At 53.5% G+C, this 115343-nt stretch carries 101 protein-coding genes and 4 tRNA genes (2 of these 105 running past the window's edge); 48 read left to right on the top strand and 57 right to left on the bottom strand.

Annotated elements, in window-relative coordinates; genetic code table 11:
- On the top strand, positions 1-1659 hold the 3' portion of the coding sequence (gene leuS / locus MTHE_RS04160) for a leucine--tRNA ligase (RefSeq protein WP_011695987.1). It extends 1194 nt beyond the left edge of the window; the window shows 1659 of its 2853 coding nt (coding positions 1195-2853); its start codon lies off the left edge, out of view; the stop codon is at positions 1657-1659.
- Positions 1660-1797: 138 nt separating this feature from the next.
- Here the strand turns inward: leuS and MTHE_RS04165 are convergent, their stop codons facing one another.
- Positions 1798-2346 (bottom strand): DJ-1 family glyoxalase III, encoded by a 549-nt coding sequence (locus MTHE_RS04165; protein WP_011695988.1) that lies wholly within the window; start codon positions 2344-2346, stop codon positions 1798-1800.
- Positions 2347-2799: 453 nt separating this feature from the next.
- Complete coding sequence (locus MTHE_RS04170; RefSeq protein WP_175265783.1) at positions 2800-3123, bottom strand: winged helix-turn-helix domain-containing protein; 324 nt, start codon at positions 3121-3123, stop codon at positions 2800-2802.
- 334 nt (positions 3124-3457) lie between these two features.
- Between MTHE_RS04170 and hsp20 the strand changes: the two genes are divergently transcribed.
- Positions 3458-4045, top strand: a complete 588-nt coding sequence (gene hsp20 / locus MTHE_RS04175; RefSeq protein WP_011695990.1) for an archaeal heat shock protein Hsp20 — start codon at positions 3458-3460, stop codon at positions 4043-4045.
- Between the two features lie 253 nt (positions 4046-4298).
- On the opposite strand, the gene MTHE_RS04180 is transcribed toward hsp20, so the two are convergent.
- Complete coding sequence (locus tag MTHE_RS04180; RefSeq protein WP_011695991.1) at positions 4299-4787, bottom strand: DUF367 family protein; 489 nt, start codon at positions 4785-4787, stop codon at positions 4299-4301.
- A gap of 84 nt (positions 4788-4871) precedes the next feature.
- Between MTHE_RS04180 and MTHE_RS04185 the strand changes: the two genes are divergently transcribed.
- The 3 genes from MTHE_RS04185 (at position 4872) to MTHE_RS04195 (ending at position 9021) form a co-directional block, all read left to right on the top strand.
- Entirely contained in the window at positions 4872-7445 is a 2574-nt protein-coding gene (locus MTHE_RS04185) for a valine--tRNA ligase (protein WP_175266027.1), read from the top strand.
- Positions 7442-8023 (top strand): class IV adenylate cyclase, encoded by a 582-nt coding sequence (gene cyaB / locus MTHE_RS04190; protein WP_011695993.1) that lies wholly within the window; start codon positions 7442-7444, stop codon positions 8021-8023. The genes MTHE_RS04185 and cyaB overlap by 4 nt, the downstream gene beginning before the upstream one ends.
- A gap of 170 nt (positions 8024-8193) precedes the next feature.
- Positions 8194-9021 (top strand): F420-dependent methylenetetrahydromethanopterin dehydrogenase, encoded by an 828-nt coding sequence (locus tag MTHE_RS04195; protein ID WP_011695994.1) that lies wholly within the window; start codon positions 8194-8196, stop codon positions 9019-9021.
- Positions 9022-9194: 173 nt separating this feature from the next.
- Here MTHE_RS04195 and MTHE_RS04200 read toward each other — a convergent pair whose 3' ends face one another.
- The gene (locus tag MTHE_RS04200) at positions 9195-9653 is read right to left on the bottom strand and encodes a lamin tail domain-containing protein (RefSeq protein ID WP_175265784.1); all 459 of its coding nucleotides are present in this window, start codon (positions 9651-9653) and stop codon (positions 9195-9197) included.
- 329 nt (positions 9654-9982) lie between these two features.
- On the opposite strand from MTHE_RS04200, the gene MTHE_RS04205 reads away from it, so the two are divergent.
- The gene (locus MTHE_RS04205) at positions 9983-10561 is read left to right on the top strand and encodes a HEAT repeat domain-containing protein (protein WP_011695996.1); all 579 of its coding nucleotides are present in this window, start codon (positions 9983-9985) and stop codon (positions 10559-10561) included.
- A gap of 60 nt (positions 10562-10621) precedes the next feature.
- On the opposite strand, the gene MTHE_RS04210 is transcribed toward MTHE_RS04205, so the two are convergent.
- Positions 10622-11281: a histidinol phosphate phosphatase domain-containing protein gene (locus tag MTHE_RS04210; protein WP_011695997.1), complete on the bottom strand. Its 660-nt coding sequence runs from the start codon at positions 11279-11281 to the stop codon at positions 10622-10624.
- A 281-nt stretch (positions 11282-11562) separates the two neighbouring features.
- On the opposite strand from MTHE_RS04210, the gene MTHE_RS04215 reads away from it, so the two are divergent.
- Positions 11563-12843 (top strand): MgtC/SapB family protein, encoded by a 1281-nt coding sequence (locus tag MTHE_RS04215; protein WP_011695998.1) that lies wholly within the window; start codon positions 11563-11565, stop codon positions 12841-12843.
- 118 nt (positions 12844-12961) lie between these two features.
- Here the strand turns inward: MTHE_RS04215 and MTHE_RS04220 are convergent, their stop codons facing one another.
- A complete protein-coding gene (locus MTHE_RS04220; protein WP_175265785.1) occupies positions 12962-13834 on the bottom strand; it encodes a hypothetical protein in 873 nt (290 codons plus the stop codon).
- A 406-nt stretch (positions 13835-14240) separates the two neighbouring features.
- On the opposite strand from MTHE_RS04220, the gene MTHE_RS04225 reads away from it, so the two are divergent.
- The 4 genes from MTHE_RS04225 to MTHE_RS04240 all read left to right on the top strand — a co-directional run bounded on the left by MTHE_RS04225 (position 14241) and on the right by MTHE_RS04240 (position 20595).
- Positions 14241-17651 carry a DUF1616 domain-containing protein gene (locus MTHE_RS04225; protein WP_268741205.1) on the top strand — a complete coding sequence of 1137 codons (3411 nt, stop codon included), beginning with the start codon at positions 14241-14243 and terminating at the stop codon, positions 17649-17651.
- 8 nt (positions 17652-17659) lie between these two features.
- Positions 17660-18574, top strand: coding sequence for a hypothetical protein (locus MTHE_RS04230; protein WP_011696001.1), 915 nt, complete (start codon positions 17660-17662; stop codon positions 18572-18574).
- A gap of 419 nt (positions 18575-18993) precedes the next feature.
- Positions 18994-19068 (top strand) — tRNA-Met (locus MTHE_RS04235).
- Positions 19069-19380: 312 nt separating this feature from the next.
- A complete protein-coding gene (locus tag MTHE_RS04240; RefSeq protein ID WP_011696002.1) occupies positions 19381-20595 on the top strand; it encodes a phosphoglycerate kinase in 1215 nt (404 codons plus the stop codon).
- A 124-nt stretch (positions 20596-20719) separates the two neighbouring features.
- Here the strand turns inward: MTHE_RS04240 and MTHE_RS04245 are convergent, their stop codons facing one another.
- The gene (locus MTHE_RS04245) at positions 20720-21667 is read right to left on the bottom strand and encodes a DHH family phosphoesterase (RefSeq protein WP_011696003.1); all 948 of its coding nucleotides are present in this window, start codon (positions 21665-21667) and stop codon (positions 20720-20722) included.
- A gap of 112 nt (positions 21668-21779) precedes the next feature.
- On the opposite strand from MTHE_RS04245, the gene trkA reads away from it, so the two are divergent.
- From trkA to engB, 6 genes are all read left to right on the top strand, one after another.
- Positions 21780-23093 carry a Trk system potassium transporter TrkA gene (trkA, locus tag MTHE_RS04250; RefSeq protein WP_011696004.1) on the top strand — a complete coding sequence of 438 codons (1314 nt, stop codon included), beginning with the start codon at positions 21780-21782 and terminating at the stop codon, positions 23091-23093.
- 248 nt (positions 23094-23341) lie between these two features.
- Positions 23342-25534: an elongation factor EF-2 gene (locus MTHE_RS04255; protein ID WP_011696005.1), complete on the top strand. Its 2193-nt coding sequence runs from the start codon at positions 23342-23344 to the stop codon at positions 25532-25534.
- A gap of 67 nt (positions 25535-25601) precedes the next feature.
- Complete coding sequence (gene tuf / locus MTHE_RS04260; RefSeq protein ID WP_011696006.1) at positions 25602-26876, top strand: translation elongation factor EF-1 subunit alpha; 1275 nt, start codon at positions 25602-25604, stop codon at positions 26874-26876.
- A 15-nt stretch (positions 26877-26891) separates the two neighbouring features.
- Positions 26892-27200: a 30S ribosomal protein S10 gene (gene rpsJ, locus MTHE_RS04265; protein WP_011696007.1), complete on the top strand. Its 309-nt coding sequence runs from the start codon at positions 26892-26894 to the stop codon at positions 27198-27200.
- A 2-nt stretch (positions 27201-27202) separates the two neighbouring features.
- Positions 27203-27290: transfer RNA gene (locus MTHE_RS04270), tRNA-Arg, on the top strand.
- A 36-nt stretch (positions 27291-27326) separates the two neighbouring features.
- Positions 27327-27899 (top strand): GTP-binding protein EngB, encoded by a 573-nt coding sequence (engB, locus tag MTHE_RS04275; protein WP_011696008.1) that lies wholly within the window; start codon positions 27327-27329, stop codon positions 27897-27899.
- 268 nt (positions 27900-28167) lie between these two features.
- Here the strand turns inward: engB and MTHE_RS04280 are convergent, their stop codons facing one another.
- The 10 genes from MTHE_RS04280 to eno all read right to left on the bottom strand — a co-directional run bounded on the left by MTHE_RS04280 (position 28168) and on the right by eno (position 35679).
- The gene (locus tag MTHE_RS04280) at positions 28168-28614 is read right to left on the bottom strand and encodes a hypothetical protein (protein ID WP_011696009.1); all 447 of its coding nucleotides are present in this window, start codon (positions 28612-28614) and stop codon (positions 28168-28170) included.
- The gene (dapB, locus tag MTHE_RS04285; RefSeq protein WP_011696010.1) at positions 28611-29384 is read right to left on the bottom strand and encodes a 4-hydroxy-tetrahydrodipicolinate reductase; all 774 of its coding nucleotides are present in this window, start codon (positions 29382-29384) and stop codon (positions 28611-28613) included. Before dapB ends, MTHE_RS04280 begins: the two co-directional genes overlap by 4 nt.
- A complete protein-coding gene (gene dapA, locus MTHE_RS04290; RefSeq protein WP_011696011.1) occupies positions 29381-30268 on the bottom strand; it encodes a 4-hydroxy-tetrahydrodipicolinate synthase in 888 nt (295 codons plus the stop codon). The genes dapB and dapA overlap by 4 nt, the downstream gene beginning before the upstream one ends.
- Positions 30261-30479, bottom strand: a complete 219-nt coding sequence (locus tag MTHE_RS04295) for a 30S ribosomal protein S17e (RefSeq protein WP_175265786.1) — start codon at positions 30477-30479, stop codon at positions 30261-30263. The genes dapA and MTHE_RS04295 overlap by 8 nt, the downstream gene beginning before the upstream one ends.
- Positions 30480-30604: 125 nt before the next feature.
- Positions 30605-31963: a bifunctional hydroxymethylpyrimidine kinase/phosphomethylpyrimidine kinase gene (thiD, locus tag MTHE_RS04300; protein ID WP_011696013.1), complete on the bottom strand. Its 1359-nt coding sequence runs from the start codon at positions 31961-31963 to the stop codon at positions 30605-30607.
- 9 nt (positions 31964-31972) lie between these two features.
- A complete protein-coding gene (locus MTHE_RS04305; protein ID WP_011696014.1) occupies positions 31973-32518 on the bottom strand; it encodes a hypothetical protein in 546 nt (181 codons plus the stop codon).
- 59 nt (positions 32519-32577) lie between these two features.
- On the bottom strand, positions 32578-33012 hold the full coding sequence (locus MTHE_RS04310; protein ID WP_011696015.1) for a DUF61 family protein: 435 nt from the start codon (positions 33010-33012) through the stop codon (positions 32578-32580).
- A gap of 31 nt (positions 33013-33043) precedes the next feature.
- Positions 33044-33880: an NOP5/NOP56 family protein gene (locus MTHE_RS04315; RefSeq protein ID WP_175265787.1), complete on the bottom strand. Its 837-nt coding sequence runs from the start codon at positions 33878-33880 to the stop codon at positions 33044-33046.
- Positions 33881-33919: 39 nt separating this feature from the next.
- Positions 33920-34345 (bottom strand): HIT family protein, encoded by a 426-nt coding sequence (locus tag MTHE_RS04320; protein WP_011696017.1) that lies wholly within the window; start codon positions 34343-34345, stop codon positions 33920-33922.
- Positions 34346-34416: 71 nt separating this feature from the next.
- Positions 34417-35679 carry a phosphopyruvate hydratase gene (gene eno / locus MTHE_RS04325; RefSeq protein WP_011696018.1) on the bottom strand — a complete coding sequence of 421 codons (1263 nt, stop codon included), beginning with the start codon at positions 35677-35679 and terminating at the stop codon, positions 34417-34419.
- 148 nt (positions 35680-35827) lie between these two features.
- Here eno and MTHE_RS04330 point away from each other — a divergent pair, with 148 nt between their 5' ends.
- Complete coding sequence (locus MTHE_RS04330; protein ID WP_011696019.1) at positions 35828-39436, top strand: PQQ-binding-like beta-propeller repeat protein; 3609 nt, start codon at positions 35828-35830, stop codon at positions 39434-39436.
- A 79-nt stretch (positions 39437-39515) separates the two neighbouring features.
- On the opposite strand, the gene bchH is transcribed toward MTHE_RS04330, so the two are convergent.
- The 8 genes from bchH to MTHE_RS04370 all read right to left on the bottom strand — a co-directional run bounded on the left by bchH (position 39516) and on the right by MTHE_RS04370 (position 47712).
- Positions 39516-43244, bottom strand: coding sequence for a magnesium chelatase subunit H (bchH, locus tag MTHE_RS04335; protein WP_011696020.1), 3729 nt, complete (start codon positions 43242-43244; stop codon positions 39516-39518).
- A gap of 17 nt (positions 43245-43261) precedes the next feature.
- Entirely contained in the window at positions 43262-44371 is a 1110-nt protein-coding gene (locus MTHE_RS04340) for an ABC transporter substrate-binding protein (RefSeq protein ID WP_175265788.1), read from the bottom strand.
- Positions 44372-44607: 236 nt separating this feature from the next.
- A tRNA-Ala gene (locus MTHE_RS04345) sits at positions 44608-44680 on the bottom strand.
- Between the two features lie 13 nt (positions 44681-44693).
- Positions 44694-44963: an elongation factor 1-beta gene (locus tag MTHE_RS04350; protein ID WP_011696022.1), complete on the bottom strand. Its 270-nt coding sequence runs from the start codon at positions 44961-44963 to the stop codon at positions 44694-44696.
- A 10-nt stretch (positions 44964-44973) separates the two neighbouring features.
- The gene (locus MTHE_RS04355; protein ID WP_327036614.1) at positions 44974-45201 is read right to left on the bottom strand and encodes an HVO_2753 family zinc finger protein; all 228 of its coding nucleotides are present in this window, start codon (positions 45199-45201) and stop codon (positions 44974-44976) included.
- Positions 45202-45396: 195 nt separating this feature from the next.
- The gene (locus MTHE_RS04360; protein ID WP_175265790.1) at positions 45397-46023 is read right to left on the bottom strand and encodes an amino acid kinase family protein; all 627 of its coding nucleotides are present in this window, start codon (positions 46021-46023) and stop codon (positions 45397-45399) included.
- Positions 46024-46091: 68 nt separating this feature from the next.
- On the bottom strand, positions 46092-46907 hold the full coding sequence (locus MTHE_RS04365) for an NAD(+)/NADH kinase (RefSeq protein ID WP_011696025.1): 816 nt from the start codon (positions 46905-46907) through the stop codon (positions 46092-46094).
- Positions 46894-47712 carry a bifunctional fructose-bisphosphatase/inositol-phosphate phosphatase gene (locus MTHE_RS04370; protein ID WP_011696026.1) on the bottom strand — a complete coding sequence of 273 codons (819 nt, stop codon included), beginning with the start codon at positions 47710-47712 and terminating at the stop codon, positions 46894-46896. Before MTHE_RS04370 ends, MTHE_RS04365 begins: the two co-directional genes overlap by 14 nt.
- Positions 47713-48004: 292 nt before the next feature.
- Between MTHE_RS04370 and ribC the strand changes: the two genes are divergently transcribed.
- Positions 48005-48484: a riboflavin synthase gene (gene ribC / locus MTHE_RS04375; protein WP_011696027.1), complete on the top strand. Its 480-nt coding sequence runs from the start codon at positions 48005-48007 to the stop codon at positions 48482-48484.
- Positions 48485-48568: 84 nt separating this feature from the next.
- On the opposite strand, the gene hisD is transcribed toward ribC, so the two are convergent.
- From hisD to MTHE_RS04395, 4 genes are read right to left on the bottom strand one after another with little or no spacing between them, the layout of a single operon-like run.
- Entirely contained in the window at positions 48569-49849 is a 1281-nt protein-coding gene (gene hisD / locus MTHE_RS04380) for a histidinol dehydrogenase (RefSeq protein ID WP_011696028.1), read from the bottom strand.
- Between the two features lie 12 nt (positions 49850-49861).
- Complete coding sequence (locus MTHE_RS04385) at positions 49862-51520, bottom strand: ATP-dependent DNA ligase (RefSeq protein ID WP_011696029.1); 1659 nt, start codon at positions 51518-51520, stop codon at positions 49862-49864.
- Entirely contained in the window at positions 51520-52527 is a 1008-nt protein-coding gene (locus tag MTHE_RS04390) for a homoserine dehydrogenase (RefSeq protein ID WP_011696030.1), read from the bottom strand. Before MTHE_RS04390 ends, MTHE_RS04385 begins: the two co-directional genes overlap by 1 nt.
- Positions 52524-53027, bottom strand: a complete 504-nt coding sequence (locus tag MTHE_RS04395; protein ID WP_011696031.1) for an amino acid-binding protein — start codon at positions 53025-53027, stop codon at positions 52524-52526. Before MTHE_RS04395 ends, MTHE_RS04390 begins: the two co-directional genes overlap by 4 nt.
- A 102-nt stretch (positions 53028-53129) precedes the next feature.
- Between MTHE_RS04395 and MTHE_RS04400 the strand changes: the two genes are divergently transcribed.
- Both MTHE_RS04400 and MTHE_RS04405 read left to right on the top strand, forming a co-directional pair.
- On the top strand, positions 53130-53624 hold the full coding sequence (locus MTHE_RS04400; protein ID WP_175265791.1) for a right-handed parallel beta-helix repeat-containing protein: 495 nt from the start codon (positions 53130-53132) through the stop codon (positions 53622-53624).
- A 338-nt stretch (positions 53625-53962) separates the two neighbouring features.
- Positions 53963-54418, top strand: coding sequence for a DUF2124 domain-containing protein (locus MTHE_RS04405; protein ID WP_011696033.1), 456 nt, complete (start codon positions 53963-53965; stop codon positions 54416-54418).
- A gap of 7 nt (positions 54419-54425) precedes the next feature.
- On the opposite strand, the gene MTHE_RS04410 is transcribed toward MTHE_RS04405, so the two are convergent.
- Positions 54426-54499, bottom strand: a tRNA-Ile gene (locus tag MTHE_RS04410).
- A gap of 104 nt (positions 54500-54603) precedes the next feature.
- On the opposite strand from MTHE_RS04410, the gene MTHE_RS04415 reads away from it, so the two are divergent.
- The gene (locus MTHE_RS04415; RefSeq protein WP_011696034.1) at positions 54604-55296 is read left to right on the top strand and encodes a PspA/IM30 family protein; all 693 of its coding nucleotides are present in this window, start codon (positions 54604-54606) and stop codon (positions 55294-55296) included.
- Positions 55293-55571, top strand: coding sequence for a PspA-associated protein PspAA (pspAA, locus tag MTHE_RS04420; RefSeq protein ID WP_011696035.1), 279 nt, complete (start codon positions 55293-55295; stop codon positions 55569-55571). Before MTHE_RS04415 ends, pspAA begins: the two co-directional genes overlap by 4 nt.
- Here pspAA and pspAB read toward each other — a convergent pair.
- Positions 55568-56140, bottom strand: coding sequence for a PspA-associated protein PspAB (gene pspAB / locus MTHE_RS04425; protein WP_011696036.1), 573 nt, complete (start codon positions 56138-56140; stop codon positions 55568-55570). The two genes, pspAA and pspAB, sit on opposite strands and share 4 nt — an antisense overlap.
- Positions 56140-57003, bottom strand: a complete 864-nt coding sequence (gene htpX / locus MTHE_RS04430; protein ID WP_011696037.1) for a zinc metalloprotease HtpX — start codon at positions 57001-57003, stop codon at positions 56140-56142. The genes pspAB and htpX overlap by 1 nt, the downstream gene beginning before the upstream one ends.
- Before the next feature lie 1868 nt (positions 57004-58871).
- Between htpX and MTHE_RS04435 the strand changes: the two genes are divergently transcribed.
- From MTHE_RS04435 to MTHE_RS04450, 4 genes are all read left to right on the top strand, one after another.
- A complete protein-coding gene (locus MTHE_RS04435) occupies positions 58872-59357 on the top strand; it encodes a 3-isopropylmalate dehydratase small subunit (RefSeq protein ID WP_011696038.1) in 486 nt (161 codons plus the stop codon).
- Positions 59354-60184: a DUF7714 family protein gene (locus tag MTHE_RS04440; protein WP_011696039.1), complete on the top strand. Its 831-nt coding sequence runs from the start codon at positions 59354-59356 to the stop codon at positions 60182-60184. Before MTHE_RS04435 ends, MTHE_RS04440 begins: the two co-directional genes overlap by 4 nt.
- Complete coding sequence (locus MTHE_RS04445; protein ID WP_011696040.1) at positions 60181-61152, top strand: isocitrate/isopropylmalate dehydrogenase family protein; 972 nt, start codon at positions 60181-60183, stop codon at positions 61150-61152. Before MTHE_RS04440 ends, MTHE_RS04445 begins: the two co-directional genes overlap by 4 nt.
- Positions 61153-61619: 467 nt before the next feature.
- Positions 61620-64568: a S8 family serine peptidase gene (locus MTHE_RS04450; protein WP_175265792.1), complete on the top strand. Its 2949-nt coding sequence runs from the start codon at positions 61620-61622 to the stop codon at positions 64566-64568.
- A 67-nt stretch (positions 64569-64635) separates the two neighbouring features.
- On the opposite strand, the gene MTHE_RS04455 is transcribed toward MTHE_RS04450, so the two are convergent.
- The 4 genes from MTHE_RS04455 to MTHE_RS04470 all read right to left on the bottom strand — a co-directional run bounded on the left by MTHE_RS04455 (position 64636) and on the right by MTHE_RS04470 (position 69609).
- On the bottom strand, positions 64636-66312 hold the full coding sequence (locus MTHE_RS04455; RefSeq protein ID WP_011696041.1) for an ABC transporter ATP-binding protein: 1677 nt from the start codon (positions 66310-66312) through the stop codon (positions 64636-64638).
- Positions 66312-67145 (bottom strand): ABC transporter permease, encoded by an 834-nt coding sequence (locus MTHE_RS04460; RefSeq protein ID WP_011696042.1) that lies wholly within the window; start codon positions 67143-67145, stop codon positions 66312-66314. Before MTHE_RS04460 ends, MTHE_RS04455 begins: the two co-directional genes overlap by 1 nt.
- A complete protein-coding gene (locus tag MTHE_RS04465; protein WP_175265793.1) occupies positions 67135-68103 on the bottom strand; it encodes an ABC transporter permease in 969 nt (322 codons plus the stop codon). The genes MTHE_RS04460 and MTHE_RS04465 overlap by 11 nt, the downstream gene beginning before the upstream one ends.
- 636 nt (positions 68104-68739) lie before the next feature.
- Positions 68740-69609 (bottom strand): IS5-like element ISMth3 family transposase, encoded by an 870-nt coding sequence (locus tag MTHE_RS04470; protein WP_011695394.1) that lies wholly within the window; start codon positions 69607-69609, stop codon positions 68740-68742.
- A gap of 83 nt (positions 69610-69692) precedes the next feature.
- Here MTHE_RS04470 and MTHE_RS04475 point away from each other — a divergent pair, with 83 nt between their 5' ends.
- Entirely contained in the window at positions 69693-70388 is a 696-nt protein-coding gene (locus MTHE_RS04475) for an ion transporter (protein ID WP_011696044.1), read from the top strand.
- A 6-nt stretch (positions 70389-70394) separates the two neighbouring features.
- Here the strand turns inward: MTHE_RS04475 and pyrG are convergent, their stop codons facing one another.
- The 6 genes from pyrG to MTHE_RS04505 form a co-directional block, all read right to left on the bottom strand.
- Positions 70395-72035 (bottom strand): glutamine hydrolyzing CTP synthase, encoded by a 1641-nt coding sequence (gene pyrG, locus MTHE_RS04480; RefSeq protein WP_011696045.1) that lies wholly within the window; start codon positions 72033-72035, stop codon positions 70395-70397.
- Positions 72036-72056: 21 nt separating this feature from the next.
- Complete coding sequence (locus MTHE_RS04485; protein WP_175265795.1) at positions 72057-72824, bottom strand: hypothetical protein; 768 nt, start codon at positions 72822-72824, stop codon at positions 72057-72059.
- A gap of 46 nt (positions 72825-72870) precedes the next feature.
- The gene (locus tag MTHE_RS04490) at positions 72871-73059 is read right to left on the bottom strand and encodes a methytransferase partner Trm112 (RefSeq protein WP_011696047.1); all 189 of its coding nucleotides are present in this window, start codon (positions 73057-73059) and stop codon (positions 72871-72873) included.
- A gap of 199 nt (positions 73060-73258) precedes the next feature.
- Positions 73259-73603, bottom strand: coding sequence for a peptidyl-tRNA hydrolase Pth2 (pth2, locus tag MTHE_RS04495; protein WP_011696048.1), 345 nt, complete (start codon positions 73601-73603; stop codon positions 73259-73261).
- Positions 73604-73611: 8 nt separating this feature from the next.
- Positions 73612-74646: a COG1361 S-layer family protein gene (locus MTHE_RS04500; protein ID WP_011696049.1), complete on the bottom strand. Its 1035-nt coding sequence runs from the start codon at positions 74644-74646 to the stop codon at positions 73612-73614.
- Entirely contained in the window at positions 74646-76982 is a 2337-nt protein-coding gene (locus MTHE_RS04505) for an efflux RND transporter permease subunit (RefSeq protein WP_011696050.1), read from the bottom strand. The genes MTHE_RS04500 and MTHE_RS04505 overlap by 1 nt, the downstream gene beginning before the upstream one ends.
- A gap of 84 nt (positions 76983-77066) precedes the next feature.
- Here MTHE_RS04505 and MTHE_RS04510 point away from each other — a divergent pair, with 84 nt between their 5' ends.
- Complete coding sequence (locus tag MTHE_RS04510) at positions 77067-77576, top strand: GbsR/MarR family transcriptional regulator (RefSeq protein WP_175265796.1); 510 nt, start codon at positions 77067-77069, stop codon at positions 77574-77576.
- Between the two features lie 81 nt (positions 77577-77657).
- On the opposite strand, the gene MTHE_RS04515 is transcribed toward MTHE_RS04510, so the two are convergent.
- Together MTHE_RS04515 and MTHE_RS04520 are read right to left on the bottom strand one after the other, a co-directional pair.
- The gene (locus MTHE_RS04515; RefSeq protein WP_175265797.1) at positions 77658-77831 is read right to left on the bottom strand and encodes a hypothetical protein; all 174 of its coding nucleotides are present in this window, start codon (positions 77829-77831) and stop codon (positions 77658-77660) included.
- 467 nt (positions 77832-78298) lie between these two features.
- Positions 78299-78982, bottom strand: a complete 684-nt coding sequence (locus tag MTHE_RS04520; protein WP_175265798.1) for a hypothetical protein — start codon at positions 78980-78982, stop codon at positions 78299-78301.
- A 137-nt stretch (positions 78983-79119) separates the two neighbouring features.
- Here MTHE_RS04520 and MTHE_RS04525 point away from each other — a divergent pair, with 137 nt between their 5' ends.
- Positions 79120-79482 (top strand): hypothetical protein, encoded by a 363-nt coding sequence (locus tag MTHE_RS04525; protein ID WP_175265683.1) that lies wholly within the window; start codon positions 79120-79122, stop codon positions 79480-79482.
- A 41-nt stretch (positions 79483-79523) separates the two neighbouring features.
- Positions 79524-79877, top strand: a complete 354-nt coding sequence (locus tag MTHE_RS04530; protein WP_175265684.1) for a transposase — start codon at positions 79524-79526, stop codon at positions 79875-79877.
- 368 nt (positions 79878-80245) lie between these two features.
- On the opposite strand, the gene MTHE_RS04535 is transcribed toward MTHE_RS04530, so the two are convergent.
- A complete protein-coding gene (locus MTHE_RS04535; RefSeq protein WP_011696054.1) occupies positions 80246-80638 on the bottom strand; it encodes a hypothetical protein in 393 nt (130 codons plus the stop codon).
- A gap of 135 nt (positions 80639-80773) precedes the next feature.
- On the opposite strand from MTHE_RS04535, the gene nifS reads away from it, so the two are divergent.
- From nifS to MTHE_RS04550, 3 genes are all read left to right on the top strand, one after another.
- A complete protein-coding gene (nifS, locus tag MTHE_RS04540) occupies positions 80774-81922 on the top strand; it encodes a cysteine desulfurase NifS (protein ID WP_011696055.1) in 1149 nt (382 codons plus the stop codon).
- Between the two features lie 72 nt (positions 81923-81994).
- Positions 81995-82969 (top strand): hypothetical protein, encoded by a 975-nt coding sequence (locus MTHE_RS04545; RefSeq protein WP_011696056.1) that lies wholly within the window; start codon positions 81995-81997, stop codon positions 82967-82969.
- A complete protein-coding gene (locus tag MTHE_RS04550; protein ID WP_011696057.1) occupies positions 82966-84138 on the top strand; it encodes a hypothetical protein in 1173 nt (390 codons plus the stop codon). Before MTHE_RS04545 ends, MTHE_RS04550 begins: the two co-directional genes overlap by 4 nt.
- 501 nt (positions 84139-84639) lie before the next feature.
- On the opposite strand, the gene MTHE_RS04555 is transcribed toward MTHE_RS04550, so the two are convergent.
- Both MTHE_RS04555 and MTHE_RS04560 read right to left on the bottom strand, forming a co-directional pair.
- On the bottom strand, positions 84640-85326 hold the full coding sequence (locus MTHE_RS04555; protein WP_175265799.1) for a tRNA(His) guanylyltransferase Thg1 family protein: 687 nt from the start codon (positions 85324-85326) through the stop codon (positions 84640-84642).
- Between the two features lies 1 nt (position 85327).
- On the bottom strand, positions 85328-85594 hold the full coding sequence (locus MTHE_RS04560) for a PRC-barrel domain-containing protein (protein ID WP_011696059.1): 267 nt from the start codon (positions 85592-85594) through the stop codon (positions 85328-85330).
- 573 nt (positions 85595-86167) lie between these two features.
- Between MTHE_RS04560 and MTHE_RS04565 the strand changes: the two genes are divergently transcribed.
- The 7 genes from MTHE_RS04565 (at position 86168) to MTHE_RS04595 (ending at position 97861) form a co-directional block, all read left to right on the top strand.
- Positions 86168-88564, top strand: coding sequence for an outer membrane protein assembly factor BamB family protein (locus MTHE_RS04565; protein WP_175265800.1), 2397 nt, complete (start codon positions 86168-86170; stop codon positions 88562-88564).
- Between the two features lie 13 nt (positions 88565-88577).
- Positions 88578-94016 (top strand): cobaltochelatase subunit CobN, encoded by a 5439-nt coding sequence (locus tag MTHE_RS04570; protein ID WP_011696061.1) that lies wholly within the window; start codon positions 88578-88580, stop codon positions 94014-94016.
- A 424-nt stretch (positions 94017-94440) separates the two neighbouring features.
- Positions 94441-94920, top strand: a complete 480-nt coding sequence (locus MTHE_RS04575) for an Lrp/AsnC family transcriptional regulator (protein ID WP_011696062.1) — start codon at positions 94441-94443, stop codon at positions 94918-94920.
- The gene (locus MTHE_RS04580) at positions 94917-96107 is read left to right on the top strand and encodes an aminotransferase class I/II-fold pyridoxal phosphate-dependent enzyme (RefSeq protein ID WP_011696063.1); all 1191 of its coding nucleotides are present in this window, start codon (positions 94917-94919) and stop codon (positions 96105-96107) included. Before MTHE_RS04575 ends, MTHE_RS04580 begins: the two co-directional genes overlap by 4 nt.
- A gap of 11 nt (positions 96108-96118) precedes the next feature.
- Positions 96119-96739 (top strand): CDP-alcohol phosphatidyltransferase family protein, encoded by a 621-nt coding sequence (locus tag MTHE_RS04585; RefSeq protein WP_011696064.1) that lies wholly within the window; start codon positions 96119-96121, stop codon positions 96737-96739.
- Positions 96740-96843: 104 nt separating this feature from the next.
- Entirely contained in the window at positions 96844-97257 is a 414-nt protein-coding gene (locus MTHE_RS04590) for an LIM domain-containing protein (protein WP_011696065.1), read from the top strand.
- On the top strand, positions 97220-97861 hold the full coding sequence (locus MTHE_RS04595; RefSeq protein WP_175265801.1) for a YkgJ family cysteine cluster protein: 642 nt from the start codon (positions 97220-97222) through the stop codon (positions 97859-97861). The genes MTHE_RS04590 and MTHE_RS04595 overlap by 38 nt, the downstream gene beginning before the upstream one ends.
- A gap of 135 nt (positions 97862-97996) precedes the next feature.
- On the opposite strand, the gene MTHE_RS04600 is transcribed toward MTHE_RS04595, so the two are convergent.
- Genes MTHE_RS04600 through metG form a run of 5 tightly spaced genes read right to left on the bottom strand, consistent with a single transcriptional unit; the run spans position 97997 to position 104542 of the window.
- Positions 97997-98665 (bottom strand): phosphoglycolate phosphatase, encoded by a 669-nt coding sequence (locus MTHE_RS04600; protein WP_011696067.1) that lies wholly within the window; start codon positions 98663-98665, stop codon positions 97997-97999.
- Positions 98662-99630: a DNA repair and recombination protein RadA gene (gene radA / locus MTHE_RS04605; RefSeq protein WP_011696068.1), complete on the bottom strand. Its 969-nt coding sequence runs from the start codon at positions 99628-99630 to the stop codon at positions 98662-98664. The genes MTHE_RS04600 and radA overlap by 4 nt, the downstream gene beginning before the upstream one ends.
- A 33-nt stretch (positions 99631-99663) precedes the next feature.
- Positions 99664-100779 (bottom strand): OB-fold nucleic acid binding domain-containing protein, encoded by a 1116-nt coding sequence (locus MTHE_RS04610; RefSeq protein WP_011696069.1) that lies wholly within the window; start codon positions 100777-100779, stop codon positions 99664-99666.
- A 30-nt stretch (positions 100780-100809) separates the two neighbouring features.
- The gene (locus MTHE_RS04615) at positions 100810-102513 is read right to left on the bottom strand and encodes an ATP-binding cassette domain-containing protein (protein WP_011696070.1); all 1704 of its coding nucleotides are present in this window, start codon (positions 102511-102513) and stop codon (positions 100810-100812) included.
- Between the two features lie 19 nt (positions 102514-102532).
- Positions 102533-104542, bottom strand: coding sequence for a methionine--tRNA ligase (gene metG / locus MTHE_RS04620; protein ID WP_011696071.1), 2010 nt, complete (start codon positions 104540-104542; stop codon positions 102533-102535).
- Between the two features lie 162 nt (positions 104543-104704).
- Between metG and MTHE_RS04625 the strand changes: the two genes are divergently transcribed.
- The 3 genes from MTHE_RS04625 (at position 104705) to MTHE_RS04635 (ending at position 106805) form a co-directional block, all read left to right on the top strand.
- Positions 104705-105097 (top strand): TrmB family transcriptional regulator, encoded by a 393-nt coding sequence (locus MTHE_RS04625; RefSeq protein ID WP_011696072.1) that lies wholly within the window; start codon positions 104705-104707, stop codon positions 105095-105097.
- Positions 105098-105363: 266 nt separating this feature from the next.
- A complete protein-coding gene (gene ftsZ, locus MTHE_RS04630; RefSeq protein ID WP_011696073.1) occupies positions 105364-106470 on the top strand; it encodes a cell division protein FtsZ in 1107 nt (368 codons plus the stop codon).
- Positions 106471-106493: 23 nt separating this feature from the next.
- Complete coding sequence (locus MTHE_RS04635) at positions 106494-106805, top strand: winged helix-turn-helix transcriptional regulator (RefSeq protein ID WP_175266031.1); 312 nt, start codon at positions 106494-106496, stop codon at positions 106803-106805.
- A 251-nt stretch (positions 106806-107056) separates the two neighbouring features.
- Here MTHE_RS04635 and thiI read toward each other — a convergent pair whose 3' ends face one another.
- Both thiI and MTHE_RS04645 read right to left on the bottom strand, forming a co-directional pair.
- Positions 107057-108217: a tRNA uracil 4-sulfurtransferase ThiI gene (gene thiI / locus MTHE_RS04640; RefSeq protein WP_327036618.1), complete on the bottom strand. Its 1161-nt coding sequence runs from the start codon at positions 108215-108217 to the stop codon at positions 107057-107059.
- Positions 108192-108368: a DUF5350 domain-containing protein gene (locus tag MTHE_RS04645; RefSeq protein WP_175265802.1), complete on the bottom strand. Its 177-nt coding sequence runs from the start codon at positions 108366-108368 to the stop codon at positions 108192-108194. Before MTHE_RS04645 ends, thiI begins: the two co-directional genes overlap by 26 nt.
- A 246-nt stretch (positions 108369-108614) precedes the next feature.
- Between MTHE_RS04645 and MTHE_RS04650 the strand changes: the two genes are divergently transcribed.
- Complete coding sequence (locus MTHE_RS04650) at positions 108615-109040, top strand: YkvA family protein (protein ID WP_011696076.1); 426 nt, start codon at positions 108615-108617, stop codon at positions 109038-109040.
- On the opposite strand, the gene MTHE_RS04655 is transcribed toward MTHE_RS04650, so the two are convergent.
- The 3 genes from MTHE_RS04655 to MTHE_RS04665 form a co-directional block, all read right to left on the bottom strand.
- Positions 109041-110003 carry a radical SAM protein gene (locus MTHE_RS04655; protein WP_011696077.1) on the bottom strand — a complete coding sequence of 321 codons (963 nt, stop codon included), beginning with the start codon at positions 110001-110003 and terminating at the stop codon, positions 109041-109043.
- 160 nt (positions 110004-110163) lie between these two features.
- Positions 110164-111840, bottom strand: coding sequence for a preprotein translocase subunit SecD (locus tag MTHE_RS04660; RefSeq protein WP_011696078.1), 1677 nt, complete (start codon positions 111838-111840; stop codon positions 110164-110166).
- Positions 111837-112727 (bottom strand): protein translocase subunit SecF, encoded by an 891-nt coding sequence (locus MTHE_RS04665; RefSeq protein WP_011696079.1) that lies wholly within the window; start codon positions 112725-112727, stop codon positions 111837-111839. Before MTHE_RS04665 ends, MTHE_RS04660 begins: the two co-directional genes overlap by 4 nt.
- Positions 112728-113019: 292 nt before the next feature.
- Between MTHE_RS04665 and MTHE_RS04670 the strand changes: the two genes are divergently transcribed.
- From MTHE_RS04670 to MTHE_RS04680, 3 genes are all read left to right on the top strand, one after another.
- Positions 113020-113529 (top strand): nitroreductase family protein, encoded by a 510-nt coding sequence (locus MTHE_RS04670; RefSeq protein WP_175265803.1) that lies wholly within the window; start codon positions 113020-113022, stop codon positions 113527-113529.
- Between the two features lie 9 nt (positions 113530-113538).
- The gene (locus tag MTHE_RS04675; RefSeq protein ID WP_011696081.1) at positions 113539-115077 is read left to right on the top strand and encodes a tRNA uridine(34) 5-carboxymethylaminomethyl modification radical SAM/GNAT enzyme Elp3; all 1539 of its coding nucleotides are present in this window, start codon (positions 113539-113541) and stop codon (positions 115075-115077) included.
- Between the two features lie 219 nt (positions 115078-115296).
- Positions 115297-115343 carry the 5' portion of a 4Fe-4S dicluster domain-containing protein gene (locus MTHE_RS04680; protein ID WP_011696082.1) on the top strand. Its footprint extends 412 nt past the window's final position, so the window shows 47 of its 459 coding nt (coding positions 1-47); the start codon lies at positions 115297-115299; the stop codon falls past the right edge of the window.

The following is a 115343-nucleotide window of genomic DNA, read 5'->3' on the forward strand; positions in this document are numbered from 1 at the left end:
ACCGGAAGATACGCCGGAACTCCGGTGCACAGGATAAAGGACATCCTGCTCCAGGACCTCATAAATCAGGGTGTTGCTGAGATCTTCTACGAGTTCAGCGAGACACCGGTGATCTGCAGATGCGGGGCGAGGTGTGTCGTCAAGATGGTCCGGGATCAGTGGTTCCTGGAGTACTCTGATCCGGTCTGGAAGTCCAGGGTTTTGGAGTGTCTCGCTGGCATGCAGATCATCCCCGAGGAGATGCGCGCTGAGTTCATCAACAAGATCGACTGGCTCAAGGACAAAGCGTGCGCAAGAAGAAAGGGCCTGGGGACCAGGCTTCCCTGGGACAGGGAATGGCTGATCGAGTCGCTTGCGGACAGCACGATCTACATGGCCTTCTACATCCTGGCTAAGTACGTCAACGCTGGCATGAAGATAGACCGGCTGGTACCACAGTTCTTCGACTACATATTCCTCGGAAAGGGCACGCCTGAGGAGGTCTCATCCCTCACAGGGGTGGATGTGGATACTGTAAGGCGGATACGCGAGGACTTCGAGTACTGGTACCCCGTGGATCTCAGGACCTCAGGAAAGGATCTGGTGGCAAACCACCTGCTATTCTTCCTATATCACCACGTGGCGATATTCCCTGAGAGCCTCTGGCCAAGGGCGATAGCAGTGAACGGGTTCGTCTCCCTTGAGGGCCAGAAGATGTCGAAGTCCAGAGGGCCGATACTCACGCTCAAGCAAGCGGTAGCGGAGAACGGCGCTGATGTGACCAGGCTGTACATACTTGCGAATGCAGAGTACACTCAAGATGCGGACTGGAGAAACGACGGGGCGCAGGCGACGCGCGGGCAGGTCGAGAGGTTCTACACGCTAGCCAGGGAGATCATCGAGAGGAACGACATAGATGAGAGCGCGGAACTGACGCTGATCGACAGGTGGATGTTATCAAGACTGCAGCGGAGGATCATCGAGACGACAGATGCACTGAACAACATACAGACGAGAAGGGCGCTTCAGAGCGCGTTCTACCACATGCTCAACGATCTGAGATGGTATGAGAGGAGGGGCGGAAGGAACCAGCTCCGCAGGATACTGAACGTGTGGGTCAGGCTTATGGCACCGTTCACCCCGCACATCTGCGAGGAGATCTGGCAGAACATAGGCGAGGGGTACGTCTCAAGGGCGCCCTGGCCTGTTCCGGATGCATCGCTCATAGATGAGCAGGCAGAGCGTGCTGAGGCCTACCTGGAGCAGACGCAGAAAGACATCGAGGAGATCATAAGGGTGACGAAGACGAAGCCAAGAAGGATCGTACTGTACACAACTCCTGTATGGAAGAGAGAGATGCTCCGGCTGGCTCTTGAGGTATCAAAGGGCGGAAGGCTCGACATGGGCGCTCTGATGAAATCAGCCATGGGCCATCCTGAGATCCAGAGCCACAAGAAGGACGCTCCGAAGTACGGTGGCAAGCTCGCGAAGTCTGTGCACGCTCTGAGCGGGGATGTGCTTGCACTCGATGAATTAGGAATACTCTCCAGGGAGAGAGAGTATCTCTCACAGGCGTTCGGCTGCCCGGTTGAGGTCTACTCCGCTGATAATCCCCCATACGACCCGAAGGGCAGGGCTCAGAACGCAGAGCCTGGAAGGCCTGCGATATACATAGAGTGACCGGCCGGCAGAGGCCGGTGCACATTTCTCACATTCAGGGGATGGGCGAGCTTCCCCCCTTCTGAGAGAATCTGCTACTCTCCACCGCATGCATTTGGCCCTTGAAGACCATGGCCGGCTTGGATGATGGCAGACCGGCTACTTCAGGACCAGCGTCTCCCTCCCGACATTCAGCATGGCCTCCTTTCCTGCGAGAAGCTCGACGAGCTTCAGGGCGAAGTCCATGGCTGTGCCCGGCCCCTGGCTCGTGACCATCTTACCATCAACAACAACGCGCTCGTCCATGTAGCGCGCGCATGCTGCCACCTCCTCTTTTCCTGCTGGATGGACTGTGGCCATCCGGCCGCTCAGCACTCCCGCCTTCACAAGGACAGACGGAGCGCCGCATATCGCGGCCACGTACTTGCCGGCGGCGGACATTTTCCGGACAGCATCGAGAACACGTTCATCCTTGCCGAGATTGATGAATCCAGGATTGCCTCCCGGGAGCACTATCGCATCCGCGCTGTTGAGATCCACTTTGTCGAAGGTGGTGTCCGGAATCACCCTCACGCCATGCGATCCCTGGACCGGACCATCCCTCAGGCCGGCGATCTCGACATCGATTCCAGCACGCCTGAGGATATCAACCACTGTCACGAACTCTATCTCCTCAAAGCCCTCAGCAAGCGGCACCACAACCTTCATGACAGAACCTCCAATCTGAATATGATGGCAGAGCACATATATTTGATTGCGCTCTTATATTTCTAGCAACTTGGAATGCATGCAAGCGGCTTGCTGAAGCACATATTCATTCGCCAGAAGCGCATCGCCAGGCCAATGCATTTGTAGGAAAATTATCATATGGATAAGAGCGTTTGATTGCTCATACCCGCAAGATTCACGCAGCTGTTGTTCGTATCACCGATATCTGCAGCATGCCACCTCCTGGAATTCACGCGAGGATTCCTAAAAACCCGCCCTTTTGATATAAAATATTAATAATACAAATATGCTGCAACCTCTACAGATCTTAAGAAAGGGGTTAACAGGAATCCTCACGCAGTATTTTACCAGAACGTCGATTCGTGGCAGGCTATTCGGTGGTCTGAGCCCACAACTGTCGCTCTGCAGAACCATCTGAAACATCTGCGGGATTTAAAGGATTCGAGCGTCCACCTTTTCCAGATAGAGCCTGCCGGTGATCGTGGGCCTGTAGCTCTCGCCCACCTTCTCAACAACCAGCCCCTTTTCGAGCATCGCGAGATGGTATCTGGCCTGCTCCTCGCTCAATCCAAACTCCCTCTCGATCTCGTCCCTGCTCCTGGCCTTCAGACCTATGAACCTCAGCATCTTCCGCCGCAGCGGTAGCTGCAAAACCTCCAGGGCAAATTTGTGATCCTCAGCGGACTCCCACCACCTGGCTTCAGAGGATGAGACATCGGGATGATCTGGCCTGGAGCTCCAGCTGTCCTCCTTCATAAGATGTGTTGTTTCTCGCGCCCGGTATATAGCCATGTACCCGCGCCGTTGGGATCTGCGATGCGAACCTCAAATCGAGGTAGCTCAAAACTGCCTTAACCAATGACACATGGGGCACTTTCATCCTTTGGCACGCCTCTGCTGTTGCATGCGGGGTTTCGTCTGAAGTTTCTTTGGTCCATGCTCCAGCGTGCTCTTCGCGAATTTTCCTCTGTGTACATGCATTCTGCCCGGCTGGAACAAAGCAAAATTATTTTTCATGAACCAGCGTATGCCTGTTTAAGAGAAAAGTATTTATAGTACTTCAAAACTAGTATATACCGAGGTGAAAAGAATGTGGAGGAGAAGGTATCCATCGATCTTTGATATCTTCGAGAGCTTCATGAGAGGATTCCCGTTCGAGCGGAAGGAGCGCTTTGAGGAGGACTGGTTCCTGTCCCCCTTTGAGGAGATGATAAAGAGGTTCGAGAGCGAGATGCCGAAGGAGTTCAGGGAGCTTGTAAGAGAGGAGGAGACTCCTGAGGGCAAGGTCAGAAGGTACGGGCCGTTTGTCTACGGCTTCAGCTACGTGGTCGAGCCAGGGAAGGAGCCGATCTTCAGGGAGTTCGGCAACATCAGGCCGTCCTATCGCGGCATCGAGGCCAGCATAGGTCGCGAGCCTCTCGTCGATATAATGGAGGAGAAGGACAGCTACAAGATCTTCGTGGAGCTGCCTGGTGTGGACAAGTCCAACATCAAGCTTGATGTCGCCGAGGACAGCGTCGAGATAAGGACAGATGACGAGAAGAAGTTCTACAAGATGATCCAGCTGGAGCGCCCGGTCGATCCGGACAGCGCAAAGGCCATCTACAACAACGGCGTGCTCACCCTGACGCTCGAGAAGAAGGAGAAGCGGAAGGGCAAGGAGGTCAAGATAGAGTAAACAGCAAAGTTTACAATTTTTTATTTAATTGTGCTGTTTTCTGCTTGAGTACGTATCTCTTTACCATGAAAATCGTCTACAGAATACTGTTTTCATGCTTTCAGCGTGATCATTGTCCGGAAGATCAACTTTCTACGCTCTTATGTGTTCAGCAACTTTAATGCAAGCCGGTTGCTGGATGTGCTCCATTCACTTGGCTTGGCAGCATACCGGAACCAATACCGCAAGTTATCAGATGGATAAGAGCGAGTTTCTATATGTACTCGCTCTGTATCCTCACGACCTCAGCGCTGTCCTTTGCAGCTGCGTACTCCTCGAGGGGCTCTCTGTTGAGCTCGAAGAATGTATGCCCCCAGGAGAACTTCGAGAGAACAAGGGATGCCTGCTCCCGCTCGCCTAAAATGAAAAGCGCAGCTGCAAGCGCTTCCGCAGTTGATAACCTGAAGGGCCTGCCGAAGTTCACAGGGTTTGCAGCCAGGAGAAATGGCAGGGCTCTTGTGTTTGCATGAATCCTCTCGAAGACCCTCTCAGCCTCAGCCCAGCTGCAGTCGAGGGCCGCGAGCCCTCTACATGAGTATCTATCTGCTGGAGAGAGCGCCCTCTCAGAAAACGGGCTTAGAATCAGATAACCTCTGAGATCGGAGATCCTGTGAGTCAATCTTGCGATTCCAAAGCGCGCCAGCTTTCTTCCCGTGCACTTCTTCGGATCGCACTGGTTTGCGTGATATATCAGGAGATCCATCTCATGTGAGTATAACCGATAATCCTATTAACGTTGTGTTCAACCCTCCGTACATCCCCGCAAGGGGATGAAGTATCAGGAGCTATCCCGATGAGCGAGATCTCCAAGGAGTACAACTTCAAAGAGGTAGAGGAGAAGTGGATTGAGAGGTGGGATCCATCCGTCTATTACTTCGACTGGGGATCGGAGAAGCCGCAGTACATAATCGATACGCCCCCACCCTATCCCACCGGGAACTTCCATATTGGGAACGCCCTCAACTGGTGCTACATCGACTTCGTGGCCAGGTACAAGCGCATGCGTGGCTACAACGTGATGTTTCCTCAGGGATGGGACTGTCATGGCCTTCCGACAGAGGTCAAGGTCGAGGAGACGTATCACATAACAAAGAACCAGGTACCGAGAGAGGAGTTCCGCAGGCTCTGCGAGGAGATGACCGCTCAGGCGATAGAGAGGATGAGGCGCACGATAACACGCCTCGGGATTTCAACAGACTGGTCGAACGAGTACATCACGATGAAGCCTGAGTACTACGTGAAGACGCAGCGATCCTTCGTGCAGATGTACGAGAAGGGTATGATATACAGAGAGGATCACCCCGTCAACTGGTGCCCGAGATGCGCCACAGCCATAGCATTTGCAGAGGTCGAGTATGACACCAGAACGACAACACTGAACTACATGCGCTTCGAATCTGATCATGGCTGCCTGGAGATCGCCACAACGAGACCTGAGCTCCTGCCCGCGTGTGTCGCTGTTGCTGTCAACCCGAACGACGAGCGGCATATCGGATTCGTCGGGAAGAGTGTGAAGGTCCCTCTATTCGATTACGAGGTCCCTGTCCTCTCAGATCCTGCCGTCGATCCATCATTCGGCACGGGCGTGGTCATGATCTGCACGTTCGGCGACAAGCAGGACGTCCGCTGGTGGGTCGAGCACAAACTCCCTCTAAGGCAGGCGATAGATCGGGAGGGGAGGCTGACCGAGATCGCCGGGAAGTTCGGTGGCATGAGCATCACAGAGGCGAAGAAGGCGATAGTGGATGAGATGCTCTCAAGGGGCATAATCTACAGGCAGGAGCCTCTGGAGCAGAACGTCGGCCTCTGCTGGAGGTGCAAGACCCCGATAGAGATCCTCTCCGAAAGACAGTGGTTCGTGCGCATATATCCGGATGTGATAATCAAAACCGCAGACGAGATCGAGTGGGTGCCGGAGCACATGAAGCTCAGGCTGAAGAACTGGACTGGAACCATGGAGTGGGACTGGTGCATCTCAAGGCAGAGGGTCTTCGCAACGCCGATACCCGCCTGGTACTGCAAGAGGTGCGGGGAGGTCATGGTCGCCAAGGAGGAGTGGCTTCCGCTTGATCCCACGAAGACGCAGCCTCCGGTGAGCTGCAGCTGCGGATCGAACGAGTTCGAGCCCGAGGAGGACGTTCTCGACACCTGGATGGACAGCTCGATCTCAGCGCTCCATGTCACAGGCTGGCTGAGCCGAGAGGATCCAAGGTATCCGGCGCAGCTCCGGCCGCAGGGTCATGATATTATCAGGACGTGGGCATTCTACACAATCCTCCGCTCGATGGCGCTCGTCGGTGTAAAGCCCTGGGAGACGATACTGATCAACGGCATGGTCCTCGGCGAGGATGGCAGGAAGATGTCAAAGTCGCTGAACAACTTCGTCATCCCTGAGGAGGTCTTCGAGAAGAACGGAGCTGATGCTCTGAGGCAGTGGGCAGCCCTCGGAGGCTCACCTGGCTCAGACGTGATGTTCCAGTGGAAGGAGATCGTTGCCGCGAGCAGGTTCCAGCAGAAGCTCTGGTCGATCTACAGGTTTGCAGCCCCGTTCGCTTCTGATACAGATGCACCTTTCACGCAGATCGATCGCTGGCTTCTCGGCGAGCTGGGCATGCTTGTCTCAAAGGTGACAGATGCGATGGAGGCCTTCCAGTTCGACGAGGCGTTCAGGGCGATACGCGCCTTCACCTGGGAGGTGCTGGCCGACGATTACATAGAGATCGTGAAGTCCAGGCTGTACGGTCCGGACTCTGATGAGAGGAGGGCTGCACAGGCGACGCTCTACAGGGTGCTGGATGTCCTCTGCAGGCTCATGGCGCCGTTCATACCCTTCATCACGGAGGAGATATACACCTCGCTCACAGGAAAAAGCGTCCACACCCAGAGCTGGCCCTCCCTGGAGACGTACACATCCCCTGAGGGGGCTCTGATAAGAGAGATAGCAGCAGCCATAAGGCGATACAAGTCGGAGAGGGGCATGGCGCTGAATGCGCCGCTGTCGGGCATAGAGATATACACAGAGTTGGAGCTGGAGACGTTCGATCTGAGAGGGGTGGCGAACGCTCCGATACAACTCAGAAAGGGCCAGCCTGAGATCGAGAGCAGGGCGGTCGCTGTGAAGCCTGTTATGCGCTTCATAGGCCCGAGGTACAAGGATCAAGCTGGGAAGATCATAAAGAAGCTCACATCCATGGATCCGGCTGATGTGGAGAGGATGCTGGCATCAGGGCGTGTTGAAATCGAAGGAGCGGAGATCACACCTGAGATGGTGGAGATCGTCAGGGAGACGCTCTCAATGGGAGAGGCTGTCGATGTTCTAAGGCTCGATAGAGCGACGCTGCTGATAAGGAGGAGCTCTTGATAGAGGTTGAGGCCAAGGCCAGGGCTCTGGAGGATGCGGAGGAACGGATCCTGCGGATGGGGGGCGTGCTGGAGGGAGTGGAGAGCCACACGGACATCTACTTCCGCTCCCCGGTTCGCGATTTTGCCTCGACTGATGAGGCTCTGCGAATAAGGATCAAGGATGATGGCGTCCACCTTACCTACAAAGGTCCGAAGCTGGATTCGGAGACAAAGACCAGGCTCGAGCTGAGCATCAGGGTGGACGATGCAGCCGCCGCTGAGAAACTGCTCGAGTCTCTTGGGTTCTCGAGATTCGCTGTCGTCAGAAAGAGGAGAGCAAAGTACAGGCTTGGCGATGCTATCGTAGCGCTGGACGATGTCGATGGACTTGGGAGATTTGTTGAAGTGGAAATATCAGCGGATCACGTCAACCCCAGAGACAGGGCGCGTGTGCTCGAGATGATCTCCAGTGTTGGCATGGGCAAGCCGATCAGACTGTCGTACCTGGAGCTTCTTGAGATCGCGCGGTCGAGCACCCCCATCACCGCATCTGGCAGCGCTGATGAAAAGAGCACTCCTGCGAGGTCGGAGCCCTGACTCAGTGATGTGTATTCGGCTTGTGTGATTGCATCAGTGATTTCAGAGCATGAGATTTTGCGGATGGCATTATGATCGCATGATGGTTCCCGGCAGTCCATCCATTGATATCGCGATCTTTTCCTGAGCGATCGCAAATTTAATACTCCACCTCTCCCCTTCAGACCACCATGTTCAAGATCGGTTTTATCAAGCTCGGAAATATCGCGTCCTCGCTTGTTGTTGATCTCGCGCTGGATGAGATTGCAGAGAGGACCGAGATAGAGTCAAAGGTTGTATCTCACGGCCCGAAGATGTCCAGGGGCGAGGGTGAGCGGCTGGCCGAGGAGATGCGCGCCTGGGGTCCGCAGATGGTTGTTGTTGTGAGCCCGAACGCTGCCACTCCAGGGCCGACAGCTGCAAGAAGCATGCTGAAGGGGATCCCGCTTATCGTCATATCCGACGGGCCCACGAAGAAGGAGGCAAGGGATGCGATGGAGACAGAGGGCTTCGGTTACATCATCCTGCCGATGGACCCGCTCATAGGGGCGAAGCGCGAGTTCCTGGATCCGGCTGAGATGGCGATATTCAATGCAGACGCGCTCAAAGTGCTGAGCATATGCGGCGCTGTCAGGCTCGTGCAGGAGGAGATCGACAGGGCGATCGCATCTGTGGCCGCTGGATCCCCGCAGCTTCCGCACATACTCGCCACGCCTGAGCTATGCGCAGAGCGCATGGATTTCGCGAATCCATATGCGAGAGCGAAGGCGATCGCCGCGCTCTACATGGCCCAGACTGCCGCATCCATCGACGCGCAGGCATGCTTCAGGCTCAAGGAGCTCGAGGCGATCGCCCTCGCGGCAGCCGCAGGGCATGAGGTCATTCGAGCAGCTGCCAGGCTCGCAGACGAGGCGAGGGAGCTGGAGAAGTCTGGGGACACTGTATCGAGAAAGCCGCATGCGCGGTCGGGCGATCTGCTAGTGAAGAGAAAGCTCCTGGAGAAGCCGGCGAGGATCTGAAGGTCCTCCTCAGGCTTTCGCAGTCTTTTTTCCAAAAGCAGCAACATAAAGGCGACAGCACCTATGCCTAACTGCGAAGGCACCGTCGCCCAGCCAGATCGGTTGACAGTTCAGTTGATATTCAACCCTGCTTAATGCATACTGGCGAGGGCATTTTCTTCCCAGCGAATCGGCTATGCTCTGCCTGATACCGTGTTCGGCGCGCCCATCGTGCCCATCATGTATCCCCAGTCGCCTGCTGTGTCTCTGTCGCGCCCATCTGGGTACCTCCCCCATGTCATATCGTTCGCGAGCGTGTCTGTTCTGAGAGGAGATTCATCCACGATATTCCCGGCACCATCGATGAGCTGGACCACGCCGCTGTTGTTGTGCATCCACTCCTTGCTGCCCATGGCGACGTAGAAGCCATGCGGCTCGATCAGAACGCCATCTGGTATGTGGATCTCTCCAATCCAGCTCTCATCTATGATCCTTACGCACCATCCCCCGATCATAACGCTCTCATTCCCGGAGTTGTAGAGCTCAACCCAATCGCTCGACCCCTCCGGCGGGCCTAACTCCACCTCGTTCAGAACCACATCTGCTGCGCTGCAGCATGACAGAATCAATACCAAGAGGATGACAGCTCTCATGAGCGCATCTGCTCGGCCATGCTTATTATAGGTACTCCTGGAGATGCAGCAGAATCGCAGGTTCATGCGATGGGCATGGCCATCAGCTCCAGCGACCAGGTGATGTGCTGAACTTTTCTGATAACAGCATGTCCGTGTTGAAGACTGGTATTTGCTTTTGTCCTTGGATCCCATCCCAAGCTTGGACCTGTCCGAATAAGGATAGAGTGCTTATGACAAACAAGAACGATATGGCTCATATTGGCTCCAACCTCTTATTCGGACAACGTCCCCAAGCTTTCAGAGTTTCTCTTAAATACCTCAAATAGAAACGATTTTGTGGTGTCGTCATGCCGCTGAGAGCTGATCCAGAGAAAGTCGAGATGTATATAAAAAACCTCAAGGACGATAGCTCCAACGTCCGGGCGCAGGCAGCAGAGGCGCTTGGCAAGATAGGCGATCCGAAAGCGGTGGGGCCACTGATCGATGCGCTTCTCGATGTGGATGCGAGCGTGAGATCAGAGGCCGCGGAGGCGCTGGGGAAGATCAAAGACGCCAGGGCTGTGGAGCCGCTGAGCAGGGCCCTGAACGATGCGAACGCTATTGTGAGGTGGAACGCGGCTTGGGCTCTTGGGAGCATAGGAGATCCGAGGGCGGTGGAGGCTCTCATCGGGGTGCTCAACGACATGAGCCAGGATGTGAGGCTCAACGCAGCATGCGCTCTCGGCAGCATCGGCGATCCGAGGGCTGTCGATCCTTTGCTCCCCATGCTGAAAGATACGAGCTGGAAGGTGCGATATCATGTTACAAGAGCTCTTGGGCTGATAGGCGACCCAAGGATTATCGACCATCTGGAAAGCATCAGCGACGAGAGCCCGATAGTACAGAAAGCGGTAAAAGAGACTGTAGAGCGGCTGAGGCAGCGCTGACAAAAATGCTGGGAACAGCGTGACCTCCCGAAGATTGGAGTTTGCGCCCTGCTACCCCTATCAGATGCCAGAGCGCTCAAGTCCCAGCTGTGAGGCCAGTGGATGAGCCCTCACCATCTCCACTGCCTCCTCGCGTGTCAACCCGGCGCCAATCGCTATCTCCACCGCTCTCTTTGAGGTGATCAGATCTTCAGGAGCATGTGTATCTGTATTCACAGCCATCTTTGCGCCAGCTTTCTTTGCAACGCGCACAACATGCCCATTTGTGATGTTGTGCCCCAGCCGCGATGTTATCTCCAGCACAACATCGTTCTCCCGGGCCAGCTCTGCCTCCTCCAGAGCAATGAAACCCGGATGCGCGAGGATATCGACACCTGCCTCTATCGCGGCTCTGTTGGTCCCTGGCGCGACCGGCTCTACTGGAGTCTCCCCATGGACTACCACGATCTCCGCGCCCAGAGCTCTTGAGAGAAGCACGAGCCGCTCGATCTTCTCTGGCGGCACGTGGGTTATCTCGACGCCGATAATCACCTTGAGAGAATAGGCATCCTCCATCTCCTTCACTTTTAGCATGCTTCCGACGACATGCTCCACATTCGTGAAGTCGACGTGATCCGTTATCGCAATGGCCGTGTATCCGCTCGCCTCAGCACGTCTGAGAAGCTCGGCCGGAATGAGCTCACCATCGCTGAAGACCGTGTGCGTATGGAGGTCTATCATGCTGGATGCTTTCGCGCATGGGGTAATAATGGTTGCGAGAGGCTCGCTGGAATCGATACTCGACCAGCAGCGCAAAGATACACGGTGATGTACTTCCCCGCATATTATCAAATGGAAGATTCACGGTCTGAGGTTTGCCTACCAACCTGTCTGAACAAAGATCAGGTATTTCCGTCATCCAAAAGCAGCAAGCCACAGGTTTTTGAATTCAGCTCTTATTAAGACAGATCCGCCTATTCGACCGGAAATTGTATAACATCCGGAGCCATGATCGGGAATTAATGGAGTTTGTGGACCTCTACCCTTTTGTAATGTCTATGATCATCGGAGCGCTGATAGGAATCGAGCGCCAGCGGAGAATCGTCGAGAACAAAACCAGAGGCGTGGCCGGCCTCCGCACATTTGTACTCATAGCGCTCCTGGGTGCGCTCGCGGCCAGCCTATCAGAGATCTTCGGCCATCTTTTCATTGTAATTGCATATGCCGGCTTTCTCATACTTGTGGGAATAGGGTATGCCACCGCCTCCAGAATTACGGGGTGGCTCGATTTCACATCCGCTGTCGCTGCAGCGATCACCTTTCTTCTTGGAGCGCTCTGCTACTTCGAGGACAGCATGCTTCTAGCGGTTGCCCTCTCGATTCTCGTCACCTGGACGCTCGCCACCAGGAAGATAACCCACAGATACGTCGAGGCGATCAGCGATACCGAGCTGCTCGACACGCTCAAGATGGCGCTTGTGGCGCTTGTGATACTCCCGCTTCTGCCTGACAGGGCGCTGGATCCCCTAGAGGTTCTCAATCCCAGAAGGATATGGATGATGGTCGTTCTCGTGAGCCTGATAAGCTATGTGGGCTACATACTGATAAGAGTCCTCGGAGACGATCGGGGGCTGACGCTCACAGGAATTCTGGGCGGTATAATCTCCAGCACCGCTGTCACGATGAGCATGGCATCTGAGGTGAGGGAGAGGAGGCAGTCACTTGCGTCTGCGGTCTTCGCCACAACCCTGGCAAGCTGCACGATGTTCCCCAGAATACTTCTGATAGTGATGGTCGTCAACATGGAGCTGGTTCTTCCTCTATCAGTACAGCTCGCAGCAATGGCAGGAGTCGGTGTGGCTCTTGCGTACATCCACAGGAATAATCTCGCCCCGATCAAGGGCAGTGTGGAGCACAAGGATCCATTCAGATTGATTCCCGCGCTGAAGTTCGGCGCGCTCTTCGCCTTCATACTGTTTGTCACAAAGCTCGCGTCCGTTTCACTGGGAGACGCGGGAAGCTATGCTGCAGGCGTGATCTCCGGGCTGGCAGATGTCGATGCTGTTGTACTGACAATGGCTACACTTGCAGCAGGGACCATCACCGGCGAGACTGCAGTTATCGCCATAACGCTCGCAGCGATAACGAACACAGGCCTCAAGCTAGTGATCGCATTCCTCATGGGCAGCAGGGAGTTCGGAATGGAGATGGCAAAGGTCTTCATACCAATGATGGCAGCAGGGATCATGATGCTTTTCTGGTATACCAATGCTCTCCATCATCTCAGCCAGCTGCTCTCATGAGATGCAACATGGCTCACATCCCCGAATTATCTGAGATCCTCGTCTGGAAAATGATCTTTGGACGCTTTTCCATCACATTGCTGCCCCTCCCGATCCACCCGGGTCTGCCCGGACTTCATCAGCATATGAAGTATATGCCCAGCGCCACCATGGAGACTGCAGAGAGCTTCCTCATCACAGCCCCTCTGCATGTATCCTCCTCGATTAATCCCGCATACGCGGACCTGATGACCAGTATGGATATGAATGTCATCATCGGCTGGAGCGCGCCAACGCCATTCACAAGTGCAAGCGGACCGCTGGCATATGCAAATATGAATAGAATCATTCCCAGAAACTGAAACGCCTCCTCCACGAGGATGGAGCAAATGGTATGCGCGCTCGATGCCATCATGCACAGACCCGATATTCCCCCGGATCTCAGAAACGGCACTACAGCTATGAGATTTCCGAATGAGGACCATATGTACATATCCCATTCTCCCATTGAGCAGAGGAGATACTTCATTGCGATATAATAGATCGCGTTCATCACCCAATACGGAAGGAGATGCCTCAAAGCTGGGGTGGTGAGCGAATCCGGACGGTATGCGACGATGATCGAGCTCAGAAGTATGAGCGCTGCTCCAGCATAGTTCCTCGCCGGCAGGCTTTCATCAAGTAGCGACGCCGAGAGAAATAAGACGAGCACGATATAGAAGTACTCAAGCGACGTCACCCTCGAGAGCTCATCCTCCTTGATTGCTCTGAGAAAATATACCGTCGGGAGAACCTGGATGCTTCCAATACCCATGGCGAGGAGCGCATCCGGGAATACAAACTCTGGTCTTATAAACGCGAATGCAGTCAGTGAGAAGACCTGCTGGGCCAGCACCTGGCACAGAAGGTAAACCTTGGGCTCCTGCAGGTACCGGTCCAGGATCAGCTTGTCCAGCAGACCGGCAAGCGTGAACGATACCGTGCCGAACAGGGCGAGAAGGAGCCAGCTCACATTTGAAAACATCTCTTTCTGTGCTTAAGTATGTTACTGATGACTCGTAAGTACCACTGATCTGGTTTGCTTTGATAGTTTTGCTTTGATAGTGAGTGGCTGTGTATCGGTTGTGTGCTGGTATCATTGAGATCGACAGCGTACGCCATGCTAGGATCTGTGATCTGCTATGCCACTGAATGCCGACCCGCGGAATTCTCAGTAATCCGAGCCGGCAACCCGAAAAGCATGCTCTGTGGAGATCAGGGACCGTTTCGAGTGCTGCTTATGCGCAGCCTCTCATATGTGGTCGTCTCTCAGAGAAAGCTTTAACACATAAAATGGGAAGACAAAGATCCAATCGGCTTACAGGGTGGCGAGTGAAATCCAGCTGAGAAGAGAGGCACTGCCTTTGGATCTCGTTTTGGTGGCAGCTCTGGCTCTGATCACGGGAGCTATTGCCATGAACGTTCAGGCAGGCCAAGGCGTGGTTGTGTTTGCGCTTCAGGCGCTTCTGCTCTATGCACTCATATCAGCGGTATTCCCTGAGAAAGAGCCTCTTGGGTCTATTTTTCATAGGATCATTCTCAGCATCGGCGTGACGCTGGTGGTGTCTCTGGCGGAGGTCGCACTGGGTATGGGGGAATTTCCCGCGCTGATTGTCGCCATCCTGGTTTTGATTCTCGTGGTCCTTGCGCACATCCGTAGGGGTGCGGTCCCGAGGAGGAGAAGGTTCTCGGTACACACCTACAGATACGCTCTCAGGAGCAATCGAAGAAGCCTTCCGCAGAAGATTGTGCCCGCGATCATCGTTCTTCTGATTGTTGCTGCAATCTCTTTCGGCTACGTGACGGTGAAAAGCGATAGGCAGGAGGGTTTCACAGAGTTCTACGTGACTGGTTTGAGCATAAATAGTAATGGAAACGCGACAGCGACTGTTGGCGTCATAAACCACGAGGGAGTTGAGGCGAACTACACGATCGATGTTGAGATGAATGGAGTGAGGGCAGCACAGAGGTATGCACATCTGGCCGATGGAGGAGCATATGAGGAGACGCTGGAGTGGGGCATACCCATGCACACGGGCGAGCTTTGCACGCTCAGAATTCTTCTTTACAGAAATGGCGAGATGCTGAAGGATTACCAGAAAACCCTGAGGATCAGCGATTACATCACAGAGGCTCCTGTGGCGAATATGTCAGAAAGCGGGGATGCGCAGCAAGTGAACACAACGTCGAATGTCACGGCAGTCGCGAAGAACATATCACAGGACACATCTCTGCGCAGCACACCGGTGGCTTCTGCCACGAGAAGGGTCTCATCAGGGTCTGGAGGTTCCGGATCATCCAGCAGCTCCGGCTCATCATCCTCATCAGGAATATCAAATGATGTGAGCGCTGCTTCGAAGATGCCAGGGAACGAGAGCGCGTTAGAGGGCAGCACGACTGATATGAATCAATCAGCTGCTGCAGCAATGCCTGACGAAAACGCAACTGCAGTCGCGAACGCCACGCCGGCCAGTGTCTCTCTCATGGCCGCTTTAACAAGCGTTTCCGCCATCATAAATCAGACGGGGGAGGGCGCTGATTTAAGTGATGCATCGGTGAATGCATCCACAGCCCCAGCAGATCTTGAGAATAGGAGCACAGCTCCTTTGCCTGCGGTGTCGCTGAACAGAAGCCCGAGCAGGAGCACAAGCGCCGTGGAGAACAGATCTCAGGAGATTGTGCATCTGAAGGCGCGCCCTGAGATCGAGCGGCTCGAGCCGGATAAGGAGAGCCCTCAGAAGGTCGGAACCACGGTTGTCTGGAGTGTCAGAGCCTCAACGCATGCGGATGGTCTGAGCTACAGGTTCTTTTTGAATGGCAGGCCGATCACCAGCTGGAGCAGCAGCCCGAGCTGGACCTGGTACACATCGGGAATTCCAGCTGGAGAATACAACGTGAGTGCGTGTGTGAGGGGTTCGAATAGCACAGACTGCGAGGATACGGCATGGTCGCTGTACACACTGCTGCCGATGAACCTGCCGCCGGATCTGACTGCCGTGATATCAGATCCTGAGGGTCCGCAGCCACAGGGCACACAGATAAGATGGTCCGCAGCCGCATCTGACGAGGAGAACGATACGCTGCTGTACAGGTTCTCCGTTGATGGTCTCACCGTTAGAGATTGGTCGAGATCCGGCATCTTCGAGATGAACACATCCGCTCTCGCTCCGGGAAATCATACGGTCCGCGTTGATGTGAGGGATGGACTCCACTCAGCCGAATATGATGATGCCATTGAGCAGGTCGTGGAGATCGTGGCGGCAAACGCCCCTCCTAAAATCAAGGGACTTGTGCCTAACAGGGAGAGCCCGCAGCCTGTTGGATCTGTGATTACATGGACTGCATCTGCGGATGATCCCGACAACGACACGCTGCTGTACAGATTCTTTGTTGATGATGTGGCTGTGAGCGGATGGTCGACGAATCCGCAGTTTGTATGGAACACGAGCGGCTACAGCGATGGCGAACACAGGGTGAGCGTTCTGGTTAAAGATAAACATCATGAGGATCACGACAGGAGGGATGTGAGCTTCTCTCTCGAAAAGAAGAACTCTCCACCAAGGGCGCTGAGCCTCCTGCCTGACAGGGGGAGCCCGCAGCCTGTGGGCTCGAGGATCACCTGGAGCGCACTTGCAGAGGATCCCGATAACGATCCAATCCAGTACAGGTTCTTTGTTGATGGTGTGGCTGTTAGCGACTGGTCGTCATCCGCGGTATTCGAGCTCGATACATCCGGGCTCTCGCCGGGCAACCACACGCTCAGCGTTCATGTGAGAGATGGCATGCACGCGGATCACGATGACGAGAAGGAGAAGTTCTTCGAGCTCAGCGTTCCCAACAGGCCGCCAGCGGGGCTGAAGCTCATGCCATCTTTAGAAAGCCCGCAGCCTGTGGGATCGGTGATAACATGGACAGCCTCTGCAGATGATCCCGACAACGACACGCTGCTGTACAGATTCTCGCTGAACGGGAGGGCGGTGACCGACTGGTCGCCGTCAGGCAGCTGGTCTTGGAACACATCCGGCCTCTCCGCCGGAGAGCACACGGTGGGAGTCTGGGTCAGGGATGGCCGTCATGCAGGTGCGGTAGGCTTTGATTCTGCTCAGACATCGAAGTTCATACTGACACCGGAGAACCGCCCACCGGAGATGATATCGCTCAGACCAGACAGGGCCGGACCCTACGAGCCCGGGGCCGAGGTGACGTGGATCGCGGAGGCGAGGGATCCCGAGGGCGATGCGCTCCTGTACAGGTTCTTTGTTGATGGTGCTGCTGTGAGCGACTGGTCCGGCACAGAGCGCTGGACTTTGAGCACTTCAGAGGAGGGCAGGCACAGCATCACAGCAGCTGTGAGAGACACGTCTCATGAGACCGTCCAGAGCATCACATCTGAGTTCGCGGTGGAATCAAAGATGACTGTGAACCAGCCACCTGTGATGGAGGATCTCGTGCCCGATCTGAGCAGCCCGCAGCATGCCGGCATATCTGTAATATGGACTGCGAGGGCACATGACCCTGAGAACGATCCTCTCATGTACAGATTCCTGGTCGACGGCTCTCCGGCCACGGACTGGTCGTCGTCCAGCAAGTTCACCTGGAACACTGTGGGCGTGGCAGCGGGCGATCACAACATCACCGCGCAGGTCATGGATGGAAGCAGCATCATCAGCATGTCACGCAACTATACCATAAGATCCATAGTGGATGAGGCCCTCAGCGGCATCGAATCTTCGAGTAGCAGCGCTGCTCTCGGGAGCAAGAACATAACATCCGTCAGGGTTGGAAGATAGGTGATTTTATGAACGCGATCAGATCGATCTGGCCATTGGTCCTCATCATGGGATTGATCGCAGCATCTCATGCGTATCCTATTCAGGGGAGCAATGGCGCTGTCACATGCGTGGTCTTTGATGGGTACAAGAGTCGTTACGACATGAACACAAGCGCTCTGTTTCTCGACGTCGGGATGACAAGAGGGATCAATGTCACGTTCGAGGTTGTGGATCAGAACAACAACACATATCCTGTGGACATAAACCACTCGAGGGCCCTGCAGCCGGGAAGGTTCTCCCTTGTCTTCATGCTTCCCATGAGCTCGGATGCAGCGTATCTGACCGTTATCCCTGAGGGAAGCAATCCCTTCTCCATCGCATGGGACAAGCCTCTCAAATACACCAATGGCATTGCAAACCTCAGGTATTACGGCATAACGGACTGGCTCCTCTCCAACACAAGCCAGACGATATCAGTGGATATAAGCCTCTCAAACAATGCAACCGAGGGCGAGATTGTAATGAGCCCTGAGAACTTCACTCTGGTGGATCAGTGGGGCTGGAGGTACTTTGCCGATGCCACTTTCTCTCCGGTGATCATACCTCCGAAGAGTATTCTGAGAAAAGAGATAACATTTGCAAGCATATCCCCCAGAAGCAGGCCTGCGCTTCTCGAGTACGACTTCGCCACGGATCATCCTATACAGATACCCCTCGATACGAGCCTGATAGAGATACAGATGAGCATGCCATCTGAGTCTCCGGCTGAGACACATACTGAGGCCGCGGCTCCCACAGCTCGGGTGAATGAGACCACAAACGTAACCCAGACCCTGCCACAGCCTCCCCAGCTGGAGCAGAAGCCCATGACAACTCAGGAGAAGGTGTTGGCAGCCCGCGAGAGGCTGGCAAGTGTGCAGGAGATGATGCGCAAGAAGTGATAGTGCAGTGCGCAAACTTCAATTTTTGGAGTAAGCCCGTGCGAGAGCTTTAAATGCGAATCTGAAAACAAAATTGCAGAAGCTGAAAAGAGCCCATACACAAAAACAACTTTCATCCTAGGACGGGGGGAGCCCGTGAAAAAGCAGCTACTGAATGTAGCCGCTGCTTCTACGGTATACCGGGTGAGCCGGATCGCAGAAGCCTTCGACTAGCTTCAGCTGCTCTCGACTCCATCGAGAGGCGTCGACTATGTCGAAGCGCAGGAAGCCCCGCTCTTCAGGGCGGGGAGAAGGTCACAGATTGAGTGGTGGGACCCGCTGGGATCGGGCGATCGTCCCTATCAAGCACGATCCGTCGCGCGGGTCCTGCAAAAAGGTTTTATACCTGATCTACATTCCCTAGCATTGTATCCCACAGAAGCGGGGTGGGGTAGCCAGGAAATCCCGACGGGCTCATAACCCGTAGATCAGTAGTTCAAATCTACTCCCCGCTATTACTCATTGTGCTTCTTCTCACACAGCCCTTTTATGGCGCCATCATGGATTCCAGCGCGTTATATGCTGTTTATAGAGCGCAGCAGGGGCGCAAACTCTCGCCTTCAAGGCAGAAGGAAATCGCGGGTGCATACCATTTTTCAGGGCCAATGCTGCAATCCAGAACTGCTGGTTATTTTCGGTACTGTATGCATTAAAAGCGAATGTTTGGGCAGCATGTATCCACTCCGACCCATTTGATGAGCACGATCCTGCAGGCAAAGTTATAATATCTGATTTATCAACCAGTCTCTACCACCTGGAGGGATTGTGTGAAGGATTACCTCACCATGGATGATCTCATACTTGAGGACAAACGGGTGCTGGTGAGAGTTGACATCAACTCCCCGATGGACCCCACGGGAAGGATTCTGGACGATAAGAGGTTCAGGAGCCATCTGGAGACGTTGAAGGCTCTGGATAACTCAAAGGTCGTTTTGATGGCCCATCAGTCCAGGCCTGGCAAGAAGGACTTTTCCACCATGGAGCCGCATGCGAGGCAGCTGTCTAGGCTCCTGAGAAAGGATGTGACATACGTCGATGATATCTTCGGCAGCACTGCCAGGAACGCGATACGCTCCCTCGAGTCGGGAGAGATGCTGCTGCTGGAGAACACAAGATTCTATGCCGAGGAGAGCCTCTCGAGGAGCCCTGCGGATCATGCTAAGAGCCACATGGTGCAGAAGCTCGCCCCGCTATTCGATGCATTCATAAATGATGCTTTTGCTGTATCACACAGATCTCATCTCTCTGTTGTTGGCTTCACAGAGGTCCTGCCGAGCGCAGCCGGCATACTCATGGATAAAGAGATCCAAGCCCTCGATAAGGGTTTAAAGGCCAGTGAGCATCCGTGTGTCTTCGCACTTGGCGGCGCGAAGGTCGACGACTCCATAAAAGTCGCGCAGAATGTGCTCAGGCGTGGTGCGGATTCTGTTCTCGCCCTGGGTCTAGTCTCGGTTGTGTTCCTGATGGCGGCTGGGGTGAATGTGGGGGAGACCAACCGGAGGTTTGTGGAGAGCCAGGGGTACATGGATCAGGTCGAGATCGCTCAGAAGATCCTGAATGAGCATCCGGGAAAGGTCATTCTCCCCAGAGACATCGCAGTCGATAAGGATGGCGAGAGGCTCGAGGTGAGCGTGGACAGCATACCTGATTACCCCATCTCTGATATCGGGCTTGAGACGATAGTTGAGTTCTCGAAGATCCTGAGATCCGCGAGGGTTGCTGTGCTCAACGGGCCAGCGGGCATCACCGAGAAGGAGAGGTTCATTCTCGGAACAGCCGAGATCCTGAAGGCTGCAACCGATGCAGGCTATTCAATAGCCGGAGGCGGTCATACGGTTGCAGCAATCGAAAAGCTCGGCCTGGAGTCTAGGTTCTCGCATGTGAGTATGGGCGGCGGCGCGAGCATAACATACCTCTCCGGAGAGCCGATGCCCGGAATCGAGGCGCTGAAGAGCGCTGCCGCGAGGTACAGGAAGCTGTGATTGCCCAATTCGCTGGAAGTTGCAGGAAGTGCATGCTCAGATGCGAATGAAGAGCAAATCTGTGCGCATTACATCGTTCACATTCATCAGCAGAAGACCAATGGCCCTGCACAGGTTGAGCAGATCATGCTTTCAGCCTCTCAAACGCCGCCTCAGTCAGCTCTGCCAGCAGCCTCCCTGCGGGATGGCAGGCCTCCATTGCGGCAGCCCCACGGTGGCCACCACCGCTTCCGCCATGCGATCTTGCGATACTCTTCATCAGATCCGCGAGGTCGATGCCCGCCTGAATGGCTCTGAAGCTGGCTCTACCGCTCACCCTGAAAACCCCGCCATGGCTGCTGGCGGCAAACGCGATGTCTGCGCCGAGATCGATAAGTGCCATCGCGGACGAACCCTCGAAGGCGCTCACCTCTGTGCACGCGATTATCCACTCGCCCTTCCAGGAGATCCTTGCTCTGGTTGCGGCCTTGAGCACCGCCACACGCTGCGAGAGGTCCATGGGGGCTCTGGAGAGGATCTCCATGACCTCGCCGTAATCCACATCACCTGCCTCCAGGATCTCATGCACGCATCTGAATGCCTCCGATGAGGCGTGCCTGAACCTTCCTGTGTCTGAGACTATGCCTGCAAGGAGGGCAAGCGCGACCTCTCTGGGAACCCTGTCAGCCATGCCAGAGCTCTTTATGATATCCCACACGATCTGAGCGGTCGAATCCACCTCGCGCTGAATGTAGAACTCCGCATCCTCCAGGAGATCTGTATCGAGATGGTGGTCTATGACGCCGTACCTCCGGAGCATCGCGCCTCCTATCTGTGAGCTCACTGAGGTATCAATAAGAACGACCAGATCGTAGGATTGGAGATCTGGATCTATTATGGGCTTTATCCCTATCGAATCTGCAAGCTGGCTGGCAGCTTTGCTCAGATCTCCAACTGCCCCGATATCACCGCCGAAGAGCCAGCTGAGAGCAAACGCGCTCCCTATCGCATCGGGATCTGCATTCTTGTGGCACAGGTATATCTTCCTGCGGTCGCAGAGGTGCTTTATGGCATCGGATTCGAGAATGCGCATGATTATGCAGATCTCCTTCCATTCATTTTCGAAGTAGCAGCGGAAGAGGAAACAGTGGTACGGTGTGCGCCTTATAGAAATCTTTTTCCCAGAGCATCTCCGATGGGGGTTCATGCGTGTACTCATAACCGGCGCCGGTGAGGTCGGCCACCGGCTGGCAGAGGCGATGGTGGCAGACCATGATGTGACTGTTATTGACAAGGACATCGCCGCACTGAGCCGCTTCGAGGGTATGGACCTGAAGCCCCGCGTGGGGAATGCGGCAAATGCGAGGCTGCTCGAAGAGATTGGCGTCGAGGATATGGATCTGGTTCTTGCGGTCACTGGCAGCGATGAGATAAACATAATCACATGCATAATAGCAAGCCGGATGGGGGTGAACCATACAATAGCCAGGGTCAGGAACCCTGAGTATATCGATCGGCCGGTGAAGCCTCTGAGGGAGCTGGGAATAGAGTACATGATCTGCCCGGAGCTTGTAATGGTCGAGGATCTCGCCAGCACGATCTCGTTTCCAGCTGCTTTGATGAACAGAAAGCTTGCCGGTGGGATGCTCGGGCTGATCGAGCTCAAGGTGAGAGAGGGCATGCCCCTCGTCGGCCAGGTGCGGGACCTGAGAATACCAAGGGGCTCGAAGATCGTGGCAGTCAAGAGCAATGGCAAGGTCCGGCTTGGCGATCCGAATATCACAATAAAACCAAATGATCATGTGACCATGCTGATAGATCCGAAGGCCATCACGGATCTGAGACAGAGCCTTCATGAGGAGACCAGGGATGAAAATGCGGTCATAGTCGGCGGTGGTCTTGTTGGCTTCTATCTGGCCCAACGGCTGGAGAATATGGGCATTGATCTCAAGCTCATCGAGATCGACAATCAGAGATGCAGGGAGATCTCAATGTATCTGTCGGACACCATGATCCTGAATGGGGATGGTACGGATATTTCCCTCTTGACCGAGGAGGGCGTGGGGGATGCTGATGTTGTATTTGCAGTTACGGGAATCGACGAGAAGAACCTTCTGAGCTCTCTCCTCTCCAGGCAGCTCGGCGCGAAGAAGATAATCTCGAGGGTGAACAGGAGCTACTATGTAAAACTCTTCGAGCGTGTTGGTATAGACAGAGCTGTAAGCCCCGGTCAGGTCACCGCAGATGCTGTTCTCTGGCTTGCCATGGGAAGCGAGGAGATGGTGACGCTGAGCGATGAGGGCATGACCCTGATGGATTTCGTGGTCAAGGCCAACTCCAGGCTCGCAGGCAGACACATCATGAAGGAGCTGCCAGCTGGCGCAATTGCCGGAATGATCCTCAGAAATGGTCATCCTCTTGTTCCAGATGAGCACACGATCCTGGAGGTCGGAGACAGGGTCTTCGTGGTTGCATATCAGTCGTCGATCTCAAGGATCAAGAGGATCTTCGCATCGTGAGAAGCTGTACCTGATGACCGGTGCCGCCTATGGCCATCCTGCAAAAATGGTGTGTTTCGCTATGGTTGCGCCTTACAACATCCAACCAAGTCAGGCTTCATCGGGAGGGCACACTCCCATACCGGCATGACGGTACCTTTCCAGCATCCCCCGGCACGGCCGATCCTGACTAAGGCTTATATAGGTGGAGTCAGAAGTTTTTGGGTCCGAGTTAAGTTAATGCTTACACAAGTTCAGTGGTGCGTGTTATGGGCAAGAGAAAGAAGATCGCAGAGCGTGTGGTAGCTCTGATGGACAAGCCCGAGAGGATACGAAACATCGGGATAGTCGCGCATATAGATCATGGCAAGACGACGCTATCAGACAACCTTCTGGCAGGCGCAGGCATGATCTCCATGGAGCTCGCTGGAAAACAGCTCTTCATGGACTTCGATCCACTTGAGCAGGCCAGGGGCATAACGATAGATGCCGCAAACGTCTCCATGGTCCATGAGTATGAGGGGAAGGAGTATCTGATCAACATGATCGATACTCCAGGGCACGTGGATTTCGGCGGCGACGTCACACGAGCGATGCGCGCGGTTGATGGCGCAGTCGTTGTTGTTGATGCAGTGGAGGGCGCAATGCCGCAGACCGAGACCGTTCTGAGGCAGGCGCTTCGCGAGGGCGTTCGCCCAGTTCTGTTCGTGAACAAGGTTGACAGGATGATCAATGAGCTCAAGGTTGAGAAGAAGGAGATGGCAATTCGTCTTGGAAGGGTCATCGACAACATCAACAAGCTCATCAGAAGCATGGACGAGGAGCACTACAAGGCCGGATGGAGGCTGGACGCCGCAAACGGCAGCGTGGCATTTGGCTCGGCCCTCTACAACTGGGCGATAAGCGTTCCGCAAATGAAGAGGACAGGCATAGGCTTCGATCAGGTCTACGATTACTGCCGCTCGGATCGTATGAAGGAGCTGTCGCAGAAGTGTCCTCTCTATGTTGCGGTCAACGATATGATAATCCGCTTCCTGCCGAGCCCGCTCGAGGCACAGAAGAACAGAATCAGGGTCATATGGAAGGGCGACTGGAACAGTCCTGTGGGGAAGGCTATGACTGCATGCGATCCGAACGGGCCTGTAGCCTTCATGGTCACGAAGATCAAGGTGGATCCGCATGCTGGTGAGGTTGCAACCGGACGACTCTTCTCAGGTACGCTTGTTCGCGGCATGGAGCTCCACATCTCAGGGGTTCCTCATACGAACAGGATCCAGCAGACTGGCATCATGATGGGTGCTGAGAGGATAGAGGTGGAGAGGATTCCTGCAGGGAACATCGCAGCTGTTACCGGTCTGAGAGACGCGATCGTTGGCTCGACAGTCTCGAGCGATCCGAACATGACACCGTTTGAGATTATAAAGCATGTCTCAGAGCCTGTCATGACGGTTGCGGTCGAGGCGAAGAACATGCGCGATCTCCCCAAGCTCATAGAGGTCCTCCGCCAGACAGCAAAAGAGGATCCGACACTCCAGATAACGATCAATGAGGAGACAGGCGAGCATCTCATGGCCGGGATGGGTGAACTCCATCTCGAGATAGTGGCCACCAGGATCCAGAGGGACAAGGGCGTTGAGATAAAGACATCTCCTCCCATCGTGGTCTACAGGGAATCCGTAACTGGCAAGTCCGGGCCAGTAGAGGGCAAGTCTCCGAACCACCACAACAGGTTCTACATAGAGATAGAGCCTCTGGAGCCCGGTGTGATCGAGGTCCTGAAAGATGGGAAGATCGACATGAAGATGGAGGAGGTCGAGCGCAGGAAGATCCTGATCGAGGCAGGCATGGACAAGGAAGAGGCCAGGAACATGGTCAACTTCGTCGGAACCAATATGTTCTTGAACATGACAAAGGGCATCCAGTACCTCAGGGAGACCATGGAGCTCATACTCGAGGGCTTTGAGGAGGCGATAACTGCAGGGCCAATCTGCAGGGAGCCGGTGCAGGGGATAAAGGCGAAGCTTGTGGACGTCAAGCTCCATGAGGATGCTGTCCACAGAGGACCCGCACAGGTGATACCTGCGGTCAGGCAGGCGGTCCAGGCCGGAATACTCATGGCCAACCCAACGCTGCTGGAGCCGATGCAGTACGTCTTTATACAGGTACCCCAGGACCAGATGGGCGGTGCAATGTCAGAGATCCAGGGTCGCCGTGGTGTTATCCTGAGCATGGAGACAGAAGGGGATATGATCACGATCAAGGCCAAGATGCCTGTCGCAGAGATGTTTGGCTTCGCAGGCGCGATCCGATCTGCAACAGAGGGCAGGGCGCTCTGGTCCACCGAGTTCGCAGGATTCGAGCCGATCCCGGCAAACATGATGCTGGATACGGTTCGGCAGATCAGGACCAGGAAGGGATTGAAGCCTGAGATGCCAACACCGAGCGACTATCTCAAGGCGTGAACCGCTGGAAAAGATTTAAAGGCAGAAAGAAAATACGCATGGAACCACTAGAAAGGAGATGAATAAAATGGCAGATACAAAGCCTCACCTTAATCTGGCATTCATCGGACACGTTGACCATGGCAAGTCAACGCTTGTCGGAAGGATGATGTATGAGATGGGGGCAATCGATGAGCACATCATCGAGCAGTACAGGAAGGAAGCTGCTGCGAAGGGCAAGGCGACATTCGAGTTCGCCTGGGTCATGGACAGCCTGAAGGAGGAGCGCGAGAGGGGTGTGACGATCGATATCGCTCACCAGCGCTTCGATACCGACAAGTACTACTTCACAGTGGTCGACTGCCCCGGGCACAGGGATTTCGTTAAGAACATGATCACAGGCGCCAGCCAGGCTGATGCGGCCGTGCTCGTTGTTGCTGCACCCGATGGCGTGATGGCCCAGACGAAGGAGCATGTCTTCCTCGCAAGGACGTTGGGTGTGAACCAGCTGATCGTGGCCATAAACAAGATGGACGCGACAGAGCCGCCATACGACGAGAAGAGATACAACGAGGTAAAGGAGGAGGTCGGCAAGCTGCTGAGGATGGTCGGCTACAAGATCGATGAGGTCCCGTTCATACCCGTCTCCGCTTACAACGGTGATAATGTCGTAAAGCACAGCGATCGGACCAAGTGGTACACAGGACCGACCGTACTGGATGCGCTGAATGCGCTGAAGGAGCCTCAGAAGCCGGTGAACCTCCCGCTCCGCATACCTGTGCAGGATGTGTACTCGATCTCAGGCGTCGGCACAGTCCCTGTCGGACGTGTTGAGACCGGTGTGCTGAAGAAGGGTGATAAGGTCATATTCGAGCCTGCCCACGTCTCAGGCGAGGTCAAGTCCATAGAGATACACCACCAGGAGATCCCGGAGGCGTACCCCGGAGATAACATCGGATGGAACGTCAGGGGCATCGGCAAGAACGACATCAGGAGAGGAGATGTCTGCGGCCACGTAGACAATCCGCCGACAGTGGCGAAGGAGTTCACAGCCCAGATCGTTGTGCTGCAGCACCCGAGTGCTATCTCCGCTGGCTACACGCCTGTCTTCCACTGCCACACCGCGCAGGTGGCGTGCACGATAACAGAGATCAAGGCCAAGCTCGACCCCAGGACAGGCTCTGTCAAGGAGCAGAATCCGGCATTCATCAAGACTGGTGATGCTGCTATCATCTCTGTCAGGCCGACGAAGCCGATGGTAATCGAGAAGGTTAAGGAGATTCCACAGCTCGGCAGGTTCGCGATCAGGGATATGGGCATGACGATCGCCGCGGGGATGTGCCAGAACGTTACTCCAAGATAAGACCGGTGTCTTAGCATGCAAAAGGCGAGGATACGGCTATCTGGGACGAACCCCGCGACGCTTGATGAAATATGCAATCAGGTGCGCGGGATCGCCCAGAGGACTGGAGTACACATGGCGGGCCCGATTCCGCTGCCGACCAAGAGGCTGGTGGTTCCGTGCCGCAAGAGCCCTGATGGAGAGGGCTCTGCGACCTGGGATCACTGGGAGATGAGGGTTCACAAGCGCCTGATAGATCTGGACGCGGATGAGCGGGCCCTCAGGCAGCTCATGCGGATCCAGGTTCCCAAGAACGTGAACATCGAGATAGTGCTCGAAAGTTAGCTGGACTCGTAGTATAGTCTGGATAGAACAGAGGCCTCCGGAGGTCTCCGGGGATAGCCTCAAACCCGGGTTCGAATCCCGGCGGGTCCGCTGCTTTAATTTTATTTTTGGTTATTTTTGGTTTGCATGTGCGAGATAGTTCTTGTTGGCAGATCGAATGTGGGGAAGTCCACGCTCTTCAGAGCCCTGACCGGTGAGAGGGTTCCCATTGGAAGAAGACCGGGGGTGACATTTCGCCCATATTCTGTCAGAATCGGCAACCTGACGTATGTAGACATGCCAGGCTACGGGTTCATGAAATACCGAAGCTGGAGGGATCAGGAGCGCGTCAAGGATCTCATAGTGAGGTACCTCGAGGATCATGCTGACAGGATAATAACAGCAGTCCAGGTGACAGATGCTGCGTCGTTCCTGGAGATCGCGGAGAGGTGGGAGAGCAGGGGCGAGGTGCCTGTGGAGATCGAGATGTGGGAGTTTCTATGCGATTTGAAGCTCAATCCGATACTCGCGGCGAACAAGATCGATCGGATAGCGAACAGAGAGCAGGTGCTGGACTGGATCGCGGAGCGTCTCGGCATGGAGCCGCCCTGGAGGCGATGGGAGGATCGCATAGCCCCGATATCTGCGAAGCGAGGCGAGATCGAACCGCTCAGAAATCTGATCAAATCACGGATAGAGATGGCTTCATCCTCGCCCTGAAGGGCGGGGCTTCCTGCGCTTCAACTACTCGTCAAAGGTTTTTGCGATCTAGTTTATCCAGTATGCTTCTACTGACGCAAATTATCAGATGCATAAGAGCGAATAACATCATTCTGAGTACTGAGAACTCTTGGGCATTACTGATCAACATAACCGAGCTCTGGGCCAGATTTTCGATGCAGTTTTGAAACAACCTCGTCGAAACCCTGCATGCTACTGAAGGAATGCTGCTTTTCTCTCCGGCGGTATGATAACATCCCATGGGGCACTACAGATCTATCCTGACCCCAAAGAGGCGTTCGAACCTGTCGAGCTTGGCCCTGGCTCTGTAGAGGTTCTGGCGGACGTATGGCCTTCCCTCCTGAAATGCGATCATATCTCTTATCTCAGCGGGTGTAAAGACCACCTCCAGGCGCTCCCGCGGCACCTCTGAAACCCTGAGAGAGGCTTTTGCAGGTGCATGCCCCTCAGCTTCGTCCACAACAAGCGGCTGGTCCTCTATCCATGACCAGTCCTCGCCGTAAACCATGAGCAATGCCCTGGAGCATCCAAGGCATCTGGCTGCGACCATCCATCTACCCGCGTGCTTGTAGTATCCGAGGCTCAGGAGATCTCCATCGCAGGCTGTGCAGATGCCCACGCGGTTCTGCTCTCTTGATACCGGAGATACTTTCGTGTCATCCAGCACGAGATCCGGGTCTCTGAAGAGAATCAACTCGAAGCCAACACCTCTTCCATGCTGTGGATCCCCGGAGGGGCCTTGACAACCCACCTTGCAGCTCTCAGAGCGCCTCTGGCGAAGGCGGACCTGCTATGCGCCTGGTGCTTGATCTCTATCCTCTCCCCAGGACCGGCAAAGAGCACGGTGTGATCCCCAACTATATCGCCAGCTCTGACCGCATGCACCCCTATCTCTCTTCCTCTTTCACACATTCCCTCTCTGCCGTGGCGGACATCCTCTATCCCGAGAGAGCGGCTGAGTATCTCAACAGTTCTCATCGCGGTCCCGCTGGGGGCGTCCTTCTTTTTGCGGTGGTGTGCCTCTATGACCTCAACATCATAATCGCTAAGAGATCTGGCAGCCATCTCCACGAGCTTCCAGAAGACGTTGACTCCAAGGCTGAAGTTGGGTGAGATCACAGCAGCGATGCCCGCGCTTTTTATCATCTCCTCTATAATCGAGAGCTGTTCCTCAGAGAACCCAGTCGTGCCGACAACAAGAGCCACTCCTGTATCAGCAGCTGCATGGATGTTTTCCAGTGCTGCAGATGGCACTGTGAAGTCGATCAGCACATCAGGGCGCGATTCTCTGAGAACCCTCTGCACATCCCTCGCATCTGATACGCATACATCTCCAAGAACCCGGTCACCTATACCGATGATGTCGATCGCAGCCACAAGCTTCAGATCAGGGGAACTCCTGATCTCATCGATTATCAGAGACCCCATCCTGCCCTTTGCCCCAGTCAAGGCAACATCTGTCATCTCATATCGCCCGTCAGATCTGACATCTTTGTAAGCACATCCCTGAGCTTCGCCTCGTTCTCATCAGACATCGGAGCCAGCGGGAGTCTGAGCGGACCGGCTGCCATCCCAAGCATGCGGTATGCGGTCTTTACAGGTATCGGGTTCGTCTCAAGGAACATCGCGCGTACGAGTGGAGCAAGCCTGTAGTGAAGTTCCTGCGCCCTTGTGATGTTCCCATCCAGAAACGCGTTGACCATCTCCACCGTAGCACGCGGGGCTACATTGGCAACAACAGAGACGACACCGGTTGCGCCAAGGGCCAGCATTGGCAGCGTGAGGTCATCGTCTCCGGAGAGCACTGCGAAGTTCTTATCTGCTGTGAGCTCTATTATCCTTGAAACCTGTGTCAGGCTTCCGCTGGCCTCCTTTATTGCAACGATATTGCTTATCTCGGATAGCCTGGCCACCACATCGGGACGGAGCTCAACGCCGGTCCTCTTCGGAACGTTGTAAAGAACTATGGGGATATCAGAGGATTCTGCAACCTTCCTGAAATGCTCAAACAGACCCCTCTCATTCGGACGGTTGTAATATGGTGTTATAAGAAGAGCTGCATCTGCCCCGGCATCGGCGGCATGCCTTGTCAGCTCTATCGCCTCTGATGTGTTGTTGGAGCCTGTCCCTGCCACAACCGGCACATCTGAGCAGTCGACCACTATCTCGACGACCTTCTTGTGCTCCTCGTGGCTCAGCGTCGCGGACTCGCCGGTGGTGCCGCAGGGTACCACGCCTGAGATGCCGGTCTTTGAGAGAACCTCTACGTTTCTTCGCAGTCCGTCCTCGTCCAGAGATCCATCGTCCTTAAAGGGGGTTATAATAGCGGGAAATACCCCTCTAAACATTGGACTCAACCCCTGCCCCCAGGGTCGCCCTCTGCTCCAGTATCCTCGTGATGTATCCAGCTATTCTGTTCCTTATCGCTTTGTTCCGCACATTTGTATAGGCTGAGACCTTCTCCTTGTTCATCTCAAAGTCAGTTGTGAATTCGCCCTCGTATGTGCTCAAGAGTTTTTTCGCGAAGTTCTTGATATAGCTCGGCTTTACACATCCCATCCAACTCACTCCAGACAGCGGTCTTTCCCTAGTATGAGGCATTGATTTATATCTTCCTATCGTTTCCAGACTGCTCTCGAGAGCCTAATCGCTACTGATGCTCGTGAGCGTACGTGATTCCGGCCCTAACGGCATCGTTTCCAGACTGCTCTCGAGAGCATGATCGCTACAGTGGCCACGGAAACGGCATCTCTGCCCAGAATGCGTATCATCGGCTCCTTTCCCATTCCTCCTCCGTCCCAGATGATATCAGGCACAGCGCCCAGCCGCTCTATCGCTCTTGCAGTCCCCCAACTCATGGTGCTCTCGCCTGGTGGCTCCTCCTCTCTGTCAAAGCTCGAGATCCTGAGACCCATGCGCGATGCCTCTGAAAGGAGGTTCTCATCCAGCCTGATGTTCATGGCAGCTCTGATCCCCATATCGAAACGCATCGCTGCGAGTATGATCCGCGCGATGTGCCTGCTTGCGCCGAACCTGATGCACCCGGAGACGTGAGATCTCCTGCCAGCTCTCACGATCCTGCCCTCAACAGCGGCAACATCTGCTCTTGACCGGGCACCGGGTATCGCCATTCCGATGTTCGATCCGACCTCGGGTATGAGCTCGGCGAACGTCTCCTCGTCTCTGAGCATGGAGACCGCATGGTCCAGAGAGGATATGACGCGAAACCTCTCCGCATCCTCTCTCAAACTTGCGGTTTGATCCACAGGCGCTGCTCCGTGGCCGACGGGCCTGCTTCCCTCTATCGAGCGTGCTGCGAAGTTGTGCGCCTGCCTCACAGCATCATCCAGAGACATGCCCATTGATAGGAGTGCTGTCAGCGCAGCTGAATAAGTGCAGCCGACACCATGGTTGCCGCCCTCCCTCCTCTTGCCAGATACACATGCAACTGCATCTTTTGTGACGAGAAGATCCACGCACTCATCAGCCGGCATTCCAGCAGCCCTGCAGTCCAGATGCCCTCCGGTTATCACGACAGCTCTTGCGCCCATGTCCAGTATTCTCATGGCAGCCTCTCTGGCGCTTTCCAGATCGACGACCTTCACGCCTGTGATCGCCTCCGCCTCGAAGATGTTCGGCGTGATCACAGATGCCACCGGTATCAGCTCATCTCTGAGCGTGAGAATAGCACCCTCTGCGATAAGCGATCCGCCGGCTTCCGCTGCGATTACAGGATCCACAACCACAGAACACCGCAGCTCTCTCAACCTCTCCGCGACCAGGGAAATCGCGTCGGGGGAGAAGAGCATTCCCGTCTTCGCCCAGGATATGTCGAAGTCCTCGACAAGTGCGTCCAGCTGGGATGCGATCATTTCTGCTGGTATGGGAAACACCTCGCGAACGCCCAGAGTGTTCTGGGCGGTCACGGCGGTTATAACACTCAAACCATGGACCCCTAACGCTGCAAAGGTCTTCAGATCGGCCTGGATCCCGGCTCCACCTCCAGAGTCTGAGCCGCCTACTGTGAGAACAGATCTCTCCATTGGTCGGGGCTAACGTCTCTTCTCCACCGCGCGAATCACATCTTCAGGCAGGCCGTACTTCCTTGCGAGCTTTATCGCCTTGGAGTACATCCCCGAGCTCACGTACATATCGAAAGCTGCCTGCGCTGCCTCCATCCTGAGCGTTATCGGAAGATCGAACTCCTCCGCGATCTTGGCGGCATTCTTTAACAGTCCGAAGTCCATGCTCTTCCTGAACGCCTTGGTTGCCGCATCCTGTACCATGTTCTTCGGCAGATCGAACTCCTTGGCGCATTTCGCAGCAGCCTTGTACTGCTCGCTGTCCATCTTTCTCTGGAAGGATCTCGCTGCAGCCTCTTTGACGATCGTTGGGTCGAGACCGTATGTCTTGCCGAGCTCAGCAGCAACCGAATACTCGCCGATCTCAATGTTCTTCCTGAAGGCCGCCTCGACAGCATCCTGGAGCAAATCGTTCGGCAGAGAGTACTGCTCCTTGATCCTGGCAGCCTCCTTATAGCCACCACGAGCCATGCTCTCCTTGAAGAGCCTAATGGCCTCCTCGAAAGACTCAGCCATATGTCACCTCTCTTAGGATATTCGCGTAATGAGTATAAAAAACATGTTGAATCTCTGGCTCAGAGCGAATCATCTCTCAGAGATGTCACGAACGCATACTGTGTTGTCGTCGGCAGCTTGCGCCTGAGCTCCCTCACGTCCGGGAGGTATATGACCATGCTCCTCCTGCCGATATCCCCTCGCTTGAGGTTGAGTATCTTCGATACCGCCTCTATCTCAGCCTCGCCCTGTATCCTCGCAGATCCGCTTCCCAGCTCCGGGGACATCTCTATGAGAATTGGAAGCCGGATTCGCGACCACATGAATCTGGGGATCGATTTGGAGATGAGCTCGAGCTCGGGCTTGTCCATCACATAAAATGTGTTGTCCTTGCCCTTTATCCCTGGTCTCTCCTCCTCGAGCAGCTCGGCCAGCGTCTTCCTCTTCGGAGGAAGATGCTGGTTCATCGTCTGGATCGTCTTTATCAGTATCTTCCTGTCTGCCTGTGTGTACATTTCCCTCGTGTTTTTCTCATGATGCCTTATATTACTTGTCCTCTCTCCTGCTCTGCGTGGCCCTGTTTCTTATCTGGCTCACCCGCTCGTTCAGCGCCTGTGCAATCCCCGGATCAAGGGTGCCTGAGTATAGGTCAATTCTCGCTGCAATGGCAAGCTTCGCTGCAAGCGCCCTCGCGATCCTGCCACGCAGTCTTTTAGGGGATGACTGGATCAGGGGGTGTCTGAATATGATCCCGTGCTTTGGCGATGGCGCTTTTCCTCTGAGGTGCCGGAAGAGAGACCTCTCAGCGCCGATGACCTGTATCGTGGATGCTGGAAGCATCGCGAGCTTCTCAAGGCCACCAGCCCTCGAGATCAGCCTGGCAGCCAGCACCGGCCCCAGGATCGCGGAGAGGTTCGGCGCGAGTTCCCTCGCTCTTGTCTCAAGAAGCTCTTCAAGATCTTCTCTGGCCCTGGTCAGCTCCAGGAGTGATCTCGCCACGAGGCCGATCCCCTCCCTTCCAGAGAGAGCCCTCGCCAGCTCCTCACCCCTGCACCTCATGCCGTAAAAGAGGGACCACTCGTAAAGCCGCTCCTCGATAAGGTTTATCGCCACGTTCAGATCGTCCAGAGACTCTACCATCTGAAGGAGATCCGACTGAGGTGTGCACATGCGCTCGAGCTGCCGCTTGACGAGAGAGATCGCGACATCCCTGAGACGCCGGTTGTAATCAACATCGTCAGCAGCGAAGCCCAGCTCAATCGCAGCGGCTCGTATATCGATCTGCGGCTCTGGGGATGCCTTCTCTGGGGATAGAAGACGCTCCAGGCTCTCTTCTTTGCTGTAAGCCCTCCTCTCAGATATGCTTCCGCACCAGATCTCCATGATGACCTTCCTGCCCACCATGAAGGGCGGGCTTCCCGATCACACGTTTCTCAGGATCTCTGCAGTCTCCTTCAGATCATTCCGGAGCGACGCCAGGATGACTGATGACTCCTGGAATCCCTCGAGGGCGTTGAAGAACCTGTCAACAGGATCGCCCTTGTATGTTGGGACAAGAAATATGTGCGTGTGCGGTATCCTCCTGCCCCTCGCATACATGGCCACGAAGTCCGGCTCGAATGCTCTTTTGATCCTCCCAGATACCGACCACGCTAGCCTGAAGAGGCTTGAGACCTCCCGCTCATTGAGATCATGCCACCACGGGACATGACGCTTAGGTATAACAAGACAGTGCCCTCTGGCGAGCGGGTTGATGTCCAGTATCGCCATGGAGAGCTCGTCCTCATCTATGATGTGGGCCGGCTCATCTCCACGGACGATTCTGCAAAAGACACAGCTCTCTGTCATTATTTCACGTTGGCATTTTAAGAAAAAGAGGTATAAAAATCTTCTAAGCAGGCGCTATCACAATCGCAATCTCAGCTCCATCTCCTCCTGCCGGCGTAGCTGGCAGAGCTGCCGAGCGCCTCCTGGATTCTCAGGAGCTGGTTGTACTTCGCATTCCGCTCGCTCCTCGCCGGAGCCCCTGTCTTTATGAGCTCAGCGCCTATCGCCACAGATACATCCGCGAGGGCGCTGTCCTCTGTCTCAGCAGATCTGTGGCTTACCATCACCTTGAAGCTGTTCCTGTAGGCGAGCGTTGCTGCATCAAACGCCTCAGAGACCGTGCCGATCTGGTTCAGCTTGAGCAGGAGCGCGTTCGTGGACCTCATCCTTATACCCTTCTCGATCCTAGCCATATTCGTCACATAGAGGTCGTCACCCACTATTATCGTGTCTGGAAGCTTTTTTGTCAGCTCTGCGAACTCCTCGAAGGCGTTCTCCTCGAAAGGATCCTCTATGAGCACAATCGGATACGTCTTCACCAGCTCCACATAGAAGTCGATCAGCTCCCCTGGCGAGAGCCTGTTATCATCCACGGAATAACCGCCGTCCAGGTAAAAGCTGGAGGCTGCAGAATCCAGCCCGAGCTTGATCTCCTCCGTGTATCCTGTGACATCAAGCGCGGCCATTATCGCATCGAGCGCATCTCTGGTCTTTGATATGGGAGGCGCGTAGCCGCCCTCGAATCCCACATTGGTCGCGACATTGCCGTATTTCCCCCTGAGTATCCTCCCCAGGGCGTGGTACGTCTCGGCCGCCATTCTGAGCGCCTCGCTGAAGCTATCCGCGCCCCATGGCTCTATCATGAACTCCTGTATGGATAGATCATTTCCTGCGTGCTTTCCTCCATTGAGCACGTTCAAGGACGGCACCGGCAGCCTGGTGGCTGAGACGCCGCCCAGGTACCTGTACAGCGGCATGCCGAGAGAGCTTGCAGCAGCCTTGGCCACAGCCAGAGAGACCCCCAGTATCGCATTAGCGCCCAGATTCGACTTGTTCGGCGTCCCATCCATCTCTATCATGATCTGATCAACGCCCCTCTGATCTATCACATCCATCCCGATGAGCTTGGGGCCGATGACCTCATTGACGTTCCTGACAGCCTTCAGCACGCCCTTTCCATCGTACCTGTCGCCACCATCCCTCAGCTCCAGCGCCTCGTATGTGCCTGTGGATGCTCCTGATGGCACTGCTGCTCTCCCGAATCCGCAGCAGGTCCAGACATCGACCTCTACAGTGGGATTGCCGCGAGAGTCGAGTATCTCTCTCGCATGTATCTTCTCGATCTCCAGTGACATGAATTACCACGGCCAGGAGTCTGTGCGGGACTTATTTAAGTCTGATGAGAGTGTAGATACTTGGATGAGCGATTAACGACAGATGTCGAGATAGGTTCATGTAGGTGTACTGAAAATTACAGATCGCCTGTGGAATGAGGAATGCAAGATGATCGGCAGAACAATAGCTCTCATCATTTTCATCACCGTGTTCACGGCATCCGGCGCAGATCTCGGAAAGGATCGCCCGATCGCTGTTTATACGGGATCCGAGCAGGAGCAACCTGATATCGACGGACACATAGTGGTATGGGCAGATGGCAGAAGCGGGAACTTCGATATCTTCATGTACGACCTGGAGATCGGTGCAGAGCGATGGGTCTGCATCGATCCATTCATTCAGATCAACCCAGCAGTATCCGGTTACAGAATAGTATGGCAGGACATGCGCAGCGGTAACGCCGACATATACCTTTACGACGTGAAGAATCGGGTCGAGCAGATCGTCTGCGGTGATAATGGAAATCAGACAGATCCAGATATTGATGGCGATGTGGTGGTATGGAGCGACGACAGGGACGGCGACTGGAACATATATCTAAAGGACATCTCGACGAACCAGCAGAAGCGTGTGACATCAGCTCAGAATGACCAGATCACCCCGAAGGTGAGCGAGGGTCGTGTGGTCTGGGCAGATGACAGGAGCGGGAACTTCGACATCTACATGTACGACCTCAAAGGTGGGTCTGAGAAGGCGATATGCACAGCATCCGGCGACCAGACGCTTCCGGCGATCGATGGAGAGATCATCGCGTGGGCTGACAACAGATCCGGCGAGATGGATGTCGCTTTCTATGATCTCTCCTCAGGTAAAGAGACAGTCCTGGCGAGGCCTGGCATCCAGACAGCACCCTCTGTTTGGAGAAGAAACATCACATGGCAGAACAACGGGACCGAGATAGTTCTCTACAACGTAGACACAGGCGAGGAGAGAACGCTCATCCGCGGTCCGATAGTGATGGAGCCAGCGATCGGCGAGAGGGGTGTGGTTTGGACTGACTACAGGCAGGGTTTGCAGGACCCGGATATCTACATGTGGGACAGGATGATACTGCCTGATCTCCCTGTGACCCAGGGTATATTCAACCACACGAATCCATCGATCTTTAATGACAGAGTTGTTTGGACGGACGATAGGACCGGGCACTACCAGGTTTATATGATGAATCTCACGACCGGAGAGGAGATCAGGATCACAAACGATGATATCGACCACAGCAGCCCTGACATCTCAGGGGATTACGTGATATACACAGACATGAGAAATGGCAACCTGGATGTATTTCTGTACGATCTCAGGGCGGGGAATGAGCGGCAGCTCTCGAAGGACCCATTCGATCAGAGATATCCGATGATCGACGGCAGGTATGTGGTATGGATGGACAACAGGACCGGCAGTGATCAGATCTACGTCTACGATGTACTCCAGGGATCTGAGAGGCAGATAACCACACAGCAGCAGGCGCAGCTTCTCTCTCCAGTGATATCGGGGGACAGGATCGTATGGGCTGATAGAAGATCGGGGAAATGGGACATCTACATGTACAACCTGACGACCGGAAAGGAGACTCCGATATGCACAAATCCCGCGAACCAGGTGCAGCCATGGATTCACGGGAATACGATAGTATGGGCTGATGGCAGGAACGCTCTGAATGCGAGCATCCGGAACTGGGACATTTACTCATACAACCTGACGACCGGAAAGGAGACTCCGATATGCACGAACGGCTACAACCAGGGGGCGCCCTGTGTCTACGGCAGTTACGTCGCATGGCTTGACGAGAGGGGAGGTGCAGCAGACATTTACCTCTACGACCTTGAGAAGGGCATAGAGGTGCCGGTCTCGACGCTTCCGATGTACCAGACGCCGAGCGACGGAAAAGGAGATCCATATAGAGTGAAGCCCATAGCCTCCAGCAGGATACTGAGCGACAAATACATCGTTTGGATGGACGACAGCTCTGGAAGGCCGCAGATAAGGGCGAGATCACCGCTCTGGGAGCCGCTGCTCTGGCTGAGCACAGACTTCCCCTCAACAAACGGCAGCCTGATGGTCTGGTCGGATAACAGGCGCGGCGACTGGGACATATACGGCTTCGATTTCTTCACGAGATCTGAGATTCCGATAGTCAGAGCTGAAGGGGATCAGCTGTACCCGAGGGCCTCTGGCCAGAACGTGGTCTGGTCAGACTATCGCTCAGGCAGCTCTGATGTGTACATGATCAATCTGACAACAGGGGAGGTCACAGATGTCGCGACAGGCCCCGGCGATCAGGTGTGGGCTGATATATCAGAGGACAGGATCGTCTGGATGGACAACTCATCAGGGAACTGGGATGTAGTGCTCTACAACATCTCCGATGGCAGTACAGAATCGTTGCGCAAGCAGGGCAACCAGATGTACCCGAAGATCTCAGGGAGCCTGATCGCGTGGCAGGATGACAGGAGCGGGAACTGGGACATATATGTATACGATCTGAAGACCGGCAACGAGACAAAGCTCACAGGCGATGGGGATCAGGTCTTCCCAGATGTATCGGGAAACACAATCGTCTGGGAGGATCGGGCCACCGGCGACATCGCCTACTACATCTACGATAAAAAGTGGAGCAAGAGGTATCCAAGGCCTGGAATGCAGACATCTCCAGCGGTTTCAGGAAAGTACATAGCATACGTCGATGATGACGGATCCCTGCGCAGGCTTGACATAACAACATGGAAGGATGATCTGATTGCAGCAGGGCCGGGCCAGATGAAGCCGGACATGGATCAGAAGCTCGTGTGGCTGGATTCGCCGAGGGGCAAGCCGAGATACGAGAGTCTTGTGGGGGAGATAAGCGTCGTGTGCAGGGCTCCGGGTGAGCAGAGCAGGCCAGCGGTTAGCGGAAACTTCGTCGTCTGGATGGACAACCGCACTGGCAATCCAGACATCTACGTCTACGATCTCTTCAGAAACGTTGAGATTCCTCTGGCCGGAGGCCCGCTCTACGATATGTACCCTGATATAAGAGGCACTGTGATAGCATGGGTCGGCCAGAACCCGCAGCATGACAACTGGGCTGTCAGAACATTCGATGTTATAACAGCGAACAGATCGCAGCTCACGGGCGCTGAGTTCTTCACCCCATCCCCGATATCGATCGGTGACAAGTATCTAGTCTGGCAGGACCTCTCTTTCGCTGGATGGCGGCTCTACAAGAAGCTAGTCTACGGAGGGACAGAGCCTGTGGAGGCGATACCTCCGAGCGGAACGAATCCTAGAACAGCAGGAGATATCGCTGTCTATCAGGACAACAAGGACGGGAACTGGAACGTCTACATCTGGAAAGGACAGCAGAAGAATCCAGTAACATTGGATCCGGCGGATCAGATCAACCCTGCGACGGATGGATACATCGTGGTCTACCAGGATAACAGAAATGGCAACTGGGACATCTATGCCTTCGATACAAACAACAGCAAGGAGATACGGATAACGTCTGATACAACCGACCAGACGAATCCAGATATCGAGAGCGGTGTTATCGTCTGGCAGGACAGGAGGAACGGCGACTGGGACATCTATGCCTTCGATCTCTCTACAGGTAAGGAGATCCCGATATGCATAGCCCCGGGAGATCAGACAGAGCCGCGCATAGGGAGCAGGAAGATAGTGTGGACGGACAACCGCAGCGGAGACAAAGACATCTACATATACGACAGCTATTCGCCATGAGCGCATGGTGAGTGCACTACCCGGTCGATGTATCCGCTCACAGAACCCTCTGATGGGCACAGTCCGCAAGGATGGAAGCTCAGGATTTAGAGCCTCCATCCTCTATTTCCCCCTCCATCTCTAGGCAGCTTCTTCTCAGCCTCTCTATCTCATCGTCTTCCGCTTTCCAGTAGCCTCTCCGGTGGGCTTCCATCAGCCACTCACCAATCTTCACAGCAGCATAATGGTTGTTCTCGAGCAGTTTCTGCCTTGTGGTCTCATCGAACATGTATCGCTCTGCTATTGATGACCATACCCAGCTCTCGACGGAGTGCGTAGTGGCAGCAAGGCCAAGCATGTTCTCTATGCGATCCGCGATCTGTTGGGCCCCGTGGAACCTGTGGGCGAGCATGCCATCGATCCATCTGGGATTGAGAAGCCTGGTGCGCACCCCTATCTCCACAGCGGACCGGATATCCTCGGTTCGTATGACCTCTCCGGTGGTGTCTGAAACGAGCATCACTGGATCACTCCCTCTTGCAGACCTTACAGCGCTCGAGAGACCGCCAAAGAACTCGAAGTAATGGTCGAGATCGATGAACTCCCAGTCGTGGGAGTCCCTGATTTGAGATACCAGATCCACCCTGGAGATGTTGCTCCTGTATAGGTCGAGCTGCTGCGCAGCATGTATCCCTTCTGTGTATATGTGGCCCATCGAGCTCGCATAAACCTCGGCAAGCTCATCCTCTGTGCGCCAGACCGAGTCCTCGACAAGTGGAAGCATCCGCGTCCCGTACTCACCTGCCCTGGGGCCGAAAATCCTACCCTTTGCAAGGACGCCAGCCTGCTTCTCCTCCATCCCGTTCTGGAGCAGGCTTTTCATGTTATCAAGCGTGTGCTTTCTCACATAATTCATATCCAGCGGCTCTTCGAGGGAACTCACGAGAGCAAACGCCCTGTCGAGAAGCTGCACCACATTTGGGAACATATCCCTGAAGAACCCGCAGATGTTGACCAGGCAGTCCACTCTCGGCCTACCGAGCTCCTCCAGAGTCAATGGTATTATCCTGACAGCCAGAGATCCCGGATCGCGCTCCAGGCGCACACCGAGGTAGCGCAGGATCTGTCCGATGGTCTCCCCTCCGGTCTTCGTGGTCTCGAATCCCCACAGGACGACCCCGACCATGGATGGATAGCTGCCTGTTCTTTCTATGTATGCCCGGATGGTATTCTCTGCTATCTCCTCTCCTCTCTTAATTGCATCTGATGTTGGTATTCGGGTTGGATCGAACTGGACGAGGTTTTTTCCCGTTGGGAGCGCATGAGGAGATCTGATTATATCTCCGCCAACCGATGGCTCTATAAATCTACCATCAAGCCCTCTGATAAAGTTCTTTATCTCAATGCTGTTGTCAGAGTATCTTCTGACCGCCTCCAAACCGTAGCTGAGCGTCTTCTTCAGCTCATCGCTCAGATATCCCTTGATCTCCAGAGGATAGCTTCTATCAGATCCATCAACTGCGATGCCTGTGATCTCTGAGCAGATCTTGTCGACCTCATCGAGCTTTCGAGATCGGTTTTTCAGAAGCTCTCTGTAATCGAGCCCCATTGCTTCTGCGACGATGCTGTTCAGGGATCTCACCCCATCTCTGTCATATCTCAGAAGCATCCGCATAAAGCTCTCCAGATCTTCCTTGCGGTAGCTCTCCCCGAGAACATGAAGGCCTTTAGGTATAATTCTCCTCTTCATCTCGTAGAGCATATCCTGTATCTCATCGATGCTCTTCGCTGTGATGTTTAGCTCTCCTGCTCTCTTGAAGATACGTTCTCTGAGCCGATCCGCTCTGCTATGATCGTATGTCACAGCCTGGCTGTGCTCATCTATCAGTTCCTCAAGCTCCATGTATCCCTCGTAGAGGTCGGCATTTGTGTACGGAGGAGAGTTGTAGCTGATGGTCATGGCGTACAGCCTTCTTTTGGCTATGATGACCTCTGAGGTGTTGACGACATGGTAGAAATAGAGGTTTGGCATATCCCCTATGAGAAAATCTGGATAGCATCTTGAGCTCAGAGCCAGCTCCTTCCCCTTCATGAACTCTGCAAGACCGTGAGTGCCGATGTGAACGACCGCATCAGCACGCCATACCCTCTGGAGCCAGTGGTAGAATGCGATGTACTGGTGATGAGGGGGTTTTGTTTTATCATGCGAGATCTCATTTAAATCAATGCCCTCAAGAGGCGGACGTGCTGGCTGCACACCGATGAAGACGTTTCCGAGATCCAGGCCAGGTATGAGAATCCCACCACCGGATACCATCACCTCACCTGGTGGCTCTCCCCAGAAATCCAAGATCTCATTCTGCAGCTCCTCTGGAAGAGATTTGAATGCCTGCATGTATTCTTCGCGGCTCATGGATGGGCATTCTCTCAGGGTGATATCTGTCTGGAGCCATTTTCCTGTGTTCACGGCTGCCATCTTGTAAAAAAGATGATCGAGCTCCATATCCGGTATACTCAGGCTGTATCCGGCATCTTTCATTGTGTAGAGCAACCGCTTCAGGCTGGCGAAGACATCTAGGTATGATGCCCTTCCGAGGTTCTCCTCTCCTGGAGGGTAGTTGTATATTATCAGCGCGATTCTCTTTCTCGCATTCTCTTCTCTCCTGAGATGCACCCAGCTGCGTATCCGTGAGGCTATCCTGGAGATGCGATCATCGATGGCAGCCACCTCACGCACTTCCATATCATCGATCTTGAAGGAGCGCACACCGCAGCATGGTATAGGCTCTGCGCACCCATCCAGCTCTGGCCATATAACAGCCATTATCGACTCTGTCGGGGACAGACCTGCATCAGATCTCTCCCAATCATCAATGGAGCTCTGGTACATTGATACAGGCGCGAACACCGGGACATCGAGATCATTCAGAAGATTTTTTGTGAGATCAGGATCACCTCCCAGAGGTCCTCCATTTATGCGGAACCATGTGAGGTTTATCATCGCATCTATCACAGGCTTATCTTTCAGGAAGAAGCTCCTGATCGCTCTCAGGTTGTGAATGCCATCTGAGAATACAGGTATGACGTTCATATCCCCAAGTCTGTCATCAAGAGCCTTGAGCACAGGAAGGCACTGATCGAAGTGCATGTTTCCGTAGAACAGGACTCCTATGGTGGCTCTCTCCGCATCCAGATGAGGCAGAAGCGCATCCAGAGAATCGAGGAATCCTCCTCTGTGATATATTCCATACTCTGGAAACGGCAGTGGATCTGGAGGCCGCGGAAGATCGCATCCAAGATATTCCCTGAGAAGCAGGGTGAGAAGGTTTTGGAGGTTCTCTGTGCCACCGTACCTCCAGTACCTCACAATCTTTATGTAGTTGCCTGCATCCCTCACGGGAGCCAGCGGAACAACTTTGCCCGCGGTCTCAACTATGCCCTGGATAGTCTTGATCTTCTCCCATAGATCCTCTGGGTCCCTAACCTCGCCTGCCTTCAGTCTCCTGGCCACCGATGATCCTCGAAAAGATCCGAGCCTGGTTATGGACATCATTCTTCCGATGGGGCTGACAAGGTTGACGACAATGTTATCTCCATCTTTCAGCGTTTCGTAAGCGATCTCCTCTGCTCTGCAGCTGCCTCTTATGTCGACCAGCACAGCATCAGAGGACCTGAGCTCCTCAGAGAATCCCTCAGGATCAACACAGAGGTCAAGCTGCTCAGGGTAATATACCCTCAGCTCAAACGGAAGTGCATGGTTCTTCTTAATGTTGCGGGCTGCAGACACCAGAGCAGAGCTGTGAACGGTTGATATGCAAGTGATCTTCATCGCAGCCCTCCGCCGTCTCAGGGCTCTGGGTAGATCAGTGCGCCACGTTTATTCAGATCATAGTCGAGATGCTGAAACTCTGTAAGGTATCTCTGGTGCACTGCTCTGGGATCCATATCTGCGAATGTATCTGGGTGAAGTATCTTTGCGAGATATGCCAGGCCTATGAAATGCCTGCATCCGCTGTAGGGCAGATACGTCCAGAAAGGAGATGCCATAACAAAGACCCTGCCGTTCCTGACTGCGGTGACATTCTGCAGCTCTGGTCTTTCCAGGATCTCGTCCCTCGCGAACTTCAGCTTTGAAATATCTTTTGCGTCTTTGGCGTCGTAATCCTCATCATAGACAAGTCTTATGATGACATCCGGGTCCTCCACGATCACCGTCTCAGGAGAGACCTCTCCTCCTGTCCTGCCAGTGATTATGCTCCTTCCACCGGCCATCTCGACTGGCATGGCATCGAGAATGGGGTTGTTCGACACCCTGTATGGTCCATATTCAACATACACCTTTGGCCTCTCCTCATCGGGTATTCCCTCTGTCCTGCCGATAACCGATCCGAGGACACCCTCGTAGAAGGCACGGAAACTGGCGGACTCGTTCCCCCTCTCCAGGATCCTGCCGAGCTTCTCGATCTCCTCTGAATATGAATCAGGCCGGCTGCATGCAAGGCAGAAGACCGTTATACCTGTGCCGTTGAGCCTGTCCAGCACCGTTTGGAGGTAGTTCTGACCGGTGGGGCCTGGCCCTGGATGCACGAGAAGAAGATCTGGGTGTATCCTAATTATCTGCTCAAGATCAGGCTCATAGAAGTGGCCTATTTGAGGAAGATCATGGTACTCCTGGAAAATGGAGTATTTCTCTATATCTGAAGGTACTGCAACCACCATCGCTCGCGGAATGCCGATGGATCTCAGTGTCTCTAACTGATGAGATACTGTGCAGGCAATGGACCTTATGGGTCTGTAGAATGTAACATTTCTGCCAGCAGAATCTACAATGCTCAGAGGATATCTGTCATGAATATGCCTTATCTCTGCCAGTGCATCTGATGAGATCTCACCTTTTGTAAACGACTCCTCTGCAATCCTCAGCTCATCCGCTGAGACCTGCATATCTCCATCCAAATCTCCAGGTATGGGGTCGAAAGCAAGTCCCGGAAAGCAGGTCAAGATAGCTAAAAGTATCACCAAGGCAATTGATCTGTACATTGCACCACCATTGCATCATTTAGTAGCATTTAATCAGATAAACAACTTGTTTTTTAATATTTAAGATTAACTTAAAACAATTATCGTATGCTTATAATTGGGTTTTTAAATATTTAACAATGACCGGCTGCAGGCTCCTTAAAACCGTCGAATGGACACGGCGGGATTCGGACCCGCGGCCTCTACCTTGCGAAGGTAGCGATCTTCCAGCTGATCTACGTGCCCACAAATTTGGAAGTCAGATGAGGCCTACCTCTTCGACCTCTACAGACTCCACGCCCTTCACCTTCGAGAAAGCCTCTTCAACCTCCTCAGTCCCACCACCAGCCTTGTCGTCAAGGAGGACAACAGCTATCAGCGCCTTGAGGCCGAAGGCGATCGGTCGCACATCCATCGCGTGGAGCTTTGCAGATGCTGGAACAGCTGACTTGATGGATTCCTTCAGCGATTCCATGTCTATGTCAGTGCTCTCAGGCATGACTCTGATCTTTGCGGCTACAGTTCCCATCTATAACACCTCACGGACCGGTGAACCCACAGCTTTTGCATGTGTAGATATTGCTCTGCTTCTTGCACCTGTTGCATCTGGCGATGACCTCACCACAGCTCGGACATGGAAATCTGACGCCTCCGATACCAAGCAGGGTAACACCGCACGATATACACTTCTCTGGTACGTCTTTCATGCTTCTCCGCTCACTCCTTCTTGACGTCCTGCTATAAACTTTGCGATCTGGATAGCACATGCCAAAAGCCACGATAAATGCATTTGCCGCATGTTAACTGAGGCCGAACATTCGCGCTGTACACGCTGGATTTCGATGTTTCATGCCAACTGATGCCAGTTATGTCATGCCATTCACCGATTCGATTCAGTGTGATTCGATCTTATTTCCAGAATACAGAGGCAGATTCATGCAAACGCATTCAGGGAGGGCGGATTACCATATCACAGTACCGTGGCATCTTTCAGGCAGCTCCTCCATCATCGCGATGAGCCTCTCCGGGATGGAGCCGTTGAGGACGAAGCATCTCGATCCGCAGGAGCCGATTATCCTCAGTGAGCCCTGATCGATGCAGCTCCGAAGCCCCATGAGCTCTGACGCACGTATCTCGGACACAAGCCTTCCCGAGATCATGACTCCATCGACATCAGTCACCTTTATCATATCCGAACCGAGCCTGCATGCCACAAGCGCCGCGATGGCATCTGATGTGTAATCCCAGCTGTGCTCCAGACCACTGTCGTTTTTCAGGAGATACCTGTATGGCCTCAGGATACGAATGTCCTGCGAGGGGCATGGATCATCCACAAGCTCCGCCCCGGTCCCGTCCGCCAGGAGATACGCATACTCCTCCATCGCGAGAACAGCCATCCAGTGCGCGGCCTCATCGCTTACCAATCCACTCTTATAAAGAGATCTCACAAGATCAGCCATCGGGCCACCGCCTGGAACAAGCAGAAAGCCATACCCGTTCTCAGAGAGAAGGAAGAGCCTGCGGACGATATCCTTCGCGCATCCGATCAGGCTTCCGCCGATCTTTACAACATAAAAGCGCATGGGCATCCCGTATCAAAGACGCAATTTATTTTTCATCTTCGCATGCGCGCACCGGGCACGCCCTGATTCGGTCTTCAAACGAGCTTGGCCTTGACCTTCTCGTAGAACCCATCCCTGCTAGCCTTCACGAAACGCGCCGGCCTCTCAGCCTTCCGCATGATGATCTCATCACCATGCGTGACCGTGGCCATCGTCTGGCCGTCGACGACCACCAGCGCCTCCTTTCCCGGGAGCTTCAGGTCGACCTCGATCATACTGTCTCCTCGAATCACCCACGGTCGCGCGGATAGCTTGAATGGAGCCACGGGCACCAGGACTATCGCATCCAGGTGCGGATCCACTATGGGCCCGCCTGCAGACATAGCATAGGCTGTGGATCCGGTGGATGTCGCGAATATCATGCCGTCTGCGCGAAGCCTCTCCAGCGGAGATCCGTTGACCTTTATCTCGAAATCGAGCATCTTCGCGGGACTGGAGGTTATGAGCGCGACCTCGTTCGTCGCTGGTGGTAGCCTCTCCCCCCTCAGCAGGGTCTCTATCCTGGTCCTCTCATCCACCTCGAATCCGAGAAGCAGATGCTCTATGGTTCTGACCGCATCCTTTGGCTCCACATCAACAAGAAACCCCACTGTGCCCATGTTTATGCCGAGAATCGGCCTGGGATCCTCCATCTTGTGTATCGTCCTGAGAATGGTACCGTCACCGCCTATGGAAACTATGAAATCGACATCCATCTCCTCGACCGGTGTCCCCTTCCACCCCAGATGCTCCGCGAGCTCCGGCTCGACAAAAATCTCAGCCCTGCTCCTGAAATGGTCTATGAGAGATCCTGCAAGTTGTATCGATTCTTCATCGTTTCGGGAGACAAAGCCTATTCTAATTGGTACCACCCTCTATCAGCTCCAGTATCTCTCTGTGCAGGAGACCATTTGAAGCTATCAGGTCCGTCCTCTCCCACATATTCCTTCTGAGATGCAGCTTCTCTCCAAGAGCGTCTGTGGCCACGCCCCCTGCCTCCTCCACCATGAGAATTCCGGCGATCACATCAACGACCCTGAGCGAGCCGCGTAGGTCGATGAAGGCATCCAGTCTACCATCCGCAACATAGCAGAGCTCGAGCGACGCTGCCCCTAGGTTTCTCATCCTCCTCACAACATCTCCAACGCCCACAATCCTCGACGTCCTCGGACGCATTGTATACGCGGAGATGCTGAAGTCCATGAGATTGGAGGTTCCTGATACATTTATCCGATCCACGGATGAATCTTCACGGTATGCTCCGTACCCAGGCTCCGCGTAATACTTCGTTCCCCTCACAAGGTCGCGGACGTATGCCAGATGCGTGCTGCCATCGCTTATGAAGATCGATATTGCGTAAAATGGTATCCCGTGTATCGCGTTGAATGTGCCGTCAAGCGGATCCAGATGGATGAAGTACACTGGATCCTCTCCGATCACGCTCTCCCCCATCTCCTCGCTCAGTACCCTGAATCCAGAGCCGTAATTCCTGAGAGGAGCAAGCGCCGCCTCCTCTGCGATCTGATCTATCGCCTTTGTGGGTGTTCCATCAGCTCCGATCTTTATGTGTGATCCGGCGCTAGCTGTCCCGGCGATGCCTCTCACAGCTGATGCGACGTTATCAGACATCAAGTCGCAGAGCGATTTCAGTTCATCTGCAACATCCGATAGACTCATGACGATGCGTCTCCAGTATGCAGTTTGTGCCGACCCTATTTATGCCGTCCCGCGAAGGTATGAAGGTGTCCGAATAAGGATTGAGTGTCTCAGACATCCAATAGCAGTAAAGCCCAAATCTCTGGCCTTAGCTTTTATCCGGACAGGTCCAAAGGTATCATGTATGCCTATAAATACAGTATCATTATTACTTCCCATGCTATCACAAGAGCATCTGCTGGCGGTACCCCATGCCCGGGTATTGTGCTAGCAATGCAGAGTGCCTGCTGCACACTTTATGGGAGCTCGCACCATGAAACGCATAGGTATAGCGGATACCACATTCGCCAGGTATGACATGGCGAGGGCCGCGATTCGTGAGATAAAGAAGCACGCGTCCGTGGAGATAGTCAGGTACACTGTTCCGGGCGTGAAGGATCTCCCGGTGGCTGCGAAGCGGCTCATCGAGGAACACAAGTGTGATATCGTAATCGCCCTGGGGATGCCCGGCGCCGCGCCCATAGACAAGGTCTGTGCCCATGAGGCATCGACAGGTTTGATAATGGCCCAGCTCATGACAAACAGGCACATCATAGAGGTGTTTGTCCATGAGGATGAGGCAGGGGACGAGCGCACTCTGGCCAGGCTCGCAGAGAAAAGGGCGGCAGAGCACGCCCTGAACGCTGTCAGGCTCCTCTTCAGACCGGAGGAGCTGACCAGGATGGCGGGCACCGGCCAGAGGCAGGGGTTCGAGGATGCAGGCCCACTGGAGGGGGGCGGAGGAACGCACTGACGCGCGACTCCTCATGCAACGCGAGTCGATAGAGGATTTGTCGGTAAATGTGCGATCCTGAAGTACAATCTTCCCGGATGCTGCTCATCTCCTCATCCGGATCCGCACGGATTCAGCGTGTGCCCTGAGCCCCTCAGACTCGGCCATCTTTATTATAGCATCCGCGAGCGACTCAAGCCCATCTGCGGTCATGCTCTGTATGGATATCTTCTTGGTGAACGCATCTATGTTCAAACCAGAGAAGATCCTCGCGTAACCAGCTGTGGGAAGCACATGGTTCGTTCCTGTTGCGTAATCGCCAGCAGCTACGGGTGTATAGTGCCCGAGAAACACAGATCCAGCGCTTCTCACAAGGTTCAGGGCATCCATCGGATCCCTGACCATCAGCTCCAGGTGCTCAGGCGCGAATGCGTTCGAAAATGCCAAAGCGTCATCCAGACTCTCGGCCAACAGGATGGCACATCGCTCAAGGCTCGCCTGGACTATATCCCTCCGCTCCGCTTTCTCAATCTGAGATGGTATCTCCGTCTCGATGGCCTTAGCCAGCGGTTCGCTGGTCGTGACAACTACCGCTATCGATGATGGATCGTGCTCGGCCTGGGCGATCATATCCGCTGCTACGAACTCGGGATCCGCAGATGAATCCGCTATGATTAAAACCTCTGAGGGTCCCGCTGGAAAATCTATCTCGACGCTGCCTCTCACGAGCATTTTCGCTGCAGTGACGTATATATTCCCGGGTCCGACTATCTTCTCGACACGCTCAATGCTCTCGGTTCCGAGGGCCATGGCAGCTATCGCCTGAGCTCCCCCAAGCTTGTAGATCTCATCCGCACCGGCAATATCCGCGGCGGCTAACGTTAGAGGCGAGATCCTGCCAGATCTGTCCGGCGGCGTGCACACGACCATTCTCTCAACGCCCGCGACCTTCGCGGGAATAACACACATCAGCGCAGAGCTCGGATACGCGGCTCTTCCGCCGGGAACATAAGCACCGACGCTCTCCAGCGGCACGACCTTCTGCCCTGCGACTACCCCAGGCGCGACCTGGTACAACCAGAGATCCTTCGTGCGCTCCTCATCATGGAATGCGTAGATGTTCTGAGCCGCAAGCTCCAGAGATCTGAGAAGACTCTCATCCACAGCATCGTACGCCTCCTCGATCTCATCATCTGATACCCTGAAGCTCTCAAGGCGCACGCCATCGAACTGCTCCGTGTATCTCCTCAGAGCTTCATCGCCGTTCTCTGCGACATCCATCACAATGTCGTTGACCCTCTGCAGGACGTCCTGTATTCCGATCTCTCTAGACAGAAGAACCTTCAGGTCCTCTGAACTCAGCTCATTCAGCTTCTTCACGATCATTTTTAAAGCTCCTCATTTTTTGGATCTGCCCCTCTGAAGCCGATATATCTCGCCAATCCTCTCAAGCGTATCAGCTTCAGATGGTGATTTATCATCCCTGACGGCGATCAGCCTTGGAAAACGCAGGGCGTAGCCGGATGAGTAATTGGGGCTCCTCTGGATCTCCTCATAGCCCACCTCGAAGACGATCTCCGGATGAACCTCCACCTCCATCCCGTTCTCCTTGACTATCAGCTCCCGGAAGAGCTCGGTGAGCTCCGCGAGCATCTCATCCGTGATCCCTGTTGCGACCCAGCCGACATCCTTCAGCTCCCCGGTATCGGTGTCGATGCAGGCGAGCCTGTAAGAGCCGAGAAGGTTCGCTCTCTTCCCTTCCCCCCACCGTGCGCCGATCACAACGAGATCCAGGGATTCGAGGAGCGGTTTGATCTTGAGCCAGTTCTTGCCCCTCTTGCCCGGAGTGTACGTCGATGAGGGATTCTTGAGCATCACGCCCTCGTGCCCGGCTGCAAGCGCCTCTCTGTAGATCTCCTCCACCCTGTGGACATCGCTCGTCACTACCTGCTCAGCTATGATCTCAGGATCCGCCACGCTGACGAGGACCCTCCGCCTCTCCTCCAGAGGTTCATCAAGAAGGCTCGCCCCGTCCATGTATATTATGTCGAAGAGGTGCAGTTTCAGGGGTATCGTCTTCGCAGTCCTCGCGACTCCGTACTTCCTGCGGAACCTCCTTAGTATCTCCTGGAACGGGAGCGGCCGCCCGTCCTCGCCTGTTGCCACAGCCTCCCCATCGAGGATTGCTGTCCTCGCCCTGACATGCCCCCTCACGATCTCCCTTATCTCGGGCAGGGACGATGTGACATCCTCAAGTCTGCGGGAGAATATTCTCACATTTCCCTTATCCTTATGGATCTGGACCCTGGCGCCATCGAACTTCCATTCCACTGCTGTCGCGCCCTCTGCGAGAGAGGCCTCGATGCTCTCACCGATCTGAGCCAGCATCATCTTGATCGGACGGTTTATGCTTATCCCCAGCTCGTTCAGCCTTCCGAGCTTCGCGTACTCTGCGACCAGCCCCAGATCATTCGTCAGGTTGTACGCCCTCTCCACATCCTCTTTAGACACACCAAATGCCTTTGCAATCGCATCCCTTACGAGCCCCTCGCCGACGCCTATCCTCATGTCCTCCATCGCGAGCCTGGCGATGTACTTTGCCTCCAGCGGCGAGGCCTCACTGAACATGTACTGAAGATTCTTCACCCTGATCTCCTGACTGCCCCTGCCGGAGGCCTTTGCTATCGAGAGAAACCTCTGATAGACATCCTGTACCTCGAGCCCCTCGCTTCCGGAGAATGCCGCAAGCGTGAGCGGTTTTCTCCTCTCGACCGCTCTGTACGCGACAAGCCCGGGATCTCCGGTGGCACGCAGGAGCTCATTTACTGCATCGCTGCTCAGGCCTGTTGCCCTGGATATGGACTCGTAGAGAAGGCTTGGGCCGACACCGAGCTCTGTTCCCGGTATGACGACACCCATGACGAAGCCTGCAACGATTCTAAGATCATCTGATTCCAGATCTGATAGGAAGGATGCCAGTATGTCTGTCTTCTCAAGAGAGCCTGATGTTTGTGATATCCGCTCGCAGAGCTCTGCGAATCTCGCGAAGCCTGTCATCAGAATATCGCATCCACGCGCTTCGTCCTGTATATGCTCACAATATCGCTCAGTATCGCGGCTGCGGTCTCCAAGCCCCCCGCCCCGAGACCGGTGACCGTTATCGTACCTGAAAGATCTGTGTATATCGCAGCTGCGTTAAGTGTGGATCCGACTGCAAGTGGGCTCCTGATCGGCACGAGCATCGGCCTGACGGTCAGCGCCGGCACCTCGCCGATCAGCTTTATAACATACCCGTGCTTCTTCGCAAGCGCCAGGGACTCGGGTGTGATCTCTGTTATGCCCCTCACCTGGACATCATTGTACTTCACGTTCATGTTGAATATCGCATTCGCCAGTATGACGATCTTCGCAGCTGTATCCACGCCCTCTATATCGTATGTCGGGTCAGCCTCGGCATACCCCAGCTCCTGCGCCTCAGCCAGGGCCCTGCTGAATGGATACTGCTCCTCGGCCATCCTCGTGAGGATGTAGTTGCATGTGCCGTTGAATATGCCGCGTATACCCAGAATGGTGTTCCCGACGAGCGTTCTCTCTATCAGATTTATCAGGGGCATCGTGCCGCCGACTGTCGCCTCGAACTTCAGCATTACGCCGTTATCATCAGCCAGTCGCTTCAGTTTATCGTACGCAACAACAAGAGGCCCTTTGTTTGAGGTGACCACGTGCTTTCCATTGGAGAGAGCTTCCTCCATGTGGCCCAGGCCAGGCTGTCCGTGGACTATGTTCGTCGGCGTGACCTCCACGACCAGCTCCGAGTTCACAGATCTTATGGTCTCCTTGGCGCTCATCTCAGAGTTTGCAACCTCATGGAGGGTCTTGTGACTGAGAACACTCTCCCCTGATATACCATCCTCATTAACCAGTGTGCCTGTGTGGTCTGTAATGCTGACAATCTTGAGATCAAGCCCCAGCCCCCTGAGCATCTTGCGCTTCCTGCTGATGACATCGACTACTCCGTGGCCGACGACACCGTAGCCGATCAGCGAGATCCTGACCTCCCTCATAGATCATCCTCCACCGGTTCTATCACGAGTAGCTTCTTCTGAGCACCCACCTCACGCAGAATCTCCAGTGCTCTCTGCATCTCTTTCTTTCCTGTGGCCCTGATCTTCATGTACGCCGATGATGGCTCATCGACACCCGGCATGGAGAGGGAGAGATCCATGACCTCAGCATACCCCGTAGAGTCGATCCTGCTCACTGTATCTCCCAGATCGCTGTCTAGAACATGGCCAACAAGTATCACTGACACCTCCTCTATGAAGCGCTCCTCTCCGGCACGCACAACGACGATCCCACTCCTCTCAAGCTCTTTCTTCACACCCTCAAGCTTTGACCTGTCCATCTCAACGATGAGCCTCACAGGCACCGTGCCCCTGGGTGTCTTCCTGTCCCTGTGGTGTACAACACTGATTATGTTCCCTCTGGCATTCTTTATGGGTTGCAGTGCTAGGAGCAGTTGCCCCGGCACGTCCTGCAGCTCCAACTCCATCGAAAGTCGCATACAATTCCCCTAAGTCGCTCTCTTCTCCAAATGCTTTTAAGAAATAAAGCTTGTTGTGCATGTTGTGGAGGCGGTGGGATGCGGTGGTATTCATGTATCACGATGGCGTGTGTCATAATCATAGCTTCGCTCCCTGCCAGGGCGGTGACCGTCTGCGGAGAAGGATGCGATTTCTCGAGCGTGCAGGAGGCGATAAATGCTGCCAGCGCTGGAGACACAATCGAGGTTCACAGCGGGATATACTTCGAGCACGTGTACGTCTCGAAGAGCCTGACGCTTGTCGGCGTGGACACCGGTGGAGGAATGCCTGTGATAGACGCAGAAGGGATTGGCAGCGCCATAACGATAAGCGCAGACAATGTGACCCTGAGGGGGTTCAGGGTCACGAACTCCGGTAGTTGCGGATGTGGCAATGCAGGAATAAAAGTTCTGTCCGACAACAACACAATCGCAGACAACGTCGCGCAGGGCAACAAGTACGGGATCCATTGCACTGGAAGCAGGAACTCCTTCATGAGGAATGACATTCACGACAACGACATCAGCATGTACGATGAGGGCAAGGACAACGTATGGGATGTGAGAGAGGATGACTGATCCCTACCACTGGTCTGTTTTTTATGACCTGAAATGAAGAGACCCGGGTCATGTTTATTTTTAAGCTCATATCCATAAAGATCATAGATCCTGATCGAGACTGACATTTCATGGATTTGCATTTTCATGGTTGCATCTGGTGTATCCGAATGAGAGTTTGAAACCAGAAATAAACGAGCCATCAGCTCTTGTTGTAAACTCTTTCCCGTTATTCGGACCCCTGCATCCCGCTGAACCAGCCGGGCGAGCCAATAATGATAGGCTGTGCTGCGTCTTGCTGGCTGAGAGGAGACATATAATACTAATATTAGATGACATATTAACATGGGGTATCGAATATGGAGAAGATACAGGACGTCAAAGGGCTTGGAGGAATGCTGAATGGCTTCAGGGACATGGTTAAGGATTTCGAGAGCATCACGTTCATAGGATCTCCCGGATTCTGCACGCCATTCGCGCTCTTCCTGGGATATCCTGTGAGGGAGAAGAGGCTGGCATTCGTGCCTGGAGTGAGCCCGGAGAAGACACGCAGGGTCATCGCCACCGAATACGGCATGGAGCTGGGAGAGATGTGCTCCCCGGACGCGGATGTTCTCGTGGTGCTTGGGGGAATGGCCATGCCCAAGATCGGCGTCAGCATTGAAGATATGAGGCAACTTCTCGGAAAAATCCCCCACAAAAGTGTTATGGGAGTTTGCTTCATGGGGATATTCGAGAAGGCCGGATGGTGCGACAGCATAGAATTCGATTATGTGATGAACACCATCATAGAGGGAGATATATCAAAAAGATAAAAAAATATGGGCCCGACGCGATTCGAACGCGTGACCTCACGGTTATCAGCCGTGCGCTCCGCCAGGCTAAGCTACGAGCCCGCGAACGTGGTGTTTGATAGAGCGTCCAGCTTATAACGTTTTCCCTTAGAGATGCACTCGGGCCTTGAGGTATGATTGCTGAATGCTCTGATAGGAGGTTTGAGATGGGCCTTTTAGATCGCATGGGAACGATAGTCAGATCGAAGATGAGCAGGATAATGGACAAGATGGAGGATCCGAGAGAAGTGCTGGATTACTCCTATGAAAAGCAGCTCGAGCTGCTCCAGAATGTCAAGAGGGGCATTGCAGAGGTCGCCACCTCTAAGAAACGCCTGGAGCTCCAGCGCGCCAGGCTTGCACAGAACGCGGAGCAGCTCGAAGGGAAGGCGCGCGAAGCCCTGAACTCCGGAAGGGAGGATCTCGCAAGGCAGGCGCTCGAGAGAAAGGTATCCCTGCAGAACCAGATCGAGACCCTGGATGCGCAGATCGCCGAGCTCGATCGCGAGGAGCAGAAGCTCATCGCTGTGGAGACACGCCTCTCAACGAAGATAGAGACGCTTCGCGCCAGGAAGGAGGCGATAAAGGCGCAGTATTCAGCGGCTGAGGCGCAGGTCAAGGTGAGCGAATCTGTGACAGGCATAAGCGAGGAACTCGCGGACGTCGGTCTTGCGATACAGCGCGCCGAGGAGAAGACTGAAGGGATGAAGGCCCGCGCTGCAGCTCTCGATGATCTCCTCGAAAAGGGGGTTCTCGAGGACTACACCGGAGGAGATGCTCTGGATAGAGAACTCTCGAAGGCGAAAACATCAAGCGCCGTAGATGCGGAGCTGGCCAGGCTCAGGGGTGAGACGAAATGATCATCAGGATAATGGGCGAGGGCCAGTACAGGGCACCTGATGCCATCATCGAGGATCTCAACGCCATTGACAACCGCATCGTGGAGCTTGTGGAGAAGGGGGATCGTGAGGGGTTCAGGAACGAGCTGCTCAGGATGGTCTCGCTTGTCAGGGAGCGGTGTGAGCCGCTGGAGGCGAGCGAGATCGTAAAATCTGATCTGATTCTTCCGCCTTCGGATCTGACTTTCGAGGAGGCGAGGGGCATATTCAGGGGACAGGGTCTGATCGAGGATTAGAGCGGCATCTCCCATATGGGATACCACCGCTCCACGTTCTTTTCTATGGGGAGCTCCTCGGACATCACAGACCTCAGCCTGAGCTCCAGCGCGCTGTCCCGCTCCCTGCCGGGTTTTTCGCTGGCTGGGACAAAGGGGTAGTACGCGCCCAGCTTGAAGCTGAATATCCAGTAAACCTTGGAGTTGTTGGAAAACGGAAACACAGCGCATAGAAGCTGCTGGCCAAGCCCGCTGTCTGTGAGACTCCTGGAGACCATGTGAATTCCAGAGACGAGATCCTCGAAATCCTGGTCTGTGAGAACCACCCACAGATAGCCGTAACTGTCGCTCTCGAGGCGGTATGCAGTGCCAGTCTCTCTCGAACCAAGCTTCAGCAGGTCCTCCACCTCGGCACGCGTGCGCTCGTACGTCGATGACTCCAGAGGCTTTATGCAGATCGCTGCGTTTCCTGCTGGCTTAAGCCCGAGCTTCGCCTCGAGCGTGATTCTCGCTGTGGCTATGGCGAAGAGCCTCTCAGACTTCGGCTGTGGCAGCTTTGTGGTACCAAGAATAAAGTCGAGAAAGCCCATCAGAGAATCTCCCTCTCAAGACGCTCGAGCGCCGCAATTCTCGCCTCGATGGGGGGATGTGTTGAGAGGAGGTTCGCTATGGCGCCCGTGGGAATTATGAAGAATGCGTTCATCCCCTCCACCTTCCTGAGATCCTCCCTCGGGATCCTGGCCATGGTACCGCTGATCTTCATGAGTGCAGATACGAGAGCCGAGGGCCTTCCTGTTATGATGGCCGATCCCCTGTCCGCCGAGAACTCCCTGTACCTTGAGAGAGTCCTTATGAGTATGAAGCTCACGATCCACACAATCAGGGAGACGAGCCAAACAGCGAAGAGGTTGCCTGACTCCCGGTCGCGCCTGTCGCCCAGGAAGAATATGTTCTGGACTATCACAGATGCCACTGTCGAGAGGAAGCTCGCGATCGTCATCACCGCCACATCTCTGTTTTTGATGTGTGACAGCTCGTGGGCGAGAACCGCCTCCAGCTCGCTTTTATCAAGTCTTCTGAGAAGACCTGTGGTGACTGCGACCACGGAGCTTGACTGGCTCCGGCCGGTGGCAAATGCATTGGGTATGTCTGTGCGAACGATCGCTATCCTGGGCTTTGGAAGACCTGCTATTGCGCAGAGCCTCCCCACGAGCTCGTGCAGCTCAGGAGCCTCGCTCTCAGAGACGATCCGCGCGCCGACACTTGCGAGGGCGATCTTGTCCGAGTAGAAGTACTGTATGAAGAGAAACAAGCCCATGATCAGGACAACTCCCTGTATGCCCACCCCCATTGCCATTATGACGTTTATGAATATCAGGTATACAGCTGCAAGCAAGAACATCGTCAGAAGCATTCTCGCCTGCAGGCCCCGATCTGCGCTCCATCGTACCATGACTCTCACCTCAATGCAGGATATGGTTCATGAGATATAAAGCGATTTGTTGCTAGATGCCATATCCGGGACGAAATCGATAAGATCGCTCGGATAAGCTGAAAATTTAGCATGAATTTATAAAAATGAAATATATCATAAAGATGTCTCACTTTTTGAGCCGCGGTTCTAATTTAAAGATTTTTAATCATATAATAATATTAATAAATTTTTAAGATATTATGTAATTACTTAAAATAAATATTATATATAGCTTTATCTTTTATATGTTAAATTTTAAATTTTTGCATTTTTTTGTATAACTCATTAATTATATCTAGTTAAAAAGCTACTATTTTAAATATATCAAAAATTAATATTTAATTTTATTGATTATATAAAAACGTGTGACCGCCGATTTAAGCAAAATTAGATGTTTTAGTTCAAATTATGTTTATAATTAAACCAATACTATAATTAGTTTTATCACCGATGAGATGAATGCATGGATGGTATGATTTATTTTTATAGTTCATGTATTAAATTAATTTTGGTGGCGCTTTATTCCTATATGTTATGGGTTTCAGGTTATGCAATTTTATGAAATCCTCTTCAGAGCAGTTTTTTATGTAATGAATGAGGGGTATGCGCGCAAAAGGAGGCAAATTCACATAACATTTGGAATAAATGAGCTGACAGAATATATGATTTTCAAAGCACATCTGGATCTCAATACCATATGATATGCGAATAAAATCCGGCATAGCGGTGGCATCGATACAAAACCTTAAATGACGATCATGCGTGAAGTTGCAAGAGATAAAAATCGATCGCTCTTATCCCCCGCTGGCTATGTGAAAATGTCGGCGCTCTTATACATTTGATGACCTGCCCGAAGAGCAGTGGTCATGCTATGTCTTCCTGGCGAATGAATGAGTGCTATCACCAACCACATCGCATGCTCACAAGTTGCCATGCGCATGAGGAGAAACCGATATCTGCAGATGGATGCACATGGATCACATCACAGCTCCGATAGACTCCATCGAATTGCTCACTACATTCGTCCGCAGTGAGGAACAGATAGACGTTTGATTTGCATCCATCAAGACCACGTGACTTGCCAGACAAAGATAACACAAGCGAATGTATATAAAAATTATACAAAATTAGTACAGTAGATAAATTGCTTTTAAAAAATAAACTTTTTTTCGTGTCAATAAATTTATTTTAGTGATTTGTAAATAAATAATATATTTTTATGTATTTAAATTTGTATAAAACCAAGTGAGATATAAAATATCTTCATATAGAAAACCTATTAGGCTGGATGTTCTGGTGTTGGAATTAAGATAAGCTCACGTCGCTCAAAAAGTGAGACTTCTTGCGGGTTGCGGTATCCCGCTATATATTTGGATCTGCCACCCTGCAACACCTGTGTCTGCGATCTCAGAGATCCGAATTGTATCAAGCTTTTCGAGATCGCTGCAGTCTTCACTCAGAAGTCGTCTTAAAGTATCTGATGCTATCGGTACACCACCTTCCGTAATGACAACTCCTGGGCATTCCAGATCTGCACAATCGAGCCTCTGGGCCAGATTTCGAAGCGAGGCTCATGTGGTTGAACTGTCCGAGAGGCGAGTTCTGACAGCCTCAACCAGTTGCATTCGGCTTTGCCCCTTTCTACAATGTTAACGGCGCCGAATCACAGGAGGAGCCTTGAGGCGATTTTGAGACGACCGCTCATATATTGCAAGCTGTGCTGGAAAAGGCATTATTTGCCAGGGGCAACATCGCAGAACCAGTGGTTTTACATGGCTAGAGACGAACCAAAAAGATCATCCCATTTGGGAGAAAGGAATATTAAAGATGCGTCCTCACTCCGCATCATGATCAGGGGCAGGGCATGGGTCTTTGGGGATGATGTTGATACAGATGTAATAATTCCAGGGAAATACCTCAGGACAAAGGATCTGCGCGAGCTGGCGGAGCACGTCATGGAGGGTCTGGATCCGTCGTTCTCATCAAAGGTCCAGCCAGGGGATGTTATAGTAGCAGGCAAGAACTTCGGGTGCGGCTCTTCCAGGGAGCAGGCCCCGCTTGCCCTGAAGCTCGCAGGAATATCATGCATCGTCGCCCGATCCTTCGCCAGGATATTTTACAGGAACGCCATAAACATCGGTCTCCCTCTCATTGAGGCAGATGTCATGTGCGAGCCGGGGGAGGTCGTGGAGGTAGATCTCTCCCGGGGGAGGGTCATCGCAGGCGGAAGGGAATATACCGGCAGAAAACTTCCGGACTTCCTGATGGAGATCCTGAACGATGGAGGGCTCGTGGCCCACAGAAGAAAGCAAAGGGAGCGCGGTCTGATTTGATATTCCCAGAGGACTACAAGCAGATAGGCGTATCAAGAGAGCCCAGGCATGGCGATCCTGTGTACTTTGCAACCAAGTACCTGATATCGTATGACGGGAACGAGATCAGCATTTACAGGATTGAGAGCGAGGGAGAGGGGTTCATGAGAAGGGCGAAGCATGTTGAACTCCTCTCCAGCGGCGAAGAGATAGCTGAGTATCCGGAGATTGTGAACACGAGGAACAGGGCGCATCTCATAAGACTGGCGATGGACATCTGCAGGGGAGATGTCAATACTGTCATCTTCAGGGGTCCGGATGAGCATGTTACCTTCGTCCACGACCCTGATCCAGGAGCGATAACAGAGATTGAGATCCTGGATGTCCAGCCTCCCGAGCCGCCGTGGCTTGTGTATGTCATAGAACGGCTTGAGGAATGCGGTATCATAGGAGATCTGACAATGAGCTTCAAGCCCAGAGTTCTCGACCTCAGGAGTTTCAAGGGGGATGATGTCTACTTTCCGTGCAGGGCATCCGGCCTTGGAAGATCGCTCGATGCTGACAGGGTCATGGCCGCCATGCCAAAGATCGTGGGATGCGAGATATCCAGGGAGATCTTCAGAGCTGTCTATGGTGGGAGAGCGCACAGGTTCACCAACATATGCCCTGTGAGCGGAGATCTTTTGATTCCAGAAGGCCCGTTTATCACCAGATGCTGCAGGTCGGAGCGGAGGGGTTTGATCAGGTTGCACGGTCATACTGGTGTCGTGGTCCACTGGGGTGACGGGCCGCATCAGATAGAGCAGGCGCTGAGAATGCTGGCCGAATCGATAAGGGGGAGTAAATGAAGAAAATCGCTCTTGTGCCGGGCGATGGCATCGGGCCTGAGGTCATATCGAGCGCTCTTCGTGTCTTGAATGCAGCAGGATTCGATGGGGAGCTCGTAGAGTTCGATATAGGCTATGGCAGATGGAGGCGTGATGGAAAGGCCATAACAGATGATGATATAGAAAGGATGAAGGATTGCGACTGCATACTCTTCGGGGCGATCACGACTCCTCCTGATCCTGGTTATAGGAGTGTCCTGATAAGGATAAGAAAGGAGCTGGACCTGTATGCGAACATACGCCCCCTGCGCTCGAGCAGGATCGATGTGATCATTGTGAGGGAGAACACCGAGGGGCTGTATTCAGGTCTGGAGATGCTCGGCGATGAAGAGGCCAGGACCGTGCGTGTCATAACGAGAAAGGGGAGCCAGAGGATAGCCGAGGTGGCGTGCAGGATCGCATCGGAACGCAAACATCTCACAATAATACACAAGGCGAACGTCCTGAAGAGCGACGTGCTGTTTTTAAAAACATGCAGGGAGGTCGCTGAAAGGTATGGAATCAGGTATGATGATATGCTGGTTGATGCCGCGGCATACAACATGGTGATAAGGCCGGAGATGTTTGATGTGATGGTGACGACAAATCTCTTCGGGGACATTCTCAGCGATGAGGGCGCCGGCATTGTCGGCAGCCTGGGGCTCTGCGCCAGCGCGAATCTGGGCGATCGCTGGGCGCTCTTCGAGCCGATACACGGCAGCGCGCCCGACATTGCAGGCAATGGCATAGCAAACCCGGTGGGAGCCATACGGAGCGCTGCGATGATGCTCGAGTGGTTCGGTGAGATGGAGAGGGCGCAGTCGATCCATCAGGCGGTGGACCGCACGCTCTCGAAAGGGGTGAAAACGCCGGATCTGGGCGGCTTGTGCACGACATCTGAGTTCACAGATGCGGTCATCGATGAGATGAGGCGCGCCGGAGCATGTTGAGGAGCAGATTGATCTTCTACAACATTTATCTGTCATGTTCACTATCATGACCCAGACTGTGCAATCTTTTCAAGATCGAGACGCTCCTTTTTCTACATGGACTCATCGGTCGAGTCGCAGGAGCGGCAATTTCTGACGTGCCCAACCAGCAGCAACCGACTTCTTCTCTTTCCGCCAGGTTACTGATCTGTCAAATCACAGAGACGAACCATGTAAAAATTCACACAAATTGAATTAATTTTTCGCTTTTATCCATTTGATGACTTGCCCGAAGGAGCAGTGGTCATGTTATGCGTTTGTGTCGAATGAACGAGTGCTATCACCAACCACATCGCATGCCCTACAACCTACAAGTTGCCACACACATATGTGCGTTAATTTTTACCCTTATCGGAAATACTTATATCTAATAAGTATCTTAAATACTTATCTAGAGTACGTATCAAAGGTACTGGTGGGTGGTGTGGATGGGGCCCATAAAATATGCTTGTCTCCTTGCTGTTATCCTCGCAATTCCCACAGCATGTGCGATATCGGTGAGCTACGGTTCCAGCGGTTATGGCGGAGCTGTGACAGTCTCTGAAAGCTACGAGTTGGATACCTCCACGGAGCTTTCAGAGTCGACGAACCTCGGACAGGGCTCGGTGGAACAGACGAAGAGCGCCTCCGGAACGGGAACCAACCGCATCTCCACATCCATATCATCAAATGGGTACAGTGCTGGCAGCAGCATCGAGAGCACATCATACCTCTCGCTTTCGAGCGCCGTTGCCGGGGATGGCAGTGGAGCGGGCATCTCGCAGGCACTATCTGCCTCGGGCTCTGTATCATCCTCACTGAATGGCGTCACCGGTGATATCGAGGCAGTGCACAGCGCAGGTGTAGAATCCGGCATGCTCTCATCCGCGCAGAGCCTGAGCGTGGGTGCAGATGTATCCGCACTGGATAACACCCGAATCGCCGGCATGAACGGATATGTCTCTGCTGGCTTCTCGAACAAGGAAGGAAGCGGGGAGGTGGCATCCACATTTTCAGAAGGGGCGCTGTATGGCAGTCTCGGCTCTGAGAATGCTGCAGTCTACGGTGATGTAGCAATGACCGGCCCCGGAAGCCTGACAGCATCCGCGTCTGATTCGGAGAGCAGCAGCAAGCACGAGATCATCATAGAGGATGAGGGGGCGGATGCGGAGGAGAGCGCCTCGGCGATGCTCCTGGCGGCCACCGGAGGATACGCCCTGTCAGGCACATCAGTGGTTGCGACCGGAGATCAGCTGAGTCTGAGCTCTGTCATATCCAATCCGAAGGGGAGTTCGATCACAAAAGAAGCGCAGAGCAGGGTCTCGAAGCCTATGAGCTCCCAGTCGATTGGCATCGCCTCAGGAAACAGCGTGACCACAACCTGGAGCAGATCCGGAAGGGGCAAGATGTCTCCGATCTCATCCACATACAGAAGTACAGATGGGACAAAATCCGTGTCGAACAGCGTGAGCGGCAAAGGTTATCCATACAGCATAGCGGGCTCTGCCACATACAGCGATAGCAGTGCTGCGATGTACCAGACTGTGAGCAGCACGAAAGGAGTGCTCAAAACATCACAGAGCGCATGGTCGAGGAGCAATGGCGAGGAACTCAGTGCAGCCAGCTCTCTCTCGTCATCAGGCACGATCTCGGGAACCCAGATCGCGATCTCAGATCCGATCAAGGTAATAAGCTCGCAGTCACTTACGGTGACAGGCACGGCAACAGTGTCATCATCATCCAGAGCGAGCTCGAATGGCGACCGCTCATCTGCATCATCGATCGTAAACGGCGCGAGCAAGATGTCGCTAACAACGCTCGCCGATGCGTCGAATACAAGGTACAACAATGTGCTCTACCACAGGACCGGTGCGCTTGTTGACACCTCAGGATATGCAAAATCGCTAAAAGCTGACTCATCTGCATCGTATCTCAGTAACTTCGCGAGATCCCACGGCGAGTGGACGAAGGCCGGATCAGGGGAACTCACGGTGAGCGCCGAGACCGTGAAGAGTGCGGTATCAGATGTGGAGATCAAGACAGGAAGCGATAAGGCTCTTTCGTACACTCAGTCTGGGACAGGATCGACTGTTAAGAGCGGGCTGTACACATATGCAGCCAAGAGATCCGGCGGTGATGTGTACCTCTACCAGAGCCATCTATACTCGCATGCTTATCCGAAGAACGACCACCACAGCATTGACGAATACGTATCCACAGCCTCCTCTGCAATATCAGCGAAGAAGTCAGACATGAAGATATGGCAGTGGGAGAACGGAAGATGGGTGGCGGCAAAGAACTACTACAGCTCGGGAAGCTACACAGCCGCGACTAGAGCGAACGATATAGTGACATCATCATACAAATGGGACAAGCTCTGGGAGGTTCGGCCCAGGAGCAAGACTCCATATGACAGGGTGCCGTGGGGAGTGGAGTACATGTACAGTAGCTCATCTCTCTCCAAGACCTACGGAGGAGAGGGGATCGATGTCGCGATAATAGATACTGGCGCCGACACACTCCACCCGGATCTGCTCATGGGGATCGAGGACTTCGCAGATCCATACGGCCCGGGAGAGTACTCCCAGTCCGATAGCCACGGCCACGGAACGCATGTGGCGGGCACGATAGTTGCCGATGGCGGATTCGATGGAAGGGGCATATACGGGATGGCGCCTGAGGCTGACCTCAGGGTATACAGCACCAACTTCTACTACAGCGATGTCGCCAGCGGAATCTACAGGGCCACCGATCTCGGAGCTGAGATAATATCGATGTCACTCGGCGGCTCTGTGGAGTCCAGCACGCTCAACAGGGCTCTCGATTACGCAATGGCGAATGGTGTGCTGGTTGTAGCTGCGGCTGGCAACGGCGTCCCGGACAATCCAACAATGGCAACGCCAGCCCGCTACCCCGGCGTCGTCGGCGTCGGCGCCATAGACAGATCAGGAAATGCGATATGGTGGTCCTCACCCGGCTCGAACGACGGCGATTATGTGCCTGAGGGCAACGAGGTCACATTCGGAGCGCCAGGAGTGAGCGTTTACTCGACGTACCCGACATACTGGGGATACTACACAACGATGAGCGGCACGAGCATGGCCACACCACACATCGCAGGGACTGCTGCAAGCCTGTGGTCGAGGTATCTGATCTACGGAGATGGAGCGAACGATATCAAGAATATGATGATGAACTATGCGAAGCAGAACGACGTCACCACCGTGAAGGTCACTCCTGAGTCGGTGTTGTACAGAAGCTATGCAGAGCAGTACTTGAACTCAGGATACTACAGCAGTATATACCCGTATATGGACGGCTCGAAGACATATTATCTGAATATACTCCAGGGCGATGATGTTCTCACAGGTGTGGGGGTTCCAAGAATAAAGCTGTAGGGGAGTGGCAGAGAAGGGCAGGGTGCTCATGCATCCTGCCCCGCAGATTTTACAGCCGATCTGAGAGCTACTGTTCCACAGCACGTTCTTCCATCACAGAGCTCATGGCTGCGCATCTTACTAGCGATGCGGTGTACCGATGCGCAGGCTCTCTGATAACCTCGCCCGACGGCCCCTCCTCAACGATGCTCCCTCTGAGCATGACCGCGATCCTGTCACTCACCTTTCTCGCAAGGGCGATGTCGTGCGTGATGAACAGTATCGACAGCCCCATCCGCTCCTGCAGGTCCATGAGCAGCCTCAGGATCTTCGCCTGGACGCTCGGATCTAGCGCTGAAGTGGGCTCATCGGCGATGAGCAGCTTTGGATGCATTACCAGAGCTCTGGCTATTGCAACGCGCTGTGCCTCGCCACCGCTGAGCTGATGCGGATATCTTCTTAAAAACTCAGGATCTGTAGAGAGCTCGGCGTTCTCCAGGGCCTTCATCGCGCTCGCAATCCTCTCCTCCTCGCTCCCGATCCTCTGCACATCCAGAGGCTCCCTGACAGCCTGAAGCACGTTCAGCCTGTGGCTTATCGACTCCTTCGGGTTCTGGAATATCATCTGCACTCGTCTGTAAAATCCGGCGTCCCATCTCGCACGCTCCCTCTCAAGAAGAATCTCCCCTGAGTCAGGCTCAATTATCCCCATGATGATCTTTGCAAGAGTCGTCTTTCCCGATCCGCTCTCGCCCACAAGCGCAAGCGTCTCGCCCTCGTAAAGCGTGAGGCTGACATGCGATACCGCGGAAAATCCATTGAACTTCTTGCACACATCCCTGATCTCCAGCAGCGGGACTATCCCGCCCCTGTGACAAGCGATCATCCTGCCGTTCAATTCTGCGAGTCTTGGAACCAAATTCCTGCAGACCTCTATCTTTTGAGTGCACCGCGGGTGGAAGGGACAGCCGCTGATGCCGGGTATGGTCCTCCCCGGAATTCCCTGGAGGTCCTTTGTTGTGTTCATGCTCGGGAAAGATCTCAGCAGCCCTCTTGTGTACGGATGTCTCGGGTTTCTGATCAGATCAGCAGTCCTGCCTACCTCCAGGATCATCCCTGAGTAGAGCACCGCAATTTTTTTGCTTAGAGCGGATGCGAGCGATATGTCGTGCGTGATTATCAAAGAGATGCGATCTGATGTTGCAGATCTGAGGAGCTCCACGATGTCAGCTTTTGTGAGCGCGTCCAGCGAAGCGGTCGGCTCGTCCAGGATGAGAAGCTCCGGGTCGTTGGCGAGCGCCATGGCGATGAGAACCCTCTGCCTCTCCCCACCACTCAGCTGGTGCGGATAAAGCCTGTACCGCGTCCCATCGAGCCCCACTGCAGTGAGCAGTGCGCGGGCTCTCTCCCTTATGCGCGATTTGTTCCATCTGTTGTGAGCCGCTATCGCCTCGCAGACCTGCTCCTCTGCAGTGTAAACAGGATCGAGCGCATCCTCGACGTTCTGGAAGACCATTGCCATCCTGTCGCCGCGCAGCCTCCTCATCTCATCCTCTGAGAGCTCCAGAAGATTCGTTCCATCGAAGACTATCTCGCCCTCGAGCTTGGCGGCAGCGAGCCGCATTATCGACAGGCCCAGCGTTGTCTTGCCCGCGCCTGACTCTCCGACGACCGCCAGAGAATCTCCCCTTTCAAGCCTGAGATCTATGCCTTTCAGAACCTCATTCTCTCCGTATCGAGCTCTGAGCCCAATTACCTCAAGCATCAGACATCCTCCCGCAGCCGCGGATCCATCGCTCTCTCAAGAGAAGCGGCGATCAAGCTCAACCCGACAAGTGTCAACGAAAGCAGAACTCCGGTGGGAATTAGCCACCACTTCCATACATCTAGATACGTGAACGACATCGCCTGCTTCATCATCCTGCCCCAGCTCACAATCATCGGGTCTGAGACACCCAGAAATGCCAGGCCTGCCTCCATGAGAACAGCACGCCTGGCATCCTGTATCATTATGGCCACAAGAATCGGGCTCAGATCCGGGACGATATGCCTGAAAAGAAGATACCTCCGGGATGCGCCGAAGGTGCGGGCCGCCAGGACATGGAGCCTCTCCCTGAGCGAGAGCGTCTGCGATCTCACAATCCTCGCGCCGCCCGGCCAGCTGAAAAGGGAGATCAGGATTATCAGGAGTCCAAGATTCGGGCGGAGATAAGATGCCACAAGTATCATAACAATCATTGATGGCAACGCGATCACCGCATCCACAGCCCGCATGCAAATCCTGTCATATGTGCCACCAAGAATCGCAGCGCTTCCCCCGATGACCACACTTATAAGCGCTGAGAGAATAGCCACACCTATTGCGATCATCAGCGATGTCCTCGCGCCATGTACAAGCTTGCCCGCGATATCCTGACCGAGGTCGTCTGTGCCGAGTATGTGCTCTCCCGATGGCGGACTGAAGACCGGCCCGATCTCCCTGTACGATGGGGCTATGAGAGGGGCGGATGCAGCAAGAATCAGTATCACCGCCATTATCAACATCCCGAAAGTCCCTGCCAGGCTGGATCTCATCTCCTTCCAAATATCAACGTGCATACCTCACCCTCGGATCAAGTCGGATGTAGGTCATATCCACCAGAAAGTTTGTTATCAGGACTGTTACTGTGACGATGAGCAGCACACCTTGTATGAGCGGGTAGTCCCGCGCGCTGAGCGCAGTGTTGAGCAGCGTCCCCACACCGGGGTACGAGAAGACTATCTCGAGGAAGAGTGCTCCTGTTATCATGTGTGGCACGCGCATTCCCATTGCAGTCACAACAGGCAGGAGAGAGTTCCTGCCAGCATGCCTGTATCTTATCGCCCCCTCTTTCAACCCGGTGGCCTTCGCTGTCATTATGAATCTGGCCCTGAGCGTGGTTAGCATGGCATTTCTTGTGAGCAGGTATGTGGGAGCGAGCTGGACGAGCACCAGGGATATCAGCGGGAGAATCAGATGGTGCACGATATCCAGCAACAGATCGATACCGGTATGTCCGGCGTACGGGCTCATCGCCCCTCCGAGGGGCGCCCATCCCAGAGCCACACCAAATAGGAGCAGGAGGACGATCCCAATGAAGAAGTCAGGCATGCCTCCCAGAAACATCATGCTTGAAAGCATGCAGCCATCCAGCTTCGAGCCCCTCCTGTAACCGGACTCTATGCCCAGGATAAATCCTATGCACGAGGAGATGACGAAAGCAAGACCTGTGAGGAGTAGCGTCCAGGGGAGAAAGCTCAGTACCACATCTGAGACACCGGTTCTGTAGTAGTAAGAGTATCCTAGATCACCGGTGATCAATGCTGTTATGTATGTGATCAGCTGCGTGTGCCATGGCTGGTCAAGGGCGAATCTTTTTATTATCTCTGCTTCCATCTCAGGGGTCATTGCTATCAGAGCCTCCTCTCCATATATGGCATGAAGCGGATCGCCCGGCACCATTCTGGGAAGCACGAAGTTGAGTATGAGGATGATGAGAAAGGAGATGATGTAATTTGATAACCATGAGATATTCATTTTGGTTATGGCATCACACTTTTTGAATGAAATGGGCAAATAAATATTCAAATTACAATCACCTGATATAACTTAATTTGATGATTTTTCTTCTTTTTGAACTTATTATTATCATAATGAATATAGTATTTGTTTGATATCACATATACAAATTGAGTTACATGATTTATTAATTTTTTGGAGAAAAAGCTGTATTGGATGAGTCCACCAAAACCGTACGTATAGGTCTCATCTGATCGAGAACGTGAATTAGCAAAAGAATCAATATCTAGAGATCAATTTTTGGGGAATTATTCAACACAGCACACGCGAGCAATGCTGTGTTGAATAATGTTTGAGAATTCGATAGCATAGACTGAATTCATATAAATACCAATCCTGGCAAAAATCGATAGCAATCGACTCCAGAGCTATTAGTTAATCAAAACAGCACACACGAGCAAAATCTTTTATCCGGATAGATCCTCAGCACCCGTGAATGAGCTCGGAAATCAGGCATCGTGTCTACAGGCTACTTGAGCCCGGCGACGATGCGGGAAGATATATCGATCTCTTCATAATTTGCCTGCTGTGTTGGATAAGTAGCTTTATATTCATATATTCTCTCTTATTCTTTCAAGAATCTTCGTCATAATGTTATACGCTTAAAATTATAGTATAAAATGTGAACATCCTGCGTACTTCGCGAATCATGCCTTCCTTCGAAGTGGCCCTCACAGTCTCGCCAAATATCCTCTTAATTGCTGAGAATACACTTTCAGCCGCCCACCTTCTTCCATATCCATGCACAATTTTCCAACTGTGGTATCCATACTTCATAAACTCAAGAACTGGTTCGGCTCTGGACGAGCCTGCTTTGACGATAGCATTCTTCCTGATCTTGATTCCAGGCATATCTACGCCCTTCTCTTTCATGAAATCGAATACCCCCTCCTTATCATAAGCTCCATCCATCAGTGAATCTTCAAGCTTAACATCTTCCAGCAGCGGTTTTACCATCTCATGATCAGTGACGGTCTCATCGGTTATCTCGAAGGTTACGGGCTTCCTTGTTTCAACATCTACGGCGATATGCACTTTTATCCAGCCTCTGCGTTCAACACCATGACTTTCTCTCATCCAGTCGCCTCTATTCGTAACCTTCATTCCTGTTGAGTCAACTGCGACCACTAAATCGTTATCAGGTATTGGAATATTCAACTCCAAATTCGTAATCCTCTGCCATAATGTCGAATAATCGGCAGCCAACAGCCCAGGAACAAATCCGCTTAGCGCCTGAATAAATCCTTCGAGCTGCCTGTATGGTAAATGAAGAAAGGCGTATGCTAAACCACAAAATTGAATAAATGTCTCAGGATAGCGATAGGGTCTGCCATTCTTGTTCTTATTCATCTTCAGTAGCTCTTCATCCCAATTATTCACAAAGTCAGTGCTAAGGTAAAACCATCCTCGCCTAACCAATTTCTCATTGTATTCGCGCCAATTGCGGTTATCCTCATAGGCCATGAAATATATTATATATTTTCCTAGTTTAAATAGTTATCCAACACAGCATAATTTGCCTCATAGTTCTCAACGTCATAGCGGTGATGCTCGAAACCGTCTTGTGGATCAGCGCGCACTATGCCTCTCTCTTCAGGGCCTTCGAAATCTTTTCCGTCGCAGTGTTCACCATCGAGTATATTCTCAGGGTATGGTCGTGCACAGTCGATCCCCGCTTCAGAGAGCCCATCCGTGGAAGATTGAGATTCATGGTAACACCGCTTGCAGTTATTGATCTGCTTGCATTCCTGCCGTTTTACCTGCCCTTTGTGCTGCCAGATACAAGAGTTCTCAGAGTGGTCCGCCTCTTCCGGCTGTTCAGAGTCATGAAGCTCGCAAGGTACTCGGAGTCGGTCGATCTCTTCATCGACGTCCTCAAGCTGAAGAAGGACGAACTTCTTCTGGTCTTTGTATCCATAATGATACTTCTCCTGGTCTCATCCACACTGATGTACGAGGTGGAGCACGACGCACAGCCTGATAAATTCTCATCGATACCCGCAGCCATGTGGTGGGGCCTGGTGACGCTGGCAACCGTCGGCTACGGAGATATGTTTCCCATAACACCAGCTGGCAAGCTCATAGGCTCTATGGTTGTGATGCTGGGAATAGGTCTATTCGCGCTGCCTGCGGGCATAATCGCATCCGGCTTCAGCGAGGTTCTTCAGAGGAGAAGGGAGTGCCGTGAGATCATATGCCCTCACTGTGGAAGACCGATAAAAGAGGAGATGATATACAGATAACGCTTATCAGGCGGTCAGTTCGAGGGTGTATGTGGAACCTGTTCTCCTGAGCCGCTGTGCTTTCATCGCCTCGACGAATGCCAAAAATGGAGGCGATGGCCTGCCCGGCCTCGACCTCATCTCGGGATGAAACTGACACGCGAAGAAGAAGGGATGTCCCGGGATCTCCATGATCTCCATCAGATCCCCGTTCCTTCCTGAGAAGAGTAGCCCGTTCTTCTCGAGTACCTCGATGTATGCCGGGTTCACCTCATATCTGTGCCTGTGCCGCTCAACGATCTCCGTGGTGCCGTAGATCCTGTGGGCGAGAGTGCCCTCGATGAGATGTGCGGGATAGTTGCCCAGCCGCATCGTCGCCCCCATCTGCCTGACCTTCTCCTGCTCCGGTAGCAGCGCGATGACAGGATGCGGCGTCTCGCCGAACTCTGTGCTCGACGCACCCTCAAGACCACAGACGTTCCGGGCGAACTCTATGACTGCGAGCTGCATTCCGAAACATATCCCAAGGTACGGTATCCCTTTCTCCCTCGCGTACCTTATGGCGTTCATCTTGCCCTCGGTGCCCCGCGCCCCAAAACCTCCCGGCACAAGTATGCCATCGAAATCCCTCAGCACTTTCTCGGGTTGGATCCTCTCAAGATCCTCTGCATCTATCCAGGAGATCTCGGGCATCACCCCAGCCTCGATGCCTGCATGCTTCAAAGCCTCGCGTATCGAGAGGTAGGCATCCTTCATCGGATCCGTGCACTGTGATCCGGATGTGTACTTTCCAACAAGAGCCATGCTGACCTTCTCTCTGATCGAATCCATCCTCTGGACGAGATCGTACCAGTCCCTCCGTTCCTCCAGCGGGAACAGCCGCATGGCCTTCATGATATATTTAGTTAGACCCTCTGCCTCGAGCTGGAGCGGAACCCTGTAGATGTCATCCGAATCGTGCCCGCTGATCACAGCCTCTATTGGGACATCGCAGAAGTGCGCGATCTTCGCCTTCGTCTCTGGGAGCAGCGGCTTCTTGCACCTCACCACTATCATGTCTGGCTGAAGCCCCAGCTCGCGCATCTCCTTTACGCTGTGCTGCGTCGGCTTCGTCTTCTGCTCGCCGTCAGAGGTCATCGGCGCAAGCGTTACATGGACAAAGAATATGTTGCCCGATTCCTCATACTTCAGCTGCCTCATCGCCTCAAGGAACGGCATCGACTCTATGTCGCCAACAGTTCCACCAACCTCGATGAGACAGATCTCGCTTCCTCCGGTTCTCGATACCTGGCGTATGCGTCTTTTTATCTCGTCTGTTATGTGTGGTATTATCTGAACGGTCTTTCCCAGGTACTCGCCGCGCCGTTCCTTCTCGATGACAGTGCTGTATACCTTTCCGGTCGTGATGTTGTGATCTCTTGTGAGCTCTATGTCGAGAAAGCGCTCGTAGTTGCCGAGGTCGAGATCAACCTCGCCGCCGTCCTTGAGCACATATACCTCGCCATGCTGGAACGGGCTCATGAGCCCCGCGTCTATGTTGATATAGGGATCTATCTTTATGGCCGTGACCCTGTACCCCTTGTTCATGAGCAGCCTGCCTATCGAGGCTGCAGTTATGCCCTTGCCAAGCCCGCTCATCACCCCGCCAGTGACCACAATGTACCTCAAACAGATCACTCTCATCTGGAGCTAAGATCTCAACAGGGTAGCTGTACCATAGATGATAAGGCTGACGATCATCATGGATGTGGCCAATGCTCCGGGGAAGAGCGGCAGGGTTCTGGTGTGGAACGTCAGCACCATGAGTATGATGGTAGCTGCCAGGATCATAGCGCCCGGGATCAGATCGATGCAGTAGATGCCGCATCCGGGGACCGGCTCATATCGCTCAATGCTCTCACTCTCGCGCGGACCGATCCATGAGTCATGACGGTAGTACCGATCGCTTTTGTAGTAACCCGCATCGCTTCGATCATCATCAACTTCAGCATCGTATTCATCACTGTAACCATCGCGTGGATCTTCTGATGATGAACAAAAGATCGGTTGACCTGCCTCAGCATTGTACCTCTCACCATAACCATCATGACTACTATACTCCATCAAATCCTCCTCTTTGCTGTCATCTCTGGGAATGCCATCAGCCTCCAGTGTCACCGGGATTTTTTTGGTAGTGGTGTCTGTGACGAGCAGAAGCTCACCGCTCACAATCTCACCAGTCTCCGGCATCCTCACCGAGATCGGGATCGATTCCTCGAGCACTATGTAATGATTCGTTTTCTCAGGTTTCAGATAGCGATTGATGCTATGATTCGTTTTAACAATCAGATTGGTTGGCTCGCCCAGATTGACAACCCGAAGGCGTATCTCATCACTACCACCAGGCGGTAACCTCAGAGATACCGGTTCCGGCTCGCTTTCACCTGCGCTGTCGTTTATCCTGATCACGTACTCCATCCAGGATAAAGATGTGATCATATTTTATAAATATTTCTCTAGTGTATTAACGCCTCTCGCGAAGCTCCGGCGGCAGCATGTTGGGTATTCCCTCCTCTATCGGATACACCTCGCCACAGGATCTGCACGTGAGCCTTCCAGTGAGTATCTCCCTCTCGTTCTCCTCGAAGACCTCGAGTTCGAGATCTCCCCTGCAAACAGGGCATACAAGTATCTCCATCAGATCACGTCTCATGATCCCTCATGAGATGCCCATGGAGATCAAACTTCCTGCTAGTGGAGGTGCTTGGATAGCGTCTGGATCGGTTGCCCGCATCGGGAGGTTAATCCTGGAAAATCACAGCTCAGGTGGGGGTAAGCTGGAAGCCCCCTCCAGAGCGCAGAAGCGGCCCCCCAGCCCCTCGGCCCGACGTTCTCGTTAATGTGTCACGGGATCAGAGCAGGCTGAGCCTTCCTGTCACCCTGTCCATGATATCATCCGGCGCCGGTCCCAATCCCAGGGCTGTCACGGTTCCAGGAGGTATCTCGGTGAGTCCAGCATCCCTGACGATGGCAGCCGGTATCCCCAGGGATTCTGCCTCAGATCTGAGCTGGAAGAGGTGCTCCTCATCTCTCCCTCTGAGGACGATCTTCCTCATGCCCTCCTGCATCCACTCCTCAACGATCTCCTTTCTGGCGAGCTCCATTGCCATTATCGAAGCATGCGCCACCTGGACCGCGAGCTTTCCTGTTGACAGCCTCAGATCCTCCCTGACAACTATGCATTGCTTGAGCACCATGCCGAACCTCAGGTTTTGCCTGATCTTCTCCTGTAGATGTAAGCCCCTGCGCCGCCCAGCACCACAAGCACCGCAATCGCCGGGAGCATCATCGATCCGGATGCTGGCTCCACGCTCACTGGGATCTTCATGCTCTCAGATATCACAGTATCCCCCCTCACATCGGTGTACTTGATCTCGCTGTTGATGCCATACTCCTTTGGAGTCGCATCAGAGTCCACATCGAGGCGGAAGACCACGGTCGCCTCCTCACCAGGCCCGAGATCGCCTATGTATGCCTGATCGTCTGTCGAAGAGAACGGCTTGAATATGCTCAGCCTGGCGATGGCGTCGCTCACGCCCTCCTCTCCGATGTTTTTGTAAGTAACCTGCAGCTCATCCTTCTTGGCTCCGGCATGGAGGACACCCTTGACACCGGTGATCATGAAGTCCGCCTTCTTTTTCACGACGATCGGCACGATAACCGTCTGGTTTGCCTTCTGGTACCAGTAGGCGGCCCTGAACCCTACGAGGTTGTTTGTAGCTGGATCAAACTTGTTCGCATCGACCTGGACGTTGTACTGGTAGTCATACTCCAGATTGAGTTTGAGGGGATACACGCCTGCTGGTGCATGCTTCGCTATCTTCACTGTGAACTTGAGTGGATTTCTTGTTTTGTCACCGGATTTGAGGGACTCCACAACCTGATCTCCGGACTTGACCTCGATCTGCTCGCTCTCTGAGACCAGAGTTGCAACTATTCCTATGGCAGTGGTCTTGGCCTGCTCCAGCTCCTGCTCTTTGGCAGCGAGCGCCATCTCCATTGGAGTGTATGCGGTTTTGTCCTTCTCGAAGCTCAAGAACCTGCCATAGTTTATGAGGTCGATGTATAGCGTGACCGTATCCCCCTTGTCGAACTCGTTCGTGCCGCTTATCGCAGCAGTCAGGTTCGGGGAACCATACATGTTCCAGTAGTTCTCACCCTCTATCACAGGAGGGATGTAGTTGCTCTGGCCCATCGCTGGGACAATAAGGATCAACAGCATTATCAATCCGTATCTCATCAAGCAGCACCTGCGCATCTTTTAATCACATCGATCAGCATCACATTCAGCCTCTGAATTCTCTCCCGCTCTCTTTCAAGCTGAATTAGAAGCACGGGAAATACTGTGAATGTTGTGATAAGAGCGAATATCACAGCCAGCACAGTTACTGTGCCAAAGTTGTTTGTTATTACAAATGGAGATGTTATGAGGGCACCGAAGCCGAAGACTGTGGTCAGGCCTGATGCAACCAGCGCAGAGCCTATGCTCGACGACGCCTTTGATATGGCCTGATCGATGTCGTTACATCTCTTGAGCTCCTCATAAAACCTCTCCATCATCAGTATCGAGTACTCAGAACCCACGCCAAGGATCAGGGCACCGAGCGTGGCTGTAAGTGGTGTGTACTTCATGCCTGTGATGTACATCACCCCGCCCATCCATCCGATGACCACCAGCATTGGCAAGACCGGCATTGTCGCTTTTATCAGATCTCTGTATATCAGAAGCAGGATGAAGAATATCACAACTAGCCCGAATAAAGTCATCTCTGTCCTTCCAGTCGTGAGCGCCTCGATCACAGTCGTCATCACAACGAGGTTGCCCGTTATCACAACGCTGGTTCCAGGAGGTACGCCAAACCACTCGACGTCCTTGTACATCTCTTTTATGAGGCGGTCGACCCCTTCTTCCCCAAGGTCCCGCAGCGCGTTGCCTATGTTGATGTCCATCACAGCTGTATCATGCCCATCGATGTACCTGTCTCTCATCGAAGAAGGCATGATTCCAAGCAGATACCTTGTGGCGGTCTTATCCTCAGGTATGGAACCGTTGTTCAGCATTCTCATATAACTGGCAACGCTGTTGACAAAGTACACCTGCTGTCTTGATTCTATGATGTACTCGCCGAACTCATTCATCCACTCCAGCATCTTCGGATCTGTTATGTCATCTCCCTGGACTATTATGTTCAGCTCATCGCTCCCTCCGAATATATCGACCAGGTGCCTGAACTGGACCAGTGGAGGAAGATCCTGCGGCATGTAGTTCTTGAAATCCGTATCCACAGGAACCAAGGTGTCGGAGTAAACCCCTGCAAGCGACAGAAGGAGGGCTAGCAGGAGTATCATAGGGCCGCGCCTCAGCGAAAATCTGACTACGGATCTCACAGCTCTGCCAGTGGCTGTCTCAGCAACTGTTGTCTCAGATGCATCTCCGTCCCTTCCGCGGGACCTGTTCTTTCTGTTGTTTCCACTCGTTTCCGCGGCATAGAGCACGGTTATCCCAACAAAGAGGGCTGAGAGGTAACACATTATCAGCCCTATAAGGCAAAGGACGCCGAACGTCCTGATCATGGGCACGCTTGATGTGAATAGCGAGAAGAATCCAGCTGCTGTTATAGCCAGCGCTATCAATACCGCTGGCGCTGTATGGGCCACGGTCTCAACGACCGCTTTTTTAATAGATCCTCCCTTGGAGAATTCCTCCTCGATCCTGTTATGGAATTGTATAGCATAATCGATGCCAATGCCGATGAGTATCGGGAAGGCAGACATCGATATCATCGTCATCGGGATTTTAAGCAGCCCCATTATCCCGAATGTCCAGATTATGCCGAGAAAGACGACGGGAAGGGGCAGGAGAGGCCAGTTGACGTGCCGGAAGACGAGCAGAAGGGCCAGGATCATTAGGACCCCAGATGCGCCAAGCAGGCTTCCAAAGTTCTCCGACATCTCCTTCTTTATCGCCACTCCAAGCGCAGCATCGCCTGTGACGATAACACCCACTCCTAGAGGAAACTCGGCCATGGCCACAGCCTTCTCTGTCTCATGCAGGACCTCCTCACGCTCCTCATCTGTGAGCGTGAGTGGGAGCTCTATCGAGAGTATTGTATGCTTTCTGTCAGGAAGTATGTTCTGTAGCAGCCTGGGATCCCCTTTAAGGAGAAGCGCATCTATCAGCTCCTGCTCATCTGGAATACATCCCCTTCCGAGTTCATTCTCAGCAGAGGTCTTGACGATCTGCGATATTCCCTCAACAGATATGACATCGGGCACAGACTCCATGTGCACAGCAAGCCTGTCCATTGCCTTCAGGACTTCAGGGGTTGTTACATCATCGCCCTCGATCACCACAGTTATCGAGACTGTTGCAAACCGCTCCTTGAAGAGGTGTTCATAGGTCTGATACAGCATCGATCCCTCATCCACAAAGTCCTCTGTCCTCATCCCATGCATCTCGATCTGCTGGGCGTAATGAAGCGACAGAAGTGTGAGGAGGACGGCAGCGATGAGTATGAGCTCAGGATTCTTTGCTATCCAGCAACCAAGCCGCTCTTTTCTGTCTATGGGCCTCACCCGCGATGATTTGGTATGTACGGTGATTACAGAACGTGCGGTATTTACGAAAACTACTTAAGGCTTCCGGCTCACGTTCGGGTGATGAACCGGGAAGAGATCGAGGCGATCAGAAGATACATCACTGAGGCCTGTGTTCAGATCGCGAGAATGCGCGGATACAGCGATGCGCTTGGGGTGCTGAGGGGAATTCTGATGCTCTCTGAAACCCCATTATCACTTGACGATCTGGTCGAGATCACAGGCTACAGCAAATCCACTGTGAGCACTAATATGAGTATTCTTGAGGGCATCGGCGTTGCAAAGAGGGTTGTAACGCCAGGGGAGAAGAGGTACAGGTACATACCCGTGACGGATACGGAGATGCTCAGAAATGCGATGATGAATCATGTCAGCAAGGAGATCAGCACGATCATGGCGGCCCTCGATCGCGCTGAAAGAGCGCTCTCAGACTCCGAGACCCCAGAGGCAGATAAAATCAGGGAGAGGATTAACGGGATAAGGAACTTCTACAGCAAAACGGATCGCCTTCTGAAACTCATACAGAAATACGATGTTGACAGTCTCATCGAGATCTTAGAGAGGGGCGGGTGAGTCCCCGTAATAAAGCCTACCTGTATGCAATTACAAAGCGCAGAATTGCCTGTGCCTATTGCTGCCGGAGACGCCCCTGGCTCAGGCAGAGTGCTTCTTCGCGCGCTTAACATTCCTGGATTTACAGCTCGGGCAGGACGGTAGGACTCCCATCCCCTTGAATGCGCTGCCACAGTCCAGGCAGATGTATTCCTTCGCGAGTATATGCTCCTCATCCCCCACATTTATGAGGCTGAAACCAGGACCAGAGCACATGAGGATCACCTCAAGAAAATCATCATTATTATCAATTAAATACTTTTTGTTGTGGATCCGGCTGCTTTTCCGTACCTCTCTCATTAAGCATGTGGGATGAGGCCATGCTCTTTGTGTTATCCCAGCGCACAGCTTCGAAATCTGGCTGTGTACTCGCATCATTGAAATCCGCTTGGCTCCGCCCAGACTCATAGAATATCTCGCTATAGATCTCGATTCCAGCAAAATAATCTACAATTCGAGCCACGACCCGAAATCTCATCGGGTTGCTCGTGATCCAGCTATGCCAGGTCATGCAATCCCCTATCGCTGAGATCAAAGACTCCCGAAGATTGATGGTGCGTCATGCCTGTGAACACCGCTCCCCGAGAGCCGTTGATTCAGGCAACACACATATGATTTAAATTATAATAATTTATTTTCTGTTAAATAACAAGCGTACTATTTATATTTTTAATCTATGTGGGTTACATGTTATCAGACAGACTTGAGAGCCTGTTGATAAGCCAGTTGGTCATGAACCCGGTGAGGAAGCATACGAGCATGGTTGAGAAGACTGTGTCATCTGATTTCACATTGAATGCAATGAGGCCGCTGCTGAAGAGCAGGTACGCCATGTATCCGAATATCATGCTGAGCAGCGGTATCGTCGTGTACCAGATCCGCTTGTACCTAACCACCATTCCTTCCCTGCGAAGGTCATCAACAACCCCAGTCAGTATCTGGGCTGACGAGCCGAGTCCCGCGAAGAAGGAGCTCCACAGCGGCACCCCGAGGATCCTGATGTCAGAGTAGCCATATATCAGCGCTCCAAAGATCAGAGCGGCAATCACTCCGTAGAGCACCGCGTAAAGGCCGTAGAGCTTGAAGAAGAAAGAGACTGTCCTGGAGCTGTGAATGCGCAGCCCGCGTATGTTGTGTTTTGCCTCGTTGATCGCGCTGGTCAGCTCGTACTTCGCCCTGTCGTAGTAGAGAAACGCATCAGCGTAGTTATCCTTGCTCAGCTCCTTGAAGGCCAGGACGTAGAAGTCATAGCTGTTCTTGACATCTATCGAGCTTCTGTGAGCAGCCTGCAGCATCCGCCTCAGCCTTCTAAGGGCCAGGTTGAGGCGCTCAGGCGATACTTCCTCAAGAGCGTCTTTTGCTTCCACGAATAAATTTACTTCAGTAATAAGGATATATAGTTTTCCATCAAAAGGGGTGTGTCTAATATGCTAATATTAGAATATGCTGTATTCCAAAGTTAAGCTAAGATAAATTTTAATATACCATAAAACAAGCAAATAACATGCTTAAGAGATGGGATACAAGATTATACGATATTAAGTTAATATTAGAAGTATTTGATTCGTTATCGTTAGATTTGCGATCAATAAATGCTCCAAAACCAAAAGTTTATGATTTGGAGACCATAATTAAGGCACTTTTGATAAAAGAGTTTGAGGGGCATTCTTTAAGATCAGCAGAAGTTAGGATTAAAGAAGTGCTTGGAATAAGAATTGATCATTCAGTTTTGCATTTCTGGGAAAAGAATTTATCTTCAAATATTGAAGAGATATTAAATAAAGTTCTTGAAAGGTTACAATCAATAGATTATACAGATAGTTTCATTGATTCCACTAAATTCGCAAATAAAAAAAGGATATCATAAAGATACAAGCAATAACCAGGAAAAATGAAACGATATTCCCTGTGGAAACGAGGATAAAATCGGAACTAACAGTGCCTGAGGGATCAGGCTATTTATTTGGTGACGGTGAATATGATTCCAGGAAATTTTTGAATGATGTTGTAGATAAAGGTTACATGCCTGTTATTAAACCGAGAAAAATAAGTGCCGGTGGTTTTGGATCCAGAATCAGAGATCGGATCTTTAATAGAGAAATATACAAACACAGATCAGTTTGTGAAGGATTCTTTGGTGCTTTGACCAATTGGTTTGGAGATAGAATACCATGTTTCCTCGAAGAGACAACTATTACAAGGATGCTTCTGAGAGTACTGGCTTATGCATTGAGAATTCTATCAAGATTTAGTATAAAATAAATTTGAATGATAGACACACCCCCATCAAAAGATTGATTCAAAAACAATAATATTAATAATGTCTTAGCATATTCTCCGGATTTCTGGCTATATATAGATGAATCATACTATATCTAACAATCGACTCGATGTGGGCAGAACGCATGGCCGTGCGCTCATATGAGTGATATCGCAGTACCCAATCCGTCCACACTCATGAAGCATCTCGTCCAAAGCAGTCGATTGCAGTAGAACCGTTCAGTTATTCAAGCCCGCGACCAAACGCAAGAAACGGCCGTCCGGAGAGCAGAATGGGGGCCTTGCAGATCCCAGCGCCCGCTAACAATGCTGTTTGTTCAACAGCAGGTTGGATGCAGTCTATTCAGGACTCACCGCATAACGTATCCGCCGCCCGAATAGAAGAACGTAGGCGGTGTTGTGTAGTAAAATGTCATGCCTCTGAGCCCGTAAACATTTACATCCCACCACGGATCGATGCCCAACTCTGCCGGATCAAAGGTGGTTCTGACAAGATGGGAGGGCGAAGGGTAGCGATACGCTCCGTACACCGGATAGTATACGGGAGTGTATCCGTAATACGGACTGTAGTAAGGCAGCCGGTCCACCGGATAAACCCAGCTGTACTCCCAGCGGTAGCTGTGTGTCAGAAACGGATTGTACCATGGAGAGAGCCAGTCGTACTCCAGCGATATCTCCTCCGCCAGGCACGGCAGTGCCAGAATCGATAGCGCCAGAGCCGCAAGCGCGAATCCTTTTCTCATAACCCCACTCACACATTAGGCTCTGAACTGTTAATACTTATGAGTTTCTACGTGGAGCTGAGAGACGATGGCGAACCCGGTTCGCGATCGGTTTGGAGAGAAGCTTTAACTCGCATGTGGTATCAACTGACTTTCATGAGGCGCATATACATGGACCACTCGGCCACGACCCCGGTTGCACCCGAGGTCCTGGATGCGATGCTGCCGTACTTCAGGGAGAAGTATGGCAACGCGTCAAGTCTCCACGAGTTCGGCCGGGAGGCGCGCGATGCTGTTGAGAGCGCGAGGGAGGAGCTCGCCTCGCTGATCGGCGCGAGCCCTGAGGAGATATACTTCACGAGCGGGGGCACAGAGTCGGACAACCTGGCGCTCAAGGGCGTTGCGCTCAGCAGCAAGGGAAAGCATATCATCACGACGTCGATAGAGCATCCTGCGGTTCTTGAGGTGTGCAGGTCTCTGGAGCGCATGGGCTTCGATGTCACGTGCGTTCCAGTTGATGATCAGGGGATAGTCAATCCGGGAGAGATCGAGAGGGCGATACGCGATGATACTGTGCTCATATCCGTCATGCATGCGAACAACGAGATAGGTACAATACAGCCGATAAAGGAGATCGCGGAGATCGCCTCGGAGAGAGACATACTCCTGCACACGGATGCTGTCCAGACGGTTGGCAAGATACCCGTGAATGTTGACCAGCTTGGTGTTGATCTGCTCTCAATATCTGCGCACAAGTTCTATGGTCCGAAGGGCGTCGGCGCGCTGTATGTCAGAAAAGGCACGAGGATCGAGAGCATAATCCAGGGCGGTGGGCACGAGAGGGGGCTCAGGTCGGGCACAGAGAACGTACCGGGGATCGTGGGTATGGGCAGAGCTGCAGAGCTTGCATCTGAGATGATGGATAGAGAGGCGGAGAGGCTCACAGCGCTGCGCGAGAGGCTCAAGAGTTTTGTGCTCTCGAACATCGACGACTCCTGGCTCAACGGCCATCCGACTAAGAGACTTCCGATCAACCTTAACTTCGGCTTCGGCAGGGTGGAGGGAGAATCGCTGCTGCTCTACCTCGACTCAAAGGGCATAGCAGTCTCCACAGGATCAGCCTGCTCTTCAAAGAAGCTGGAGCCGAGTCACGTGCTCAGGGCCATAGGCCTGGATCCGGTGAGATGTCATGGCTCCCTCAGGATAACGCTGGGAAGGGATAACACGCAGGAGGATGTCGATTACGTCGGTGAGTGCATACGCGAGGCTGTGGAGCGGTTCCGCGGCATATCAGCGCTGAGGTAGTAATGTTAAATCTGCGCGCACAAAGCGCAAAGCGAGAAATTTTTTATATGATTGCATAAAACAACCAATCGCATGTCATCGACGCATCCCATGCGCTCAGCTCTTCTGCTGCTTCTTCTTATTACATCTCTGAACACGGCAACCTGCTGGAGGAGCTATGAGATCCATGAGTATGATACAGGATGGAGCACCGGAAGGAGGTTCACGATGAACCTCTCCATGGATCTCTACGGATACGCACTCGGTACAGGGGATCACAGCAGGTACACTGAGATCGGTATCAATCATGTGAGCATAAGCGAGCGCGTGTCTGCGAAGAACGGCACAATGGAGGAGGCGGACAGGATTTATCTGGAGGCAGCAGGCGATAACGTCAATGCTAAATCAACGCTTGTCAAGATACCAGGAACACAGAACTACATACTTTCTGTGAACGAGACCTGGCCGGTCGTGCTCCACACGTCAAGTACGATTGACTACAGAGGAGAAGGGATATCGAGCAGGGAGACCTTTATCAACAACCTCGATCGTGTGGGAACATCGTATCTTTACACGAAAGACCTGAGAAAGGAGCGCGCATGCGACATGTACCTCAAGAGCGCGTGGTTCCAGCTATCGATGAACGACAGCACAAACACGATTATATCAGATCTCTTCCGCCCTAACAAAAACATACACTACAGCATAAGCTCACACTCCTCTGGGCTTGTCATGCAGAGGTACAGGCAGTACTCCGACAAAACTCCGGCCTCCGAGGGATTCGACTCCTACTGGGGGAGCTTCGATGTACGTTCTGTAATCGATATGGGGAGTCGGGGAAAGAACCTCGGGCTTGAGGAGTCCTGGGTTGGAAAAAACACCTACGATGCAGCCGTCATAAATGAAGCGCCGGAAAGAAGGGTGTACATGTGCGGGTGCCTCGGGTACGATGTTGTTTCCGTGAGATCCCCTGGTCTGGAATGGCTCTCATGCTGCCAGTTCGATGATACGAAAACGATCCGAGTCCTCAGGGATTCGATATGGAGCTGCTCAGGGGATGTGAGATGAGACTGATCATCGTTCTGTTGCTGCTCTTCATTTCTATTTCAGGCGCCGTGGATGTAGCGATCCAGTACAGCGACAGCGCGCCAGAGGATGGTGTGTGGCTCGCAGGCGACCAGGGCCATGCGGTCCTCTTCACGCCTCCAGAGAACTGGACTCTCTCCAGGATTGCTGTCTGCGGCATGCTCAACCGCGATGGGATATTCGTCCTGGAGATATGGGATGCGGCCCTCAACCTGGTTTACAGAACCACAGACCTCTCTGGAGCTTACTTTGGCAGCAATCTGAGCTGGTCTGAGATAGATGTGCCTGATCTCAGAATTGATGGGCCTTTCTTCGTGGTGTTCTTCGAGTACTCCACGGTCTTCGTTGGAATTGATAAAAACACAACACTCAATCGCTCTTTCGTCGCATCCAGGAGCCCCAGCATGCTTGTATCCCCAGGCGATTACGAGTGGATGATTGCAGCAATCGGCCACATCACATCTCTCCCCCCGCGGATCAACGCATCCTATGAGAACCTCACTGATGGCATTGTCATAAAGGCAGATATCTCAGATACCGAAGGGGATCTCGCCGGCGTCTCTCTATACATATTAGACCAGAAGAGCGGAGAGGTTGTGTGGATGGATAAGGCGGATTTAAACGGGAGCAGATCAGAGATCAGGTTCATCTGGCCGAGGGTGGTGTACGGCGTGAGCTGCGGCTCTGAGCGTGTGTCTCCCGTCGTTGCCGTTGAGACGAGAGGCATTCCTGAGAATATATCGAGGTACATGAGATACTCTGCGCCCTGCCTGCTGAATATAACAGATGAGGGGCCGTTCTCAGACGCACTGGCATACTTCGGAGAGGATATGGAGCTGCATGCGATCGAGGGACTGGATGGAAGAATACACTACATATCAAAGGAGCTTTTCGAGACGCTCAGGCCTGGGGCGCGGTACTCTGATTACGTGAGAGAGAACATAACGATCATCGAGGGGAGGAGCTCCCTGCGGTTCATCTCGATGAGCGAGACCCTTTCATTCCACAAGCCGATTTATCTCAAGAGATCTCCGATCTTCCATTACGATATGAAGCTTGAAAGGGAAGCAGCAGGATCACAGTACGCTGCGGTGTTGATCGCATCAGATCGCCACGGCGCCACTGCGAGATCATCCCTGGATCTCGGATAGGGACCCCGCGCAGGGATGGATCCGATTGGAAAGGGTTATTTCTTTGGTCGAGAAGGGCGGCATGTGAACTACCCTACCTGAAGGTAGGGCTTCCCACTTCATAGCCAACACTTGCATCACAGAACTATCTATCGTTGAGCATGCCAGAGGCAGGGAGGACTTCGTTTTATCCCCACCGCGCCCGCTCCACTCCCCAGAGTTAAACATAACAATTGATCGGATCGCGTTTAAGCGTTTAATAGTCAGCCTGATGTTAACATACTTTCGTCAATACACGTAGAAGTTATCTCAAAATATATACCGCCATCGATACAATACTTGAATACTGCTCTATCGCACCACCAATCAGAACAACCGAGCTCTGGCTGGTTGGTATGAAAATGGTTCTCGCAAAGGTCCATTTTCATCCACATGGTGACCTTGGGTCATGGCTGGTTTTTCGAAGCAATTTTGAGACGGCTACATACTATTCTGCATTTGCCCAAAGGCGATTCACATGGGTCATTCCTCTGCTGCAGAGAGTATCTCCTCCATAAATATGCGTCCGTCATCAGTGGTGAAAAGCGGGAGCTCCCACTCCTCGACGATGCCTGAGCCCGATCTGTACACCATCACCCCTCTTCTCTCCCAGGCAGGGGTCTTGGCGAGATTCACGCCGCGCTGAAAGAGCATCTCGTGTATATCGCTCTCCTTCATGTTGCGGAGAGACTCCATCGCATCAGCATGGCTTTTCCCTTCACCCAAAAGAGCGTAGAAACCGTAGGAGAAGACGTGGTTACGCCACGCCTCGGCCTGGGATTCCTGGAGGTAGCTGAGGATCTCCTCCCTGCAGATGGGTATCACCCTAGCATCCATCGAGACGACCCTGCCGAGGGATATGGAGAGCGATGATGAGATGTAGGATGCTGTGATGGAGTCGAGCTTCTCAAGCCTGCCACGGAAAGGTTCGTCTAAGAAGAGCAGGTTGATCTCGTCGGAGAACGTGTACGCTAGTATCGGAGCCAGGCCGGAACTCTCCATGAATGCCCTCGCAGCAGAGACGATGGACCGCGCGAATCCAAGGTCGTACGGCTTGCTGAAGTCCCTGAGCATCCTTCCGAAACCGCGGCCGTCCACGCGGACAAAAAACGGAGAACGAACGCGAAGCTCTGAGTATATCGCCTCGTTCCTGCGGCCTCTTCTGATCATGCTACTCTCTGGGAGGGGCATCTTTCTTCGCAGCAACCCTCTTTGTGTGCCTCATTATGATTATATCTCCAACTGCAGTGATCCATCTGAACGGCACTATGATTCCCCTTCCCTTGAGATCGAAGAGCTCTTTATTGAGGGATCCGACAGCGATGCCGCTCAGAGTGCCGCTATCAGCGTCCAGAACAGCGTCCTCGACCTTGCCAACAAACACGCCACGATCGGTGTACACCTCCAGCCCCAGTATCGATGAGATCTCTGCATCCATGCAGATCGCCAGTGTTATTTAGATCATGTATAATATAAAGATTACATTGAGCGTGGTGGGAGCCTCTACTAATAAGCAAAAGTGATTGTGATAAACAAGAGCTGATGTGTGTCTAATATGCTAATATTAGAATATGCTGTATTCCAAAGTTAAACTCAAGAGTATTCCTAAAAACCTCTGGTTTTGAGGCAAATGTGAGCCAAATACGATATCAGCGAGAATCCGCCATTGTAAAAATAAGGGTTCGCTCTTGTGTGTTCAACAACTTAGAGGACATGTAGTCTGGTTGTTGGAAGCACTCATTCATTCTCCAAGAACGCATGCCTGGGCCATTGTCTTTCCGGGAAAGTCATCATATGGATAAGAGCGTACGAGGTTCCGAAACAACTTCACAGTCGGTGGTGGAGGGGGTTTTGAGATATGTACCATTCAAACAACTCCAGGCGGGTCCAAAACCTTTAAGTAAATTAAACTTACATTAAAACAAAATATGTAGATGTGGTGGCTGCTGGAAGAGATGACTAGTATTATGCATGATGATATAGCCACTCATGAAATGCACACATGGTGAGTATGATGCGGGTACATGCAACCCTACATATGAAAGATATTTACACCATATTAAAGGGCAACTCTAGTATATACTTGATCACATTGATCATGGTTTTTGCCATCTTTACCGTTCTCTGCAATGTTGGCATATCTGATTGGCCACAGTATCAGCAGGATGGATTTAACTCCGGAGTGACTTCTGAAAGATTCCCCGAATATCCTGTAATCCTATGGTCCGCAGATATACAGAGGGTCGATGTTACACCAGTAATTTGTGACGGAGCAGTATATGTGATTGCAGGAAATGGCACCCTTTACGCATTTGATGCGGGCACGGGAGAGGCCATATGGGCCTCGCATCTCGACGGCTGGGTTTTCCAGACCTCCACACCAGCTTGTGGTGGGAAGAAGGTATTTGCTGCAACCGATTCTGGAAATCTCGCAGCTGTTGATCGACTGACAGGAATTAAATTATGGAATTACTCACTTACAGACAAGAGATTTGAAGCTCCTCTGACATATGACGGTTTGCGATTGTACATAGGTGAGGGCAGCGCGTATGGAACTTCAGAAAAGAAATTCTTTTGCATATTTGATAATGGTACTGAATGCTGGAACTATACTTCAGAAACAAAAGGATATCAATGGTGCGGATCTTGCAGTATCGGCAATTATGTTGTAGTGGGACAGAATGATGGCATCATTTTAAGCTTGAACCGAGTGAACGGAGAAGTAGCAGATGCTTTGAGTCTCAACGATAGCACAAGGCTCAGTTTTTCGCAGAATAATCCGGGCCGAATCAGAGCACCAGTCACATGCAAAGATGGTTGGATCTATACAACATCCGAGATCACAGCAAATGAGGGTTATGTCTGGAAGATAGCTTTTGACAAAGAGACAGGAAGATTCGAAGACCGCGGCTGGAGTGTGCCTATTGGATTTAGCACGTCGACTCCAGCGATCTTTGCGGACAGAGTATATCTCGGAGTTGGCGAACATGGTCATCCTGGGGCCTTGGTGTGCATCAATGATACCAGTGGTGATATGATATGGACCTATCCTGTGGAGGCAGGTGTTAAAGCGTCTCCAGCGATCTCAACGGCCTACGATAAACCGCGAATCATCTTCAACACAGCTCAGATCGACGGTTCTGTGTATTGTATCGAGGATTCAGGAGATCGTGGTGAGCTTCTCTGGAAGTTTGATCCACCAGATAATGGCTATATCTTGGGAGGTGTAGCCGTATATAAAGGTCGACTGTACTTTGGAACCGAAGGGGATCAGCACTATGGGAAGCTTTACTGTCTAGGCGATGATGAATGGTCGCAGTTCCATCATGATCCGCAGCATACAGGGCTCTCAAGATCCAAAGCTCCCAGAGACAACCGCACTGCATGGATAAGTGAAGATATCAGAGCTCAACCAGGCTCCTCGGTCTCGGTGGCCAGTGGGATGGTTTTCGTAAACTGTGTTGACAGGTTGGTCTGCCTGGATCAGATATCCGGTAGGGTGCTGTGGTCGCATCCATTCAAGTCAGCGGGAGATTATGCATTCGGTTTCACTCCAGTGTATCATGACGGCAAAGTCTTCTTCACATCGGATAGAACATATTGTCTCAACGCGTCCGACGGAGAGGAGGTCTGGAGCTATACGCCACCAACAGGCAGGTTCGCCATCGATGGCAGCCCGGCGATAGCGGAGGGAAAGATCTTCGTGAGCGACTGGGATGGTCATCATTACTACTGCCTTGAGGAAGAGACGGGCAAAGAGATCTGGAACTTTACAGTGGAAGGAAATGCACAATCCACGCCTGCAATCGATCTAAATAGATTGGTATTTGGCAGCTGGGAGTGGGGGCTTGGCGGGAGGATCTATTGTGTTCATCTCAATAACGGCACGGAGATATGGAATTTGAGCACTGAGAACTCGCCCTGTGGTTCGGCTACGATAAATGACGGCGTGGTTTACATGCCAACCTACAACTTTGATGGTGATGGAGACCTTCTCGCTTTATCTCTGGTGAATGGATCCATCCTCTGGAGAGCGGAGATAAGTCCAACAGATTCGACTCCTGCATTTGCCGATGATAGAGTGTATGTTTGTGGAGGCTGTGAGGGATTCAGCAAACTGCACACATACTGCTTTGATGCAAAGACTGGCGAGCTGATATGGAAAACACCTTCAGAGCTGGAGATCGGCGACTGGAGGTGCTCTCCGGCATATGCTGATGGACTCGTGTTTGTTGGCAGGCCGGATTTTATGGAATATGATGGCATATTTGCCTTAAATGCCACAACAGGGGAGATCGTCTGGAGCTATCCAGCTGGTGGATCCTCACCGGCAGTCGCTTGTGGTATGGTCTTCACCATCGGAAACGGCAGGGTGTACGCATTTGGAGATTCAAAAGCTACAGGATGAGGGGAACTGGTTTATGAGGAATTTAAAAACCAAACATTCGTTCTTTGTCGTTAATCTTGGTCTCGCCCTGATCATATCGCTGATGCTGCAGGCGAGCGCGGAGTTTGTGACGTTCCATGGCGATAACCAGAGGAGCGGCAATGTTAGCGGTTCAGGTCCTGATTCGCCTGAGCTCCTGTGGAGCACGAGCCTCACCGGCCATGGATACATAGGTGGATCGGCCTCGATTTCATCCGGCAGGGTCTTCGTCTCGAACTGGCCTGACATGACCTTCAAGGGAGAGCTGGGGCTTGCGTGCATCGATGAGAGAAACGGAACGGTTCTCTGGATAAACCCAGTAGGCGGAAAGGGCGGGGCATCAACACCAGCCGTCTTTGGTAACAAGGTCTTCACAGGCTCACTGACCGGTGAGATCTACTGTGTGGATGTTCTTACTGGCAAAACTCTGTGGAACAGAACCATAGAGCGGGACCCGAAGTACTGGGGTGTCGCATCCTCCCCTCTCATCGAGAACGGTACTCTCTACGTGATGAGCTTCTCCGATGGTGCGCTCCATGCGCTGAGTCTGGATGGCGATGAGCTCTGGAATGTATCGACAGGATCCGTATCGCCGTTCGCATCCCCTGCCGCATCTGGAGAGAGGATATACTTCCCCGGAGGGGATCCTGCTCTCTACTGCATCAATGCCACCACACAGAAGATCGTATGGAAGACGCCTGCAGATGCTGTTATCACCTCAAGCCCTGCTATCTGGAACAGCACAGTATTCTTTGTAACGGAGAGATCGATCTCGGCCCTGAACGCCACCACTGGCAGCACCCTCTGGCAAAGGAGCATCAACGGCACAGAATCAACCCCAGCGATCGCATTCGGCCGCGTTTATGTGGGAACGGCTGATGGGCATGTGGTCTGTCTTGACACAAACGGCTCTCAGATCTGGGAGACTGAGGTTAACGGACCCGTGAGATCTTCGCCCCTCTTCCTGGACGGCAGGATATATTTCGGCACCAATACCGATGGAGGAGCTGTTTACGCGCTAAATGCATCCGATGGATCGGTTGTGTGGATGTATACTGTGAATGAGTACATCATGTCCTCGCCCTCAGCATCTGATGGGATCTTGTTCATAGGAGCTGATGATGGGAGGCTATACGCATTCAGCTCCCTTCAGAAAGATCTGCTCTGGAGCGGCGAGGTTGTTCTCGAAAACAAGAGCCTGAATGTGAGTGTGAAGGGCGATGTTTACACCATCAGCATGAAAAGCGCGCTGGGGGCGCTGATATCATTCGCATCCTCGAATGGAATTAACGTCAGCGTGAACGATTCCCTTATCAGCATCTACGGATTGACGGTCGAGTCGATAGGAGATCTTGTCTCCACAAAAGAGAGAGCCTGGAGGTACTGGGTAAACTATCCCGATGAGCCCGTGCCTTTAACCGGACCGGAGTCTGCGATGCTGAATGACGGAGATCGTCTGGTTTTCTACTACGGGGAGAGGAACTCCAGGCCAGAGGATTGTCCCAGGATCGAGATCACCGCCAGGCTGAGCAAACCGGATGCGCTCTTCGTCACGGTCGGCCAGCAGCCGTCCCTCCGGGAGGTGATGAGAGATGTGCCGCTGAACATAACCCTCACATCGCCTGACATGCTTGATCCAGAGATGAACCTCTCCAAATACAGTCTGATCTTTCTGGAGATGATCGGCAGCGATTCTGCATCAGTGCTTGAAACTCTACTGGAGGAGCCGAAGAGAAGGGGCGTGCCCGTGGTGCTCCTGAACTCTCCTGGATACCAGAATCTTGCGAGCGTGAACCTGAGCGCCCATCCTGATATCGAGCTCTACTGGGAGTACGGCGGAGTGGAGAACATGCGCCGGCTCATCGCATATCTGGCTGCGCATTTCTGCGGAGTCGATGTGATGGTTGATGCGCCCATGCCTGCGCCGAAGGAGTACATCTACCATCCTGACGCTCCGGATCTGTTTGAGAATATAACCTCTTACATGGAATGGTACCGTTACAACACCAGCGCCCCGACTGTTGGAATCGCAAGCTATTACGGAGATATGGGCCAGCCAGACAGGATCGATCTGATCAGGGCGTTCGAGAGAAGGGGCGCGAATGTCATATGCATAGGCTTCTCGAATGCATCCTCTCTGGAGAGGTTCTTTGTTCTGAACAACACCTCTCTGGTCGACCTTGCCATTGTCACCAAGTCATTCCGTCTGAGCTATGGTGATCCTGATAGAGGCGTGGAGATCCTGGAGTCGCTGAACGTGCCGGTACTTCGCGGAATGCGGCTCTACTACCAGTCACCCATGGAATGGACCAACTCCAGTATCAACCCCATGGAGCTCTACTTCCAGGTCGCGCTCCCTGAGATGGATGGTATCTTCGATCCCATCGCGATCTCGGGCAAGAACGATACCGTGTACTCCTCCATAGAGCCTGAGGTGGAGAGGATTGCGGATCGTGCCATGGCGCAGATCAGGCTGCAAAAGCCCAACTCTGAGAAGAGGGTTGCCATAATCTACTACAACCACGGCGGCGGGAAGGACAACATCGAGGGGTGCTACCTCAACGTCCCGAGGAGCCTGAGAAATATCCTGGAGCACATGAAGAGGCTGGGGTATAGGATCGAGAGTGATGTTCCTGATGAGAAGGTCCTGGTGGATCTCCTGGCCCATCAAGGCACGAACGTGGGCACATGGGCCCCCGGAGAGCTGGACGCGATGGTCAAAGGGGGAAACGCAACACTGATCCCCGCAGAGGAGTACATCCAGTGGTTCGAGGAGCTTCCCGAGGACCGGCAGATGGAGGCCGTTAATCACTGGGGTCCACCGCCTGGGGACATCATGGTCTTCAGGAACTCCAGCGGCTCGTACATGGTCATACCGAAGCTGTCATTCGGAAATGTGATACTGCTGCCGCAGCCGAGCAGGGGGTGGCTTGAGAACGGGACGGTTCTTTACCACTCCACAGATGTGCCTCCACACCATCAGTACATAGCATTCTACCTATGGCTGAAGCACGAATTCGGCGCAGACGCCATAATCCACCTGGGCAAGCATGGAACCCAGGAGTGGCTTCCCGGCAGAGAGGGAGTGGTTGGAGGAGACGACTGGCCTGCCCTCCTCGTTCAGGACGTACCTGTTGTTTACCCTTACATCGTGGATAACATCGCGGAGGGGACTCAGGCGAAGAGGCGTGGTGACGCTGTGATGATCTCTCACCTCACTCCACCAATAGTCGCTGCAGGCCTCTACGGAAACCTCTCGGATCTGAAGGAGAGCGTGGACGAGTACAGGAACGTGCTCAACGAGAGCGTAAAGGACGAGTACAGGATGAAGATACTGGAAACATGCAGAGACCTCCATCTGGATGAGGATCTCGGCGCGAACCTGAGCGCTCTTCAGGAGCCTGCTGCGTTCGAAGAGTTCCTGCCAGAGCTTGAGGATTATCTGGAGGAGCTGAAGAGCTCTTTCATGCCCTATGGGCTGCACACATTCGGCCAGCCCTACGAGAACGACTCGCTAGTTGCCATGGTGCGGTCGATGCTCGGCGACTCGTACATCAAGGAGATCGAGGGGGCGCTCAACTCCTCTGATGTAGATCGGATCGAGAACGTATCCTCCTCTCTTCTTTACGAGGTCGTGATAAACGGCTCATCTCCAGAGACTGCTCAGGAGAATCTTCTCGGAGAGACCGGCTCCAACCTGACAGAGATCCTGAACCTCTCGAGAATATACGCTGATGGTTTGAGAAGCTGTGAGAATGAGCTCACAAACATGACGAATGCCCTGAGCGCAGGCTACATACCACCATCGCCAGCTGACGATCCGATAAGGGATCCGCAGGTGCTCCCGACAGGTAGGAACTTCAGGTCTGTGGATCCTCGAAGGGTTCCTACGCCTGCCGCATGGGAGGTGGGGAGAAAACTCGCTGAGGAGCTCCTCGATGAGTACAGGCTGAAGCACAACGGCACATACCCGAGAAAGATGGCCATAGTCCTATGGGCCTGGGCGATGACAGATCATGGGGTGGTCGACTCTGAGATCCTCCAGCTCATCGGTGCCAGGCCTGTTTATGATGCATACGGCGGAGTGAGCGATGTCGCGCTTGTACCATTATCAGAGCTGGGCAGGCCCAGGATAGATGTCGTTGTGGTTCCGTCCGGTCTTTACAGAGATCTCTTCCCCGAAAAGCTCAGGCTCATAGATAAGGCCATACGGCTCGCTGCAAACGACACAGATGCAACATATCCGAATTACATCAGGGAGAACTCAGAGATCCTGAAAGATATGCTTCTCCAGACAGGCAACTACACCGCAGAGGATGCGGAGTTTCTCTCCAGATCCCGGATATTCCTGGAGGCTGCAGGCACATACGGCCCCAACCTTGACGCGCCGGTATCTGCGAGCGACAGATGGGAGAACGATTCAGAGCTTGGCAGCCTCTTCATATCCAGGATGTCCTACATCTACGGCGATGGTATATGGGGCGGGAGGTTCGATTCGGGCAGATCTCTGTCCTTAGAGCAGCAGATGGAGGTTTACACCGCAAACCTAAGAGATGTGGATGCAGCTGTCCATCACACGAACTCCAACCTCTACGGATTCATCGATAACGACGATGTCTTCCAATATCTTGGAGGCATAGCTCTTGCAGTCAGGACAGTGACCGGCTCCACTCCGGAGATGTACGTCACTGATGTGAGAGATCCGAGAAAGGAACGTGTCCATGAGCTGGGCGAGTTCTTCTCGAGGGAGTTAAGGACGAGGTACTACAACCCGAAATGGATCCAGGGGATGATGGAGCAGGGATACTCTGGGGCCAGAGAGATGGACAGGTTCGTCGAGTACCTGTGGGGATGGGAGACCACGGTGCCTGAGCTTGTGAGCGAGAACACCTGGAACGAGGTTCACGATATCTATGTTGAGGATAGATATAATCTGGGGCTGCAGGAGTTCTTCAGGGAGAACAATCCGTGGGCTGCGCAGGTGATGGATGCGAGGCTTCTTGAGACAGCGAGAAAGGATAGATGGCATCCATCGGCCGGGGTTCTGGAGGATCTCGCTGAGGAGTACAGAGATCTGGTCGAGGATTACGGGATTGCGTGCTGCCACCACACGTGCGGCAATATTCTTTTGAAGGAGTACATGAGCGGAATGCTTCCTTCTACCACAACGTCTTCGACCGGCCATGCTGTGAAGTCCGGTAGCTCCTCGCGTTCGAGGCATCCATACATGGAGAACAGCACAATCCCTCAGGGTGTCGGGTCAGATATGGAGAAACAGCCCGAATCAGAGGCGGATAACGTGAGGGGGTATGTGATGGAGAATGTCACTGTGGATGCTGCAGTTCCTCCTGTATCAGGGGTGCCGCTGTTCGGGATAGCTCTTGTGCTTTTCCTGCTCCTCCTGGTTGCAGCAGGCATGTGGCGGAGGGGATAAATAAATTGCTCTCCCTCTGATTCAACGGACCGGCAATCTTGCATATGGGGTAGAGGCGTGTGATGCTGGCTGTACAGAGCTCACAACTCCGACGATTCGGCCTCATGAGCCACCTAGCTTACACCAAATGGAAATCGCTCTTGTGTGTTCAACAACTTAGAGGACATGTAGTCTGGTTGTTGGAAGCACTCATTCATTCTCCAAGAACGCATGCCTGGGCCATTGTCTTTCCGGGAAAGTCATCATATGGATAAGAGCGATGGAAATACACTTCCACGGACCTGTCCGGATGATAAGAGCTGAGACCAGAAATCTGGACCTTACCACCCTCTGCAGCTCGGATACACCTAATCCTCATTCGGACACGTACACCTCCACAAGCGTAAAGGCTATAATCAGATCGTGCATCGTTATACAGGATTCTATGAACGAGATTCTGCAGATACTCTCTGAAAATGCACGGGCTACGCCAGCGGAGATCGCGGCTCTTCTAGGCAGAACTGAAGAGGAGGTGGCCCGCGAGATAAAGGAGCTGGAGGACTCAGGGGTCATACGGAAGTACATCACAATTATAGACTGGGAGAAGGCATCTGAAAGCTATGTTTACGCGGTTATAGAGCTGAAGGTGGCCCTTCAGAGGTCGACAGGCTACGATTCCGTTGCAGAGAGGATCGCGAGATTCTCTGAGGTTCAGTCTGTCCGGCTCATATCAGGGGATCACGACCTCTCGGTCACAGTTCGCGGCAGATCCATGAAAGATGTGGCGTTCTTTGTGGCAGAGAAGATCGCACCCCTGGAGGGGGTCCAGTCGACATGCACTCATTTCATACTGAAGAGCTATAAGGAGCACGGGGTCATTCTCACTGATAGGCCCAAGCCAAAGAGACTGGTGATAACAGCATGACTCTTCTCAGAGAGGTTCACGCATGGAATGCTGAGTCCCATCTCTCCCAGACCGTGAGAGATCTGCCGCCATCCGGGATCCGAAGGTTCTTCGACCTGGTGAACGAGATGGACGAGGCTATAAGCCTGGGGGTCGGCGAGCCGGACTTCGTCACGCCATGGCATGTCAGGGAGGCCTGCATATACTCCCTCGAGTCCGGCTACACCTCATACACATCAAACAAGGGCATGCCCGAGCTGCGTGAGGCCATCGCGGATTTCACTAAGGAGCAGCTTGGGCTCGACTACGATCCCACCGATCAGATACTCGTGACCACGGGCGTGAGCGAGGCCGTGGATCTGGCATTCAGGGCGACGCTCAACCCGGGAGATGAGGTGATAGTGCCCGAGCCCTGCTACGTCGCATACGTTCCTGACATAATCCTGGCAGGGGGCGTGCCCAGACAGATCCCAACAAGAATCGATGATGAGTTCAGAGTCACTCCGGAATCGATCGTACCAGCGATCACCGAGAAGACGAAAGCTCTGGTGCTGAGCTACCCGAACAATCCAACGGGCGCGATAATGACACGCAGCGATCTCGAGAGCATAGCAGATCTGGTTGTGGAGCACGACCTTCTCGTCATATCTGATGAGGTCTATGGCATGCTCACGTACTCCGGCACGCATGCTAGCTTCGCACAGCTTGATGGCATGTACGAGAGGACGATCATACTCAACGGTCTCTCGAAATCGCATGCTATGACCGGATGGCGGATAGGCTATGCGCTTGGCGATCCGATGCTCATAGGCGCCATGACGAAGATACATCAGTACACGATGCTCTGTGCTCCGATAATGTCGCAGATGGCGGCCATCGAGGCCCTCCTGCATGGAGAGGAGGAGATGCTCAAGATGAAGCACGAGTACAACCTGAGGAGACGGCTCTTTGTCGCCGGACTGAACAGGATAGGTCTGCGGTGCATAGAGCCACAGGGTGCCTTCTACGCGTTCCCATCGATCGCCGAGACCGGTTTGTCATCAGAAGCCTTTGCAGAGCGCCTGCTCAGGGAGCAGAGGGTGGCTGTTGTCCCGGGGAACGTCTTTGGGCAGAGCGGCGAGGGATTCCTGAGGTGCTCATACGCCACGTCCAGGGAGGAGCTCATCGAGGCGCTGGACAGGATCGAGACGTTCCTGGATGGGCTGTAGCAGGTGGGCTGATGCTCAGATCCCGGCTTGTCAGGAGGGAAAGGACTGATGTATTGCTAAAACCCTTCGCCAGGCTGAGGCTCCATCCAATAGCGTGGTCCTTGCTCTCCCTCCCCTTTGCATTCGCAGGCATGCTGCTTCTTGGAAGAGGTGAGCTTATTCCAGGTCTGCTGATGTTTCTCGCATCCGGTGCCATGGATGTCATCGACGGAGCGGTTGCGAGGGCGACCAGCACGGTCACACTTCTCGGCGCATATGTAGATGGTGTACTCGATCGGTATGTGGAGATCCTCCTCATCCTGGGACTCATGCTCTACCTAGGTGATCGCGTCAACCTGCGTATCTCGTTGCTCTTTTCGATTCTGATTTTTGGATCCCTGATGACGAGCTTTGTCAGGGCCTATGCAGATCACAGAGGTCTTGTCAGAGACCAGGAGGAGCTCATGAGGATGGGAGGGTTTCTTGAGAGAGCAGAACGTCTCATGCTCCTCTACGCATGCATAATCTCAGGGCTGTACAGCACGGATCTTCTCATATTCCTGTTAACGATCACAGCGCTGCTCGCAAACCTGACCGTGATCCAGAGGATCTTCCTGATTCTGAATTATGCGAGAAGAAGTTCAGGACGATGACCGGTCGGATCCGGTGCGACATTGAGACCCCCAGTTCCGCCAACACCGCTGCTCCCGGCACATTCAGTAACATTTTTAAGTCATAGAATATAACTAAAAAACACATGAGATGCCAAATGTGCGGTCGGGATCTTGAGGAGGACGATGTGTACATCCATGACGGAGAGACGCTCTGCGAGGACTGCTATATCGAGGCGAGCCACAGGATACGTGTGTGCGATCCATGGGGCGAGTACTCGGCAAGGACGTTCAGGAAGATGCATGGCCTCAAGGGCGATGAGGGTCTCACGGAGATCCAGAAGAGGCTGTACAATCTGGTGTGCTCAAGAAAGGTCACGCGTGAGGATCTCCAGGCGGAGCTGGGGCTGTCGCCACAGGAGCTGGAGAATGAGATCGCGATCCTGCGGCACTGCCAGCTCGTGAAGGGGAGGCGCGAGGGAGACAAGGTATACATAGTGCCCTGGGAATATACAGGTGGCGATGAAGCTCCCTCCGGTGAAGGCGCGCAGCGGATTTGATATCAAATGGCTCTGCCACAGATTCTTTGCTAATATATGCCTTGAAGAAAAGCGACGTGGCGAGCATCTCTCTTTTCTCAAAGATCACTGGTCCGAGAGGGAAGAAGAGCAGAGGAAGATCGATCTCGGGGAGAGAACCTCATTCGATATAGCCCTGCCCATACCTGCCCGAGACAGGGGTTTCGCTGAGACGTGTGAGGGCGTGGAGCTTTTCTGGGAGCTCTTCAAGTGCAGGAGATGCGGGCGATGCTGCTACACCCCAGGCGCGGGCCTGGTGCTGGAGAGGGGTGATATCAAGAGGATATCGGAGTTTCTGGGATCGAAGAAGCGTCTCAGATCGATGTGCAGGAAGGGCGAGGACGGGACATGGATACTGAAGCAGCCCTGTCCCTTCTACGACAGCAGTGAGGGCTGCAGAATTTACGAAGTCAGGCCGCTGACCTGCAGGCTCTATCCCCTCCATCCACCTCTGAAGGACATGCCGTTCAACCTCGCAGTTGACTCATTCTGCCCTGCGGCCAGGGATGTGGCGAAGAAGACACTTGGCTGGTGGGCGATCTGCGAGAAACACTGGGCCGAGATAGTAAAATCATCTCAGGAATGATGCTCAGGAATGTACATCTCCCAGAGCAGCTCCACACCATCATATATCTTGGCGAAACCGCAGCTCAGCCTGGAACTCTCGCGATCCCCTGCCGCATGCAACAGCTGCTGCGTCTCGGTGTGCAGTGGAGATACATCAGATCATGCCGGCAGCGCGCATGTGGTCGATTATCTCAGCAAACCCCTCTCCAAATGCTCGATCTGCAACATACCTGGCCGCAGATTTGACTGAAGGGTGTGCATTCCCAACAGCCGCCGGAAATCCAGAGATCTCCATCATCGGTATGTCGCTTGGGCTGTCGCCGATGGCCGCAATGCGTTTCGTTGGAATCCCCAGCCTCTCGGAGATCCTCCGGAGACCCGTGCCCTTTGTTATACCCCTGTTCTTTATGTGAATGGCAAAACCAGTATCAACAAGATCCACAGGGAGGTTAAGGGATTCGAGATACCTGGAGGCCGCATCTACATCAAACCCACGGATCAGCACGAGATCTGTGAGGCGGTATCTGGAATCGAACTTTTTGATGTTGAACTTCTCCTTGAGATGCTTATACGCCTCATCGCACAATTTTCTGTCGCCGACGACCTCTATTCTGTCATCCGATGAGATGACCCCGCCGTTCTCTGCGACGAAGTGTCTCACTCCGAAGAGCACCGCCGCGGCTCTCGTGAAGCAGTGGGTGTTGCCTGTCACGAGGATCACAGGCACCTCGAGCTCCCTGATCACGCTCACGGAGACAGGGCTGAGAACTCTGCTCGCGTCTGTGAGCGTACCGTCGATGTCGACGGCCACAGCCTCAATCAATCCCTGAGACCCTCCATCGTCACGGAGAAGACCGCCTCGCCGTCTGGCATGCTTGGGGAGTCTACGAGCCTGGCTATCCGCTTGTCGCCCTTCGACTTTCTCAGATACACCCTGAACGTCGCAGTGTGGCCTAGGACGTGCCCTCCAACAGGCTTTGTAGGGTCTCCAAAGAAGGTGTCGGGCTTCGCCATCACCTGGTTCGTGACGAGTATCAGCGCGTTGTTCAGATCCGCGAATCTCATGAGATCGTGGAGATGCTTGTTGAGCTTCTGCTGCCTGTCGGCCAGGGTTCCGCGGCCGACGTACTCGGCCCTGAAATGCGCAGTCACAGAATCGACTATCAGGAGCCTCACAGGGTGTTCGGTCTCCCTGAGGCTTTCTGCAAGCTCCATGGCGCTCTCAGCCAGCAGGATCTGGTGGTTCGAGTTGTAGGCCCTGGCGACATGTATGTTCTTCAGAAAATCCTCAGGCCGCCACTCCCGGTCATCTATCGCCCTGAGCCCCATGACCATCTGCGATATCCTCTCGGGCCTGAATGTGTTCTCTGTGTCTATGATGATCGCCGAACCGTTCAGGCCGCCGAGCTCCGGCGGAAGCTGTACGTTCACCGCAAGCTGATGTGCCACCTGTGTCTTGCCGGAGCCGAACTCGCCGTAGAGCTCCACTATCGCCTGCGTCTCCATGCCGCCGCCGAGCAGCTCGTCGAAGTTCCTGCTGCCTGTGGTTATCTTGCCGACGAGCTTCCTGCGCTCGAGAACTTGGTCTCCGGTCTCGAACCCTCCGATATCTGCGGCCTCCCTCGCTGCAGCGATTATCTTCGCAGCGGTGGCCTCGCCAACCTCGGCCGCTGCCACGAGCTCCCCGGGGGAGGCGACTGCTACTGCCTCAATTGTTGTGAAACCCGCCTCCCTCAGCTTCTCCGCGGTGGCAGGCCCAACACCGGGCAAATCCTCCAATAGCTTCATCCGAAACCCATACTCCTTATGAATATAACACGTTTATCCAGGCGGCGCGAAAGTGATCCTGCTCCTCCAGCCGCAGCTGACCTCCAGCTCGCCGTTCCAGCCGTTCTTCACCTGTCCGCCCATGATCTCGACCCTGCAGCCGAGATCCGCATTCTCCAGCAGCCGGTAAAGATCCCCCCAGAGAGAGACCCTCACACGTCCTGTCTCGTCTGTGACGTTTATGCTCGTGACATATCCTTTTGTGCCATCGTCCCTCTGAAACTCCCTTAGCTCACCGATCCCTGTGAGATACCCAGCTATATTGCAGATCTCCCCCACCCTGAGATCCGCGATGGGCGTGAAGCGCTCGGAGTACTTGATCTCAGAGGAACTCTTTCTTATCACCGTGTACCTGCTGGTCTGGAGTTCGATGAATCCGTATCTCTCCCTGGAGCTGCAGTTGATCACCTCGAGAACATCCCCCTCCGAAGCATCGATGAGGGCATGATCGTTCCAGAGCGTGATATTTATGCTCCCAGTATCATCGCCGAGCAGCATGCTTCTGACGAACCCTTTCGACCCATCCTTTCTGGTGAACTCCTTAGCCTTCCCAGGATCTATTACCCTTGCGATTATGCTGATCTCGCCCATATCCGGCCTGATCTCAGCGATCTTCAGAGGCTCGACCCTGACCTTTATGTCGCTGTCGATCTCCTGGATGCTGCAGCCTCTGCCGATGCTTATCTCCGTCCCAGATCTTCCGAGCCTGGGGAAGCCTCTGACCTTGAGGCACTGGTCGACCCTGATATCCCCTGAGACTACAAGATCAGTCGCATCATCCCAGAGTGTCACCTTTATCATCCCGGTCTCATCACCCACTGTAAGAGACGCGACCCTTCCAATGGATCCATCCGACCGGCTGAACTCCCTCACCTCTGAGATATGAACAACCCTGCCTGTGAATGTGACAGCCCCTGACTCGGGCCTGATATCCTTTATCTTCGTCAGGATCTCGCCAGCACCGAGCTCATGTGCGACCAGCATGGCTGCAGTGAGCGGATCGCAGAGCCCGCCCATCAGGGAGACCTTCTCGTTCACCCTGGCCTCGAACTCCTCAACGCTTATCCTATCTGAGACCTGCCTGAAGATCTCCTCCACCTGATCGTCCACGAAACCCTCTCCTCGCTGCAGATCCTCAAATCAGTGCTCCCTCAGGTACTCCGCGCCGCATCTCTCAACGAAGATGTCGCAAACCTCTTTAGGATCCCCATCCGCGACTATCTCCCCGTTATCGAACAGGATCGCGCGGTGGGCGACCTCCTTCACGAGGTCCACATGATGGCTGACGATGATGATGGTCGTGCCGTACCTCGCCTGGATCCTCTTCATGGCGTTCGCCACGTCTCTGAGAGTGATCGGATCTATATCACCGAAGGGCTCGTCCAGTATCAGTATGCTAGGATTTGCAGCGAGCAGTATCGCGAGCGACGCCCTGACGCTCTCCCCACCGCTGAGCTGCTCAGGGTACTTGTCGAGGATGGAGGTGTCGAGGTCCATTATCCTGAACACAGGCTCCGCGAACCTCCTCGCCTCTGTATCTGGAAACTTCGGGAAGAGCTCTGAGAGAACATCTCTCCCAATGCCCAGCCTCTCGAGAACCGCCTTGGCCTCATCCTCACGCATATCTGTGAGCGTGTAGAGCATGTCAAGAACACGATCGCTTATCCCTATCTCAGCTGCAACCTCCCTGGCGTACTCGATCACATGCTGCCCCTTGACTCCAAGCTTATACGCTATCTGCTCCAGGATCGTCTCGTGGGGCATCAGGGCGAACTCCTGGTACATTATGCCTAGCCTTCTCCTGATCTCCATCCTGGTGGGCGAGTATGTGGTTATGTCGACCCACCCATCCTCATGTCTGTAATAGATATGCCCATCATCCGGCATCCTGAGGCCCTCGATCATCGTGAGCAGTGTGGTCTTGCCCGCGCCGCTCGATCCTATTATGGCAGTCGTCTCCCCCCGGTTTATGTTCAGCCTCAGATTGGAGATCCTGAGGACCTCACCCGTTCCAACGAGATAATTTCTCTTGAAGAGCCGTCTCACCAGTATCTCCGGCTCAGGCGGCTCAGGCCTTGGCGGAAGAGGCACGGCCGGACCGATCTTGGATAGGAACATCTTGAGCACATTGGATGGTTCGCCGATCGTCCTGATCGATCCACCGTCCAGCCAGATCAGGCGATCTGCGAGGTACCTATGTATCTCAGGGAGATGTGATACAACAAGCGTTGTCAGGCCGAGCTCCTCGTTGACCCTCTTTATTGTATCAAGGACCTCCTGTTTCGTTTTCGGGCATGCCATTGTGGCAGGCTCATCAAGCAGAAGCAGCTTGGGCTTTTTGGCGAGCTGTCTCGCTATCAGCAGCCTCTGCTTCTCCCCGCCGCTCAGTATCGTTGCGAGATGGTTTGCCTTGTGCCCCAGACCGACGAGCTCCAGGAAACCCTTCGCCTCCTCGTAGTACTCGTCGTATCTCGCATCCTCAGGTATGGGAAGAGCCTCGTAGCCCGTTTCTCTGGAATACACTCGCCTCACGACATTCTTTATCGCGGACTCCGTCCACAGACCGAACTCACGCTGGAGGTGTATCGCCGTTATCCTCCGCTGCTGCATCCTGACGTCCTCACCGGACTCAGGGGTGATCTCGAGGCCGTCTATGACGATCCTGCCAGCATCGAAATCCTCTATGCCTCTGAGTATCCTCATGAGGGTGCTCTTGCCACCGCCGCTCTTCCCGACGATCCCGAGGATCTCACCCTCATTTGCGCTGAAGCTGACATCCTTCAGAGCGAGAATCTTCCGCCCCTTTACATCGTAAGTCTTGCAGACTCCCTCGACCTCAAGCATCCTTCAACACCTCAGCGAATTACCTGATTCCACATCCGGCTGGAACCTCTTTATCAGGCTTGAGGAGCACAGCATCTCCATTTATGTCTGCCGCAAGCAGCATCCCCCTCGACTCCACGCCGAAGATCTTTACAGGCTCAAGGTTTGCAACGACCACCACCTGCCTGCCCACAAGCTCCTCGGGTTTGTACATCTTCGCGATTCCCGCCACAATCTGGCGTTTTTCACCTATGTCGACGATCAGCCTGAGGAGCTTATCAGATCCCTTTATCCTCTCTGCCTCAAGAACTGTGCCCACCCTCAGATCAAGCGCCTTGAACTGGTCGAACGGTATCACTGGCTTCTCCTTCACCTTCTCTCCAGCACCCTCAGCCCTGCGGACGCGCTCCCTGAAGATCTCCTCAAGCCTCTTCACAGTCGAGTCCTCGATTCTGCTGAAGAGTATCTTGGGCGTGCCAAGGGGATGACCCTCCGGTATGGGCTGAACAGCATCTCTGAACTGTATATCATCAAGAGACTCCATACCGAGCTGCTTCCAGGCGACCGCCATCCTGGAGGGCATGAACGGCTCCATGAGTATGATCATCGCCTTCACCATCTGGAGGCAGTTTCTGAGCACAGAGCCAGCTGCTCTCCGATCAGAGCGTATCAGCTTCCACGGCTCATGCGACTGGAAGTATGTGTTCGCGTAATCAGCGAGTGATAGCACCGCATCTGATGCCCTCTTGAACTCATATTCCATAAGTGACGAGGATACATCCCCGACACTCATCTCTATTCTCTTCATGACCTCAGGGTCCAGCTCACCCTCCGGTACCTTTCCGTCGAAGTTCTTCACAGCAAATGTCACAGCTCTGTTCAGGAAATTGCCGAAGGCGCCCACAAGCTCCGTGTTCACCTTCTCCTGCAGGATCTTCCAGGAGAAGTTCACCTCCTTTGTGTGAGATGTGTAGCTTGCCAGGTAGTACCTGAGATAATCAGGCTCAAGGCCCTGATCGAGATAATCGTCCTTCACCCAAACGACATATCCGCGGCTCTTCGAGAACTTCTTGTCGTCGATCTTGAGCATGCCGCTCGCGACGACATCGCTTGGGAGCGTGTATCCAGCGCCTTCGAGCATGGCTGGCCAGAATATGCAGTGATGGTAGACTATATCCCCGCCTATGAAGTGGATTATGCGGCTCTTCCCGCGCCAGTACCTCTCCCAGGGCACACCGTGCGCTTTACACCACTCCTCTGTGAATGAGATGTAGCCGATGGGCGCATCGACCCAGACGTAAACGACGAGATCCTCGCTTCCAGGAAATTTGACTCCCCAGCTCATGTTTCTTGTTATGCACCAGTCCTTGAGCTCCTGCCGGACCCATTCAAGCGCGTAGTTCCTTGCACTGGCAGTACCGCCCAGCCTCTGGAGGTAATCGAGAAGGAATTCCCTGAATGCGGAGAGCCTGAAGAAGTAGTGCGTCTGCTTCCTGTACTCCGCCCTGGTGCCACAGACCTTGCATACCGCGTCCTTTATCTCTCCAGGCTCCAGGTGTCTTCCGCAGCCCTGATCGCACTCATCCCCTCTCGCAGGCACACCACAGTACGGGCATATTCCCTCAACGTATCTATCAGGGAGGAACCGCTCGCATCTCGGGCAGTACGCCAGCTCGATCTCCTTGGGGTAAACATGACCTCTCTCCATCAGAGCCCTCACGATCTCCTGAGTTCTGTGATGATTCGATGGATCATCTGTGCATCCGAAGTAGTCGAACCTGACGTTGATGCTCCTGAAGACATCCTCGAAGTGCTTGTGGTAGAACTCCACAAGCTCCCTGGGGCTCATTCCCCTCGACTCGGCATTGACCACGATAGGAGTGCCATGTGCATCTGATCCGCATATGAAGAGGACATCGTGTCCCATCCTCCTCAGAGCTCTCACGAATATATCCGCAGGAACATACGTTCTCAGATGTCCTATGTGGGCCGGGCCGTTTGCATATGGCAGACCACATGTGACCAGAATGGGATCGTTATCTGTGGGCAACTATGAACACCAACCCCAGTATTGAGCTAAGGGAGATATAGGTTTTCCCTGATCATTGAATGAATCACAACTCCCTACAAAGCCCCCTACAAAGCGCGTTACAATTAATTTCCACGAAACATATATATATTGAACAATCTCGTATCTCCTGTGGTGATGGGGTTGAAGAAGGTACCACTGCCCGACCCCAGTGACGAGCAGGAGGAGTTTTCTTCCATACTGATGGATATCGGGCTCCGGAGAAACGTTGCCAAGGTTCTCACATATCTCGCAGGGGTGGACGAGGCGACATCCAGGGATATAGAGACAAACTCCGATCTCAGGCAGCCGGAGGTGAGCATCGCCATGCGGGAGCTCCGGGAGCTTGGCTGGATCTCCGAGAGGGACGAGAAGAATCCTGGGAAGGGCAGGCCCTACAGGATATACAGGCTCGAGAAGAATATCGACGAGATCATAAACTATCTGGAGGACCAGAAGCTTCAGGAGATAGAGCGAACCATGCGCCAGATAGAGCGCCTCAAGGAGCTCAGGAATGTGGAGGCGCGTGGGATTTAGTCACATCCTCCATTCAGCCACAGGACGATCGCATGCGGATGAGAATCCTGTCGGAGATACGGATAACAATATAACATCCATTTACATGGCACGTATTTTGATTACAGATAAAAATTATAACCATATATATGATGATTTTGCCGTGCACCAGCAGGATACTGTTAAATGCTATGTGGATATATTATCCCTGTAATCCCAGCTTCACTATCAAAAAATCTATATACTAATTGCACAGTAAAACCAAACAAGCATGTAGAGGGGATGGCATGAAGTCCATAATCGACGAGGCTCTGAGCAGGGCCGAGCGGGAGGGAAGGGCTGAACCCACGAGCGCCACAGACGAGGATCTGGTCTCGATCCTAGAGGGGCTCACCACGGTCATAAGGGTGATAGGCTGCGGTGGAGGGGGATCCAACACAATAGACAGGTTATCGGAGGCGGGCATCCAGGGGGCTGAGCTTTATGCGATAAACACAGATGCTCAGCACCTTCTCCACATCAATGCGGATAGGAGGTTCCTGATAGGCAGGAGGACTACCAGAGGCCTGGGAGCTGGAAGTCTGCCGGCCATCGGGGAGGAGGCCGCCCAGGAGGATATCGAGCAGATAAAGGCAGCTGTCCAGGGGGCTGACATGGTATTCATCACATGCGGCCTTGGTGGGGGGACAGGCACAGGTGCGTCACCTGTGGTCGCTGAGGCTGCAAGGGAAGCTGGCGCCCTCACCATAGCGATAGTGACCCTTCCGTTCAGCGCAGAGGGCTCGATAAGGATGGCGAATGCCGAAGCAGGGCTGAAGAGGTTGAGGGAGTCCGCGGATACGGTCATTGTCGTTCCGAACGACAAGCTCCTGGAGGTCGCGCCAAACGTGCCGCTGCAGGCCGCATTCAAGGTGGCAGACGAGGTACTGATGAGATCTGTGAAGGGGATAACAGAGCTGATCACCAGGCCCGGGCTGATCAATCTCGACTTTGCGGATGTCAAGACGGTCATGTCTCATGGCGGCGTGGCGATGATAGGCCTCGGGGAGGCGGACGGCGAGGAGAGGGCAAGAGACTCCGTGATGAGGGCTCTGCGCAGCCCTCTGCTTGACGTGGATGTCTCCGGTGCGACCTCAGCGCTTGTCAATGTCGTTGGCGGGCCTGACATGACCATCGCGGATGCGGAGATGGTGGTGGAGGAGGTCTACAGCAGGATCAACCCCGATGCGAGGATCATATGGGGCGCTCAGATAGATCCTGAGCTCAAGGGCACGATAAGAACAATGCTTGTGGTGACCGGCGTCTCCTCCCCGCAGATACTCGGCAGGGACGAGGGGAGGCGCGTGGTATCGAAGCACGGGATCGACTTCCTGAGCAGGCGCGCACGGTACTGAGACAAAGGACGTGAAAATGAATGTTGGCAGAGAAGGTGACCAGCGAGCTTGATATGCTCAAGAGGCACCTGATAATACTGAAGTGCGTGGTGGAGAACGAGCCCATAGGCATTCTCAAGCTGGCTGAGGAGACGAAGATACCGAGCCACAAGGTGCGCTACTCTCTCAGGGTTCTCGAGCAGGAGGGGCTCATAGCTGCCTCTGCCCCGGGGGCGATCACCACTTCTGCGACCGGTCCGTTCCTGGAGAGGCTGGATGAGATGATAGATGAGATCGTGAAGACAACACTGGAGCTCAAACGCATCGAGATGCCGCGCAAGCGCAAGGAGGTGTGACTCAAAGAGATCTGCAGCGCTATCTCTGATACCATTCTTAAGCAAAGCAACTCACGTGCTCAGCGCTTCGGCTGAAACATCCTCATCGGGCACCGGTCGGAGTCCCTGCCAGCTTGGGTCTCATTTCCCAAGGTGGTGCACATCCCCTTACTGTCATCGATAGGCTGGTAGAACCTGCATTCTCCACATGTCGGCATTTTCAGTCACAATGTATTGTCCGCTGTGAATATAAAAGTTTATCATAGAGAATATTATCTCCTTATTCTTACAATCTCCACGCCGTCAGCGAGCTCCATTGCGAGATCTCTCAGACCAAGCTCCCCCTCGATTCTCAGTATCTCCTCTAACCTTGCCCTCGTCACAGGCTTCTTCGGCGCTGCCCGGCATTGCTGTGATCCGATTGATATGTCGTATGTGCCTATCCTGCGCGCCAGCTCGATGATCTCGGTCTTGTCCATCGCGATCAGTGGATGGTACACTGGCGCCTCGATCCCAACCTGCTCTGCCATTATGTTCTCAGGGGTCTGGGACGCCACCTGCCCGAGGGAGTATCCTGTCACGATGCCCTTTGCTCTCAGCCGCTTCATCACGAGAGTGGAGATGTGGTACATCAGACGCCTGCACAGAACGCAGGTCTCCCTCGGGTATCTTGATGAGATCATCTCGATCGCGCGTGCATTGCGCACGATCGCCAGATCGAGCCGCCTTCCAGACATCCAGCTCTGAAGCACCTCTGCCTGTCTGACCACCTGCTCTATGGAGTCAGCATATGGCGAGACATCGAGGTGGAGCAGCGCTACAGGGCATCCGCGACGCATGATAAGCCATGCCGCCACTGGAGAGTCTATGCCGCCGGAGATCAGCGCGAGCATCCTGGACTGCGATCCCAGGGGGAGGCCTCCAACGCCCCTCACGATCTCTGTGAAGACCAGCGCCCTGTCCGGGCGGGCCTCGATGAATATCTCAAGATCCGGATTATCAAGATCGACATCGGCACCGGTGGCACGCTGGACCGCAGCTCCGACCTCCACGGCTATCCTCCCGCTGGGCATCTCACCTCCAGCCCGCCTCGCCCTTATGGCAAAGCTCCCCGGCGAGCGCATCATTGCGATATCCACAGCGAGCTTGGAGATATCAGCCATCCTGGGACTCACGCTGTAGGCGGGGCTGACCGAAACCACGCCAAAAACTTTGGAGATCGTGGAGGGCGCTCTTTCATCCGAGGTGTGGACGTATATCCTCCCGCCCTCACATGTCATCCTGAAGTCTATACCTGCCGCGCGAAGATCATGAGATATGTTCGCCCTCAGGATACGCTCCCAGCTCGACCTGGTCCAGCTGTCCTTGAGAGCTACCTCTCCATATCGAACCAGAACAAGCTGGGTTTTACCTTGTGGCTGCAGCCTTCTCAGACCTCTTCATCCATCTGCGCCTGGAACCGCTGGACGTGTACTTGTGAAGGGGGCCAGGCTTCTTGTAGGCTACTTCTGAGCTCGGTACCATGCGGACCTGTCCCTTTCGGCCCTTTATCTTCTGCCAGACTACACTTCCTGTCTTTCCCATGCTCCCCGAGGTAGCCATGGCCTGAATTAAAAACCTTTCGTGATTGGTTGTGGACCTGTCCGGATAAGAGCTGTGCCCAGAAATCTGGATCGCCCCCTCTTCTTCACAATCATAAACACCCAATCCTTATTCGGACACGTTCTTGGTTGTTGACATGCGCCTGTCAGATCACACTGAGAGTGGCGGCGGAAAGGTTAATTATCCCCGGTAATAATTTCCATCAAGGGCCTTCAAGGAGGGCACTCCTTGGATAGATTCGACAAGATACTCGAGAAGGACATAGAGGGGTATGAGGGAAAGCACAGTGATCTCGTGAGATACGCCCCTGCGTTTTACAGGCTCATGAGCCGAATGCTCGGTGATCCAGAGCTGCCCAGGCGCATGTGGAAGCTGGTCATAGCGGCGATAGCGTATTTCATACTGCCATCAGATATAATCCCTGAAGAATCGCACGGAGCAGAGGGTTATGTGGATGACATATTCCTGTGCGCCATGGTCGCTGATCAGGTTCGCACCGCGACAGGATCCGATGAGATACTCCTGAAGAACTGGGACGGCGATGTGCCGATAGTCCCGCTTGTTCGCGATATCCTGAGCAGGGAGAAGGAGCTGATAGGCGATAAGAAAGATGCTCTCATGAGCTGCATCGGCTATGAGGAACTCATCGCCTAGCTACATCCACTCGTAGTGCAATATGACCTCGGGAACCATATCGTAGAGCAGGCTGTTCTCGATATAGCCGAAGAACAGGCAGCCACTGCAGCCATCTGATATCCTTTTTCGCATCTCGCGGGAATCACGCCAGACATTTGATATGCCCTGGGATACATGGCCTACAGGCACCTCATGGACGCGGCAAATGTAAACGTATCCATCTGATGATACATGGAGTATGAGATCAGCTGCATGGCACCTGAACCCAGGCTCTCTCTTCTGTATCATCTTGAGGTATGTGATGGAGTTGATGATCGGAGCGCCTCTTGATTTGAGATCGATCAGTTCCCCGATCGCTGATCTGTAGCGTTCCAGATCTCCGATTCTCAGATCCTCGAACTCTGCTTCATCAAACTCGTGGAGCGGCTCGAATGAGATCCATGCATCGATCTTTTTTGCCAGTCTCACGAGAGATGTGAGCTCTTCGAGATTTTTAGCGCTGATGACGCAGTTCATCAGAACCTCGATGCCCCGCCTCCTGGCCTCCACGATGCCATCCATGATCTCCTCAATACCAATACCCCTGATCTCCCTGAGGCTCTCGATCCCGTCCACAGAGACCGTGAGATAGTTGAGGCTTTCGAGATCTTCCATCCTTTCTCTGAGAAGGATGCCGTTCGTCACCAGAGAGGTTATCATTCCCAGAGATCTTGCGTGCCTCAGGATCTCCGGAATATCATCCCGCAGCAAGGGCTCGGTGGCCCAGGCATTGTACGCGCCTATCCCAAATCGCGCTGCATCATCGAGCATCCCTGTGATCTCCCCGAAGCTCATCTCGCGTCTGCGTTTCCGCCAGTGAGGGCAGAAGCTGCATCTGAGGTTGCAGGCCGTGTTCACAGTGTGGGAGAGCACGAAGGGCCTGCGTCTCACACGCAGTTGCCACACCGCTCGCATCATGAGCTTCGGGTCAATTTTTCTCATGCGACTCTCTAATCATAAAAACGGAAGGGCCAGCAGGTCATTCGACCAGGGTTGCATTGCATAACCGAGGCTCGAATGTGGTTTTGTATCCTGCTTCATCTCGCTATCTACCTGACCCAGACGCAAAGAAGGCATGTGAAGAGAGGTCTGCGCTGCCTGCCTACGCGGCCTCTCCTAGGATGTAGCCGATAATCCTGCCGTATGCAGGTCTTGCTATTCCCACGCCTATCAGAACCCCGATTATGGTGATCAGGGCGAAGCCCATCAGCGCGCCGAACCCCATCCAGAGCAGGGGTATCATCGCAGCGATGGTCGTTACAGCCGCCCCCAGGATGATGTAGAACGCCCGGGAGAGCCTCGCGAGGTATATCTTGCCCGTCAGCAGAACCCCCTTTGCCTCCTGCTCGCTCCTCTCCGTGATCCTCTCTCCATGGAGAAGCTCATCTGTTATTATGAAGAGGTGGTCAACACCTGTACCTATCACCATTATTATTCCGGCGATGCTCGCGAGATCGAGCTGCCATCCGGCCGCCGACCATATGCCGAGCATCATGATGACCTCGCTGAATGATGTGCAGACGATCGGCAGCACTATCCTTCTCTCTCTGTATCTGTAAAAGACCATTAGACCCACAGCAAGTATCGCGAGGATCCCAGCAAGAGCCACCTGGAACTTGAACTGTGATCCCAAAGCAGCATCAACCTGCCCGGAGCCTATGATCTTGACGTTCACGGGCAGCGCGCCCTCTCTCAGATGTATGTACAGCTCCTTCGCCTTCCTCGATCCTGCATCACCCGTGCCTACCTCTGCGACCAGATTTCTCATCGGTGCTTTATCGAGAGCTGATGCGAGCTCAGGAGCAAGAGGAGCGCTGAAGATCTCATCCTTGTCCAGGTACATCGAGACCTCATGCGCCTTCGGGTTCCTTGTGGCTCCAACCTCCTTGGCTATCCGCTGGAATGCGAGCGCGCCCTCCTCTGACAGGGTGAAGGGCACCCCCCACATCCCGCTCCTGTCTCCTCTCGGAAGATCCACAGACTCCACAGCATCCCCGTACACGACATGCCTGGTCTCGTTCGGACCAACCTGGATCCTTATCTCGAACTTTCCAGGCTTGCCGACGACCTCTTCGGCGGTTGAGACGTTGACACCAGCGAGATCTATTGTTATAAACCTGTTATCGACTACCCTCACCTTGATATCCTTGAGCCCGAGACGGTTGAGCTTCTTGTCGAGGATCTCCTTGGTCTCATCGACCGTCTCGGGTGTGAGACCGCTGATGAATGTGTCCTCACCCGGAGCAACCCTACCGTTGACCTCTGAGAGTATGGAGTCAAGCTGCTCTCTTGTCACATTCGACCTTATCTCGTAGCGCACCGGCTCGACCCCAACGATCCTGACATCAGAATCGAGGCGCGTTTTGAGGTAGTTCACAACAACGCCTTCAGGGGAGATGGGCACCGTGATCCTTGTAGTGTTGTCCCTCACCAGAACCCTCGATCCGGGATAGCCGAGATCCTCAGGCAGAGTCTCCGGAACCTTTCCGTCTATCGTTATTACGTAACTGTCGCCTCTCCTGGAGACATCCTCCACGACCCAGGCGCCCTGGAACTCCCTCTCCAGGATATTAACTGGGTCAACGTCGAGCTGGACGATCGCTCCCTCCAGCTCCAGCTGGAGCCACGAGCCGCCTTCCAGGTCCAGGCCGTATTTGAGACCGGAGTTCATCCCCACATATCCGGGTATCGGAGTGAGTACAAAGATCAGAGCAAGAACCACGGCCGCGATGTAAATGATAACCCTTGGATCCTTTGAAATGCTGCCTGCAAGGCTCATCTCTTACCACCTCTGGCCAGCTTTGGATTCCGTTGTAGGTACCAGCGCAGCGCCTGGACGTTTGTTATCCAAGTGTTCATCATATCCGCAAGGAGGCCGAAGAAGAGCACCACGGATATGTCGGAGATCACATCGATCTTGGTGAAGGTGGGGGAGACGAGATAGATTATGCTCGATACGAGGATCAGCACAACGACCGCGGATAAGGTAGTTGATGTCATCATGAGTCCGGTCCTCATAGCCCCGAGCACCTTCTCATTTACGGGACCCCTTCTTTTCAGAACCCTCACTGTGAGCAATATATCTGTATCCACAGAGTAACCTATGAGCATCAGAAGCGCTGCAACCGTGCCGAGTGAGAGCTTCACACCCACAGCGGTCATCATACCTGCAGCTATTATTATGTCCGCAAGGGCGCAGAGCACAACAATACCGGAGATGACAGGCTGTCTGAATACAAAGAAGACCACCAGAGCCATGAGAATGAATGACATCAGCAGATACCTCGGAGCATCCCTCTGGAGCTGCTTGCTGTACACAGGCCCTATGTACCTGATCTCGGCGTCAGTGAACTTCTCGTTTACAGTCCGCGCCAGGCCCGTGTAATCTTCGGATTTCATGGAAGGAAGCTGGATGTAGTACCTGCTTCCCACCCTCCTCAGCTCTGTGACATCATAACCCGCAAGCTTGTCCAGGACCTGCGACTCGGGCTCGTCAGCAGGTACTGTTATGAGCGTGCCACCCGTGAACTCGATCCCCATTCTGACCGGAGATCCTGTGGTGAAATACGTGGCGGCCAGAATGATGATAGATAAAGCCAGTACAGCAGCTGGAACCGCAATCATCTGCCGCCTGTCTATCTTCCTGATGAACTCCTCTAAATCCATACAAGCCTCCTTGGTGGCTGAACCACGCTCAATATATTTACGATTTTTGTGTCATGCGATGCGAGAACCGCACGGAAATCAATGATAGAATGTCTAAAAGTCCTGATCAGATCTGAGCTGCAGCTCGAACGATGAACGAGAATTCTCTACCAGCGGCGCATCTCAGATCCGTGATTGGCGGTAGCAGGGAGCAAAACCCAATCTTCAGGATAGAAGGTCACGAATGCTGTGTGTTTGCGATGTCATGGGGGAGTGGCATAAATCTAAATTCACCGATCTTCAACATGGGTTCATGGACGTGTTCGATGCGCTTGAGGGAAGGAGATCAATCAGGGCATATCAGGATAGACCTGTGTCTAGAGAGACCGTGGAGAAGCTGCTCCAGGCTGCTGAGCTGGCGCCATCTGCAGGCAACCTCCAGTCCAGGAGGTATGTGGTCGTTATGTGTCAGGATCTCAGGAAGGCGCTGGCCCTGGCAGCGTACGGGCAGAGCCACATATCCTCTGCGCCTGTGGATATCGTCGTATGCGCTGATGTGAGGAGATCGAGCAGGCGGTATGGGGACAGAGGGAGCCTCTACGCGATCCAGGATGCCGATGCAGCTGTCATGTGCATGCTCTTGGCCGCACATGCAATGGGCCTGGGCGCATGCTGGAACGGGGCGTTCGATGAGGAGATGGTGAGAGATATCCTGAGCATCGAGGAGGGCGTTGCGCCTGTCGCCATAATCTCCCTCGGCTGGCCTGCCGAATCTCCTCGATCTCCTGGAAGGCTGCCACCCAATGCGCGCTGGGAGGTATGATCGAGGCCCATGTACAGGGATCTCAGGGATATCGTGGATGCGATCGCATCCGGTATTATCAGAAGCGAGGAGGATCTCGAAAAAGCGAAACGGGCATTTGCAGCCACTTTGAATCTCTCAGAGATACCGGGCAACTCTGAGATACTCGCTGCAGCCAGGCCGGAGGAGAGGGCCCGGTTAAAGCTGTTGGTCAAAAAGCCGACCCGCACGCTCTCAGGAGTAGCTGTGATAGCTGTCATGACGAGCCCGGCGCGCTGCCCTCATGGGATCTGCATCCCATGCCCCGGAGGCGTTCTGGGCGAGAGATGTTCACCGCAGAGCTACACGGGAAGAGAGCCTGCGGCGCTGAGAGCGGTACAGCATAACTTTGATCCCTACGCACAGGTGGCTGCGAGGCTCAAACAGCTCTCAGAGATAGGTCACCCTGTCGACAAGGCAGAGCTCATTCTCATGGGAGGGACCATCACATCCAGACCCCTCGGGTATCAGTGTTGGTTTGTGAGGAGATGCCTGGAGGCGATGAACGATTATCCTGACACGAGGAGAAGCACACGCTGGAGATCCTTCAGAGAGGTGGCAGATGCAAACACCAGTGCAGCGGTGAGAAACGTCGGCATAACCTTCGAGACCAGGCCTGACTGGTGCCGTGAGAATCACATCAAAAACATGCTTCTCCTCGGGGCGACGAAGGTCGAGCTGGGAGTGCAGAGCATCTACGATGATGTCCTCAGTGCGATCAGGAGAGGCCATTCTGTGGAGGAGACGATAAGAGCAAACCGTTTGTTGAGAGAGGCCGGGCTGAAGGTCGGGTTCCACATGATGCCCGGGCTTCCGGGATCTGACCCTGATAGAGATCTTAAGATGTTCAGGGAGCTTTTCGAGAGCAGCAATTACCGGCCGGATTACCTCAAGATATACCCCACGCTTGTGATCGAGGGGACGGAGCTCCACAGGATGTGGATACGGGGAGATTATGAGCCGCTTTCGGATGATGAGGCTGCTGAGTTGATATCGCGCATCAAGGAGATCCTCCCGAGGTACACAAGGCTCCAGCGCGTGCAGAGAGATATACCCGCGCATCTCATAACTGCTGGCGTCAGGAAGAGCAACCTCAGGCAGCTCGCCAGAAAGAGACTTGAGGAACGCGGTTTGAGGTGCAGTTGCATAAGATGCAGAGAGGCCGGGCTTCGTGGTGTATCTGAGGGGGATCTCTCGATGAACATTGAGAGCTATGATGCATGTGGAGCAAAGGAGCACTTCATATCGTTTGATACCGTGGACGACACCCTCGTCGGATTCCTCAGACTCAGGCTGGGCGCTGAGGCCAGGATCAGGGAGCTGCACGTCTACGGCCCTCTCGTTCCTCTCGGAAGAAGGGGCGGATGGCAGCATCGCGGCATCGGCGCGAGGCTCATAGAGAGGGCGGAGGAGATGGCGAGGGATCAGGGATACGAGAGGATCTCGGTCACGAGTGGTATAGGCGTCAGGGGCTACTATGCATCTCTGGGCTACAGGCTGAACGCGCCGTACATGGAGAAGACGCTCTGATGCCAGTGCCCAAATTGGCAGCTAGGGATGCATCTGAAATTGTTTGAATGAATTAAGTGCCAGTGGACCACCCCAGATGCAGCGTGCTCTCTGTGATCCTGGTGCTCAGCGCGCGGATTTGGTAGATCATCTGTCTTTAAGAGATTGGCTGGTTATATATCCCTTGAGGATCTTTTTAATAACTGTAGAGCAGTGTACAGCTTTGGAGAGGTATGCTAGATGGCAGGAGCTGTTGTTGGTAAACCCAGTGTGGAGATCTCGAAGAA

The organism is Methanothrix thermoacetophila PT (genome assembly GCF_000014945.1).
Lineage (GTDB): Archaea > Halobacteriota > Methanosarcinia > Methanotrichales > Methanotrichaceae > Methanothrix_B > Methanothrix_B thermoacetophila.

Bases quoted from the DNA above. Each gene is read 5' to 3' on its own strand.
- pspAB (WP_011696036.1), bottom strand. From the start codon at position 56,140: ATGGGCTTTCTCGACTTTATTCTTGGTACCACAAAGCTGCCACAGCCG.
- MTHE_RS04455 (WP_011696041.1), bottom strand. From the start codon at position 66,312: ATGCTTGAGGTAATTGGGCTCAGAGCTCGATACGGAGAGAATGAGGTT.
- MTHE_RS04585 (WP_011696064.1), top strand. From the start codon at position 96,119: ATGCTCAGATCCCGGCTTGTCAGGAGGGAAAGGACTGATGTATTGCTA.
- ribC (WP_011696027.1), top strand. From the start codon at position 48,005: ATGAAACGCATAGGTATAGCGGATACCACATTCGCCAGGTATGACATG.
- MTHE_RS04590 (WP_011696065.1), top strand. From the start codon at position 96,844: ATGAGATGCCAAATGTGCGGTCGGGATCTTGAGGAGGACGATGTGTAC.
- MTHE_RS04305 (WP_011696014.1), bottom strand. From the start codon at position 32,518: ATGGCTGAGTCTTTCGAGGAGGCCATTAGGCTCTTCAAGGAGAGCATG.
- MTHE_RS04595 (WP_175265801.1), top strand. From the start codon at position 97,220: ATGAAGCTCCCTCCGGTGAAGGCGCGCAGCGGATTTGATATCAAATGG.
- hisD (WP_011696028.1), bottom strand. From the start codon at position 49,849: ATGATCGTGAAGAAGCTGAATGAGCTGAGTTCAGAGGACCTGAAGGTT.
- MTHE_RS04165 (WP_011695988.1), bottom strand. From the start codon at position 2,346: ATGAAGGTTGTGGTGCCGCTTGCTGAGGGCTTTGAGGAGATAGAGTTC.
- MTHE_RS04350 (WP_011696022.1), bottom strand. From the start codon at position 44,963: ATGGGAACTGTAGCCGCAAAGATCAGAGTCATGCCTGAGAGCACTGAC.
- MTHE_RS04515 (WP_175265797.1), bottom strand. From the start codon at position 77,831: ATGTGCTCTGGTCCTGGTTTCAGCCTCATAAATGTGGGGGATGAGGAG.
- MTHE_RS04360 (WP_175265790.1), bottom strand. From the start codon at position 46,023: ATGCCCATGCGCTTTTATGTTGTAAAGATCGGCGGAAGCCTGATCGGA.
- MTHE_RS04435 (WP_011696038.1), top strand. From the start codon at position 58,872: ATGATCAGGGGCAGGGCATGGGTCTTTGGGGATGATGTTGATACAGAT.
- MTHE_RS04390 (WP_011696030.1), bottom strand. From the start codon at position 52,527: ATGAGGGAGGTCAGGATCTCGCTGATCGGCTACGGTGTCGTCGGCCAC.
- MTHE_RS04645 (WP_175265802.1), bottom strand. From the start codon at position 108,368: ATGGGAAAGACAGGAAGTGTAGTCTGGCAGAAGATAAAGGGCCGAAAG.
- MTHE_RS04670 (WP_175265803.1), top strand. From the start codon at position 113,020: ATGGACGTGTTCGATGCGCTTGAGGGAAGGAGATCAATCAGGGCATAT.
- eno (WP_011696018.1), bottom strand. From the start codon at position 35,679: ATGTCACTGGAGATCGAGAAGATACATGCGAGAGAGATACTCGACTCT.
- MTHE_RS04170 (WP_175265783.1), bottom strand. From the start codon at position 3,123: ATGAAGGAGGACAGCTGGAGCTCCAGGCCAGATCATCCCGATGTCTCA.
- MTHE_RS04255 (WP_011696005.1), top strand. From the start codon at position 23,342: ATGGGCAAGAGAAAGAAGATCGCAGAGCGTGTGGTAGCTCTGATGGAC.
- MTHE_RS04550 (WP_011696057.1), top strand. From the start codon at position 82,966: ATGAGACTGATCATCGTTCTGTTGCTGCTCTTCATTTCTATTTCAGGC.
- MTHE_RS04560 (WP_011696059.1), bottom strand. From the start codon at position 85,594: ATGGATGCAGAGATCTCATCGATACTGGGGCTGGAGGTGTACACCGAT.
- MTHE_RS04355 (WP_327036614.1), bottom strand. From the start codon at position 45,201: ATGTGCTATCCAGATCGCAAAGTTTATAGCAGGACGTCAAGAAGGAGT.
- MTHE_RS04580 (WP_011696063.1), top strand. From the start codon at position 94,917: ATGACTCTTCTCAGAGAGGTTCACGCATGGAATGCTGAGTCCCATCTC.
- MTHE_RS04465 (WP_175265793.1), bottom strand. From the start codon at position 68,103: ATGAATATCTCATGGTTATCAAATTACATCATCTCCTTTCTCATCATC.
- trkA (WP_011696004.1), top strand. From the start codon at position 21,780: ATGCGTGTACTCATAACCGGCGCCGGTGAGGTCGGCCACCGGCTGGCA.
- rpsJ (WP_011696007.1), top strand. From the start codon at position 26,892: ATGCAAAAGGCGAGGATACGGCTATCTGGGACGAACCCCGCGACGCTT.
- MTHE_RS04320 (WP_011696017.1), bottom strand. From the start codon at position 34,345: ATGACAGAGAGCTGTGTCTTTTGCAGAATCGTCCGTGGAGATGAGCCG.
- MTHE_RS04210 (WP_011695997.1), bottom strand. From the start codon at position 11,281: ATGATAGACCTCCATACGCACACGGTCTTCAGCGATGGTGAGCTCATT.
- MTHE_RS04330 (WP_011696019.1), top strand. From the start codon at position 35,828: ATGATCGGCAGAACAATAGCTCTCATCATTTTCATCACCGTGTTCACG.
- radA (WP_011696068.1), bottom strand. From the start codon at position 99,630: ATGAAGCTATTGGAGGATTTGCCCGGTGTTGGGCCTGCCACCGCGGAG.
- MTHE_RS04310 (WP_011696015.1), bottom strand. From the start codon at position 33,012: ATGTACACACAGGCAGACAGGAAGATACTGATAAAGACGATCCAGACG.
- MTHE_RS04470 (WP_011695394.1), bottom strand. From the start codon at position 69,609: ATGGCCTATGAGGATAACCGCAATTGGCGCGAATACAATGAGAAATTG.
- MTHE_RS04195 (WP_011695994.1), top strand. From the start codon at position 8,194: ATGTTCAAGATCGGTTTTATCAAGCTCGGAAATATCGCGTCCTCGCTT.
- MTHE_RS04545 (WP_011696056.1), top strand. From the start codon at position 81,995: ATGTCATCGACGCATCCCATGCGCTCAGCTCTTCTGCTGCTTCTTCTT.
- MTHE_RS04395 (WP_011696031.1), bottom strand. From the start codon at position 53,027: ATGCGACTTTCGATGGAGTTGGAGCTGCAGGACGTGCCGGGGCAACTG.
- MTHE_RS04400 (WP_175265791.1), top strand. From the start codon at position 53,130: ATGGCGTGTGTCATAATCATAGCTTCGCTCCCTGCCAGGGCGGTGACC.
- MTHE_RS04315 (WP_175265787.1), bottom strand. From the start codon at position 33,880: ATGGAGATCTGGTGCGGAAGCATATCTGAGAGGAGGGCTTACAGCAAA.
- MTHE_RS04565 (WP_175265800.1), top strand. From the start codon at position 86,168: ATGATGCGGGTACATGCAACCCTACATATGAAAGATATTTACACCATA.
- tuf (WP_011696006.1), top strand. From the start codon at position 25,602: ATGGCAGATACAAAGCCTCACCTTAATCTGGCATTCATCGGACACGTT.
- MTHE_RS04230 (WP_011696001.1), top strand. From the start codon at position 17,660: ATGAACGCGATCAGATCGATCTGGCCATTGGTCCTCATCATGGGATTG.
- MTHE_RS04575 (WP_011696062.1), top strand. From the start codon at position 94,441: ATGAACGAGATTCTGCAGATACTCTCTGAAAATGCACGGGCTACGCCA.
- MTHE_RS04295 (WP_175265786.1), bottom strand. From the start codon at position 30,479: ATGGGATGTGTAAAGCCGAGCTATATCAAGAACTTCGCGAAAAAACTC.
- MTHE_RS04570 (WP_011696061.1), top strand. From the start codon at position 88,578: ATGAGGAATTTAAAAACCAAACATTCGTTCTTTGTCGTTAATCTTGGT.
- engB (WP_011696008.1), top strand. From the start codon at position 27,327: ATGTGCGAGATAGTTCTTGTTGGCAGATCGAATGTGGGGAAGTCCACG.
- MTHE_RS04660 (WP_011696078.1), bottom strand. From the start codon at position 111,840: ATGAGCCTTGCAGGCAGCATTTCAAAGGATCCAAGGGTTATCATTTAC.
- MTHE_RS04215 (WP_011695998.1), top strand. From the start codon at position 11,563: ATGGAGTTTGTGGACCTCTACCCTTTTGTAATGTCTATGATCATCGGA.
- MTHE_RS04200 (WP_175265784.1), bottom strand. From the start codon at position 9,653: ATGAGAGCTGTCATCCTCTTGGTATTGATTCTGTCATGCTGCAGCGCA.
- ftsZ (WP_011696073.1), top strand. From the start codon at position 105,364: ATGAAGTCCATAATCGACGAGGCTCTGAGCAGGGCCGAGCGGGAGGGA.
- MTHE_RS04525 (WP_175265683.1), top strand. From the start codon at position 79,120: ATGCTTAAGAGATGGGATACAAGATTATACGATATTAAGTTAATATTA.
- pth2 (WP_011696048.1), bottom strand. From the start codon at position 73,603: ATGGTGCTCAAGCAATGCATAGTTGTCAGGGAGGATCTGAGGCTGTCA.
- MTHE_RS04535 (WP_011696054.1), bottom strand. From the start codon at position 80,638: ATGAGAAAAGGATTCGCGCTTGCGGCTCTGGCGCTATCGATTCTGGCA.
- MTHE_RS04655 (WP_011696077.1), bottom strand. From the start codon at position 110,003: ATGAGAAAAATTGACCCGAAGCTCATGATGCGAGCGGTGTGGCAACTG.
- MTHE_RS04180 (WP_011695991.1), bottom strand. From the start codon at position 4,787: ATGGATCTCCTGATATATCACGCAAACCAGTGCGATCCGAAGAAGTGC.
- hsp20 (WP_011695990.1), top strand. From the start codon at position 3,458: ATGTGGAGGAGAAGGTATCCATCGATCTTTGATATCTTCGAGAGCTTC.
- MTHE_RS04475 (WP_011696044.1), top strand. From the start codon at position 69,693: ATGCTCGAAACCGTCTTGTGGATCAGCGCGCACTATGCCTCTCTCTTC.
- thiD (WP_011696013.1), bottom strand. From the start codon at position 31,963: ATGGAGAGATCTGTTCTCACAGTAGGCGGCTCAGACTCTGGAGGTGGA.
- MTHE_RS04665 (WP_011696079.1), bottom strand. From the start codon at position 112,727: ATGGATTTAGAGGAGTTCATCAGGAAGATAGACAGGCGGCAGATGATT.
- MTHE_RS04510 (WP_175265796.1), top strand. From the start codon at position 77,067: ATGAACCGGGAAGAGATCGAGGCGATCAGAAGATACATCACTGAGGCC.
- MTHE_RS04370 (WP_011696026.1), bottom strand. From the start codon at position 47,712: ATGAGTCTATCGGATGTTGCAGATGAACTGAAATCGCTCTGCGACTTG.
- dapB (WP_011696010.1), bottom strand. From the start codon at position 29,384: ATGACAGATGTTGCCTTGACTGGGGCAAAGGGCAGGATGGGGTCTCTG.
- MTHE_RS04675 (WP_011696081.1), top strand. From the start codon at position 113,539: ATGTACAGGGATCTCAGGGATATCGTGGATGCGATCGCATCCGGTATT.
- MTHE_RS04415 (WP_011696034.1), top strand. From the start codon at position 54,604: ATGGGCCTTTTAGATCGCATGGGAACGATAGTCAGATCGAAGATGAGC.
- MTHE_RS04445 (WP_011696040.1), top strand. From the start codon at position 60,181: ATGAAGAAAATCGCTCTTGTGCCGGGCGATGGCATCGGGCCTGAGGTC.
- MTHE_RS04450 (WP_175265792.1), top strand. From the start codon at position 61,620: ATGGGGCCCATAAAATATGCTTGTCTCCTTGCTGTTATCCTCGCAATT.
- pspAA (WP_011696035.1), top strand. From the start codon at position 55,293: ATGATCATCAGGATAATGGGCGAGGGCCAGTACAGGGCACCTGATGCC.
- MTHE_RS04500 (WP_011696049.1), bottom strand. From the start codon at position 74,646: ATGAGATACGGATTGATAATGCTGTTGATCCTTATTGTCCCAGCGATG.
- MTHE_RS04460 (WP_011696042.1), bottom strand. From the start codon at position 67,145: ATGCACGTTGATATTTGGAAGGAGATGAGATCCAGCCTGGCAGGGACT.
- MTHE_RS04385 (WP_011696029.1), bottom strand. From the start codon at position 51,520: ATGACAGGCTTCGCGAGATTCGCAGAGCTCTGCGAGCGGATATCACAA.
- MTHE_RS04485 (WP_175265795.1), bottom strand. From the start codon at position 72,824: ATGGAGTACGTGATCAGGATAAACGACAGCGCAGGTGAAAGCGAGCCG.
- MTHE_RS04490 (WP_011696047.1), bottom strand. From the start codon at position 73,059: ATGAGACGTGATCTGATGGAGATACTTGTATGCCCTGTTTGCAGGGGA.
- MTHE_RS04205 (WP_011695996.1), top strand. From the start codon at position 9,983: ATGCCGCTGAGAGCTGATCCAGAGAAAGTCGAGATGTATATAAAAAAC.
- htpX (WP_011696037.1), bottom strand. From the start codon at position 57,003: ATGGTACGATGGAGCGCAGATCGGGGCCTGCAGGCGAGAATGCTTCTG.
- dapA (WP_011696011.1), bottom strand. From the start codon at position 30,268: ATGTTTAGAGGGGTATTTCCCGCTATTATAACCCCCTTTAAGGACGAT.
- nifS (WP_011696055.1), top strand. From the start codon at position 80,774: ATGAGGCGCATATACATGGACCACTCGGCCACGACCCCGGTTGCACCC.
- MTHE_RS04555 (WP_175265799.1), bottom strand. From the start codon at position 85,326: ATGATCAGAAGAGGCCGCAGGAACGAGGCGATATACTCAGAGCTTCGC.
- MTHE_RS04615 (WP_011696070.1), bottom strand. From the start codon at position 102,513: ATGCTTGAGGTCGAGGGAGTCTGCAAGACTTACGATGTAAAGGGGCGG.
- MTHE_RS04405 (WP_011696033.1), top strand. From the start codon at position 53,963: ATGGAGAAGATACAGGACGTCAAAGGGCTTGGAGGAATGCTGAATGGC.
- MTHE_RS04245 (WP_011696003.1), bottom strand. From the start codon at position 21,667: ATGCGCATTCTCGAATCCGATGCCATAAAGCACCTCTGCGACCGCAGG.
- bchH (WP_011696020.1), bottom strand. From the start codon at position 43,244: ATGAAGATCACTTGCATATCAACCGTTCACAGCTCTGCTCTGGTGTCT.